We start from the raw sequence: 115343 nt of genomic DNA on the forward strand, positions 1-115343 counted from the left end.
CGAGCACGACATGGCGCTCGTCATGCGCATTTCCCAGCACATCGTCGTGCTCGACCATGGCGAGGTGATCTCCGACGGAACGCCCGAACATGTTGCGAACGACCCCGCCGTTGTCGCGGCCTATCTCGGCGTCAGTGAAGAAGAGGTTGAGGCATGAGCGTCCCACTGCTTGAATTCACTGCCGTCCATGCCCATTACGGCCCGGTCGAGGCGCTGAAGGATGTGAATATCCATATTTCCAAGGGCGAGATCGTCAGCCTGATCGGCGCAAACGGCGCAGGCAAGACGACGCTGCTTTCCTCGATTTTTGGCGCGCCGCGCGCCTCGGCCGGAAAGATTCTGCACAAAGGCGAGGACATTTCCCGCCTTCCCACCAATCGCATTTCGCGGCGCGGCATCTCGCTCGTGCCGGAAGGCCGGCAGATCTACCAGGACATGACGGTGGAAGAGAACATGATGATGGGCACGACGCCGATCGGCATGGATCACTTCGACGAGGACCGGGCGACCATGTTCGATCTCTTCCCCCGCCTCAAGGAACGCCGCGGCCAGACCGCCGGCACCATGTCCGGCGGCGAGCAGCAGATGCTGGCGATCGCTCGCGCCATGATGGCCCGCCCGGAACTCATCCTGTTCGACGAACCGTCGCTCGGCCTCGCCCCCCTTGTCGTCAAGCGTGTCTTCGAGGTGCTGAAGGAGATCGCCGCCATGGGCAAGACCATCTTCCTCGTCGAGCAGAACGCAAACCACGCGCTGAAACTCTCGCAGCGCGCCTATGTCATGGTCAACGGCCGCATCCACCTCTCCGGGGAAAGCGCTGCCCTGCTCGACAACGAAGATGTCCGCAAGGCCTATCTTGGCCTGCATTGAATGGAGGATACCGCAAAGAAGCCTGATCGCCGGCCATGGATGCCGGCATTTCCGGCTATTGACCGAGCGCGCCGGCCAGCCGTCGTCGCGCGATACCCGCGTGAAAATCCACGCCGTGGAGCAGCCCTTCGTCGTTGAAGTCGTAGCCGGGATTGTGCAGCGGCGCAGACCCCCTGCCGTTGCCGAGGAAAACGAAGCAACCCGGCACATGGGCGAGGAAATGGGCAAAGTCCTCCGAACCGGTCATCGGTTCGGCGGCAAGCCGGGCGTTCTCCGGTGGCAGGATGGTTCGGGCCACGGCAAAGGCCTCGTCGACGAGGGCCGGGTCATTCAGCAGCGGCACGAATTCCCGCGTATAGGTAACGCTTGCGGTAACATTGTGTGCCAGCGCGATACCTTCGGCGATGACGCGCATCTGCTTTTCGATCGACGCACTCACCTCCGACCGGAAGCTGCGGGCGTCGCCCAGGATCCGCGCCAGCCCCGGAAGCGCATTGCGCGTGCCGTCGGTGATGAGTTCCGTCACCGAGACCACGCCCACATCGGTCGGGCTCAACCGGCGCGCCACGATGGTCTGGAGGCTGGTCACAAGCGCGCAGGCGGCGACCAGAACTTCGTTGCCCCAATGCGGACGCGCCGCGTGACCACCGACACCCTTGAGCACGATCTCGAAATTGTCTTCCGCCGACATGATGGCACCGGGCCGCGTCTCGAAATGCCCAACCGGCAGGCCCGGCATATTGTGAATGCCATAGATCTCCTCGAAGGCGAAACGCTGCATCAGCCCGTCGTCGAGCATGGCCAGAGCGCCCTTGCCCCATTCCTCCGCCGGCTGGAAGACGAAGCGCACCGTGCCATCGAAACCACCCTCCTGCGCCAGCATTTTCGCGGCGCCGAGCAGCATGGCGGTGTGTCCGTCATGACCGCAGGCATGCATGACGCCGGGATTGCGCGAGCGATGAGCACTCTCTCCCTGTTCGGTAATCCGCAACGCGTCCATATCCGCCCGTAGCGCTATGGAACGGTTACCGCTGCCGCGCCGCAACGTCCCGACGACACCCGTCCCGCCAACGCCTTCCACGACCTCGTCGAGGCCGAATTCGCGCAGTTTTTGCGCAACGAAGGCCGCAGTCCGTGTCTCCTCGAAGCCGAATTCGGGATGGGTATGCAGGTCCCGCCGCCAGGCTGTCATCTCGGCGTGAAGAGCGTCTCTGTCGATTGTCATGCCGGCTCCCCCTTTCGGCTCCGCGCTGCGACCACGGCGGGCGAAAGCCCGACGATTTCCTCATATCTTCCGGGATCCGTCGCCCCTTCCGTGTTGATCAGCAGGATCCGTGACTGAGCATCGATCCCAAGGTCCGCCTTCACCGCCGGATCGGCGATGGCACGCATCAGGCCGGCAAGGCCGACACCGCCACTTTCTCCCGCCACCACCGCCGCATCACCGGCAACAGGACTGGCGAGTTGCTTCATCGCCGCGATGGCATCCTCTTCGTCGACGGTCATGAAGGCATCGGCCGTGCGCGACAGGATACGCCAGGCGACAAGCGACGGTTCGTAGCATTCGAGCATGGCCATGACCGTCGGCGCGCCATGTGCGATCCTGACCGGATGGCCGGCGCGTGCCGTCTCGAACAGGCAGGCCGCCCGCGCCGGATCGACGACAGTGAAGACTGGCCGTGCCGCGCCGAATTCCAGCACCAGATGGCCGGCCACCGCCGCGGCGATACCGCCGACGCCGGACTGCACGAAAACATGGGTCGGCGGCGCCGGCAATTCCCGCAGCGCCTCGCGCACCAGCGCGGTATAACCTTGCATCACCAACCCCGGAATGCGCTCATAGCCGGGCCAGGACGTGTCGGAAACGATCGTCCAGCCCTTCTCCCATGCCACTCGCGCAGCCTCCCGCACGGAATCGTCATAGGTGCCGTCGACACGGATCATGTCCGCGCCGAACCGGGCGATGGCGGCGACCCGTTCGGCCGAGACGCCGGCATGCACGAAGATCGCCGCCCGTGCGCCCACAAGCTCGGCACCCTGCGCCACTGATCGGCCATGGTTGCCATCCGTCGCACAGGCAAACGTCATGGTGCGCGCGACGGCCATCACCTCCGGCGCGCGCAACTTGGCAATGTCCACCGTGCAGCCCAGCCTCTCCCCAGCTTCCTCCAGCACGAGGCGGATCACCGCATAGGCCCCGCCCAGCGCCTTGAAACTGCCAAGGCCGAGACGGTGGCCCTCATCCTTGACGTGGATCGCCGCGACCCCGTGTTGTTTGGCAAGGCCCGGCAGCGCGACGAGCGGCGTCTGTGCATGATTGTCCCGGAAGGAAAGGTGGCGCTCCACTTCGGCGGCAGCATCAGCGCCGAGCGTTTCGGCATCGCGCGGATCGAGTGCCGAGCGGTAGTCGGCATGGGTATTCTTCAGGAACATGGTGGTCTCCTCGTTTGAGATCTGAACAATATTGCATCACAGCCGAAATGAGCGCTGATATTCACCCCTTCGTTTGCAAGTTTGTTTCGTCTGGAGCCGCCATGCACCATCCGCCGCGCCTCGATGCCTTTGACCGGAAAATCCTCGCTATCCTCCAGCAGGACAACACCACACCGCAACGCACGATCGGCGAGGCGGTCAATCTCTCCGCGCCGGCCGTCCAGCGGCGCATCAAACGCATGACGGAAGACGGCGTCATCCGGGCAAATGTCGCCATCGTCGATCCCGCCGCGGTCGGCCAATCCATCACGCTCTTTGTCGAAGTGGAGGTAATCAGCGAAACGGCCGAGCACATCGAGGCCGCCAAGCGCGCCTTCGCCGCCACGCCGGAAATCCAGCAATGCTACTACGTCACGGGCGAAGCCGATTTCATCCTCGTCGTCACCGTGCCGGTCATGGCCGACTACGAGGCCCTGACGCGCCGCCTGTTCTTCGGCAACAACAATGTCAAACGGTTCCGCACCTTCGTCGCGATGGACCGCGTGAAGGTGGGCCTTGGCGTTGTGGTGGACGGCTGAGAGCCGCGCCGCTTATGTCGCCTGCAAGGGGGAAGCCGCGTCCGACGGAATGGAAGACATCTGCTTCTTCAGGCGGCTGGCAGCCATCGCGTAGCCGCCTGCGGCACCGTCGATGAAGTGCATATGATCGCGGCTGAGCGCTGTCGGCACGATGCAGGTCATCAGCGCCGAATCCTGCCGGTGCAGGCCGAAGCGGCAGATGCCGGCGCGGGTGGCATCCTCAAGCCGGGTTTCGATCTGGCGAAGCCTTTCCGCATCGATGTCGATGGTCATTTTCAGGCCGTCGTCGAACTTGCGGAAATCGGTGTTGCGGGCAACATCCTGCCGATACACCTTCGGATCGAAACGACCGAGCGTCAGGCCGAGGCGATAGAGGCCGACGGTCAGCAGATATTGCCCGAGAATGAAGAGCCGGTGGCGGAAGCGCTTTCCTTTCGGAGCCGTCTTCGTTTCCGCCGACAGACCCGCAACCGACAAGCCCATCTGCGGCCCCTCCGGCGCGATCGGATGGCCCTCCCGCTCTTCGCCGGCGGCAAGTGCGACGATATCGAGGACCAGCGCCTGAAAGGCATCGACGGCGCCCGATCCGACGGGAACCGCAAAAATCGAGACAATGTCGCCATGCCGCGATCGGATCGGGTTCCATCGGCAGGACAGGCCGGCCAAATCCGGGCGGGCACCCGGCGGCGCCGGCGGAACGACAAAAAGCCCTTCCTTCATGCGGGCTTCGGCCCAGCTCGATCCGCCGCCGGCAAACATCGCATAGGAAAGGTCCGGGGTCACCTGGAACCGCGCGACGCGCACTTCCAAACCCGCCGCGATGACATCGGCAACAGGCACGAGAGCGGCGCGCAGCGCCAGTTGCAACTCCTCGTCCACCCAGTTTTGCACCGCCGAAAGGGCGTTTCGCGCCTTCTCTACCCCCGATGGCGGCACCGCAACCAGCGCGCCATCGCCGCCGAAAACGAAGGGAAGGTCGTTGTTGCCGAGCGCATTCAGAATGGCCGAGATGACGCTGGCGCCGGCCATGTTGACCGCCTTGTAACGACCGGCCTCGATCGCCCCGGTGGAATCGACAATGTCAGCCGTCGCCAAAGCCCAGTCGGGCGGCAGCGCCCGATAATTCCGGCTGTCGGCAACGCCCGCGAAATCGACGAAGACGGGAAGCGTGCTGAAGAATGTTTCGCTGGAAGGCTCGCTCATGCGTCGAGGCTAGCATATTCGCGCAGCACAGGCGATGTGGTTCAGCGGCCAACCAACCGGCATCCTTATGATATGGGAGGCGGAATACCACCTCTTGATTTCGTCGCCGCGGCCTCCCATCTAACGATCACCACCCGTTACGATGACTGCCTGCAGCGACAGATTTGCCGCGCGTTCGCAGCTGTCCGGGTCCGAAGGGCGCTCCCCGAAAGGGTCGAGCGCCCTTCGTCATTTGGCACGCCGCACGCATATGGAAGCACCCCGGGCAGCAAGCCGTCACGCCGACGCCTGCTTCATGCCAGAACTTCGCGGCAACAGGAGCACGGCCAGCAGCAGTGTGAAGACCAGGGCCATGCCGACATAGACGATGCGGGTCGCGAAAGATTCGGCAGCACTTCCCGGCAAAGGCGACACCCCCAGCCCGAACAGGATCAGAAAGATAGTCAAGGCGCCCGCGAAGACCGGTGCATCCTTCGACGAGCCGGCGGCGCGGCCACCAAGGAAAAGGCCGGTCACGAGGACAATGATGAAGATCGAAAAAAGGCTGGGCCGCAGGCTCAGGATCGCATAGGCGATGGAGGCGAGTACGCCGCCGAAGATGTTGACGAGCACGAGCCCGACCGCCGCCCGGCCACTGGCCGAAATGTCGAGTTGTCCCAGCAACGATGCCACGGTGATGGGAATGACCACGGCAGCGTTCAGATTGTCGCTCGTCAGGCAGATCACGACCGAAGCGAGGAGGATTGCGGTATTGGCCAGCGCGCGCCCCAGCGCGGGTGAGCGCTCCTCGGGTGGCAGAGTATCAGCACGAAGCGCCGGCGGCTCGGGAAAGATCGCATGAGCGACCCACGCCAGGACCGTTGCGGACAACACACCGCTGACGAGCATGAAGAGGATGGAACTGGCGAGCTCCCGGTTCAGGATGGCCAGCAGCGGCACGATGATCGCGACGACGAGGACGAGAAAGACCGCGGTACCGCCCTTGCCCGTCGATTGTGCGGCGAAGCACAAAAAATAGACCAGGCCCAACAACAAAAGCAGCACGATGTGATGCTCGCCCGCGAGGATCGTCAGCAGCATCATCACGGCCCCGGCGAGCAGGATCACCAGCGCCGCGCCGATCGTTTTTCCAAGCGGCATCGGCTGCGTGCTCCCCAACAGGAACTGCGCGGCAAACAGCGGCCCAAGGAACGGAACGATGGCGCCCGAAAACACCGCGAACGTGAACCCCACGGACACGGCGAAGGCGACCCGCAGCCCCTTGCGCTTCTGCTCGGCAATGGCAACGCTGTCAGTTGACATAGGTCAGCACCGAAATGATCCGGATTCGTAGCGCCCCCCACGCATTGGTGACCGGGTTGTCGCCGGTATAGATGACGACGGTCGCCTGCGAGCCGTAGCGCACGCCGCCCTTTGGTCTATCCGCCTCCTCCATGGTGAGGCGAACAGGAAAACGCTGCGCCTCGCGGACCCAGCCGCTGTCGTTCTTGATCGTCGGCAGCCCGGTACTCGGGTCCGTTCCGCCCTGCGATACACCGAACCCGACGCTTTCCACCGTCGCCGGGAAAAGCCGCCCGGGCAGGGCATCGAACAGCACCTCCGCCCGGTTGCCGATAGCAACCTTCTCGAGGCTGTTTTCCTTGAAGGCCGCGTTGATCCAGATCGTCCCGGCGTCGATGAAGGTCATGGCGGGCTGGCCGGCCGAGACGACCTTGCCGATCGTCAGCTGGAGATTGGTGACGACCCCTGCCGACGGGGCCTTGACGACCGTGTGGAGCAGATCAAGCCGGGCCTTCTCAAGCGCGGCCAGCGCTGCCCTAAGCTGCGGGTTGTCGTTGCCGGTCGGGCCAAGCTGCTCGCGCGCCTTCGCGAGGTCGGCCTGTGCCACCGAAACCGCCGCCTCTGCCTGGTCGTAGGCGGACTTGGCCGCATCGAACCGCGCCTTTGAATAGACGCCACGCTGCACCAGTTCGGTGGCGCGCGCATATTGGTCGCGCAGGTTGTCCCGGTCGACCTGGATCTGCACGAGTTTGGCCTGGGCGGCGTCGACGGTTGCCGTCGATGCGCCGATCGACTGGCCGGCGCTTGCGAGTGCGGCCTCGGCCTCCCTGACGGCAAGCTCGTAGCGTGTGGGATCGATACGGAACAGAACCTGATCGGCGTCGACCCGGGCATTGTCGGTGACGCCGACTTCCACCACCCGGCCGGTGACTTCGGACGCAATGCCCACGATATAGGCCTGCACCTGCGCTTGCGATGTCGACGGTGTGCGCCGTTCCATGAAGATCGACAGGACAAAGAAGGCCAACGCCAATGCCACGACGACCAAAGCGATCCTGCGCAACGGATTGCGCGGCGGTGGTGACGGGACGGGTTCTTCAGATATCTCGGAAACCACTTTGTCATCCTTCAAATACGATGGGTCTATAGGCGGGCGTCCAACGGCGCTTCTGGTCAGGTTTTCATCAGCAAAGCATGCCAAGCACACACCAGCAAGCAGGCGATGCCGCGGGGTTTGTGGATGAATGCGAGCATCGTGGAGCAAGTTATCTTAGCTTGCAACCGCAGGAGTGCCAGCGAACCGCTATCGCCGCGCGGCAGGACGCCTGCCGGTGGCGTGTCCGGACATGTCCGCTCCAACGATATGAGAACGCGACCCCTTGTAAAAGAGGCCGACAGACGAGAACATTAGAGGAAATGAAGCCCCCGGAAAGCACACTGCCCGTGTCGCCCTACCGGGGCCGCGCGAACATCAAGTCAATCATCCGTTGCAGTAGAGATTCGCCATCAGTCACAAAACCTCAAGAGGGGAACCCGTTCCATGGATTTCACCGTCATCAATGCCGCGCTCATCGGAAATCTGCTCCTCCTCCTTCTCATCGGCATGGGACCGAAAATCGCCCTTGTGCCGTTTCTGGAAAAAACCCATGCCTTCGACGCGGAGACCAAGGCGCGCATCGGCCGCCAGATGGTCATGGCGGCGCTGATTACGGCTCTGCTGCTTTTTGCCACCGGCGCGCTGTTGATGCGCCTTCTCCACATTACCGGAGGCGCCGTCGCCGTGGCCGGGGGTATTATCCTGGCGCTTCTGGCGATCAAGATGGCGGCCGGGCCAATCGAAAAGCCACACGGCGAAATCGAACTTCCCGTCGATCCGGCGAAGATCGCCATCTTTCCGCTGGCCGTGCCCTATCTGCTTAATCCCGTCGGCATCACGGTGATCATTCTCGTCTCGGCTGAAGTCTCGTCGATTGCCGGTGCCGCCGTGGTCGTCGCCTTGATCCTGTTGGTCGCCGCGTTCGACTATCTCGTCTTCACCAACATCGATGTGCTGGCCAAGCGCATGAAGCCTGCCAGCCTGGTCGTTTCGGAAATCGTCTTCGGCATTCTGCTCACCGCGGTCGCCGTGCAATTGTTTGTCACCGGGTTGGCCAAGCTCGGGATCATTTCCGCGGACGTGATTCACTAAGCATTGCATCAAGAGCACGCCGGGCGATCCGGCCCGGCGTGCCCAACCGATGGCAAAGAGTGGCCCGGCTTTCGCGCAGCCTTTAGTGATTGTGCCTCGGCGGCGTCTCGGCGATCTTGCGGAAATCGGCCGCGCCTTCGATGACGGCGCCATCCGCAAGCTGGGTGACGGTCTGGCGATAGATGCGCTGCCACGGCGTCGCATCGGCCGGCACCTTCGGGATGCCATCAGCCTTGCGCCTCTCGATCTCGGCTGCATCCACCAGCATGTCGCAGCATCCTTTTTCAAGGTCGATGCGGATCGTGTCGCCGGTGCGCAGCCAGGCGAGCCCGCCGCCGGCGGCACTTTCCGGCGATGCATTGAGGATGGATGGGCTGTCCGCCGTGCCGGACTGCCGCCCGTCGCCGATCGTCGGCAGGCTGGTGATGCCGCGCTTCAGCAGATGATCCGGCGGCTGCATATTCACGACTTCCGCCGAGCCTGGCCAACCGAGCGGTCCGGCACCGCGGATGACAAGGATGGTGCGCTCGTCGATGTCGAGCGCCGGATCGTTGATGCGCTTGTGATAGTCCTCCGAGCCATCGAAGACGACGGCCCTGCCCTCGAAAATGCCTTCGCGGCCCGGTTCGCTCAGATAACGCGCGCGGAATTCCGCCGAAATCACCGAGGTCTTCATGATGGCGAAGTCGAACAGATTGCCCTTCAGCACGAGGAAGCCTGCGCGCTCTTTCAGCGGTTCGCCATAGGGCCGAATGACCTCGCGGTCGGTCGCTGCACGGCCTTCCAGGTTCTCCACCATCGTCCGGCCCGTCACGGTGGGACAGCGTCCGTCGAGTTTCCCGGCATCAAGCAGCTCGCGCATGATCGCCGGCACGCCACCCGCCCTGTGAAAACGCTCGCCGAGGAAACGGCCGGCCGGCTGCACGTCGGCGAGCAGCGGAATGTCGTAGCCGTGCACCTGCCAATCTTCGGGCGTCAGCGCGACGCCTGCGTGTTTTGCCATCGCCATCAGGTGCGGCTGGGCGTTGGTCGAGCCGCCGATCGCCGAATTCACGCGAATGGCATTGAGGAAAGCCTCACGGCTCAGGATGTGTGAGGGGCGGATATCGTCCAGCACCAATTCCACGGCACGGCGGCCGGTGCGATAGGCCATCTGGCCACGTTCGCGATAGGGGGCGGGGATGGCCGCGCAGCCGGTCAGCGACATGCCGAGCGCTTCGGCGAGCGCATTCATCGTCGAGGCGGTGCCCATTGTGTTGCAATGGCCGATGGAAGGCGCCGAATCCATCGCCGCCTTCAGGAACTGTTCGTCGTCGATGGTGCCCGCCGCCAGCTTGCGGCGTGAGCGCCAGATCACCGTGCCGGAACCGACGAGATCCCCCTCGTTCCAGCCGTCGAGCATTGGCCCACCGGACAGCACGATCGCCGGAATATCGACCGTGGACGCCGCCATCAGCGCGGATGGCGTGGTCTTGTCGCAGCCCGTCGTCAGCACGACACCGTCGAGCGGATAACCGTAGAGGATCTCGACGAGGCCGAGATAGGCAAGGTTACGGTCGAGTGCCGCCGTCGGCCGCTTGCAGTTCTCGAAGATCGGGTGCGTCGGGAATTCGATTGGGATACCGCCCGCATCGCGGATGCCGTCGCGCACCCGTTTTGCAAGGTCGACATGATGGCGGTTGCAGGGTGTCAGGTCGCTGCCGCTCTGGGCAATGCCGATCACCGGTTTGCCGGAACGCAGCTCCTCCGGCGTGATGCCATAGTTCATGAAACGCTCGAGATAGATCGCAGCCATGTCGATATGGTCGCGATTGTCGAACCAATCCTGCGAGCGCAGCCGGCGTTTGCCTGTCTTTTCGTCCGTCATGAAATCAGCCTTGTGAAAATCTTCGTTTCGCACTGTTCCACCGCTTCCCTTCTCGATCAACCGGCCGGCGATGCAGTGTTCCGCTTTATGCAGCTATCAAAATTGCTGACTGGATCGGTCGGAGGGAATGTGTCACAGCCCTCTCATCCCGAGACCTGAGTTCCCACGATGACCGATATCACCGCCTCCTCGCCCGCTTCGAGTGCTGCCCGCCTTGGCGTGATGCTGATGCTGCTCGGCATGGTCATGTTCTCGCTGAACGACGTGCTCGGCAAATGGCTGGTGGCGACCTATTCCGTCGGCCAACTCATGCTGATCCGCAGCCTTGCCGCCATCGTCGTGCTCGCACCCTTTTTCTGGCGCGTCGGCTGGCGCCGCCTCATCGATGTCGACCGGCCGAAGCTGCATCTGCTGCGCTCCGCCCTCTTCGCCTTCGAGGCCTCCGGCTTCTACTTTGCCGTCGCCTACATGCCGCTTGCCGACGCCATGACCTACTGGCTGGCCGCTCCGATCTATGTCGCGGCCATGTCGCCGCTGCTGCTCGGAGAAAAAGTCGGCTGGCGGCGCTGGACGGCCATCATCATCGGCTTTGTCGGCGTGGTCATCGCGCTGGAGCCCTCCAAGGACAGCTTCACCCTGCCCGCCTTGATCGCTGTCGCCGGCAGCCTCGCCTTCAGCCTCGCCATGGTGCTTGGCCGATCGCTGCGCGCCGCGCCCGATACGACGCTGGTGTTCTGGCAGGTGGCGGGTGCGGCGATCTTCGCAGGCGTCTGGTGCCTTGTCGATCCCGCTGGCTGGGCGCCTGTCAGCAGCGTCGATTTCGGCCTCCTGAGCCTGCTCGGCATTGTGGCGATGGGCGCACATATGCTGGTCAACCGTTCGCTGAAGCTGGCGGACGCCTCGACCGTCGTACCGCTGCAATACACGCTGCTGATCTGGGCCGTGCTCTTCGGCTGGATGTTCTTCGGCGATGCGCCGCGCCCGGCCATGCTTGTCGGCGCCGCCGTCATCGTCGCCTCCGGCCTCTTCATCTTCTTCCGCGAGCAGCAGCTGAAACGCAGCGCCCGCGGATAAGAAGCCAACCCAAAGCCCTTACTTGCCGAACGTATAGGCCGCGATCGATTCCGGCTTCATCTCGATGGAAAAACCCGGCAGCGCGGGTGGCATATAAGCGGCATTCTCGATCCGGCACGGGTCGATGAAATGCTCGTGCAGATGGTCAACGAACTCGATCACCCGGCCCTCCTTGGTGCCTGACACGGCGATATAGTCGATCATCGACAGGTGCTGGACGTATTCGCACAGGCCGACACCGCCGGCATGCGGCCAGACCGGCAGGTTGAACTTCGCCGCCATCAGCAGCACCGCGAGCACCTCGTTGAGACCGCCCATGCGGCAGGAATCGATCTGCACAATGTCGATCGCGCCTTCGGCGATGAACTGCTTGAACATGATGCGGTTCTGGCACATCTCGCCGGTCGCGACCTTGACGGGATGGATCGCCTTGCGGATCGCCTTGTGACCGGCGACGTCGTCCGGGCTTGTCGGCTCCTCGATGAAGAACGGCTTGTAGGGCTGCAATTCCTTCACCCAGTCGATCGCCTGCCCGACCTCCCATATCTGATTGGCATCGATCATCATGGTGCGGTCGTCGCCGATCACCTCGCGGGCAATGCGCAGGCGCCGCTTGTCGTCTTCAAGATCGCGGCCGACCTTCATCTTGATGTGGGTAAAGCCCTCATCGACGGCCTCCTGGCAGAGACGGCGCAGCTTCTCGTCGTCATAGCCGAGCCAGCCGGCTGAGGTCGTGTAGCAGGCGTAACCTTCCTTTTCGAGCGTCGCGATGCGCTCCGCCTTGCCCGCTTCCGCCTTTTTCAGGATAGCCAGCGCCTCCTCCGGCGTCAGCGCATCGGTAAGATAGCGGAAGTCGATGATGTCGAGAATCTCTTCCGCGCTCATCTCGGCGACGAGACGCCAGACCGGCTTGCTGGCCTCCTTGGCGAGCAAGTCCCAGACCGCATTGACCACCGCGCCCGTTGCAAGATGCATCGCACCCTTGTCCGGCCCGATCCAGCGCAGCTGGCTGTCGCTCGTGACATGGCGCCAGAAGCGGCCGGGGTTTTCGCGCACCCAGTCGAGATCGAGGCCGACGACGAGATGTTTCATTGCATCGATCGCGGCACAGCAGATCTCGTTGCCGCGGCCGATGGTGAAGGTGAGACCATGCCCTTCCAAACCGGCCGTTTCGGTGCCCAGCACGACATAGGCGGCGGAATAATCCGGGTCCGGATTCATCGCATCCGAGCCGTCGAGGCTCTGGGAGGTGGGGAAACGCAGGTCGATCGAGCGAAGGCTGGTGATCTTGGTCATGGAAGCGGCCCTTGGCGTGGTCGAGTTGGCCGCCGGCTTCTGCCGACGGTCGGAGTGTCTTAGATGGTCCAGCCGCCGTCGATGGCGTAGGCCTGACCGGTCGTGTAGGTGGCGCCGGCGAGGTAGACGGCGAGATCGGCAATCTCTTCCGGCGTGCCGATGCGGCCGATCGGCTGACGGGCGATGAAGGCGGCACGTGCGGCCTCGAAGTCGCCCTGCGCGCGCAGGCGATCCTGCAGCGAGGGGCTTTCCACCGTACCGGGGCAGATCGCGTTGCAGCGGATGCCCTGGGCGACATAGTCGGCCGCGACCGACTTGGTGAGGCCGACGACGGCCGCCTTGGTGATGGTGTAGGCGGCGCGGTTCGGCACGCCCTTCATGCTGGAGGCGACGGAGGCCATGTTGATGATCGCGCCGTCCTTCTTCTCCAGCATCGCCGGCAGCACGGCGCGGATCATGCGCACCATGGCGCGGACATTGAGATCGAAGGCGAAATCGAGGTCCTTGTCCGCCATGTCGAGGATCGAGCCGGCATGCACGAAGCCGGCGCAGTTGAAAAGCACGTCGAACGGGCCGGTCGCGGCGACGACGCGGTTCACGGCGTCACCATCGAGCACGTCAAGCACATAGGTTTCGATACCCGCCTCCGTCGAGAGGCTCTTCAATGCGTCGGCGTTGATGTCGGTGGCGATGACTTTGGCACCGGCACGGGCGAAGGCCAGCGCACTTGCCCGGCCGATCCCCTGACCGGCGGCGGTGAGGAGGACACGCTTGTTTTCGAGGGAAAGGCTCATGATTTCTCCTTGCGTGGGGCGTCAGGCGCTCTGGCGGCGCTCGACGACGTAGATATGGTCGGCGGCGAGAACGACCTCGCCCTTCTGGTTGATGACGTCCATGCGCTCGATCACGCGGCCGGAACCGGCCCGTTTCGGATCGTCTTCCTTGCCTGTGATCGTCACGCGCGTGTGGATCGTGTCGCCGATGAAAACGGGCCTGATGAAGCGCATCCTGTCATAACCGTAGGAAAAGGCGACCGGATTTATGACGCTCGCCGTCAGCCCGACACCGATGGAAAAGACCATGGTGCCATGCGCGATGCGCTGGCCGAAGGGCTGCGTCTTCATGAACTCCACATCCATGTGGTGCGGGAAGAAATCACCCGTATGCCCGGCATGCACGACGAAATCCGTCTCGGTGATCGTGCGGCCGTAGGTCTTGCGGCCATCGCCGATGGCATAATCTTCGAAATATCGGATCTGTTCCATGTCGTACTCCCTTACGGCCGTGCGGCGAGTGGCGTTGCAGGCGCGGCACTGGAGGCATAGGCCGCCTCGACAAGCGCCATGGTCATCCAGGCGTCCTCGACCGAGGAGACGAGCGCGGTATCTTCGCCGGAAACAAAGCGCTGGAGGTTCGCCATCCGGCCGACGAAGGCATCGGGGAACCATGTGCCTTCTAGCGACACCGGCACCCAGCCATCCCCGCCCTTGGGGTAGATTTCCAGAATGTCCGGCTCGCCGCGCGGGTAATCGAGATTGACGCCGAGCTGGAGATAGGCGGCGCCTTCTGTGCCCGAGACGCGAAACTCGCACGCCTGATGTTTGCGGCCGAACTTGTGGTCGTGGTTGATGGAGAGGGCGCAGCGTACACGGTCGCCATAATCAAGGATCGCGGTGGTGCGCGTCTGCGCCATCCGGTGGTTCGGATGGCCGATCGACTTGGCATGCACGCCCTGCGGGTCACCGAGGATCTGGCGGATGGCATCGAGATAGTGGATCGAATGCATGGCGATCTCGATGCGCGGCAGGCCCTCGAGGAAGGACCACAATTCCCAGGGCGTATCGAGCGCCAGAGAAACGTCGAAATCGACCACCTCGCCGAGCAAACCCTTGGCGATCGCATCCTTCAGCGCCAAGAGCATCGGCGCGAAGCGGAGCTGGAAGTTGACGGCCGCCTTGAGTTTCCTGTCACGGCAGATCTGGAGGATCTCCGTCGCCGCCGCGAGGTCGGACCCCATCGGCTTCTGGATCAATGCCGCCGCGCCCTCCGGCAAAGCGGCAAGCACCTTGGCATGGGCCGCCGGTGGGGTGGCAAGGTCGAAGATCGCGCCTTCCACCGACGCCGCCTCTTCCACGGTGCGGTAGGCAGCCACGCCCCATTTATCAGCCAGCGCCTTCGCCTTGTCATGATCAAGATCATAGAGGCCAGCAATCGGGAAGCCGCCCTTGCGATAGGCCGGATAGTGCGCGTCGCCGACGATCGAACCGGCACCGAAGGTGACGATCGGGCGCGGCTTCGACGGCAAAGGCCAGGATTGGGCGAGTGTTTGGGAATCAATGGTCATGGCATGCCTCTTGACGATGAGGCTTCGCCTCACCCCCCTCTGCCCTGCCGGGCATCTCCCCCAAAAGGGGGGAGATTGGGTGGAGTATGGTTTTGCCTATCTCCGACGTTGCCGATGGAATGAGGTTCTGGCCTCTTACCGATCTCCCCCCTTGTGGGGGAGATGCCCGGCAGGGCAGAGGGGGGTGAACCAAGACCTCACGCATGAAAGAACACCTCTTCCATGCCCGCCCACCACTCGCCCTCTTTCCGGGTATCGAGCGGCGACTGGCAAGGCATGCAGACAGCCCACCATTCCTGCGTCTTCGGATCCGCCGCCATCTTCGCCATGTCGCCGGCATAGTCAGTGCCGTGATATTCGAAGAAGGAGAACAGCAGGTTCTCCGGCTCCTTCAGGAAGATCGAATAGTTCCTGATGTTGCAGGCGGAGATCATCGCAAGCACCTCCGGCCAGACGGCGGCGTGCAGGCGCTTGTACTCCTCGATCGTCTCCGGCTTGACGCCGATCACCATGCCGATGCGCTGCATGTCTCAGGCTCCCTTGCGGATCTCATGCTCGAATTCGGAAATCGAGCGGGCGCGGATCGCGTCCCAATCCCAATCGATGCCGAGACCCGGCACCGTCGGCGCCAGCGCCATGCCGTTCTCGATCTCCAGGCGCGAGGTGGTGATGTCGTCGAGCTGCGGAATGTATTCGACATATTTGCCGTTCTGCACCGCGCAGGTCAGGCTGACATGCAGTTCCATGAGGAAATGCGGGCAGACCGGCATGTCGAAGGCTTCGGCCGCATGCGCCACCTTCAGCCAGGGCGTGATGCCGCCGATACGGCCGGCATCGACCTGCACGATCGAGCAGGCGCCCTTCTGCATATATTCGCGGAAGTGACGGATCGAATAGAGCGATTCACCGATGGCGATGGGCGTCGACGTCGATTGATTGAGGCGTACATGGCCGTCGATATCATCGGCCGGCAGCGGCTCCTCGATCCAGCCGAGATCGAGGTCGCGCAGGCGCTCCGCCCGACGGATGGCCTCGTCGACTGTAAAACCCTGGTTGGCATCCGTCAGGATCTCATAGCCGTCGCCGACCGCCTTGCGGACGGCCGAGAGACGGGCCACATCCTCGGAACCATGCGGCTTGCCGATCTTCACCTTCGAGCCGTTAAAGCCCTTGGATTTGGCGTCCAATGCATCCTCGACCAGCGCTTCCACCGGAATATGCAGCCAGCCACCCTCGGTCGTGTAGAGCGGGCAGCGATCTTTCGCACCCCCGGCGAGCTTCCACAGTGGCAGGTTCTGTTTGCGGGCACGCAAGTCCCAGAGCGCGGTGTCGATGGCAGCGAGCGCAATCGCGGTGATGGCGCCGATCGTGGTGGCATGCGTCGCGAATTCCAGCTCGTGCCAGATCGCCTCGATCTGATCCGCATCGCGGCCGATGATCCGCGGTACGAGATGATCGGCCAGCAGCCGCATGACGGAGGAGCCGCCCGTGCCGATCGTGTAGCTGTAGCCGGTGCCGACCGCACCGTCGCTGTCGGTAATGGTGACGAGCGGCGTCTCCTGCGAAACGAAGCTCTGGATGGCATCGGTGCGCTCGACCTTCGGGCGAAGGTCGACCATTCTCAGTTCGACGCGTTCGATCTTCGCCATGTCAGCCTCGCAAGGTGCGGCCGCTTTCGCGGTCGAAAAGATGGGCCTGGGACAGGTCGAAGCAGAAGGGCAGCGCCTCGCCCGGCGAAAGCCGGCGCGGGTTCAGCATGCGGCCAACCCATTCGGCGCCGGCAAAGTCGGAGAAGACGAGCGTTTCATTGCCGAGCGGTTCCGTCAGGATGACGCGCAGATCCTGCCTGTGCACATCGGCGTCCTCCCCGGAATGGATGCCGTGGCCGGTCGGGTAGAGATCGTCCGGACGCAGGCCGAAGGTCACCTTCTGGCCGGCCGTCACACGGTCCTTGAAGCGCGCCGGCAGCGGCAGGCGGTCGCCATTGGCGAAAACGACCTGGCCGTCCGCAATCTCGGCATCCTTGAGGTTCATCGGCGGCGAACCGATGAAGCCGGCGACGAATTTGGAGTGCGGACGCTGGAAGACATCCTCCGGCGTGCCGACCTGCTCGATATAACCGTCGCGCATGATGACGATACGGTCTGCAAGCGTCATCGCCTCAACCTGATCGTGCGTGACGTAGATCACCGTCGACTGGACCTTGGCATGCAGCTTCTTGATCTCGACGCGCATCTGCGTGCGCAATTTCGCATCGAGGTTCGACAGCGGCTCGTCGAACAGGAAGACATCCGGCTGGCGCACGATGGCGCGACCCATGGCGACACGCTGGCGCTGGCCGCCGGAAAGCTGCGAGGGCCGGCGGTCGAGCAGGTGCGTCAGGTCAAGCGTCCTGGCCGCCTCTTCCACCTGCGGGGCGATCTCCTCCGGCTTCTGGCCGGCGATCTTCAGCGAGAAGCCCATGTTCTCACGCACCGTCATGTGCGGATAGAGCGCGTAGGACTGAAAGACCATGGCGAGGTTGCGGGCGCGCGGCGGCAGGTCGTTGACCACACGCCCACCGATCTTGAGGTTGCCGCCGGAGACCGGCTCAAGGCCGGCGATCATGCGCAACGTCGTCGACTTGCCGCAGCCGGACGGCCCGACCAGCGCGATGAATTCGCGGTCGGCGACCTCCAGATCGATGCCGTGCACCACTTCAAGCGAGCCGTAGCGCTTCACCAGCTTTTCAAGGGAAACGGTTGCCATGGATTATCCTTTGACTGCGCCGGAGGTGAGGCCGGAAACCAGATGTTTCTGCACGATGAAGGTCAGCACGAGGGCGGGGATGATCATGATCACCGCAAGCGCACACATGCCGCGCCAGTCGATGGTGAACTCCGCCGTATAGTCGAGCAGGCCGACGGGCAGCGTCTTGGAATTGACGGAACGGGTGAGCTGCGAGGCGAGCGCGAACTCGTTCCACGAGGTGAGGAAGGCGAAGATACCGGCGGATGCGATGCCAGGGCCGGCAAGCGGAAACTCCACCTGCCAGAAGGCCTGCCAGCGCGTGCAGCCGTCGATCTGCGCGGCCTCCGCCAGATCCTTCGGCACCTGCCGGAAGAAGCCGTCGATCAGCCAGATGGTGAAGGGCACGTTGAGCGCCACATAGGCAACGATCAGCCCGAAATGCGTGTCGATGATGCCGAGCTTCGAATAAACGAAGAACAGCGGCAGCGAGAGCGCGATGCCCGGTACGGTGCGCGTCAACATCAGGCCAAGGAAGATCGACGACTTGGCCTTGAAGCGAAAGCGGGCGAAGGCGTAACCGCCGGCCATGCCGAGCGCCAGCGCAATCGCCGTCGAGGTAACGGAGATGATCACCGAATTGCGAAAATACTCGATGACGGGGATGCCGCCCTGCCCTACGCCGGAAAACATCGCGATATAGGCATCGAAGGACAGGTCCCGTGGGATCCAGACCGGCGGCTTCGCCATGATCTCGACCGTCGGGCGGAAGGAAGCGAGCACAATCCACAGGCCGGGCAGGCAGATGACGGCCATGGCCAGGAACAGGCCGATCTTGTGGGCGGCGGAGAGGAGAAAGCCGTTGAAACGGGCTTTTGCGTTGTCGTTCATCTTACCACTCCTCCCTACCATTCGGCCGCGATCTGGGTCCGCGCGGCCGAGAGCTTGCGGAAGAAATAGACGGTGAAGACGATGGACAGCAGGATTGCGACATAGGCCATGGCATTGGCGAGCCCCATGCGGGCATCGGCGTAAGCCGTGCGCGAAACGAGTGTCCAGAGCAGTTCCGTGCGCTTGGCCGGGCCGCCGTCCGTCATGATCTTGACGATGTCATAGGCACGCGCGACGTCGAGCGAGCGGATCGTCATGGCGATATAGGCGAAGGGCATGATGAACGGCCAGGTGACATAGCGGAAGGTCTGCCACGGCGTGCAGCCATCGACACGCGCCGCCTCGATCGGCTCCTTCGGCATGGCGAGCAGACCGGCGAGAATGAGGATCGCGAAGACCGAGGTGGACGACCAGACCTCGGCGACGAGGATGGCGAAGAAGGCGAGCGAGCCGTCGATCAACCACGGGATCGCCTGGTTCGTCAGGCCGAGCGACTGGAGCGCGTTGTTCACCAGGCCGATATTGTCGTTGAACATGAACTTGAACTGGAAGCCGACGAGGATCGGCGAGAACATCATGGGAAACATCATGATGGTGCGCAGCAGCCGCTGGCCGCGCGTGGCCTTCTCCACCAGCATGGCGAGGCCGAGACCGAGCAGCATTTCCACATTGAGCGCGACGGTGAGCAGCAGAACGGTGCGACCGAACGCCGTCCAGAACTCCAGGTCTGTCAGGATGCGGGCATAGTTGCGGAAGCCGACGAAGGTGTAGAGCGACGCCGGCTGCGTCAGCCGGAACGGCGTGAAGCTCGAATAGAGCGACAGGATCAGCGGAATGATGACGACGGCTGCGAGCACCAGAACGGCGGGCAGCAGAAGCAGAAACGGTGCCGGTGGCCTCCAGCCTTTCATGTCGGCTTCTCCTGTCTTCACGAATGCAGGAAAGACGCCGCTTGCCGAAGCCGACAGACGGTCCTGTCTTTCAGAATGTCACTAAAGGTGGCAGGTGGCGCCGGGTGAACCGGCGCCACGCTTGGCAATCAGAGTGCGCCGGCGTCTTCGAGGATCTGGGTCGCCTTTTCGGCGGCCGCGTCCAGCGCTTCCTTGGAGGTCTTGTCGCCAAGGATGGCGGCCTGAAGTTCCGGATAGACGGCGTTGGAGATTTCGATCCACGACGGCGTCTGGGGCACCGCGAAGGCGTGCTTTGCGGCTTCCTGGAAGGCGGTCAGGACTTCCTTGCGATACGGATCGCTTTCAGCCTGCTGGATATTGAAATCCCAGACGGCCGAGCGCGTCGGCAGCGGACCGGCGGCGGATTCGAGCTTCTGGCTGTCCTCGTTGGTGAGGAACCAGACGAGCGAGGCGGCCGCTTCCTTGTTGGCGCAGCTTTCCGTGACCGAGAAGCCATGGTGGCCGGACCAGCCGGTGCGCTTGCCGGACGAACCGGCCGGCTGCACCTTCACGCCGACATTGCCGGCAACCTTGGACGACTTCGGGTCGTTGAAGAAGCTCGCCCAGCCAGGCCAGTCGAGGTTGACCGCGATCGTGCCGGAAGCAAAGCCCTGGCCGAGATCGTCCCACAGATAGTTGGTCGTGCCGGCCGGAACGGCCTTGGCCTTGTAGAGATTGACGAACCAGTCGAGCGCGCGGACGCCGGCTTCCGAATTGAAGGTCGGCTTGCCGTCGGCGTCGAGATATTCGCCGCCTTCGGCGACCAGCATTTCATAGAAGCGGCCGTTGATCGCCTCTTCCTTGCCGGCATATTGCGTGCCGTAGAAATCCGGCGGATTGGAGAAGAACGTCGCCTGATCGGTGACCTGCTGCCACGTATCCGGCGGCGCAAGGTCATAGCCGTACTTTTCCTTGAACGCTGCCTTCTTCGCATCGTCCTGGTACAGGCTCTTCTGGTAGTAGAGCGCGGAAACGTCGAACTGCGCGCGCGGCAGCATCACCAGCTTGCCGTCCAACGTCGAGGACGCGATGTTGGCCGGCACGAAGGCGTCGATTTCTTCCTTCGGCAGCAATGCTGCGAGATCGGTATAGATATCCGGATATTGCGGAGCGAAGGACGAATGGTTCGAGCCGACGCACCAGGTGATATTGCCGGTCGCGATGTCCGACTTGATCTCCTTGTCCAGCTCGAAGTGGTTCTTCTTCGAAAGAACGTTCACCTTCGCGCCGGTCGCCTTCTCCCATTCGGCGATGCGCGCATAGAGCGCTTCATACTGCTGACCGCCGATGAGCTTCGCATCGACGGTGACGCCCTCGAATTTTCCCGGCAGATCGGCAGCGAGCGCAGACCCTGCGCACATCAGCGCACCGACCGCGAAGCCGGCTAGAAATCTCGACATGTTCTCCTCCCATGTGGCTTTCGCCAGCCCTCACCAATAAGAGCTTCATTCATATACAAACCATTTATTCATCCAGCGTCAAGCAAAAACCGGCTTATCGCATTGCCATCCGTTATTTCTGCGTATATGAATTTACTCATTCACTGGAGGATTTCAGGTGTCGGAAGAGGACAACGATCGCTACCGGGCACCTGCACTCGACAAGGGCCTCGACATTCTGGAGCTTCTGGCGGCCGTCGATGGCGGGCTGACCCAGGCGGAAATCGCCAAGCGGCTCGATCGCAGCCCGAACGAATTCTACCGCATGCTCGACCGGCTGGTGAAACGCGGATACGTCACGCGCATCGATGGCGACCGCTTCTCGCTGACCCTGAAACTCTTCGGCCTGGCCCAGCTCCACGCCCCGGTGCGCCGCCTCGTTTCCTTCGCCGTGCCGCTGATGCGCGAGCTTGCAGAAGCCTCGCGCCAGGCCAACCAGCTCGTCGTTTTCGACCGCGGCAATCCAGTGGTCATCGCCCAGCAGGAAGCGCCCGGTTACTGGGGTATTTCTATCCGCGTCGGCTCACGCATCGGCCTGTTCGACACGGGCTCCGGCCATGTTCTGCTCGCCTTCCGCTCGACGGAGGAGCGCGAGCGCATGATTGCCGAACATATCGGCGACAGCGGCACGGACGGGCGCGTGACGCCGGAATTCCTGGCGCGGCTCGACCTCATCCGCACGCGCGGCTACGAGATGATGCCGAGCGCGCAGACCGCGGGCGTCATCAACCTCTCCGCCCCCGTGCTCGGCGCTGACGGCACCGCGATTGCCGCACTCACCGTGCCCTACATCACGCTGATCAACACGCCCGCGCCCGACATTTCCACGACGATCCAGCTCATCAGCGAGACGACCAGCAAGCTGTCCGAGATGACGGGTGCCGGATTCACCGCTGAAACGTAAATTCGTATTTGAACAATCAGTTCTTATATGGCAGCCTCTTCTCACACAGAAGAGGCTAACATGATGTCGACCGTTGGAATCGAGAGCACCCATCCGAAGACCATGCCGGAAGCGCATGCGGCGCTCCCCGTCTGGAACGCGGAAAACTGGTTCTACGAGGACTTCGCGATCGGCCACAAAATCCGCTCGTTACGCCGCACGATCTCGGAAGGCGAATCGATGCAGTTCAACGCGCTGGTGCTCGACATGCACCCCTATGTCGGCGACCAGATATTTGCGGAGATGGAAGGCCTGTTTGGCCGGCGACTCGTCGCAGGCGCCTTCGTGTTTTCGGCGGGGCTCGGCCTCGTGGCGACCAATTGCGTCAACGCCTTCTCCTACGGCTACGACCGCCTGCGCTTCATCAAGCCCGTCTTCATCGGCGAGACGATCTACACGATCCGCACCAATCTCGACAAACAGCCGAAATATGACGAGCTCGGCCTGATCCGCGCATCCTACGAAGTCTTCAAGGGCGAAGGCGAGCTTGTGCTCTATTGCGAGCACATCCAGACAGTGAAGTACCGGGACTGCAAACCCACGGCGTGAGGGGTGCAAGCGTGCAGGGCTAGCAGACACGCCGCCACCCCTTTGAGTCATCCTCGGCCTTGAGCCGAGGATCCATATTTCTCAAAGGTCTATGGATGGTCGGATCAGACCCGACCATGACGACGGAAAGGTTTGGGAGCGTTGCGAACGGCCCGGGCACGCTTCGGCGCCGCGGCTATCGGAAACTCTTCACGAAGAGGTCGTTGAGATCGGCAATGGCCTTCGCCGCCGGCTCCCGGCTTGCCACCGACTGGTTGATGCGCTGCGACGCCGCCTCCTGAAACGGCATGTAGCCATCATGCCGCGGTCGCAGCCAGGCACCCTCCAGTGTTGGTCGCGTCTTCCGATAGAAGCCGAGTGTCGCGGCGTTGGCGGCGTCATCCTCCCACCCCGCCGCATGCCCTGGCTGCCCGCCGGACCGCCAATAGCGATCAGCCTGAACCTCGCCGCTGGCGATCCAATAGGCAAAATCGATGGCCGCCTCACGGTTCGCCGAAAAGGCCGAAACGGCAATACCCGTACCGCCGAGCGCTGAGCCCACCTGTCCGCTTGTGCCGGCGACGGGCATGTCCGTAAAGGCGATGCGGTTTGCCCGAAAGCCTTCCAATGCGTAACTGACATAACCGTAGATCAGCGGCGCAAGACTGTAGCGCGAACCACCCTCCCCCATACGGTCCAGCACGGCGATCGGGTCCATGCCGGTACAGGCGGGATCGGTGAGCGCCGCGAGTTCCCGGATCATTTCGATGGCTTGCACGCCAACGTCCGCATCGACGAACGGGCGGCCTCGGTCCACGGAACAGGGCCGCCCGAGATTGCCGCATAGCGTGAACAGGCACATCAGAGAGTGGGGCGGGCGCAGCGGAAGCAGCACCTCACCGGATTTCGCGAGGTCGAGAACCTCTGCCCATGTCGTCGGCGCCGCGCCCAATCGATCCGGCCGGAAGGCCAGTACCTGGGTTGCCGCGTCGATCGGAAAGGCCCATTGATGGCCCTGCCAATGATAGCTCGGGAAAGACGCACCGACCGACCCTTCCGACAGCGCAGCGAACGCCGCCGCGTGGCCCGGAACGTCCAGTGGAGCGAGGCAGTTTTCCGCCGTGATCTGGCCGACATGGGGGTGGTCGATCACGATGAGATCATAGCGGCGCGCAAGCTCCTCGACCGGGAAACTCTCGAAATCCTGAAGGGAGCGCTTGTCCCACTCGACGGCGATCCCCGTCTTGCGCAACCAATCCTCCGAGCACACCACCATCGGGTCATAACCACGCGGATGGCTCCAGGTCATGCCCTTGAGGGTGATCGTGCTCATCGGGTGAATTCCGCGCGTATGCGATCGCTGTGCTCGCCGACCCGTGGCGCGGCACGGCCACCGGAGGGACGACGGCCATCGACGCGGACCGGGCAGCGGGTCGTGCCGATCGAAACGTCGTCCTCGCGCGTCACCGTCTGCAACATGTCGAGGACGCGGAACCCGTCGCTCGAAAGAAGTTCCGGCCATTCCAGCACCTTGGAGCACCAGATATCGGCGGGCTCGAGGATGGCAAGCCAATGCTCGACCGTCTGCGTCGCGATACGTTCGGCGATGATCTGCTTGATGGCATCGCGCGCCGTGAACCACGCCTTGCTGTCATCGCGGAAGGGCGCAAGCACTTCGATCTGCAACAGATCCTGCAAGCGGCCGATCGGCGTCATGGCGATCGCCAGATAGCCATCCTTGGCCGGATAGACGCCATAGGGCGCGGAGAGGTAGGCATGCGCGCTGCGGAAACCGGAACGTTTCGGCCGGCGACCACCATCGTTCAGATGGGTGGTCAACACCTCGAACTGGAAATCGACCAGGCTTTCGAGCAGGCTTGTCTGGATAAAAGCGCCCTTGCCGGAAATACCGCGGCGCACGAGTGCCGCGAGAATGCCCTGACAGGCATTGGCGCCGGCGAGCATGTCGGCAACCGCCAGACCGAAGGGTACCGGCCCCTGCTCTTCGTCGCCGTTCAGCCACATCAGGCCGGAGCGCGCCTGCGCCAGCAGGTCCTGCCCCGGTCGCATCACCCAGGGACCATCTTCGCCATAACCGCTGATCGAGGCATAGACGATGGACGGGTTGATCGCCTTCACCGCCGCGTAGTCGAGGCCAAGCCGCTCGATGACCCCCGGCCGAAAGTTCTGGATCAGCACATCGGCCTTCGCAATGAGCGTGCGCAGAAAGGCGAGATCGTCGGGGTTCTTGAGATCGACGCCGAGGCTTTCCTTGCCGCGGTTGATGGCGTGGAACAGCGTCGAATCACCGCCCACCTCCGTGTCGCTGAGATAGAGCCGGCGCGAGAGATCGCCACCATCCGGCCGCTCGATCTTGATGACCCGGGCGCCGAGATCAAGCAGCCGCAACGAACAATAGGGGCCAGAGAGAAACTGACTCATATCGAGCACGGTCAGGCCGGCCAGGAGCGGCGTATCATCCTGCATTCACATATCCTCCAGCCGCGACAATGGTCGACCGCGCTTTCATTCTTATTTGAATTATCATTTCATATGTGAGTTTTCGTTTCAAGCCCACAGCGGTATCATCACTTGACCCGTTCAAGCGCACCCGGCGCCGAATGCGCTTGAACGCGTCATCGAAATATTCGACGGGAAAGCCGAATTATGATTTCGCTCTATGCCGGATTATACGCTCGATACGCAGAGTGTATTTAGGAAGGGAACGGCACCATCCATCGACAGGGATGCCATCCGCGTCATGCGACCCATTTTTTGAACGTCAAATCAGGAGCTTCACCATGCGAGCCATCGGCTATCAGACCCCGCAACCCATCGATGCCGCCACGGCCCTCGTCGATTTCGACCTGCCGAGGCCCAAGCCGACCGGACGTGATATCCTCGTCGCCGTGCAGGCCATTTCGGTCAACCCGGTCGATACCAAGATCCGCGCCTCGGCCAAGCCTGCGGACGGGGACTGGAAGGTTCTCGGCTGGGACGCCGCCGGCACCGTCACGGCTGTGGGACCGGATGCGACTTTGTTCAAGCCGGGCGACGCGGTCTTCTATGCCGGCGCCATCAACCGGTCCGGCACCAACGCCGAATTCCATCTGGTCGATGAACGCATCGTCGGCAAAAAGCCGGAAAGCCTCGATTTCCCGGCCGCCGCCGCCTTGCCGCTGACCTCGATCACCGCGTGGGAAATGCTGTTCGACCGGCTGGACGTCACCCGGCCCGTGCCCGGCGCGGCAAACGCGATCGTCATCATTGGCGGTGCCGGCGGTGTCGGCTCGATCGCGATCCAGATCGCTCGGGCGTTGACGAACCTGACGGTCATCGCCACGGCTTCCCGGCCGGAAACGCAGGATTGGGTAAAGGCGCTCGGCGCGCACCATGTGATCGATCACCGCAAGCCGCTGGCCGCGCAGGTCGAGGCGCTCGGTATCGGCCAGCCCGCCTTCGTCTTCTCCACCACCAATACCGATGATCATCTGGGTGAGATCGTCGAATTGATCGCACCGCAAGGTCGATTCGGTCTGATCGACGACCCGAAGAAACTGAGCGCCCTGCCGTTGAAGCGTAAATCGATCTCGCTGCATTGGGAACTGATGTTCACCCGCTCGCTCTTTGCCACCGCCGATATCGAAAAGCAGCACGACCTGCTGAACCGCATCAGCGACCTGGTCGATGCCGGCAAGATCAAGTCGACGCTCAACGAAAATTTCGGCGCCATCAATGCGGCAAACCTCAAGCGCGCTCACGCCCTCATCGAGTCCGGCAGGGCCAAGGGCAAGATCGTGCTCGCCGGCTTCTGACCGCACGAGAGGAGATACCATGACGATATCGACTGAAAAGCTCGTCGCCCTTGCGGTTTTGAAGGCGAGGCCCGGCAAACGGGAGGCGTTGCAACAAGGCCTGCTCGCCCTCATCGAGCCGACGCGAGCGGAGCCCGGTAATCTCGACTATGTGTTGTTCGAGCTCCGCGACGAACCCGGCACTTTCTATATGCGCGAGGCCTTTACCAACCAGGCCGCGTTCGACGCGCATGTTGCCGCGTCGTATTTCCAGGCGTTCGCCGCGACGATCGACGATCTTCTCGAGGAACCGCTGCGCCTGATCCTCCTCGATCAGGTGTCCTCCTGACGGAGCAATCCGCCGCGGCCGGGAGACAGGGCCGCGGCGATACGATCGATCAACAGCCGCACACGCCGCGGCTGCACCACGCTCGGCGGATAGACGATCTGCAGCGCCGTGCTGCCGGCCGAAAAATCCCTGAGCAGTTCGACCAGTACGCCGGAGGCCAGGTCCGCATCGACGTCGCGGATCGATTTGAGCGCGATGCCGCGGCCTTCGCGACACCAGTGCCGCACCAGCCCCCCATCGTTTGCCACGCGGCTGCCGCGTACGGTGATCTTGCGTACCGCACCATCGATGACGAAGGGCCATTCACGATCGATGTTCTGCCCAAAGCGCATGACGATGCAATCATGCCGGGCCAACTCGTCCGGATGCTGCGGCATGCCCTTGGCGTCGAGATAGGCAGGTGACGCGCAGACGACACGGCGGTTCTCCCCCAGCGCTTTTGCCCGCAGGCTGCTATCCGCGAGCACACCGTGCCGGATCGCGAAATCCATGCCCTGCCCGACGAGGTCGACATTGCCATCCGTGAGGTTGATATCGACGGTGACGGCAGGGTGCTCTTCCAGGAACGCATCGATCACCGGAACGAGCAGGCGGCGGCCAAGGTCTTCCGGCGCGCTCAACCGGATCGGCCCGGAGATGACATTCGCCCCGTGCCGCACGCGGCTTTCCATCTCCTCCGCTTCCGCCAGCAGGCGCCGCGCGCCTTCGACGAGTGCACGCCCCTCATCGGTCAGACTGATGGCGCGTGTGGTGCGGGTCAGCAGCGTCGCGCCGTAATAGGCCTCCAGCGCGGCCAGCCGTTCGGAGACGGTGGCGGGCGAAAGCCCGATCTCACGGCCCGCCACGGCAAGCCCTCCCTTTTCCACGATGCGCAGGAAGAGCGAGAGATTTTCAAGCAGCATTGATCGCCTATCCCGAATGATGACCTTCGGACCAAAGCAATTATCGGGTGTTTCCGCAAGTCATGGCAACGTTGCCAACTCGCTTCTCAGCTTCGGTGACCGGGAATGGCGGCAGCCGAATACCGATTGCAGCATGAAACGATGCCACGCTTGGACTCTGTAATTTGGGGAAAAGGATCAGCCGACGAGGCCGAAAACCACTGCGCTGACGAAGAGGAAAGCACCGGCGACGACGATGTTGTTGACGAGGACCTGCCGCTCTGCGCGGCGAGCGCGGCGATCGCTAACCGCGCCGAAGGAACCAAACGTAGAACGGCCGCCGAGTTTCGTACTGCTCATGCCATCATCCCTTGCTGCGGAGGCCGCGTTCCCGGTCTCTCCTGAGCGGACATTCATGCCCGCCCGTTCTCTGGGATCATTTATATATTATCCCTATAAGATTGGTAGGGTATTTTTTCTCAATTTCGCCACACTCGTAAACTGCCGTTTCACACTCCTGTCATGTGACGGTCCTGGAGATACGGAATTTCCGCTTTTCCAGTTCGGGGAAGTAGCTCGCAATGTCGAAGTAGCTCTCCGGTGCATGGACACCCGGCTTTCTCGGCATCGCCAGAATGAGCTGGGCGGCGATGGAGGCATTCATCGAGGTACAGGCATCGACATAGGGTGCATATATCGGATCCGGCGATACCGTGACCTCGACACGCACGGTGCGCTCCACCCCGTCCTTCCGGCCGCGGCCGATCGCGAAATGGATCTCATGGCTGTCCTGCGCCGGGATCTTGTCCGCATTTTTGCGGATATTGCGCTCGATCACCTTGTTCAGCACGTCGAGCGGCTTGACCTTGATGCCGCCGATCTCGACCGGCTCGTCGAAATCGCCGAAGCCCGCCTTGACTAGGCCGACCCAGGCCTCATGTTCGCGATGCGGCAAATGCAGCTTCCAGGAAAATTCCTGAATGCCCTTCTCACGGATGCCATCGGCAAGCGGCACGGTCAGCTGCTCGGAATGCGGGGAATGCATGAATTCGCAGCGCCCCCACGGCTCCGGCAAGTTGAGGAACTCGCTGCCGCTCATCGGCGCGCATTCCACATGTTTACCGCCGTAAAACTGCGTGCTCGCATGCGCATATTCGGCAAGCACGGTCGAGACACTGTAGGGCGGCACGAGCACCGGATTTTCGTCGCCGACCAATTCGGCGGCCCAGTAGAGGTTGATCTTGTCGATCTCGTCCAGTTCATCGGCCACCGCCCGGCAGATGACGTTCGACATGCCGGGATCCGCGCCGCAGCCGATGACCGCCGGCACGCCGGCCGCCTTGAAGCGCTCGTGCTCGGCAAGCTGTTTGACAGTGTAGGTGCCGAGGCCGCCGAGATCCATGTAGGGCACCTTGAGCGCAAGGGCGGCCTCGAAGATCGTCATCTGGAAGCCGAGCAATGTCGGCACGCAGTTGATGCAGATATCGGCGCCGGCAATTGCGGCGTTCAATGCTGCGGAATTTGTCACGTCGAGGTCGACGAGCGTGATGCGCGCATCACCGAGTTCGTTTGCCAGCGCCTCCATCTTCTCCCGCGCGGCATCGCAGAGGCGGATGGTCGTGATGTCGATGATGGCGCGGTCGGAAAGAAGGTCGCGCACGATACCGGCGCCCATGAAGCCCGCGCCGCCGAGGAGGGTGATGATCATTGCTCTGTCCTTGATCTTAATGCGTCAAACGTGTTTTCGCCCGCCGTCTTCGTAGAACCAGTCGTCCGGATACGGATACCACCAGCTCTGCACCACCGGCTTGTGGTCGATGATGACCATCTTGGAACGGCGGAAGGCATCGAGGCCGAGCTTCGACAATTCGCGGCCGAGGCCGGATTTCTTCCAGCCGCCGAAGGGCAGCGCGTCGTTGTCGATCAGCGGGTTGTTGACCCAGACCATGCCGGCCTCCAGCCGGTCCGCCGCCTCCATCGCCTCCTCCAGCGAGGTGGTGAAGACGGAGGCGCCGAGGCCGAACTCGCTGTCGTTGGCCCGCTCGATCGCCTCGTCGAAATCCTTGACCCGCATGACGGCTGCCACAGGACCGAAACATTCCTCGCGCAGGATCGCCATGTCCGGAGTGCAATTTGTCAGGATTGTCGGCTCGTAGAACCAGCCGACCGGCTCGCTCTCCGGCACCTTGCCGCCGATCGCGACGGTCGCGCCTTTCGCCTTTGCATCCTCGACCAGCCGGATGACCTTCGCTCGTGCCGCCTCGCTAACGAGCGGCCCGATCTCGGCGCGGGTGAGCCCGTTGCCGACACGCAGCCGCTTCGTCTCGGCAACGAACTTCTCGATGAAGGCGTCATGCACTGCGTCGACCACGAAGAAACGTTCCGCCGAGGTGCAGACCTGGCCGGACATGTGGAAGGCCGCGGTGACGGTGCCGGCAGCGGCCACCTCGAGTGGCGCATGTGCGGTGATGATCATCGGATCGGATCCGCCGGCCTCGATGACAGCGGGCTTCATCTGCGCCGCGGCGGCTATGGCCACCGCCTTGCCGGCGGCAACCGAACCGGTGAAGGCCACGGCATGGGTCTTCGGCGAGGCAATCAGCGCGCTGCCGAGCTCGACCCCGCCTGGCAGGCAGGCGATCAGGCCCTCCGGCAACGCCTCGAACACCTGCATGAACTCCAGCGTGGACAGCGTCGTCGCCGGTGCGGGCTTGATGATGCAGGCATTGCCGGACGCCAACGACGCCGCGACGGTCCAGCACATCAGCAGGATCGGAAAGTTGAACGGCATGATGTGCACGCTGGTACCAAGCGCTTCGTAGCGCGCATGCTGGAAGGAACCGGCCTGCGTGGTGCCCGCCACCTTGCCTGCCTCGTCGCGGGCCATTTCCGCGAAATAGCGGAAGGCGCCGGCGCAATTCGCCACCTCGCCGATCGCCTCCGGATAGGGTTTGCCCATCTCGCGCGACATCAGCTCCGCACAGTGCCGCATGTCCGTCGCCTCGATACGGTTGGCGATGCGGTGGAGGACGGTCGCACGTGTCTTGGCGTCGAGCCGCTTCCAGTCGCGCTGCGCCTTCGCGGCCGCATCGAGCACCGTTTCCAACTCCGTCAGCGTCGTATCGGCGATGATGCCAACCGTCGCGAGCGTTGCCGGGTCGATCACCGTATGCCGGGTGCCATCGCTCGGGAGATAGGCTGGATGCCTGTAGAAGACGGGTTCGGAGGGGTTGAACATGGCATTTTCCTTGACGTTCTGGAGGGCGGCGCGACTGGCCCTCATCCGCCTGCCGGCATCTTCTCCCCGCAAGCGGGGAGAAAGGACCAGCCGCAGCCTTTCGTCTCCCTCTGCCCGCTTGCGGGGAGAGGGCGGGGTGAGGGGCAAATACGCCCTCAGCGGATCATGTAGACCTTCTTCACCGTCTCATGGACGGTGCATTCACCCTTCCAGTCCTTGGGGAAGAAGGCGGCGGTATCCGGCGTGATCTCGATCACCTCGCCGCTTTCGTGCACATAGGTGCAGCGGCCTTCCAGGAAGTGGCAGAACTCGTCGCTGGTGACATGGCAGAACCATTTTCCCGGCGTGCAGATCCACAGGCCGCTTTCGGACTCGCCGTTCGGGCCCTTGTAGATGACCTTGCCGGACGTGCGGCTTTCGCCCTCGATCATGGTGGGGATCACGCCCCAATCCTTGAGGTCCGTCTCTTCCAGCGGCTTGCGCATCAGGGGGGTCGCGGTCATTGGAAATTTCCTTTCAGCTTTTGTTGGCGTCAGGCCAGCATGTAGATGTTGCGCATGGTCTCGATGACGGTGCATTCGCCGGTCCAGCCGCCGCGGAACAACACGACGGTGCCGGCCTCGACCTCGATCACCTCGCCGTCGTCCGAGCGATAGACCGCCCGTCCCGCCACGAAATGGCAGAATTCGTCGCGCGGGATCGCCAGCCGCCAGCGGCCGGGCGTGCAGACCCAGATGCCGGATTCCGGCTGGTTGTTCGGCCCCTTGAAGACAAGTCGGCCGGAAGAATGAGACTGGCCCTCCAGACTGTCCGGCTGGCTACCCCAGTCGACGAGGTCGGACAAGGTCGTGGCCTTGTAGATATGCGGCGCCGAGGATTTTGTCGTCTCAACCATTGTAGGCGCCCGTCTTCACGAGTTCGTCGAGAATGCCGGCGGCCTTCTTCGGGCCGTTGCGAGCCTGCATATGCGCGCTGGTGGCAGCGAGGCGCGTCTTCATGGTCGGATTGTTGACGCAGGCATCGAGTTTTGCCGCGAGGTCCGCATCCGTCCAGTCGTAGCGCGGCATCTTGAAGCCGTGGCCGGTCTCGTCGACGCGCGTCGCATTGTCATGACCATCCCAGACATAGGGCATGATGATCGCCGGCTTGCCGAAATAGAGGCACTCCGTGAACGAGTTGTTGCCGCCGTGGTGAATGATGGCATCGACCTGTGGAATGACGGACGGCTGCGGAAACCAGCTATCGACGATGATGTTGCCGGGCAGGTTCTCATACTGATCCTTGTAGTCGCCGACATTGACGAGCGCGCGATAGGGCAACTTGCCGATCGTCGTAATCAGGCGCTGCAGGAGATCGGTGTCGCCTGCGCCCAGCGAGCCGAAGGAAATATAGAGCAACGGCTTGTCGTTGTTTTCCTTGAAAGCCGGCACCTCGTAGGGCATTTCCTTGCGCACGCAGCCTTCGAGATACTGAAACTGTTTCGGATCGAGCGGATGTTCGCGATCGAATTTCACCGCCTCCGGATAGAGCAGCAGATTCATGAAGGGAGAGGCTTCGAAGAACTGGCCGATGGGATAGGCGGCCTCGCCATTCTCGCTCAGGAAGCCGTTGAAATCATCATGGATCGGCTTGATGACTTCGTTGAAGTGATCGCGGTAAGCCGCATGGCCGGCGAAGTCCTTTTCCTCGCAGCCGGAAAGATGCGGCGGGATTTTCGGATCCTCGATCTCGTTTTCCGAGCAGGAAATGATGCGCACCCAGGGCTTGCCGAACTGCTTGATCGCCGGGAAGAGAATGACGTTGTCGACGCAGATGAGGTCCGGCTTGATCCTGGCCAGCACACCCGGCAGGTCCTTTTGCGCCCATTTGGCGCTATCGACGATCGCCGTCCAGCAATCCTTCACGTAGTTGTCGACCTGATCGTAGGGGGATTTGCGGAAATTCGGGATGTGGCCGTTGATGAAATCCTCCCAGAATTTCGCCATCTGCTCTGCCGGCATCGGCTCGGAGAGGTTCACGGCATGCGCCTCGAAGCCGTAGCCTTCGTAGACCGAAACAAAGCCAGGATCGGAGAGGAAGACGGCCTTGTGGCCGAGCGCCTCCACGGCCTGGGCGATGCCGACCGAGTTCAGCGCCGGGCCGAAGGCCGCCTCCGGGAAGAATGCTATCGTCTTGGACATGATGTTCCCCTGTTCTTCATTCATTGGAAGAGCCGGCATTTTGCCGGGTCGAGCCTGAGGCTTATGGGATCGCCGGTCTTCCAGTTGCTCGCACCGCTCGCCGGGATGCGGACCTGGAGCGGCGTTTCGGCAGCGGCGGTTCTGACATGCAGCACCCGGTCGAGGCCGTGATAGGCGATGTCGACGATGATACCGGAAACAGGCAGATCCCCGGGCGGGCCGATGGCGATGTTTTCCGGGCGGATGGCGAGGGTCGCCGTTCCGGGCTTGCCGCCTTGCGCCTTCACTTGCAGGCCTTCCGCCGCAAAGACCCCGTCCGCGCCCGTCTTGCCGTCGATGAAATTCATCACGCCGATGAAGTTCGCGACGAAGCGCTCGGCCGGGTGCTCATAGACCTCTTCCGGTGCGCCGACCTGCAACAGGCGCCCGTCCTTCAGGATCGCCATTCGGTCGGCCATGACCAGGGCTTCTTCCTGGTCGTGGGTGACGATGACGAAGGTGATGCCGGCCTCGTTCTGCATGCGCTTCAGCTCAAGCTGCATCCTCTCACGCAGCTTCTTGTCGAGCGCGCCGAGCGGTTCATCGAGCAGCAGCACTTTCGGCCGCTTCACCAGCGCGCGGGCGAGCGCCACACGCTGCTTCTGGCCGCCGGACAGTTGCTCCGGCTTGCGCTCGGCGAAAGGCGTCAGGTCCGTCATGCCCATGGTATCGTCCACTCGGCGGCGGATATCGGCTTTGGGGAGGCGCTCCATTTCGAGGCCGTAGGAGAGGTTCTGCCGCACCGTCATATGCGGAAACAGCGCGTAGGACTGGAACATCAGGTTGAGCGGCCGCTTTTCCGGCGGCAGCGGCGAGATGTCCTTGCCGTCGAGCAGGATGCGGCCGGTGCCGGGCGCCTCGAAGCCGGCCAGCATACGCAGCAGCGTGGTCTTGCCGCAGCCGGACGGGCCGAGCAGCGCAAAAAACTCGTTCTCGCGAATATCCAGCGATACATTGTCAACCGCTGTGACCGGCCCAAAACGCTTGCCGACGCCCTCGATGCGCAAAATTGGAGTGTTCGATCGCGTCATGGGACCTGCCGTTCTCTGTTGAGCCATTGCGAGATCAGCAATGCCGTCGCGCTGACGCCCATGACGATGGTGGCGAGCGCGTTGACCTCCGGCGTGATGCCGAAGCGGATCATCGAATAGATCTGCATGGGAAGGGTGATCGACGAGCGCCCGGCGCCCGCCGTGAAGAAGGCGATGATGAACTCGTCGACCGAAAGCGTGAAGGCGAGCAGTGCACCCGCGACGATCGACGGCAGCAGCACCGGGAAGGTGACGCGCCAGAAGGTCGTCCAGCCGGAAGCGCCGAGATCGCGCGAGGCCTCGACGATGGAGAAGTCGAAATGTTTGAGCCGCGCCCGCACGACCGAGCAGACGAAGGCAAGGTCGAAGATGACGTGGCTGATGATGATCGTGTGCAGGCCCATCGTCAGGCCAAGGCGCGAGAAGAAGGTCAGCAGTGCGACGGCCAGCACGATGTCGGGAATGACCATTGGCGCGAAGGCGAGCGCTTCCAGCCCGTTGCTCTTCCTCCGCCGCGTCTCCATGCCGAGCGCCAGCAGGGTGCCGAGTACGGTGGAAATGACGGTGGCAAAGACCGCGACGATCAGCGTGTTCCACGCGGCGCGCAGGATATAGGTATTGGCCAGCAGCGCACCGTACCAGCGCGTGGAAAACCCGGACCAGGAGGTCGGCAGGCCGCTGTCGTTGAAGGAAAGCAGGACCAGAACGGCGATGGGCAGGTAAAGGAAGCCGAAGACCAGCACGAGCACGATGCGGCCGGGCAGCTTGCTGGAAAGGGCAGCACTCATCGCTCGACCTCCCCTTTTCGCTCACCGGAAGCATGGGCTGTTGCGCGGGCCTGCAAGAGCAGCAGCACGATCATGGTCACGATCAGCGCGGCGCCGAGTGCGGCACCGAAGGGCCAGTCGTTGGCTGTCAGAAACTGGTCGTAGACAAGATTACCGACCATCTGGAATCGCCCGCCGCCGAGCAGCGCCGGCGTCACGAAATTGCCGATGGACAGCACAAAGACGAAGACGCCACCGGCGGCGACACCCGGCAAGGTGAGCGGTAGCGTGACACGCAGGAAGGTGCGGACGGGGCCGGCGCCGAGATCGCGCGAGGCCTCCATCAGCTCCGGATTCAGCCGCGACAGCGTGGAATAGATCGCAAGGATGACGAAGGGCAGGTAGTTGTAGACAAGGCCGGTGATGACGGCGCTTTCGGTATAGAGCATCGACAGCGGTTCGCCCGTATAACCCAGCGTGCGCAGAAGATTGTTGATCAGGCCTTCGCGGTTGAGCAGCACGATCCAGGCATAGGTGCGGATGAGATAGTTGCTCCAGAAGGGCAACACGGCAAAGAACAGCAGGATCGGCTGCGACATTCGCGGGGCACGGCTGATCGCGTAGGCGGCGGGATAAGCGATGAGGATCGCGACCACCGTAGCCGTCAACGCGATGCGCGCGGAGTTGAGGAAAATCTTCGCATAGAGCGGATCGGCGACGCGGGCGAAGTTTTCCAGCGTGAATGTGTATTCCACCCCGCCCCAGACGCCCCGCTGGAAGAAGGCATAGCTCAGCACCAGCAGGCACGGCACCACCATGAAGGCGACGAGCCAGGCGACGCCGGGCGCGGCGAGCAGGGTCGGTCTGGTGGCGTTGAAGGACAATAGTCTGCTCCCACGGGGCCGCAACCGGCGCCCGCGCATCGATGATTTCAGGATTGCAATGATCCGAGGCGGCGCGAACCGCCACGGCAGACGCGGGCCGTCAGTTCGCGGCTTTGATCTCGCTCACGATGCGCGAATAGTCTTTTTGCGCGGTGCCGAGATCACGCAACAGCTCGTATTTGACGAGGTCCGCCGGCGCCATGGCCATGTTCGGATATTGCTCGGCCAAAGCCTTGTCGAGGCTTTCCATCGCCGCCTTGTTCGGCACCTTGTAGAGGATGTTCTGCGCCGCCCAGGCATGGTTCTTGGCGTCGAGGATGAAGTTGATGAACTTCATCGCCGCGTCCTTGTTTTCCGAGCTCTTCATCACGACGATCGTGTCGATCCAGAGGTCGGAGCCCTCCTTCGGCACGACGAACTTGATGTCCTTGTTTTCGGTAATGCCGTAGTTGCACCATCCGTCCCAGGCCTGCACCAATGAGGCTTCCGCCGAAACGAGCTTGGAATAGAAGGTGGTATCGTCATAGGCGAGCAGGGTTTTCTTCGCCTCGATCAGCAGGTTCTTCACCTCGTCCAGCTTCGCCGGATCCTTCTCGTTGACCGAAAAGCCCTTGGCCAGTTCACCCGCCGCCATCAGCCAGCGGTCGGTGGCGAGCATGGTGGTCTTGCCCTTCAGCTTGTCTGGCGGCTGCAACAGGGTCATCCAGCTGTCGGGCGTGGCTTCCACGAGGTCGGCGCGGTAACAAAGGCCCGTCGTGCCCCAGGTATAGGGAACGGAGAAGGCGTTGCCCGGATCGTAGGCGAGCGTCGTCGCTTCCGGGTAGAGATTGGCGAGGTTCGGCACGGCGGCCTTGTCGATCGGCTCGGCAAGCCCCTGCCCGTTCAGAATCTCAGCAAAGGGCGAGGAGACGAAAACGACGTCGTAGCCCTTGCCGCCGCTCGCCATCAGCTTGCCCATCACCTCTTCGTTGGTGGCGTGGTTGACCACCTCGATCTCCAGCCCCGTCGCTGCCTTGAATTGCTCCGCGATATCAGGGGCCATGTAGCCATCCCAGTTCGAGATGACGAGATCGGCGGCGGAGGCCGCGCCCGATGCAAGGCATGCAGCAACAAGTGCCGCGCCCGCACAGGTCGCAGTCAGTCGGTTCTTCGCGTTCACGGAAGACTCCCTTGTTTCGATTGTTCCAACCTCTTTGAAGGGCGCGCCGGTTCTCCGGTCTCATTCCCTGTCGCATGGCAGTATTATTTAGAAAAAAAATACGTCAATAGGCTTTCGCCATTTTTGTGCACCAAGCGCAAAACCGCTTTTCCGGACTTGCGAAACGATGGCTCAAAGGGCAGCATATACGGCGATGGAGGGCAAAAGCAGCAGATGACCCCGGAGCCGAAACGCACCCACTTTCGCCATGTTGAACTGGCGCAAAAAATACTCGACGCCGCCGGCGAGCGCGGCATGGCGCCGGGCGAACGGCTGGCCGAACAGGCCCTCGCCTCGCTCTGCAATGTCTCCAGAACGCCGATCCGCAAGGCTTTGCAGATACTTGCAGAACGGGGCTTAGTGACCGCCGATGCCGAGGGCGGCTATCTTCTCGCGGTCGATCCGGTCGCCACGGCACGACTCGAGGACACGGCGGATGGAGACGGTGAGAACGAAATCTATGCAGCGATCTTGCGCGACCTATCCGCCGGGCGCATCGCCGAGAGCCAGACCATTGCCGCGCTTCAGCGCCGCTACGACGTCTCCCGCCAGGCGGTACAAAATGCTCTGATGAAACTGGCGGAGGAGAATCTTGCCGAGCGCGGCGCCGGCCAGCAATGGCTGCTGAAACACTTTGCAATCAGCGGCGACGCCGCGGCGAAGAGCTACGAATTCCGTCTTGCCACAGAGCCGCTCGCGCTGACCCTGCCCGACTTCAAGCGCGACGTTCCAGCCATGACGGCGCTGCGCCAATCCATGCTGATCCTGCGCGGCATGAGCGAGGCGACGTTCGACCGCAAACTCTTCGACCGTACGGACTTCGATTTCCACCTCCTGATCGCGCGCTCCTGCGGCAATCCGTTCATGGCCGAAGCGCTGACCAACCACCACCGCCGCCGCCGCGCAAGCCCGCCGGCCGGCCATGTCAACGCCTTCCGGTTGATGCAGTCGAACCTCGAACATATCCAGATCCTCGAGCAGATCGAGCGCGGCCAGATGGAGCTTGCCGCCGATCTGATGCGTGTGCATATACAGCTCTCCCAATCGCAGCGCCCCCGGCTCGCCGGCCGCGGCGTTCCTCCCACCTTCAAGCTTGTCGTGCGTTAACCCCCATGGCGCCTGCAAAGACCATCGCCCTGTTTCCGGAAGCCAGCTACGGCGCGGCGCTGAACTGCGTCGGCATCGCCCAGGAATTGCGCGGCCTTGGTCACCGCCCGGTCTTCATCTGCCATCCGGGCTTCAGCGGCGTCTTTGCCGAATACGGTTTTGCCGAATATCAGCTAACCGACACCGATGCCGCGCCGACAGACTGGAACGACTTCATCGAACGCCATCAGGATGCCTTTCGTCAGGCACCACTCGCCCAGCTCGACAGCTACGTCGGCCCGACCTGGGAGGCGATCGTCGACACAGCGATGCGCGTGGAAGAGCCGCTGCGCCAGCTTCTCGGCCGGCTGAAGCCGGACGCCATCGTGCTCGACAACGTCGTGATGTTCCCGGCCATCGCCAATGCCGGCGTGCCGTGGATCCGCGTCGTTTCCTGCGCCGAGACGGAAATCCCGGACGAAAACGTCCCGCCCTATCTCTCAGGCTGTGGTGTTGACGCGCGCGCGGCATGGTCGAACTTCGCGGTACGCTATGAAAAGACGGTGGCGCCGGCGCACAAGCGTTTCACGGGCTTCCTCGCCGAATGCGGCCTCAAGGCGCCAGCGTCTCCGAATTTCCTCGATCCATCGCCCTGGCTGAACCTTCTGCTTGCACCGGCCATCATTCGGCACGAGCGCCGCCAGAAACTCGATCCAGCGACGTTCGTCTTCCTCGATGGCTGCGTGCGCCATGAAGCGCCCTATACGCCGCCGCGTTTTGCCAGTCACAATGAGGCACCGCTGGTGCTGACCAGTTTCGGCTCGCTCGGCGCGATGGACGTCACCATGATGAAGCGCATGATTGGGGTCTTCGCGACGCTTCCCTACCGCTTCCTCGTCAATGCCGGCCACTGGCGCGAGGAGTACCGCGAGGTCCCGGACAATGTCTTCATCGACAGCTGGTTCCCGCAGCCCTCGGTGGTCGAACAGGCGAGCCTCTTCATCCACCATGGCGGCAACAACTCCTTCTGCGAAGCGCTCTACTACGGCGTTCCTTCGCTCATCATGCCCTATTGCTGGGACGGCCACGACAACGCCGCCCGCGCCGCCGAGACCGCCGTCGGACAACGGCTTGGCCGCTACGACTGGAGCGACGCCGACCTTGCCGCAGCGATAGAGGGCCTGCTCGGCGACGAGGCGATGCATGTGCGGCTGAAGTCCAATGCGGCGACGATGCACAAAGCGGCCGGCGCAACGCAGGCGGCGGAGGAAATCGCGCGGGTTGCCAGCGATGCCGTCGCGGCAGCACGGGCCTCTGTCTGACGATCCCGACGAGAAGCAGATCATACCCTTCGGTAGCGAACCTCCGGGCCAACCGATCAAGTCGGCCCGCGACATCCCGCGCCGGGTTGCGGCCCTTCTCGTTCTGGGCCATAACTCCCTCCCCACCTGTCGAGGCCAGCCGTCATTGCGAGCGTTGCGGGCCGTGCGTGATCCCCACGCCACGGCAAATCCCCCCGCGCTCCGGCAAGGCTCCGGCATCGGGCACAACAATGCGGACCGATCAAAAAGGAGAACGCATCATGGGCGCAACGGGACATCTCGGTACGGCGTGGCGCAAGCGCGACTATCACCGTCAATGGCTCTGGCGGGAAGCAAACCGCCTTTTCGATTTCTTCCAGAACCGGGCTTTCAATCCGCTCGGCGGCTTCCATGAACTGGACGCAGAGGGACGTCCCCTCAACCCCGGCAATCCGGTGCGCGGCATCCACTCCACGGCCCGCATGGTGCATTGCTTTTCCATCGGCAGCCTGCTCGGCCGCCCCGGCTCGGACGACATCGTCGACCACGGCATGAAATATCTCTGGGAAAAGCATCGTGACCAGGAGCGCGGCGGCTACCATTGGTCGCTCGACAATTCCGGCCTTCTCGATTCCAGCAAACAGGGCTATGGCCACGCCTTCGTGTTGCTCGCTGCGTCGAGCGCCAAGCTTGCCGGCCACCCCGATGCCGATCGCATGATCGCCGATGTCGCCGACGTGCTGAAAAAGCGCTTCTGGGAGGACAAACACGGCGCGATTGCGGAAGAATTCGAAGCGGATTGGACGCCGGTTGCCGGCTACCGCGGGCAAAATTCCAACATGCATCTGACGGAAGCGCTGATGGCGGCTTTCGAAGCGACCGGCGAAAAGACCTATCTCGACAAGGCGACAAGCGTTGCCGAACTCGTCATCCGCCGCCACGCGGGCGAAAACGGCTTTCGCGTGCCCGAGCATTTCGACGAGAACTGGGTTCTCGACAAGGAATATCGCGGCAACGAGATGTTCCGCCCCTCCGGCACCACACCCGGCCATTGGCTGGAATGGGCGCGCCTCATCCTTCAGCTCTATGCCCTCGGCGGCAAGAAACACGCCTGGATGCCGGAAGCGGCCAAGGCACTCTTCGCGCAGTCCATCGCGCTCGGCTGGGACAAGGAAAAGGGCGGGTTCTTCTATACGCTCGATTGGGACGACGCACCGGCAAAGCGCAACAAGCTGTGGTGGCCGATGGCCGAGGGCGTCGGCGCGGCGGCTTTCCTTGCCGAACATCTGCCGAGCGATTTCCACGAGATCTGGTATCGCAAGATCTGGGATTCCATCGCCCGCCATTTCCTGGATCAGGAGCGTGGCGGCTGGCATGAGGAACTCACAGAGGATCTCGTGCCGAGTTACACCCTTTTCGCCGGCAAGGGCGACATCTATCATGCGCTCCAGGCCTGCCTGATCCCGCTCTATCCGGCGACGGGCAGTCTGACCAAGGGCATCATCGAGGCAGGTGGCCACTAGGCCGCCTGCCCTGCCGCCAGGCAGACGGGAGTGGAATGATCGACATACCGGACCAGATCTCGACCGCGTGGATCGCCGCCGCCCTGGTGGCGTTCCTCGCCAAACACTTCCTGGCGGATTTTCTGCTCCAGACGGACTGGATGGTGGTGGGCAAGGAACAGCCGGACGGCTGGTTCCTGCCGCTTGCAGCCCATGCGGGCCTGCATGGGGCACTGACCGCCGCCCTCTTCCTCATCGTGTCGCCATCGCTGGTCTGGCTCGGCCTTGTCGACGCTCTGGTGCATGGCACAATCGACCGCTTGAAGAGCCTTGCCACGCGGCGCCAGAAACTCACGCCCCGGCAATCGGCCTTCTGGTGGCTCCTCGGCGTGGACCAGACGCTGCATCACCTGACGCATGTCGGTCTTTCGATCCTTCTCGCCGCGGCAGGCTCTGCGTCTTGACGGTCAGTCGGCCGCGCCCGCAGGGCGGGTCGTCGCCTCGTGCAGCAACAGGTCCGTCAGGGCCATATTGTCTGCAAACCAGCGGTCGGCGGCATGCCACATCGATGACGTCAGGCATATATCATGACCGCCGCGCGTCGCCGTGGTCAGCAGACCGGCGTCGCGCGCGGCCTCGATGATTCGGCGGATATGGGTGCGTGAAACGCCGGTTTGCGTGGCAAGCCGCTGATATCCGGTGGGAAACATGCTGTCGCCGCTTTCCCGCGCATCGCGCAACAGAAGCAGCAGGATCATGTAGCCGCAGTCGTGCGCGAAGAACGGGGCAAGCAGCAAATGCCGGCGGATAAGCCGGCTCAGTCCCGGGAGGTGCGCCAACGTCGCGCGCCGCATGGCACGATGCAGGTCAGCCGGAAGCGGGCCGTTATGTTTCCCGATAGGGGACCGACCAAAATCCGATACCGCCGTCACGAGGAGTCCGAGGATGCCGGCATCGCGAGCCAGAAGGGTAGCGCTCGGCACCAGCAGCCGCACACGCCGGTCCGAGGCATGGGGTTGCTGTGTCAGAAACCCGTATTTGCGTAGGCAAGAAACCTGCGCCTCGACACGGTTGCGGCTCGCGACACCCAGCTCGGTCACTTCGCGCTGCAGGCGCCCGAGTGTCAGCCATGTGGATGGCTGCGCCATGTCCTGCCCGGCATGAAGCGACAAGGCGGCGAGGTAACAGAGAAAGCGCCCCTCCTCCAGGATCAGCCGGTTGAACAGATGATTGCCTTCATAGAGGGCGAGCTTGCCGGCAATCAGCCGATCCCGGGTCTGCGCAAATCCGGGCGCGCCAAGAAATTCGAACGGCGGCACGCGAAACGCCACCGAGCTGTCTTCAAACGTATGCTGGTCCATGTCTGCACTTCCCCAATCCGGAGCGGCGCGCTTTGTTTTGTTCTTATCTCGGCACCGCGGGTCCAAATGGCCCCATTTTTTCCATGGGGTTGCAGCCTGCCGAAACTGTCAATTGTAATACTAACCCGAATGCGCAATATGAGACGGTAAGCCAAAAGAATGAGACACCGTGCCAAACGGCAAACCCGAGACCGCGACGAATTTTCAGGAACCTTCGCCCGTACCTATTCCTTGATAGGTCATGTCGCCTGTTGTTCGCCGGTCGTGAGATGCAATGAGCCCTGCCGCCAAATTGCCGACCAACTCGATATCCGCCGCACCGGGCGCGGATTGCCGTCGGGCGAGCCAACTCTTTGCCGAGACGCTTGATCCGGTCTTCCGTACGACCATCGCTACACCGGAACGCATTGACGATTTTCGCGCCGCCCTTTCCACCTATTTCATGGGGCCGGCCCTGTTTTTCGTCGCCGACATGCTGGGCACCACCTATACGTTTTCCCGCGACTCCGCCCGCATCGCCCGAAGCGGACTGGACCTCATCCTCGTGCAGCGGACCCTTGACGGCAGCGATCTGCGGACCGTCAACGGGGTGACGATGCAAGTTGAAGCGGGCGATGTTTCCATCTTCGACCTGACACGCCCCCTGCATACCGAGACGCAACATTGCCGCAACCTCACGCTGGTGTTGCCGCGCCACCTGCTGTTCGGCACGGATGTGCAGAACGATGCCCTGCATGGCCTGCTCTTCAAGCGATCGACCAGCACCGCCCGGCTGATCGGCAGCCATCTGTGCGCGCTTTTCGAGGACCTGCCCGATATCACGCAGGCCGAGGCGCCGACGATCGTCACCGCCACCGCGAATCTCGTCACGAACCTCGTCGCGCCGGCGATCGCCGAGCGCCAGCAGCCGAGTCCCGCGGTGCGTGGCGCCGTCATCATGGAAATCCGCCGCTACATCGAGCAGCATATTGCCACGACGGACCTTGGCCCGGACCATCTCTGCAAGATGTTCGGCTTGTCGCGCGCCTCACTGTACCGCCTGTTCGAACCGATTGGCGGCGTGACGGACTATATCCGCACCCGCCGGCTTCGCGCCGCCTTCGACATGCTGGCCAACGACCGAAAGCGCGGCGTCGGAGAGGTCGCCTATGCCTGCGGCTTCGCCGATATTTCCGCCTTCTCCCGCGCATTCCGCCACCAGTTCGGCATGAGCCCGAGCGAGGTACGCGACATGGGCGATCGCGGCCCTCTCTCCCTTGGCCCTGCCGAAAAACAATCGGCCACCTCCGTGCACGATTGGTTGCGCTTCGTCGGCTCGCTGTAACCATCTTGTCGTTTGACACTTGAAATCACATCAACCAATATGTGATCACATTTACTGAATGGCCTGCTGGAGAACGGGATGAAGAGGGCGGAACTGGAGGCGCGTGCCCACGCGCTTATCGACGCGGAAGCGGAGATTTTTCGTGCAAAACGGCCGCGTTGCGCGGCAGCGCATGACGAGGCCGCATCAGGTTTCTTCGACGGCGTGCCGCAACATTGGATGCTCGACTGGCCGACCCCCTTTCCCGTCGTGATCGACCAGGCGAGCGGTGTCGAACTCGTCGATATCGACGGCAACCGCATCGTCGATGTCTGCCTCGGGGATACCGGCGCGATGTTCGGCCATGGCCCGGCCCCCGTTCTCGAAGCCCTCAAGAATGCAGGAACACGCGGCCTCACCACCATGCTGCCCTCCTCCGACGCGCAGATCGTCGGCCGCCTTCTCGTCGAACGCTTCGGCCTGCCGCGATGGCAGCTTGGCGCGACCGCCAGCGACGCAAACCGCTTCGCCATTCGCGTGGCGCGCGCCGTCACGGGACGGGCAAAGCTGCTTGTCTTTGATGGCTGCTATCATGGCGCCGTGGATGACACGCTCGTCGACCTCGTCGATGGCAAGACGATTTCGCGTCGCAACCTGCTTGGCCAGGTGCGCGATCTCGGCGAACTGACTGTTTCCATTCCCTTCAATGATGAAGCCGCGTTGGAAAACGCGCTTGCCGCGCACGACATTGCCTGCGTTCTCGCCGAGCCCGTCATGACGAATTGCGGCATGATCCCACCCGAGCCGGGCTTCCACGATGCGCTGCGCCGCCTGACGCGCCGGGCCGGCACGCTGCTACTCATCGACGAGACGCACACCATCTCGACCGGTCTTGGAGGCTACAGCAGGGTGCACGCCCTGGAACCGGACCTGATCGTCATGGGCAAGCCGATCGGCGGTGGCGTTCCGGTCAGTGTCTGGGGCATGACGCAGGCGATTTCGGACAAGCTGCATGTCATCCGCCGCGAGCAGAGCGGCCATGGCCATTCGGGCATCGGCACGACGCTTTCGGGCAGCGCGCTGCAACTCGCCTGCCTGCGTGCGTGCCTGGAACACGTCATGACCGAGGACGCCTACCGCAAGATGCAGGCCAATGCCGACCGGATCGAAGCCGGTTTCAAGGCCGCGATCGCCGCCGCCGGCCTCGACTGGACGGTCTCGCGCGTCGGCGCCCGGCTGGAAGTCGTCTTCTCGCCGGTGCCGGTGCGCAACGCGGCGGAAGCCCGCGCTGCCGCCTCCGACACGATCGAGGCCGCGCTGCATCTTTCCATGCTGAATCTCGGCTACCTGCTGACGCCGTTCCACAACATGGTCCTCGTCAGCCCAGCGCTTTCGGAAAAGCAGGCGGATGGTCTTGTCGATGCCTTTGCGGCCGTGCTTGGTCGCCTTGTGGAACGGAGGGCCGCCGCGTGAGCCGAGACCTCGCCGCCCGCCCGCCGGAGGCCGCCGATCCGTCCGAGGCGGACGCCTTTCTTGCCGCCCATCCGGAGATCACGGCCTTCGATCTCGTGCTGATCGATCTCAACGGCATCACGCGCGGAAAGATCATCCGGCGGCATGAACTGCTGCCGATCTTCCGCTCCGGCCGCCACCTGCCCGGCTCGATCCTCGGCCTCGACGTTACCGGCGAGGATGTCGAGGAAACCGGTCTCGTCTGGTCGGACGGCGATGCCGACCGACGCGCCTGGCCAATTGCTGGCTCGCTGGTGCCCCTGCCCTGGACCTCGCCGCCACGCGGCGAACTGCGCCTCGCCCTCTTCGAACTGGACGGCACGCCCATGGCTGCCGACCCCCGTCACGCGCTTGCCCGCCAGGTCCAGCTGCTCGAAGCCGATGGCCACCATCCGGTGCTCGCCTATGAGCTGGAATTCTACCTGCTCGACCGCGAGCGCACCGCGGACGGCAATTTCCAGCCGCTGCGCCTGCCACTGTCCGGCGAACGGCCGGATGGCATTCAGGTCTATGGCGTGACCGAACTCGACCGGTTGGAGCCCTTCATCGATGCCGTCTATCGCGGCGCGGAAGCGCAGGGCCTTCCCGTCGAAACCATGATCTCGGAATATGCCCAGGGCCAGTTCGAGCTCACATTGCGCCATGGCAGTGCGTTGCGAGCCGCCGACGATATCACCATGCTGAAGCGCCTCATCCGCAGCCTTGCCGTGCGTCACGGCATGATGGCCTGTTTCATGGCCAAGCCGTTTGCCGGCCGCGCCGGATCCGGCATGCATGTGCATGCCAGCCTCGCCGATGCGGCGGGCAACAACCTCTTCGCCGATCGCGACGAGACGCTGTCGCCCCTCTTGAAACAGGCTGTTGCCGGGCTGCTGGAGACGATGCAAGAATCCATGCTCGTCTTCGCCCCGCACTTCAATTCCTGGCGCCGCTTTTCGGCCCAAAGCTATGCCCCGACCACGCCGACCTGGGGCACCAACAATCGCAGCGTCGCCGTGCGTATTCCCGCCGGCGCCCCGGCTGGCCGCCATCTCGAACAGCGCGCGGCCGGCATCGATTCCAACCCCTATCTCGTCGGCGCGACAGTGCTTGCCGGCATGCGCAAGGGCATTCAGGAGAAAGCCGATCCCGGCCCGGAAACCACGACCTATGCCGAGAATGCGGGCGACGAGCTGCCGCCGGACTGGCGCAGCGCCATCGAAACGGCAACCCGCTCCGCCTTCCTCAAGGAGGCACTCGGCGAGCGGCTGCACCACGTCTTCCTCGCGCTCAAGCGCGCCGAATACCGGCGGTTTGCCAACGAAGTGACGGCACTCGAACGCACGCTTTACGGCGAAGTCGTCTGACCGGGCGGATACAATGAAGACCTTCTACACCGCCGATCATCACCTGCATCACAGCGGCATGGAGCTTTCCTTCGGCCGTATTGTCGAAACCTTCGAGAAGCCGGAGCGCGCCGAAATCGTGCTTGCGCGGGTCAACCAGGCCGGGCTCGGCCCGGTGGTCGAACCGCCGTCCTACCCGCGCGCTGCGATCGAACGCATCCACACGCCGGATTATCTGGACTTTCTGGAAACGGTCTTTGCCGAATGGCGCGCCGCCGGCCGCGATGGCGAGGTCTGGCCCTATAGCTGGCGGCATCGCTCGATGCCGATGATCGATGCCCCGCCGTCCGGGCTGGACGCGCGCCTCTCCTACTATTCCTTCGACATGGCCGGCTCGATCACCGAGACGACATGGCAGGCTGCCAAACGCGCCGCCGATACGGCGCTTGCCGGCGCCGACGCGGTGCTGGCGGGTGAAAAGGCTGCCTTCTCGCTCTGCCGTCCGCCCGGCCACCATGCCGGCCGCGACTTCTTCGGCGGCTATTGCTACCTCAACAACGCGGCTATCGCCGCCCAGCGCTTCCTGGACAATGGGCACGACCGTGTCGCGATTTTCGACGTGGACTATCACCACGGCAATGGCACGCAGGAAATCTTCTACGATCGCGACGACGTTCTGCTTGCCAGCCTGCACGGCGATCCGGATTTCGAATTCCCCTTCCACCTCGGCTATGCCCGCGAACGCGGCGCCGGCGAGGGCGAAGGCTACAATCTCAACTATCCGCTGCCTGCCGGCACCGCCTGGCCGGAATGGCTGGCGGCCTTCGAAGATGCACATGCACAGATCGGCGCTTATGCTCCCAGCGCCCTCGTCGTCTCGCTCGGTGTCGATACCTTCAAGGACGACCCGATCTCCCAGTTCAAACTGGAGAGCGAGCATTTCCTGACGATCGGCCGCCGCATCGCTGATTTCGGCCTGCCGACGCTGTTCGTCATGGAGGGCGGCTACGCGGTAGACGCGCTCGGCGTCAACGCGGTGAATGTCCTGCAGGGTTTTGAAGGCGCCTGAAGCGCCTTCAGATATCCTTGTGGAGATTGTTACGCGACAGGTTCTTCACGTCGCGCTCGCCGCAGAGCGCCATGGTGACATCGAGCTCCTTGCGGATGATCTCCAGCGTCCGGCGCACACCAGCCTTGCCGCCGGCGCCGAGGCCGTACAGGAAGGGGCGGCCAATATAGGTGCCCTTCGCGCCATAGCAGAGCGCCTTCAGCACATCCTGGCCGGAGCGAATGCCGCCATCGAGGTGGACCTCCATCCTGTCACCGACGGCATCGACGATGCGCGGCAGCATACTGATCGAGGAAGCCGCGCCATCGAGCTGGCGGCCGCCATGATTGGAGACAATGATCGCATCTGCGCCGCTGTCGAGCGACATGCGCGCATCTTCCTCGTCGAGAATGCCCTTGAGGATCAGCTTGCCGCCCCAGCGGTCACGGATCCACTCGATATCTTTCCAGGAAAGCTGCGGATCGAATTGTTCCGAGGTCCAGGAGGAGAGCGAGGACAGATCCCCGACACCCTTGGCGTGGCCGACGATATTGCCGAAGGTGCGGCGTTTGGTGCCGAGCATGTCGAGGCACCAGAAGGGCCGCGTCGCCATCTGCCAGAGATGTTTCGGCGTGAAGCGCGGCGGAGCGGACAGGCCGTTGCGCAGGTCCTTGTGACGCTGGCCGAGAATCTGCAGGTCGAGCGTCAGCACCAGCGCCGAGCAGCCCGCCGCCTTGGCGCGGTCGATGAGATTGAGGACAAAATCCCTGTCCTGCATCACGTAGAGCTGGAACCAGAAGGGTTTTGAGGTGACCGAACGCACATCCTCGATCGAGCAGATGCTCATCGTCGAGAGCGTGAAGGGCACGCCGAATTCTTCGGCCGCCTGGGCGGCCAGCATTTCGCCATCGGCATGCTGCATGCCGGTGAAGCCGGTCGGCGCGATGGCGACCGGCATCGACACCTTCTCGCCGATCATCTCGCTTTCCAGCGAGCGGTTGGTCATGTCGACGAGCACGCGCTGGCGCAGCTTGATCTTGTGGAAGTCCTCTTCGTTGGCCCGATAGGTACCCTCGGTCCAGGCGCCCGAATCCGCATATTCGAAGAACATTTTCGGCACGCGGCGGCGCGCCCGTTCCTTGAGGTCGGCGATCGTCAGGTCCTGGTTCACACTCATGCTGTCTGTCCTCTTCACTCATTCCGGGCAGCAATCTTTTACGAGGCGCTTTCGTCGCTCGCAACGGATTCCTCGGTGCAGCACTCGGAAATTCGGCTGCACTCCAGGCGCCTTCCCTGCCGATGAATTCCTGTCTTCGCCCTTGAAAAAACACTCGACTTCGTCGCGGTGACGGTCGGTTTCACGTTAATTTTTGTCTGGACAGACCACTCTCATTGACCGAGAGCGCAGAGCATCCCTTTTGATTAAATCAAATTGATTGACTACGCTCAGCCGGCCGATGTCCAACAGGTCACCGCACCACGCTATCCGTGCGATCGACGCACAAACCAGGGAATTTCAGTTTGGACTATCTCGTCAACCTTTCGCTCCTTGCCCCGAACACGGAGATCGACGCCAGAATGGCCAAGGCTGGCGTGACGATCCGTCGGCCGCTGGCACCGGAAGCGCAGTTGGTCACGGAATGGGTCTCGGAACGGTTCGGCAAAGGCTGGGCGAGCGAGACAGCCGTTGCGCTGACGCGCCAGCCGCCCACCTGCTTCATCGCAACCCGTGCGAAACGGCTCGTCGGATTTGCCTGTCATGAATCGATTGCCCGTGGTTTCTTCGGCCCGACGGGCGTCGACGAAGAGGCGCGCGGTCTCGGCATCGGCCATGCACTGCTGCTTGCTTCGCTCCTGGATCTCAGGACCATGGGCTACGGCTATGCCATCGTCGGCGATGTCGGCCCCTCGGCCTTCTATGAAAAGACGGTCGGCGCCATGCCGATCCCCAATTCCGCGCCCGGCGTCTATGCCGGGATGCTCGACGTTCAGTGAACCAAGCAAGAGATTCCCATGTCGATACAGAACCGCTCCGCCCTTGAGCTCGAGACATCGTGGACGCCGGCCACAGAAGGCCGGGCAATGGCCTATGCGCTGCGCCTGAAGAACAATTCAGGAGAGACGCTGCGCGAATTCCGCCTGTGTGTCAGCGGTCCCGGTCGGGTCGACCCCACAACGGCGGTCGAGGGGGGAGAGGTCGGCGCCCGGCTTTCCAACTTCACGGAATTGCTGCCGCCCGATGGTTTCGCGCTGGAACCGGGCGAGAGCTGGACCATTACCGTGCATGGGCTGAGCTGGTCGTTCAAACACTGGACCGACGGTGCACGAAGCGCCTACCTTGCCTTCCCGGACGGCCGCACGCTCGCCGTCTCGGCCGCCCCCACCAAGCTCACAGGCGGCAATGCGCCGCTCAAACGGGGCGTGGAGGCCTATCCGGTCCCAGCCGCCGCCCCCGCGCCGATGTCCATCATCCCGTGGCCGAACGACGTTTCGGTCTCCGGTCGCCGCCCGGTTCCAGCGGGTTTTGCGCTCGTGGCAGAGGGCGCGGAGCCGGAGCAAGCGGCACGGGCCTTCACCGCGTTGACCGAGGCCCTCTTTGCCGTCGAAGGCATCATTCGGCCCGTTTCGGAAGGCGGCGTTCCGGTTCAACTGCTGCTGAAGGACGTCCTCGGGCCGGAAGCCTACGAGATCGCCTTTTCTACGGCCTCGGTGTCTATCTCCGCCGCCACGCGAACAGGCCTGCTCTATGGTCTCGTCACGTTAGGGCAGATCTGGCGCGGCGCGCGACATTTCCCTGATACCTATAGTTTTCCGAGCGATGGGCACATCTTCGACGCGCCATCCATGGGCTGGCGCGGCCTCCATCTCGACGTTGCGCGCCAGTTCTACGGCGAGGCGGAGATCCGCAAGCTGCTCGCCATTCTTGCCTGGAACAAACTCAACCGTTTCCACTGGCACCTCTCTGACGACGAGGCCTGGCGGGTGGAGATCGACGCCTATCCCGCCCTCACCGAAATCGGCGCCTGGCGCGGCGAGGGCCTGGCGATCCCGCCTCTTCTCGGCACGGGGCCGGAGAAAAGCGGCGGCTACTACACCAAGGCCGCCATTCGCGGAATTGTCGCCGATGCCAGAACCTTCGGTATCGAGATCGTGCCGGAGATCGACGTGCCTGGCCATTGTTTCGCCATGCAGCAGGCCATTCCCAGCCTGCGCGACCCGCAGGAGAAGGGCAGCTATTATTCCGTCCAGGGATTCCCGGACAATTGCATCAACCCCGCCCGCGAAGAGACCTATGCCGTGCTCGAGGCGATTTTTGCGGAGCTGATCGACCTCTTTCCGTTCAAGACGATCCATGTCGGTGCCGACGAGGTGCCGATCGGCGCCTGGTCCGGCTCACCCGAGGCGCTTGCGAAACTGCGGGACATGAACGGCGATGCCATGTCTGAGGCCCATGCCCGCCGGCTGAACGTGATCACCAATACGCACGGCGCCGATGCCATCGATGGCTCCGGTGCCGCCGTGCTGCAGGCGATCTTTCTTGCCCGCGTGCAAAATTTCCTGGCGACGCAGGGCTGCGTGACAGGCGGCTGGGAGGAGGCAGCACACGGCAATGTCATCGACAAGGAAAAAGTCTATCTGTGCGGCTGGCGCGATGTGCAGGTTTCCGCAGCCCTCGCCGGCGAGGGGTATTCCATGGTCGTCTGCCCCGGCCAGGCCTACTATCTCGACATGGCCAATAGCCCCGATTGGGACGAGCCGGGCGCAAGCTGGGCAGGCTGGTCTGCGCCCGAAATGACCTATGCCTTCGATCCGGTCGCGGGATGGAGCGACGCACAGAAGATGAATCTCCGGGGCGTCCAGGCCTGCATCTGGTCGGAAGCGATGACCGACCGCGCCGTGTTCGACCGCCTCGTCTTCCCGCGGCTTTCGGCGATCGCCGAGACGGGCTGGACGAAGAAGGAGCGGAAATCCTGGGACCGCTTCAAGGCATCGGCCGGGCTCATGCCCGTGCTCTATGGCTACCCTTTAAGCTGAAGCACGGATCGCGTGCCCCGAACTGGCCCGGTGGTCGCTGCGCCGATCATCGGCGCAACGGCTTGGAGCCGACGCCGGGCAAGCCGGCATCGGCCGGAGGCCATTAAGACGCGGCTGCCCCGTTCGCGAGATAGGGCATGACTTCGAGCGTCCCGCGATAGATCATGTCGAGCGAGACGTAGAGAATGATCGCGAGGCCTACATAGGCGATCCAGCGGTGCCGCGTGAGCAGGCGCGCGATGAGGTTTGCGGCGATCCCCATCAAGGCGATCGACAATCCAAGACCGACAACAAGCACGCTCGGATGTTCGCGCGCTGCACCGGCTACCGCGAGAACGTTGTCGAGCGACATGGAAACGTCCGCAACGACGATCTGCGTCGCCGCCTGGAAGAACGTCTTGCGGGAGGCGCCTTCGGCAAGAGCGGCGTCTTCGTCACCATGGCCGGCACGCAGTTCGCGCCACATCTTCCAGCACACCCAGAGCAGCAGCAGGCCGCCCGCCAGCAAAAGACCGATGATCGCCAGCAGGTGAACCGCAACCGTCGCAAAGGCTATGCGAAGGACGGTCGCCGCCAGAATGCCGACCAGGATGGCCTTCTTGCGCTGCTCAGGCGGAAGGCCTGCGGCTGCTAGGCCAATGACCACGGCATTGTCGCCGGCAAGAACGAGGTCGATAGCGATGACCTGCAGAAGCGCCGTCAAACCGGCCGCCGTTAGAATGTCCATTTGTCTCCCCATCTGGTCTTAGCAAGCCGCCCGATCGGAGCACCGCGGGCGGCCAACAGGCACGATTGTCTCGGATGGAACTCGCGCATCGACCGGGCCGGCAACGCGAGACTGCAGATCTCGGCGATAGCCGCCGTCAATAGCGATCCAGCCACCGGGAAGCCTTCACGGATTCACACGCGCTTTTCAACAAAATTTGACCAGACGTGACCGTTTATGCAGTGCTCTCTGCCATCGCCGGGTTCAACGCTTCAATCTGGATCCTCTCGGAGCGGGACGTTCGGCCGCCACCGCCAGGCATGAAGGCACCCCGTCGGGACAGGCGACTATTCGGCGATCAATCCGCCGCAAGACGGTTGACGCTGCCTCGCCTCTCAAAAATTGCTCTGAAGCCGATAGCGCGAGCCCGGGTAAAGCAGACGCACCGCCGTCACCACGCGATCTTGCGACCACGTTCGGCGGCGAATGAGGATGCAGGGTTCCGACCGGGCGATCGCCAGTAGTTTACACTCCCACGGCTGCGGCAGCACCGCTTCGATGAACTGTTCCGTCTTGGCGATGGGCGCGATGCTGGTCAGGAACGCGTTTGGCGTCGTGCGGGAAAAATCCTGTTTCAGATAATCCGGCGCGACGGCGGGGTTGACGAAGCGATCCTCCAGCTGGATCGGCACATCGTCCTCATTGTGCACGATGACGGAGTGAAAGGATTGCGCGCCGATATCGAGCTCCAGCGCGGCGGCAAGCTCATGTCCGCAGGTCTCAGCCTGGGCAAGGATGAGGTCCATCCGGTGGACCGCGCCACGCTCCAGAATCTCGTCGGCGATGTTCCGTACGCCGAGCGCCAGCGCGCTGCGTTTTTTCGGCGCGACAAAGGAACCCTTGCCCTGCACGCGAGTGATCACACCCTCGTTTGCAAGCTCGCGGAGCGCCCGGTTCGCCGTCATGCGGCTGACGCCGAGCGTGTCCACCAGTTCATTTTCGGATGGGATGCGATGGTTGACCGGCCATTCGCCGGTTTCGATGCGCGCCCGGATTTCCGTTTTCATGCGCTCGTAGATCGGCGCCGCGCGGTCCTTCGCGTCCCTTGCCAAAAGGCCGGTTTCTTCGTTCAGTATCGCCACGGCTCTCCCCGCATTCCAATCAGCATCCGCCTACAGGTTCTATACGACCCAGGTAAGCATGCTTTTTGATTCACGTCACTTTCTTGTCTAGCAGAAGTTGACATGTCCCATATACAACTCACACACATTCCACCGGCTTTCCTATACAGCTTCCGACAAATAATCGACTTGCGCAAGCATGGCGTAAAGATCGGTCAAATTGCGGGCACAGACAACCTACCGAGACAAGCTACGCCAGAAAATTACCCATAACTCTCGAATCTCGCAACATCAGGCATCTCCAGCGCCACCAGACGCAACAACGCTATCGACACCCCGGAAAATCACACGAAAAGCGACATTAAATGTCGCTCAAAGACACGCACCATCGTCAACGGAACAGGATAGTTGTCTACCAAGTTGTATAGTGAACTTCACGAAAGGCAAAAATCGCTGGTTTTCAACGTTACCATCATCAAAAAAGGGGAACTGACATGCTGAATTCCAACCTGAAATACGCGCTTCTCGCCGCCGCCGCCGCCTTCATCGGCGTCTCCACCGGCACGGCGCAGGCCTCCTATTGCGGCGACGGCAAGACCGTCACCTTTGCCGGCATCGACTGGGAAAGCGGCGCCTTCATCACCGAAGTCATGAAGGAAATCCTCTCCAAGGGTTACGACTGCAAGGTCGATTCCATCCCCGGCAACTCGGTAACGCTGGAACAGGCGACCGCCAACAACGACGTGCAGATCTTCGCGGAAGAATGGATCGGCCGCTCCGACGTCTGGAACAAGGCAGCAGAAGCCGGCCAGGTGAAATCGGTCGGCAAGACCTTCGTCGGCGCTGCGGAAGGCTGGTTCGTGCCGGAATATCTCGTCAAGGGCGACGGCGCGAAGGCACCGGACCTCAAGAGCGTCGAGCAGCTTTCCGATCCGAAGTTCGTCGAACTCTTCACGGATCCGGAGGAGCCGACCAAGGGCCGCTTCCTGAACTGCCCGTCGGGCTGGACCTGCGAGGGCGTCAACACGGCCAAGCTTGAAGCCTACAAGCTCGGCGAGACATATGTGAACTTCCGTCCCGGCACCGGCACGGCGCTCGATGCGGCCATTGCCGCCGCCTACCTCCAGCAGGAGCCGATGCTCTTCTACTACTGGAGCCCGACGGCGATCATGGGCAAGTACAAGCTCGTCCAGCTCGAGGAGCCGGCCTATAGCGAAGCCTGCTGGAAGGAACTGACCAGCGCCGACGGCAAGCGTGATGCCGGTTGCGCCTTCCCCTCCGTCGAAGTGGCGTACGGCGTCAACAGCACCTTTGCCGGCGAGGCCCCGGAAATCATGGAAATCCTGGAAAAGGCGACCTTCCCGCTGGAAGAGGTCAATGCCAGCCTCGCCTACATGACCGACCAGAAGGTCGACGCGACCGCGGCTGCCAAGAACTTCCTGCAGACCAAGGCTGACGTCTGGGGCGGTTGGGTCTCGGCGGATGCCAAGGCGCGCATCGAAGCGGCCGTCAAGTAATCGCAGGGCTGTGCGCCGGGCTTCCGGCGCACAGCCTTTTCCCGTCAGGACAGGGGCCGGTCGCCGGATGGCGGGCTGGCGCGCGCGAGGATCCCACCGATGTTTCCTGAAGCTTTTCACATTTCCATTCGAGGCCCCATCAACGACTTTGTGCAGTCGCTGGTGGTGAACTACGGTTTCGTCTTCAAGGCGATCTCGCAAACCCTCCTTCAGGCGATCCTCTTCGTCGAATGGATCTTGCGCGGACTGCCCTGGTGGGCGGTCTTCATCATCTTCCTGGCGCTCGCCTGGTTCGCCTCGAAGAAGATCGCACTGGTCGTCACGGTCGCCGTCATGCTGTTTGCCGTCGGCGCGCTCGGGCTCTGGGACCTGACGATGCAGACGCTGGCGCTGATGCTGATCGCCAGCCTCATCTCCGTCGCCATCGGCGTGCCGATGGGCATCTGGCTTGCGAAAAGCGAGCTGATGCGGCGCATCACGCTGCCCGTGCTCGACGTCATGCAGACCATGCCGAGCTTCGTCTACCTCATTCCGGCGATCATGCTCTTCGGCCTCGGCAAGGTTCCCGCCGTGCTCGCCACGATCATCTATGCCGTACCACCGCTCATCCGCCTCACCGATCTCGGCATCCGCCAGGTGGACAGCGAAGTCGTCGAAGCCGCGACGGCCTTCGGCGGCAGCCCGCCGCAGATTCTCTTCGGTGTCGAACTGCCACTCGCCACCCCCACCATCATGGCCGGCCTCAACCAGACGATCATGATGGCGCTCTCCATGGTCGTCGTCGCCTCGATGATCGGCGCGCGCGGCCTCGGCGAGCAGGTGCTGAACGGCATCCAGACGCTCGACGTCGGCAAGGGGCTGGAAGCCGGCCTCGGCATCGTCATCCTTGCGATCGTGCTCGATCGCATCACGCAGGGTTTTGGCCAGATGAGCCGGAAGGAGCGCGGCAATGACTGAGATCAAGATCCGCAACGTATCCAAGATCTTCGGCGGCAACTGGAAGTCGGCGCTCGCCATGACCCAGCAGGGCGCCGACAAGGGCGAGATCCTCGCCAAGACCGGCTGCAGCGTCGGCCTCGACAATGTCAGCCTCGATATCGCCGGCGGCCGCATCTTCGTCATCATGGGCCTGTCCGGCTCGGGGAAATCGACGCTGGTGCGCCATATCAACCGCCTGATCGAGCCGACGAGCGGGGAAATCCTGGTCGACGGCAGCAATGTGCTCGACCTGAAACCGAAGGACCTGCGTGACTTCCGCAACCGCCGGGTCAGCATGGTGTTCCAGAATTTCGGGCTGATGCCGCACCGTACCGTGTTGCAGAATGTCGTCTACGGCCAGCGCGTGCGCGGGCTTACGAAGGACGACGCCAAGCCGATCGGCATGAAGTGGATCGAGACGGTTGGCCTTGCGGGCTACGAGAACAAGCTTCCGCACCAGCTTTCCGGCGGCATGAAGCAGCGCGTCGGCCTCGCGCGGGCGCTGGCGGCGGATACCGACGTCATCCTGATGGACGAGGCCTTTTCCGCGCTCGATCCGCTGATCCGCGCCGACATGCAGGACCAGCTTCTCCAGCTCGAGAAGAATCTGCACAAGACCATCGTCTTCATCACGCACGATCTCGACGAGGCCTTGCGCATCGGCGCGCAGATCGCGATCCTGAAGGACGGCAAGCTGGTGCAGGTCGGAACCCCGAGCGAAATCCTCAACAGCCCCGCCAACGACTATGTCGCCCGCTTCGTGCAGCGCCGCGCCGGCGCAGGAGAAAGCCAGCATGCCTGAGACGATCGTTCTCGATCGCCCCCTCACCTGGCAGGAGATCGCCGCCATTGCCAAAGGCGCGGCGCTCTCCCTGTCGGACAAGACATGGCAGCGCATCGCCGATGCGCGCGCCATCGTCGATGCGCTCGTGGCAAAACGCGTGCGCGGCTACGGCATCAACACGGGCGTCGGCGCACTCTGCGATGTGATCGTCGACATTCCGCAGCAGCAGGCGCTGTCGCGCAACATCCTGCTCAGCCATGCCTGCGGTGTCGGCGAGCCGCTCGGCCGGGAAGAGACCCGCGCGGTGATGGCCGCCCAGATTGCCAATTTTTCCCATGGCTATTCCGGCGTGCGTGTGGAGACGGTCGAAACGCTGCTGGCGTTGCTCAACGCCGATATCCCGCCCATCATTCCGTCCAAGGGATCGGTCGGTTACCTGACGCACGCCGCCGCCATCGGCCTCGTGCTGATCGGCGAAGGCGAGGCGCGCCACAAGGGTGAGACGATCTCCGGCAAGCAGGCCATGGAGATGCTCGGTCGCGCGCCGCTCGTGCTTGGGGCCAAGGAAGGCCTCAGCCTCGTCAACGGCACGCCCTGCGCCACCGGCCTTGCGAGCCTAGCTATTGCCCGCACGACGCATCTGCTCGATTGGGCCGACGCGGCCGCCGCGATGAGCTACGAAAATCTCGGCGCGCAGGCCGACCCGTTTGCCGCCGCGCCGCTGGCGCTGCGCACTTCGCCCGGCCTCCAGACGGTTGGCGGCAACCTCCGCCGCCTGCTCGACGGCAGCCCGTTGCTGGCGCAGTCTGCAGGCTCACGCACGCAGGATCCGCTCAGCCTGCGCGGTGTGCCGCAAGTGCATGGCGCGGTGCGCGACAGCGTCGCGCAGGTTGCCGAGGTCGTGAACCGGGAACTTGCGAGCGTCACGGACAATCCGGTCGTGGCGGGAACACCGGAAGCGCCCGAAGTGCATTCACAGGCGCATGCCATCGGCGCCGCGCTCGGGCTTGCCATGGACGCGCTTGGCACCGCCGCCGCGGAGCTGGCCGCCATTTGCGAGCGCCGCATCGACCGGCTCGTCAATCCACTCGTCAGCAACCTGCCTGCCTTTCTGGCGGAAGGCAGCGGCGTGGCCTCGGGGTTCATGATCATCCAGTACACGGCCGCAGGCCTTGTTGCCGAGAACCGCCGCCTCGCGGCACCCGCCAGCCTCGACGGCGGCATCACCTCGGCGCTTCAGGAAGACATTCTCACCCACGCGACACCCGCCGCCGACAAGGCGCTGGCCATCATCGCCAATCTTGAAACCGTTCTGGCCATCGAGGTGATGAGCGCCGCCCAGGCCTATGACATGCAGCCGGGACAAAATGGCAACGCGGCCGGCACCGGCGCCCTTTACGAGCGTGTCCGTGCGATCGTTCCGGTCTATCGTGACGACCGGCCGCTCAATGGTCTGCTCGCAAAAGTTCGTGACCTGCTGAGCAAGATGGCAGCTTTCTAAAAACAAAATGTGGCGGGGTTTGTCTGCAAACCCCGCCCCATATTCTGCCGTCATCCTCGGCCTTGAGCCGAGGATCCATATCCCAACCGCCGCGATGGATGCTCGGGTCAGGCCCGAGCATGACGGAGGCGAGGTTTTCGAGCTATGGGCAAGCTTGCCCTTCCTCTTACGGAAGGGCGATTGGCTTACTTCGTTGCGTAGAACTTCGCCATGTCGGGCAGACGCTTAACGCGAATGCTGGAGGCCTTGCCGGCGGTGCGGAAGGCTTCGAAGCGCTCCTTGCAGACTTCCGTCATCAGAGCGGTCGCCGGCTTCAGGTAGGTGCGCGGGTCGAAATTGTCCGGCTTTTCCTTGAAATTCTTGCGGATCGTGCCCGTCATGGCAAGGCGCAGGTCCGTGTCGATATTGACCTTGCGCACGCCGAGCGGGATCGCCTTCTGGATTTCCGCGACCGGAACGCCCCAGGTCTGCTTCATCTCCCCGCCATAGGTGGTGAAGAGATCCTGCAATTCCTGCGGAACCGACGACGAGCCGTGCATGACGAGATGCGTGTTCGGCAGTTTCTTGTTGATCTTCGCAATCGTCTCGATCGACAGGATGTCACCATCCGGCGCGCGGGTGAATTTGTAGGCGCCGTGGCTGGTGCCGATAGCGACGGCGAGTGCATCGACGCCGGTCTTCGAGACGAAGTCGAGGGCCTGGTCCGGGTCGGTCAGCAGCTCTTCGCGGGTCAGCTTGCCCTCGAAGCCGTGGCCGTCTTCCTTTTCGCCGGCACCCGTTTCCAGGTTGCCGAGACAGCCAAGTTCACCTTCGACTGAAACGCCGGCCGCATGCGCGATCTTCACGACTTCCGCCGTGACGTCGACATTGTATTCGTAGCTGGCGATCGACTTGCCGTCGGCGAGCAAGGAACCGTCCATCATGACCGACGTGAAGCCGTTGGTGATCGCCGAAATACAGGTGGACGGCTGGTCGCCGTGGTCGAGATGCAGGCAGACGGGGATATGCGGATATTCTTCCGCCGCACCGAGAATGAGGTGGCGCAGGAAGGCGTCGCCGGCATAGGCACGCGCACCGCGGCTTGCCTGCAGGATCACCGGAGAATCCGTCGCATCCGCCGCGCGCATGACCGCCTGGATATATTCCAGGTTGTTAACGTTGAATGCCGGCAGTGCGTAGTCGTTTTCCGCTGCGTGATCGAGCAATTGCCGCATGGTGATCAATGCCATTCCTGTCCTCCTTGGACGCAGTTTCACGGGTCGGCGGCACTATTCACAGATCGTCCGCCATATGCAACAGGCCTCAAAGACCGCGATACAAGCCAAATCGATTAAATGCAGGGCTTGGAATAAATTTCTCGTGGACATCGCAAAAATCCGGCCCGCAAGCGCGAGCCGGATCCGGAAAATCCATCCAATTCAAATAAGTAGGACAAATGCCCGGCGGCAGGGCAATCGCCGCCGTAGCAAATCTTAGTCGTCGTCGCTCGGTTCCGGCGCCTGGAAGCTGTTGCGTTCGCCGCTGATGATCTCCCGCTTTCCGACATGGTTGGCAGGACCAACGAGGCCCTCCTTCTCCATGCGCTCGACGAGGGAGGCGGCGCGGTTGTAGCCGACCGCGAGGCGCCGCTGGATATAGGAGGTCGAGCACTTGCGATCGCGCATGACCACCTTGACGGCCTTCTCGTAGAGGTCGTCGCCGTCTTCGGCGGCGATGTCGCCCTTGTCGAACACCGCACCGCCGCTCGCCGGCTTCTCGTCCTCTTCTTCCTCTTCTTCGGCCGTGACCGTTTCGAGATATTCGGGACGCCCCTGCGCCTTCAGGTGCAGCACGACCTTTTCGACTTCCTCGTCGGACACGAACGGACCATGCACGCGGGAAATACGCCCGCCGCCGGCCATGTGCAGCATGTCACCCTGGCCGAGGAGCTGTTCGGCACCCTGCTCGCCAAGGATGGTGCGGCTGTCGATCTTCGACGTCACCTGGAAGGAGATGCGGGTCGGGAAGTTTGCCTTGATCGTGCCGGTGATGACGTCGACCGAGGGGCGCTGCGTCGCCATGATGAGGTGGATGCCGGCAGCACGCGCCATCTGGGCAAGCCGCTGGATCGCGCCCTCGATCTCCTTGCCGGCGACCATCATCAGGTCAGCCATCTCGTCGACGATGACGACGATATAGGGCATCGGCTCGAGGGAGAGTTCCTGCTCCTCGTTGATCGCCTCTCCGGTTCCCTTGTCGAAGCCGGTCTGGACGCTGATGGTGATCGTCTCGCCCTTGTTGCGCGCTGTGGCCACACGGTTGTTGTAGCCGTCGATATTGCGCACGCCGAGGCGCGACATCTTGCGGTAACGGTCCTCCATCTCGCGCACCGCCCATTTCAGCGCCATGACGGCCTTCTTGGGATCGGTGACGACAGGGGTCAAGAGGTGCGGGATGCCGTCGTAGATCGACAGTTCCAGCATCTTCGGATCGACCATGATCAGGCGGCACTCTTCCGGGCGGAACCGGTAGAGCAGCGACAGGATCATCGTGTTGATGGCGACGGACTTGCCCGAACCGGTGGTGCCGGCGACGAGCAGGTGCGGCATCTTGGCAAGCTCAGCAATGACGGGCTCGCCACCGATGGTCTTGCCGAGGCAGATCGGCAGCTTGTAGCCGCTCTTGGCAAAATCCGCCGAGTCGATCATTTCGCGGAAATAGACGGTTTCGCGCGTCACGTTCGGCAGTTCGATGCCGATGACGTTGCGGCCGGGCACCACGGCAACGCGGGCCGACAGCGCCGACATGGAGCGGGCGATATCGTCGGCGAGGCCGATGACACGCGAGGATTTGACGCCCGGCGCCGGCTCGAATTCGTAGAGCGTGACGACCGGACCCGGGCGGACATGGATGATCTCGCCGCGCACGCCAAAGTCTTCCAGCACGCTTTCGAGAAGGCCGGCATTCTGTTCCAGCTGTTCCTGCGTGAGCACGAAGCCGACGGTGCGGGGCGGCTCCTGCAGCAATTCGCGCGGCGGGTATTCGTAGGTGTCGCCGGCGGAAGTTGCCAGGGTGACCTGGAACGGCTTGGCACGGGACAGCACCGACGACGGCACTTCACGCAGGGGCTCGATGACGGCCGCCGGGGTGATGGTTACCGGCGCGGGCTTGGTCTCGACCGTGGTCGGCACGACGACAGGCAACGCTTCGATGACTGGCGTTGCGACGACGACGACCGGCTCGGCCTTTACCTCTGGAATGGTAGCAACAATTTCAGCAACCGCCGGACGCGCGACAGCCGGGCGGCACTCGACCACGCGGAACAGCGAAGCGATGGTCTCAGGCTCTTCTCGCTTTTTCTCGATCGGTGCCGGCATCGTGGCGGCAACGGGCGCCGGTGCAGGCGCCGGCATGCGCACGACAGTGGCGACTTTCCTCACAGGCTGCTCGGACGGCTCTTCGTCCGGAACGAACGTCTCCCAGAAAGCATGGTCTGAGAGATGCGCGAAACGGCTGATCGCGGCGCGCACATCCGGCTTGGCGACGGGCTTGGCGATCGGGGCAGCTTGCACGGTAGGCGTGGGCGCCGGTAGTGGGGTCGATGGCTTGAACACGACGGCAGCATCGGCGGGCGTACCCGTCATGCCGGCGGCGACAACGGCCTGGACCAGCGGCGGCGTGGGTTCGGCCGGAACGGCTGCGGCCGCAGCCTGCTGTTCCTCGGAACGGCGGCGGCGGTCTTCCAGCGCCTCGCGCAGTCGCTGCAGCAACTCCGATTGCGAGAGCTGGGCGGCCTCAGAAAGCTTTGCCGTCGGAACGGCCTGCTCCACGATGGTCTCTGCCTGCAGCGCCTCTTCGGCAGCCGCTTCCTCTATCTTCGCCGCCACCTTGTCGGGCGTGCGCGTGAAGCGGACGTTCGGGGCCATGTAGAAATGGCTCTCCCAGCTTCCGTCGGTATATTGGCCGGGGTCATAGCCCCTCAGCGCGGGCGAGCGGAACCGTGGACGGTAGTCCTCGTCATTGGCAATCGGCTCGCCGGCCGCATGCCAATCCTCGACCTGCGGAACCTCTTCCGGCAAGACATTGTTTTCGTGAGAATAATGTGCCGCTTGCGCGTCACTTTCCACGTCGGCTTCAAGGATGGGATAGAAGTTTGTTCTGGAAATACGCATGAACCTGCAAACTCGACGATCATTGCCGATAGGGATGCGTAGATGGTTAGGAAATGAAGGTTAACAATGTCTTTGGATGACAGCGAATTCCTCTCCCTAATCCTGTTTCAGTCCACCCTGTTTCCATCCGATCCGAACAGGTGAAGCCGCTCCAGCGGCAGGTCGACGCGGACTTTGGGGCCGGGATTGAGCATACTGCGATCGAGTGTAAAAATTTTCAGTGGACCGTCGTGAAGCGTGACATGCATGATGATTCCGAAACCGGTCGGCTCGATGAGATCGACGTCCGCCTCCAGCGCCCCCTGATCGTTCAGCGTGACATGCTCCGGACGAATGCCGAGTGTTGCCACCGAGCCTGATTCGATGCCAGCCCGTTTGCCGACGGGCAGTACCGTGCCGTTCGCGAGGCGCAGTTCGGCCTTCTCGCCCGAGACGACGTAAAGCCCCTCGAAAAAATTCATGCCCGGCGAGCCGATGAAACCGGCGACGAACAGGTTTGCCGGCCGATCGTAGAGATCGAGCGGGGTTCCGACCTGCTGGACGACGCCGGCATGCATGGCGACGATCCGGTCGGCCAGCGTCATCGCCTCGATCTGGTCGTGCGTGACGTAGATGGAGGTCGCGCGAAGATCGGCGTGCAGCTTCTTGATCTCGGCGCGCATCTGTTCACGCAAGCGGGCATCGAGGTTGGACAGCGGCTCGTCGAACAGAAAAGCCTTCGGCTGTCGCACGATGGCGCGACCCATGGCGACGCGCTGGCGCTGGCCACCGGAAAGCGCGCGTGGGCGACGCTCCAGCAGGGGATCAAGGCCGAGTTTCGACGCGGCATTGCCGACGGCGCTCGCGATCTTCTCCTTGGCGGTGCGGCGCAGCCGCAGGCTGTAGCTCATGTTGTCGGCGACGCTCATATGCGGATAGAGCGCGTAGGACTGGAACACCATGGCGATGTCGCGGTCCTTCGGCGCGAGGTCGTTGACCCGCTTGCCATCGATGCGGATGTCGCCCGATGTCACGCCCTCGAGGCCGGCGATCATGCGCAGCAGCGTCGATTTCCCGCAACCGGAGGGGCCGACCAGCACGATGAATTCACCGTCGCGAATGGTGAGATCGACGCCGTGCAGGACGGGAAAGGTGCCAAAACTCTTGCGGATGCTCTGAATATCGATGGAAGCCATGAGAGACCCTTTCAGCCTTTGACCGCGCCGGCCGTCAGGCCCTGCACGAGGTAGCGCTGGATGAGGAGGAAGAAGAGGCAGGCCGGGATGAGTGCGAGGATACCCGCCGCCATCATCTGCCCGAAATCGACCGAGAATTTCGAGACGAAGGTGAGCAGACCCACCGGGAAGGTCGCCGCGTCGTTGCCCGAGATCAGCATGAGGGCAAAGAGCAGTTCGCTCCAGGCCGCGGTGAAGACGAAGCCCAGCGTCGCGGCAATGCCGGGCAGAGTCAGCGGCAGGATGATCTGGCGGAAGGCGATGAACTGCGTCGCTCCGTCGATCATCGCCGCCTCCTCGAGATCCTTCGGTATGCCGTCGAAGAAGGACTGCATGAGAAAGGTCGCGAAGGGCACGTTGAAGGCGGTGTAGACAATGACGAGGCCGGTGAGGCTGTTGGTCAACCCGAGCGGCGAGAGCATCTTGAAGATCGGCGCGACCAGCATGACCAGCGGGAACATCTGCGTGATCAGCATCAGCGCGACGATCCAGTATTTCGCCCGGAAATTGAAGCGCGAGAGCGCGTAGCCGGCGAGCGAGGCGAGGATGGTCACGGCAATCGCCGTCGACCCTGCCACGATCAGGCTGTTCTTGAAGAAGGTCGGGAAGGCGCTGTGGGCGATGACGAAGGTGTAATGCTCGAAGGTCGCGCGCGACGGCCACATGCGCACGCCCTCGCTATAGAGCAGGTCGTTCGGCGTCACGGAGACCTTCAAGAGCCAGAACAGCGGGAAGAGCGCCACGACGATATAGGCGAGGATGGCGAGGCGGTGTGCGACGGTGAGGAGGAGCTTGCTGGTGCGCATGGTTTCAACCCTTGTTCAGCAGCGTTTGGCGCAGCACTACGATCAGCATCGAATAGGCGAGCAGCAACACCAGCAGGACCAGGGCGATCGCCGAGGCGTAGCCGAAATCGAGCCGCTTGAAGGCCTGGGTGAAGATGTAGCTCGCGACGATCTGCGTGCGGTCCGCCGGCCCGCCATTGGTCATGACGACGATGAGGTCGGCAAAGTTGGAGATCCAGACCGTGCGCAAGAGGATGGTGATGGCGATGGTCGGCGCAAGGAACGGCAGCGTGATCGACAGGAAGCGCTGGACCGGCCCTGCCCCATCGATGCTGGCCGCCTCATAGAGATCGCGCGGGATCGCCTGAAGTGCGGCGAGTAGCGTGATCGCGAAGAACGGAATGCCCCACCAGACATTGGCAACGATCGGCCCCCACATGGCGAGATGCGGATCGGAGAGGATGTTGTTCGGCGCATCCATGATGCCCAGCGCATACATCCAGTGCGGCAGGGGGCCGATGACCGGATTGAACAGCCAGGCCCAATTCAGGCCGGCGAGAAAACTCGGCACCGCCCAGGGCAAAAAGACCAGCGCCTGCGCGAGGCCTCGGCCGGCAAAGGGTTTGTCCAACAGCAGCGCAAGGATGAGACCGAAGAAGAATTGCAGGAAGACCGAAGCACCCGTCCACCACAGCGTGTTGCGCAACGCCCGAAAGAAGGCCTGATCCTCGGAGAGCGTCCGGAAATGATCGAGCCCGATGAAGCCGCCGGAAAACGGGTTCAGCAACTGGATATCTCGGAAGGCATAGGAAATGCCGAGCACCAGCGGCACCAGCATCACGGTGATGATGAGGATCAGCGCGGGCGCACTGTAGAGATAGGGCTCCGACGCGTCGGCGATCCGCTTCCTGAGCGGTTTGGCGGCATGCGGATGGGCGGCAATGGTCATCGTCTCGCTTCCGTTCCCGGGTTGCGCGGCGTTTCGAAAGATGGTTCCGGGCGGAGCCTCGTGTTCTCCGCCCGGAGGTTCCCGGCCTACTTCTTGGCGAGGAACTTTTGCTGTGCCTTGGTGAGATAATCGGCCCACTGGTTGGCGAGATCTTGCGGCGTGATGTCGCCGAGAAGCGCTTCCTGCGAGGTCTTGATGACCAGCGAATCCTTGAAGAAGGCGAACTCTTCGAGATGCGTCGGCATCACGGTCGGCACGGCGTCCTTGTCCTCAAGCTCGGCGAACCAGCCCTTGAACTGTTCGCTGGCATAGAAGGGGTCCTTTTCCGCCGAGGTGTGGACCGGTAGCGCGCCCGTGCGCTTATTCCACTCGATATTGCCTTCCGGCCCTTCGAGCGTCTCGATCAACTTCCAGGACAGATCCTTGTTGGCGCTGGAGGAGAACATCGACCAGCCCGCGAAACCGATCGTCGGGAAGGTCTTGCCGTCCGGGCCCTTCGGCATGGTCATGATGCCGTAGTCTTCCGCCTTCATGCGCTCGGCAATGGCGATGAGCGCGTCCGGGTCCTGGTCGAGGAAGGCGCAGGTGCCGGAATAGAAGCCGGCGACGATCTCGTTAAAGCCCCAGTTGACGCTGTCCTTCGGCGCATAGCCGTTCTTGTAGAGATCGATGACCCAAGTGAGACCCTTGACCCAGCCTTCGCTGTTGAAGGTGGAGGTGCCGTCCTCGTTGAAGAACTTGTTGTCGCCGGCCATGGACGCGCCGAACATCACCCAGCCATTGAGGCCGCCCGGGCCACCGCGCAAGCAGTAGCCGTATTTGCCGGGCAGCGCCGAAACCTTCTTCGAGGCTTCCGCAAACTCGTCCATGGTCTTCGGCGGCTCGGAAACGCCGGCTTCGGCAAGCAGCTTCTTGTTGTAGAACATGGCGCGCAGATAGAAGCCGTAGGGCAGCATATAGGCCGTGTCCTTGATGTCGCGACCGAGTTCCAGCGCGCGCGGCGTCAGGCCGGCGGTGTACTCCCACTTGGCAAGATACGGCTCCAGGCTTTCGAGCATGCCGTTGTTGGCGTAGAGCGACAACCAGGTATCGGGCATCTCCATGACATCAGGCACTTCGCCGGCGGAGACCATGGTCGCGAATTTCTGGAAAGCCTCACCCCAGGGCAGCGAGATGATCTCGACCTTCGTGCCGGGGTTCGCCGCCTCGAATTTTCCGACGATGGATTTCAGCGTCTCCGTGCGCTCGGGGCTGGTGATCACCTCGACCAGCTTCAGCGTTGTATCGGCCAGCGCGCTGGTCGCCATCAGCGTGGTGAGCAGGGCTGCGGTCAAAAGTCTCTTCATGGTCGTTCCCTCTTTTCTGGTTGAATCTGATTTCTGACGTCAGGCTTCGGATGCGGCTGTTATCGCCGCTTCCAGATCACTCCACAGGACCTCGGTTCCCTCCAGGCCCACATGAAGACGCACGGACCGCGCATCGATCCCGAAGGAATGCGCGGAATTCGGTTGGGCCTTCTGCTGCAACACCACCTCGCCCGGCACGATCAGGCTCTCATGGCCGCCCCAGGAGACGCCGAGCTTGAAGAGCTTGAGGTGATCGGCGAAGGCGCGGATGTCGATGCCTTCGCGGAAGGTGAAGGAGAACAGGCCGGATGTGCCGGTCAGCCCCGGCGGCAGGCGATTGGCGAGCGCCGGGTGGAACACCGTGTCGACGATCTCCAGTGCCTGAAGTCGCTTGGCGATCTCAAGCGCGGACGCCTCATGCGCCTTCATGCGGATCGGCAGGGTGCGCAGCCCCCGCACCAGAAGCCAGGCATCGAAGGGCGAAAGCTTGCCGCCGAGATAGGGATAGGCCTCCGAGCGAATGCGGCCGATCAGCTCTTTCGAGCCAGCGACCACACCGGCGACGACATCGCTGTGACCACCGAGATATTTCGACGCCGAATGCAGCACGAGATCGACACCCAGCGTCAGCGGCCGCTGGAAGATCGGGCTTGCCCAGCTGTTATCGATGACGCTGACGACGCCGTGCTTTTTGGCAAGGGCGGCGAGCGCGCCGACGTCGTGCGCTTCCATGACCCAGCTTGTCGGGCTTTCGAGATAGAGCAGCTTGGCGCCCGGCAGCGCTTTGGCAACCGCCTCCTCATCGCGCCCGTCGACATAGGTGACCTCAACCTTCATGCGCTTCAGATGCGTGCCGAACAGGCGGAAGGCGTCCGGGTAGCAATGGCGCACCGCGACAATGCGGTCGCCCGGCTCGACGAAGGAGAGCACAGTCGAGGAAATCGCGGCCATGCCGCTGGCAAAACCAAGCGCATCCTCGCCGCCTTCGAGCTTCGCCAGCATCTCCTCGAAAGCACGCACCGTCGGGTTGAGGCCGCGCGTATAGATCGGCCGCACGATCTCGCCGCGATAGGCGGCCACCATCTCGTCGTAGCTGCCGAAGGTGAAGAGCGAGGTTTGCACGATCGGCGGAACCACGGCCTCGAAGGCATTCGCCTCGTCATGGGCGACGATGAGAGAGGCAAAATCGACCGGATCGGCTCCGTTGATCATTGGGACATGTCCTTGATGTCTTCCTCGACAACAGCGAGGATTTTTAGGGTTTCGGCACGGGCGGATTCAGGGTCCTGCGCGGCGATCGCGTTGAAGAGCGTGCGGTGAAACGGGAAGGAACGGCGGGCGAAATCGGGGCGGTTGAACGGCTTTTCCCAGAAGCGCTCGAAGGCGCCACGCATCTGCTCGAGAAGCTGCTTGAACAGCGGATTGTGCGTGGCGTCGTAGATCGCGAGATGGAAGGCCAGATCTTCCGGACCGGAGGTGCCCTTGGCGAGATGCACCCGCTCCATCTCGTTGAGCTTTTCCTCGATGGTGGCGACATCCTCCTGCGTGCGCCGCTTCGCGGCGACCATGCCGGCCTCGCATTCGATGCCGCGGCGAACCTCCAGCGTCTGGAGCAGCACGTCGCGCAAGTGGATCGCGTCGAAGGAGAGCGGCATGTGCACGGTGGCGCTCGTCACCGGCTTCAGGAGATAGGTGCCGCTGCCCTTACGGCTTTCCATGACGCCGAGCGCCTGGAAATGGCGGATCGCCTCGCGGATCGTCGACCGACCGACCGCAAGTGCTGCCATCAGCTCGCGCTCGGCCGGCAGCCGGTCGCCGGCCTGCAAATTGGCACGGTCGATATAGGAGGCCACAGCCTCCGTTACCTGTCGCGCCCTGTCGATGGGCGGCAACGGCTCGATTCGCGGCCTGTCACTCGGATCAGCTGGCATGACGCCAAGTTCCCTGTTTGATGTCAGCTTCTCAAATTGGTCTGACATCTTAGCATTATGCGGCGAAGCCTGCCTGTCAAGCAGCAATCATTGGCGAGCAGATCGATCACAAATAAAAACAGGCCGATCCAAGGATCGGCCTGTTACCGGGAGAAAGTCGCGCGGGTTAGCGGCGTGGGGCGCAGAAGGTCGATCCGGCCACCTATTTCACGCGTCTAGAGGCGCGGGCGAGACGCCGCGTCGCCATACCAGCCGCCAACCGCCTCCTCGAAGGCCAGGCCGGCGCGGAAGACATCCGCGTCGCGATAGGTGCGACCGACGATCTGGAGGCCGGTCGGCACACCATTGCCGGCGTGGCCGGTCGGCACCGACAGCACGGGGCAACGGCTCATCATGTTGAACGGCGTCGTCATGACCCAACCGAGCGAGGGGTTGACCACCTTGCCGTTGATCTCGACTGTGCCCGTCGTCTGATCGAAATCGGCCGGCACGGCGGGCAGTGCATTGGTCGGGCAGACAAGCACGTCGTAACGGTCGAGGATCGGCCCGAGCGTCTTGTACATCTCGCCGACCACCTCCAGGCTCGCGACGAAATCCGTGGATTTCGAGCCGCGGCCATGTTCGGCGAACTCACGGGCATAGGTGGTCATCTTGTCGCCGTGCGTGTCAAGAAGGGTCGAGAGATAGCCGCCGAAGAGATGTTCGAGATAGCCCATGCCGGCAGCGAGCACGTTTGACGGCCAGCCGAGATCGACGGCCTCCACCGTCGCACCCAGCGAGCGGAAGACATCGAGCGCCGCGAGCGTGTTCTTCTGCACGTCCGGATCGACTTCGAAAAGGCCGAGGTCCATCGAGAAGGCGATCTTCCACCCTTTGATCGGCTTGTATTCCAGCGGCAGGCGCAGCTTTGGGCGAAGCGAGACGATGTCGTCCGGGCTCGGGCCGCACATGATGTTCTGCAGCAGGATCGCATCCCTCACTGTCCGGGCCATCGGGCCGGTGTGGCAGAAGAAATCGAGGTTGAACGGAGTGTCGTCCGGATTGCGGCCATAGGGCGGCTTGTAACCGACGACCCCGCAGGCGGAGGCGGGAATGCGGATCGAACCGCCGATATCCGAGCCCGTCGCCAGCGATGAGGTGCCCGAAGCAAGCGAGGCACCGGCGCCGCCAGACGACCCGCCGCAGGTGAAATCCGGGTTCCACGGATTGCGGGTGACGCCCCACAGGCGCGACCAGGTGGTGCCGGCGCAGCAGAATTCCGGCGTCGCGGTGCGGGCATGCACGATGCCGCCCGCCGCCATGACGCGGGCATTCATCGTCGAGGTCCGATCCGCGATATGATCTTTGTGGATCAGCGAGCCGATCGACGTCGGCTTGCCCTTGATCTCGCTTTCGTCCTTGATGCCGACCGGCAGGCCCTCAAGCGCGCCGGTGCGTGCGCCCCTGGCGTATTTGGCTTCGGCCTTGCGGGCGAGGTCCATCGCCTCGTCGAAATGCGTATAGGTCAGTGCATTGACCGAGGCCTTCAGCGTCTCGGCCCGTCGGATCGTCGCCTCCATCAGTTCCACGGGCGAGAGTTCCCGGCTCTTGAAGCGGCGAAGCGCTTCGTGGGCGGGCAGGTAACACAGGTCGAGATCGCTCATGTTTGGCTCCGGTAGGATTGTCTTGTCGGCTGGGCGCATCATTTCAGCACCTCTGTCCAGATTTTCGTATAGAGGTCGGTGACCGACTGAGGACAAGCGGGCGAGAAATGGCCCTTGTCGATGAATTCGGCCGGAACGACGATTTCCGGCGCGTTGCGCATCTCTTCCGGCATGTATTGTTCCGAACCGACGATGCCGTTGGCGTAACGGGCATAGGCGGAGATCAGCGCGGCGTTTTCCGGGTCCATGACGAAATTCTGGAAGCGTTTTGCGTTCCCGACATTCGGCGCCGTCTTCAAAACCGCGACATTGTCCATCCAGATCGGATACCCTTCCTTCGGATAGCCATAGACATAGCGGGAACTGGCCAGACGCACCCGCATCGCGGCACCGCCCCAGTTGACACCGGCCGCATAGTCACCGTCGACGAATTTTTCGGTGCTCGGATAGTCGAGCGCCACCCATTTGTCGCGCGCGGCCGCGAGCCGGTCGCGAACCTTGCGCAGGATGGCAAGGTCATCGGTGCAGGCCGCACCGCCTTCGTAATAGATGGCAAGCGCCATCACGTCGCCCATTTCCGGCAGCACGTTGATCTTGCCGACGAGTTCCGGCGGTGGATCGAGGAAGATCGCCGAGGTGTTCGGGTCGCCCGCATAGACGGCTTTATCGACCAGCACGCCGGTCGTTCCCCATTGCCAGGGCACGGTATAGTGGCGGCCGGGGTCGAACGCGACGTCCACCCAGCGCGGGTCCATGTTCCTGAAATTCTCCATTTGGTCGGGACGGGATTCGAGCAGCAGTCCTTCATCGATCCAGATCTTCACGAAAGTCGAGGACGGCACGACGATGTCGAACTGGTTACCGCCCTGCCGGGTCTTCGCAAGGGCCGTGTCGTTGGAATCGAAGTCGGTGATCGTCACCTTGATGTCATAGGTCTCCTCGAACTTCTGGATCAGCTTCGGATTGGTATATTCGCCCCAATTGTAGATGTTCAGCACCCCCTCCGCATGGGCCTGCCCGCAGGCGAGAAACGCGGCGATCGATGTGGCGGCAGTCACAGGCATGCGCATGAAAACCCCCTCGGCTTGAACGGAACGAAGCACGCGCCAACAAACGGACGCCGGGTTGCGCTGCCCGGGATGTTCAAGGATGACGGATCCTCCGTTGCCATCCCCCTCCAGGGCAAACCTTCCGCGCCCGCCCTCCCGCGGTTGCTTCATTGCGCAGTAAGAAACAAACTGAATAGTTAGTCAAATAGTTTTATGATGCGCTGCGCCGCGGCGCGTTCAGGCTCAAACGATCAGAACGCCTCACCCGGCGGAAGCAGCGTGAGAAGACGCCCGGCGTCTGGGCCCGGCGCGAAGGCGGTGCGCATCGTCCGCGCGTCACGCTGCTCGATGCGGAGCAGACCGCCGGGCTCGGCAACGGCATTCAACTCTCGCAGCACGAGAGCATGGGCGAGGCCAAGCTTGCGGGCAAAGGTACGGCTGTCGCGCGCAATGCCGAGATGGAAAGCCGCGAGAAGACCGGCTTGTATGGCTGTCAGGTGCGGGACCTCCGCTTGCAGGCGGGCGACGCAGGCCAGGAAATGGTCGATATCCGGCGCGCTGACGCTCACGCCGCCTCGCGTTTGCGGAAGGTCACCATGATGGACTTCGAGGTCGGCGTGTCGCTTTCCTCCCCGGCGCTGCCGAGCGGCACCAGGACGTTCAGTTCCGGATAATAGCCGGCAATACTGCCGCGCGGGATATCATAGGGCACGAAGCGGAAATCCGCGGCGAGCCGCTCGATACCGTCGTCATGATCTCCGACCACATCCACACGCTCTCCCGCTTTCGCCCCCATGGCTTTCAGGTCTTCCGGATGAATGAAGATGACCTGCCGCTCGCCGTAGACGCCGCGATAGCGGTCGTCGAGGCCGTAGACGGTCGTGTTGTACTGGTCGTGCGAGCGGAACGTCTGCAGGGCGAAACGTCCACCGCCACGCTTTGCCCGCTGATGCACGGTCTCCTTCGGCAGCGTCCCGGAGAAGAACGTTGCCTTGCCGGCCGGCGTGTCCCATTCCCGATGCGCCGCCGTGTTGCGCAAATGAAAGCCGCGCGGCTTGCGCAGACGCTTGTTGAACGCCTCGAAGCCCGGAATGGTCGCCTCGATATGGTCGCGGATGTGGTCATAGTCGTTTGCAAGCGCCGGCCAGTCGACGATGTCGGTGCCGACTGTCACCCTGGCGATACCGGCAATGATCGCGACTTCCGAGAGGAGATGCGGCGAGGCCGGACGGTTGATGCCGGCAGAACCGTGCACCATGCTCATCGAATCCTCGACGCTGATGAGCTGCGACTGGCCCGCCGGATTGAGATCCATCTCCGTCCGGCCCAGGCACGGCAGGATGTAGGAAACCTCGCCCGGCATCAGATGCGAGTGGTTAGGCTTGGTGGCGATGTTCACCGTGAGTTTGAGGTTGCGAAGCGCCTTTTCGACCAGCGCGCTATCGGGCGTGGCGCGGGCAAAATTGCCACCGAGGCCGATGAAGGCCTGTGCGGAGCCATCCAGCATGGCGCCGATCGCCGACAACACATTGTGTCCGTGTTTGCGGGGCACGGCAAAGCCGAAATGCTGCTCCAGCGCATCGAGAAACGCCTCCGGCGGCTTCTCGTTGATACCGACGGTGCGGTCGCCCTGCACGTTGGAATGGCCGCGCACCGGGCAAAGGCCGGCGCCCGGCCTGCCGATATTGCCGCGCAGCAGCATGAAATTGGTAATCTCGCGGATCGTCGCGACCGAGTGTAGGTGCTGCGTGACACCCATCGCCCAGGTGCAGATGACGCGCTCGGCATTGATGTAGACATCCGCCGCCCGTTCGATTTCGTCGCGGGTCAGGCCGGACTGGTCCTCAATCTCGGCCCAGCCCGTCGCCGCGACGGCGGCACGATAGTCGTCAAAGCCAGCGCAATGCTCGGCAAGGAAGGCATGATCGAGGACCGGGGGAAGGCCGGCGGCGGCCGCCGCATCCTCGGCGGCGAACACGGCCTTCGCCATGCCGCGCACGGCGGCCATGTCGCCGCCAAGCTGCGGCTGGAAATAATGGCTGGCAATGTCGGTCGAACCGCCGCGCAGCATCTCGATCTTGTCCTGCGGATCGGAGAAGCGCTCAAGGCCGCGTTCCCGGATGGGATTGAAGACGACGATGCGGGCGCCGCGCATGGCCGCCCGGCGCAGATCCCCCAGCATGCGGGGATGGTTCGTGCCGGGGTTCTGGCCGATCACGAAGACCGCATCGGCCTTCTCGAAATCCTCCAGAAGCACGGTGCCCTTGCCGACGCCGATCGCCTGGCGCAGGCCCACGCCGCTCGCCTCATGGCACATGTTCGAGCAGTCGGGAAAATTGTTCGTGCCATAGACACGCACGAAGAGCTGGTAGAGATAGGCTGCCTCGTTGCTGGCGCGGCCGGAGGTGTAGAACTCCGCACGGTCCGGATTTTCCAGGCCCTTGAGGATGGCGCCGATCTCGGCAAAGGCCTCGTCCCACGCCACCGGCAGATAGGTGTCGCTTGCCGCGTCATAGCGCATCGGATGCGTCAGCCGGCCGTGAAGCTCCAGTTCGTAGTCCGTCAAGTTGCGGAGTTCCGAAACGGTGTGTGCCGCGAAAAAGGCCGGCGTCGCCCGCTTTTCCGTCGCCTCCCACGCCACGGCCTTCACGCCGTTCTCGCAGAATTCGAAGGAGGAGCCGTGCTCCGGGTCGCCCCAGGCGCAGCCGGGGCAATCGAAGCCGTCCGGCTGGTTGGCCTTCAAGAGGGTGCGGGCGCCGGAGATCGGCATGCCGCTCTCCAGCAGGCGCTTGCCACAGCTCTTCAACGCTCCCCAGCCGCCGGCTGCGGAGGATTTCTTACCGATAAAAGGAGTATCCATAAATCACGTATTTGCCATTCGTCAGGAATGATCAAGGGGACGGTTTGAATGGCTTGATAGGGAATTCCTATCGCCCTCTCCCGAGCAACGTCGCGCATCAGGCGGACACGAGAAGAGGGACGGCCGGGAGCCGCCCCTCTCCTTTCAACCGCGACAGAGGAGATGTGTCGCGGGTTCGGACGCCGACGGGTCGGCCGTTGACCGTCAGGTCGAAGTCGCTTGTCCCGTCACATCCCACAGATCGCGCACCATCTGCCGCAGCAGGAGCGCCTCGGCCCAGCGGTCCGTCGTGTCGTTTCCGTCCCTGCCGGTAATCGCATAGGGCTTGGGGCCGAGTTCACAGGTGAAGACGAGTTCCGCATTATCCGCTGAGCGAGATCGCCAATGGCGGAAACCGTAGTCCCACCATTCAAGGAAGAGGTCCACCCACGGGCGGTGGTGCGGAAAGGAGATTTCGATCTGCACCTGCTCGCGCGAGGCGACGCGGCCGTGGAAAGCCCGCGAATTGCGAAGGATGCGCTGGATCAACGCATGGTTTTCCGCCTCGACCGGAAAAGCGAACTCCCGGCCGACGAGGAAATGCGACAGGTCGGCAAGGAGCGGCAGATCGGGCCGCTGATCCAGCAGGTCCAAGGTGAAGAACAGGTCCGTGGTCATCCGATCGCGGTGTGTCTCGATGAACACGGGAATGCCCGCATCGTCCGCAAGCCGCATCCAGCCGTCGAGCAGCGGCAGGCAATCGTCGATCCGGCGCAGCCGGATATCGGGCTGCAGATTGATGTGTTTGACAGGGTATTCGGCCGCGAGCTCCAGTGGAAGGCGCAGATCATCCACGGTGCGCGGGAAGCAGACACCCTCGACCTTAAGCCCTGTGCCGCGCATGGTTTCGTTGAGGCGAACGACGTCCGCACGGTTGGTATAGTGCGCACTGACACCGTCGAAATCCGCGTCCGCAATCATCGCGATGTTTTCCGCGAGACTGCGTTCGTATCCATCCGTGTGTCGACGCTCCATGGCCCACAGCGACTGGAAGAAAAGCAAGGTCTGCATCAAGCCGCCCGCGCTGTCTTGAGGAGCGCCTTGAGATTGACACCGGGATCCGCAAGGGCTGCGGGATCGGGGCTGATGCCAGCAGCGATCAACATTTCGGCAAGCTTGATATCCTTGGCAAGGCTGTTTCCCGGGCCAAGGCCGGCGGCGGCCACGAGGCGTCCTTCGTCGAGAAAGAATTCCAGCTCTCCCCCGCCGGACGGTCGCACGACACTGCGATGGTCAGGCAGCGGCACGCCGGCGACCTGGAGACCGAGATCATACTGGTCGGACCAGAACCAGGGGGTGGCGACAAAGGCCTCGTCCGCTCCGGCCATGTTGCGGGCGGCAGTCTCGGCCTGGCTGCGGGCATTGCGCCAGCTCTCGAACCGGACATGCCCACCGCCCGGTTGCGAGACAGCAGCACAATCGCCCGCGGCAAAGATATGCGGATCGCTCGTGCGAAGAAACGCGTCGGTCAGGACACCGTTGCCGATGGCAAGCCCGGCCGCTTGGGCGAGATGCGTATCCGGCAGGACGCCGATGGCGGCCACGACGATATCTGCAGGCACCTGGCTGCCATCGGCGAGAACGATGGCATCGGGCGTGATCTCTGCAATGCCCTGCCCCAAATGAAACCTGACACCCTCGTCCATATGCCGGTCGTGAAGCTTGGCGGCAAGACGTGCAGGAACGGCCCGACCGAGCGTCTTCTGGGCCGCCTCAATGACGCTGACGGCGAGCCCCTTGCCGCGCAGAACCGCCGCAAGCTCCATGCCGATCAGTCCGCCGCCGATGATGACAAAATGCCTGCCGGCTTCGGCGCGCGAGAAGATCGCCGCCGCCTCGGCATAGGTGCGGAAATCCAACGCGTGCTGCGCCCCGGGGCAGGTCAGCCGCCTGGGCTGCGCACCCGTCGCGAGAAGCAGCTTTTCGTAGCGCAGGGTGGAACCGTCGCTCAGGCTCACGGAGCGGCGGGCGGCATCGAGGCCGGACGCCGATACCCCTTGGCGATAGTCGATACCGGCGGCGGCCAAAGTCTCGGCGGCGCAGATCGCTTTCATCTGGACCGCGCCGTCCACGGGTTTTGACAGTGGCGGGCGTTCGTAGGGCAGGTGCGGTTCCGAGCCGACCAGCGTGACGGTGCCGGCAAACCCCGCTTCGCGTGCTGCAAAGGCCGCCCTTGTGCCGGCTTCGCCCGCACCGATGATGACGATACCGTCCATGTTGTCTCCGTGGCGAAAAGCGACCGGCGCATCCACGTGCGCCGGCCGGGGAGGATCAGTTCTTGCTGGCGTAGTCGGCCATGTTCTTCGGTGTCACGAGTTCGAACGGCACCCAGACCTGCTTTTCGACCGGCTCGCCACGCACCAGCGCGACCGCGGCATTCACCGCACTGGCCGACTGGCCCTTGGCGTTCTGGAAGACCGTTGCGTCGAGATCGCCGGCCGCCATCGCGGCAAGACCGTCCTGCGTGGCGTCGATGCCGATGACGATGACGTCCTCCATCGAGACGCCGGCTGCCTTGAGTGCCTGGATGGCACCGATCGCCATTTCGTCATTGTTGGCGAAAACTACGTCGATCGGCTGGCCGGCGGTGATCCAGTTGGTCGTCAGGTCCATCGCGTTGGTCCGTGTCCAGGCGCCAGATTGTTCGTCGGCGATCGTCACACTCTTGCACTCGCTGGAGCCAAGCGTTTCCTTGAACGAGTTGGTGCGATCGCGAGAGGCCTGGTGGGCAAGATCACCCATCAAGATATAGACCTGCGCGTCGCTCGCCTTGCCCTTTTCCTTCAAGAGCGAACAGGCCGCTTCCGCACCCAGCTTGCCGGAGTCCGTTTCCCTGGAACCGACATAGGCCTGCTTGTCCGGCAGCTTTCCGGAATTGTCCGGCTCAAGATTGAGGTAGACCAGCGGTATGCCGGCTTTTTCGGCCGCTTCACTGATGCCGGGCGCAGCAGACGTATCCGTCAGCGTCATGACGATCGCGTCCACACCGGCCGCGATGAAATTGTTCACCTGGTTGAGCTGCTTGGAAATATCGGTCTGTGCGTCCTCGATCTGCACGTCCACGCCATTCACTTCCGAAGCCCGCGTGCTGATACCTTCACGCAGAAGGGTCTGGAAGTTGTTGTCGAAACTCTGCATGGAGACGCCGATCGTCTCCGCCGAGGCAGCACTTCCCATCATGGCGGCCAGGGCGGCCGCCAGGTACATGGATTTCATCTCATCCTCCCAATGGGTGCCGGCTCACCCGATCGCACACCGGAGGCCCGACGGGCCCGGTCTTTGCTACGTGGCCCTAGGACAGGGCCACGCGAACCTCTCCGTCGATCACCTCGGCCGGATAGGTTTTCAGGTTCTCGCAGGCGGGAAGCCGCAGGGCTTCGCCGGTGCGATAGTCGAACACGCCGGAATGCTTGGGACATTCCACCTCGAAGTCCATGACCAGCCCATCGGCGAGATGAATCGCCTCATGGGTGCACAGACCGGCCGTGCAGTAGACCTGATCGTCGGGCGCGCGGTAGATCGCGTAGGTGCGGCCCCCGTGATCGAAGCGGATGGCGCCTTCCTGTTCGATGTCATCGAGTTTGCAGGCGGGAACCCAGGTCATTCGGCTGCTCCTTGAACTTCAGTGCGTGCCTTGCGGGCAGCGAGTTTTTCCTTGCGGCGGCGGTACCGCTCCTGCATCTGCGCTTCACCTTCCGGCGAGCCGTCGTGCCAAGTGCCGAACCACTTATCGAGCGGGATCAGCGCGTCGCCGTAGTTCACCTCGAAATATTTGTGGTGCAGGTAGTGCGCATAGGCGTGGCTATCGACCAGCTTGTCCTCGCCGACCTCGACCTTGTCGAAGCCGACATGGCCGGGGATGGCGCCGAAACCCGCATAGTGCAGCTGGTAAAGCATGAGGATCGGGTTGGACGGCAGGATCAGGTGATAGAAGGCGGTGCCAAGATAGAGCAGGTGCTCGACCGGATGCATCGACAGCGATGACCACGGCGACGGGTTCACGGAATTATGGTGGACCGAATGCACCCACTTGTAGAGAAGCGGCGTGTGAATGAGCCGGTGGATGCAAAAGAAGTGGAATTCGTGAATGATCGGCACCACGAGGGCCACGAGCGCCAGTGTCCACGGGTTCTCCGAAAAGCTCAGCCAGGGTGCATAGCCATTGGCATAGGCCCAGAGCATGGCCACTTCGATCGCCGTCCAGATGGTGACGCCCGAAAGGAACGTGCGCAGGATGTTGTCGAGGTTCTGGCTTTCAAACCAGAAGGCCTTGTTCTTCTGGTCTGAGGGGAATTTTCCATTGTACTTGAAGCGGTTTTCCTGCCGCTTCAGCACATAGAGGTGGACCTCGAAGGCGCCGTAGAAGAGGAGAACGCAGACCGCATTCACGATGTAAAGCCAGGCGGCCCAACCGATGCTCAATGTCTGCATGGTTTCGACGGACGGAATGACCCAGGCCCAATAGGCGACCGCCGACAGGGCAAAGATCGCATTCCACGGGAAGAAGTAATGCGGCAGCCATTTCAGGACCGCCATCAGTTTCGGCGGAAAGACGAAGAGCGGCGCGGTTTCAACCGGCTCGTTCGGCGCCCAGTCGCCGCGCTTGTTGCGCTTGCCATATTTCAGATCGTCCATTGCGCTCTCCTTCGGGTTTTGGCCCGCACAATTCGTGAAAGGAGAGCGCGTGATGCGCCTTACCCGTACGTTCTGGTTGGAACGCCGGCTCTCCTCCTGACTTGAAAATTATCAGGAGTGCTGTGAAACGGCGAAGGCTTCCTTGATCAAATCAGATCAAAGCCCTTCGGCGGTTATGGTGATGAAACGAATGGGATTCCGGTCCGGTTCGATCTCGGTCAGGCCGATGCGGCGCAGGACGAGATCAAGCGCGCGCTGCGCCTGCGCCTCGGGTGCCTGGTCGAGCACGACATCCATGATGCCCTCGCCCAGCGCTGTGCGTGTATAGTCAGTCAGTTCGTGCCCGACGAACAGGATATCGCGGCCGCGGGGATGGCGCCGCAGCACGCTGATGAGCGCGGAATTCGCTCCGCCCGCGTTATAGAGGCCGACGAGGTTTGGGTATTTTTCAAGCGCAATGGAGAGTGTTTCCGCGCTGAAACTCTCCTCATCCCGGCTGTAACCAAGCCATTCGAAGGCGATCGGCCCTGGATGATCCAGAAAATAGTCGGAGAAGCCCCGAATACGGTCGCGGTGCACCTGGTAGATCGGGTGGCAGAGCGCCACGACTGGCCCCTCCACCTTGGCCATTCGCGCGATGAAATAGGCCGCCGTACGGCCGGCGGCATAATTATCGATGCCGACGAATTCCGCGCTGTTGCCGGACGCGCGAGTCACCACATGAACGACGGGCACGCCGCGGACGATGACTGCCTCCACGGCAGCGCTGATCAGCGGACTGTTGGGAACGGCGAGGATCAGGCCGGCCCTCGGCGTCTCGGTGGAAAGAATGCGTTTAGCGATCTCCTCCGGCTTCATCTCCTCCGTGAAGCTGCGGTGGACGACGGCGAGCGGATCGAGCGTCGCGGCAATGCGTTCAAACGCCTTGGAAAGCCGCCGATAAAAGGTGGTTTCCGGGCGCACCATCAGCACCTCGATGCGCAGCAAGCCGCGATGGGTATCGGGCAGCGTGCGCGGGTATTTCAGGCTACGCGCCGCAATGACCACCTTCGCGACCAGATCGGGCCGCACCCCGCCGCGGCCGTTCAGCACGCGCTCGACCGTGGCGGTCCCGACACCGGCATGCCGGGCGATGTCCCCGTAGTTCGGCTTGCTCACGTCGCGAAGGCCTTGGATTGAGTAACGCTGCGATGAGGTGCCAAACTAGCGCAAGACGTTTGCCTATGCGCGCGCCAAAATGGCCTCCGCCGCCTTTTCCGCAATCATGATGACCGGCGAATTCGTGTTGCCCGAGACGATCGTCGGCATGATCGAGGCATCGACGACGCGCAGATTGCCGACCCCGTGCACACGGAGCTTCGAATCCACCACCGCCATCGGGTCGTCGCCCATCTTGCAGGTGCCGACAGGGTGGAAGATCGTGGTGGCGATGTCGCCCGCGCGCTGGATCAACTCCTCATCGCTCTGGTACTCCTGCCCCGGCAGCATCTCTTGCGGCCGGAAGCGATTTATCGCCTTCGTCTGCATGAGGCTGCGGGCGTGCCGGATGGACTTGGCCGCAAGCAGCCGGTCCCCGACGGTCGAAAGATAATTCGGGCGGATTTCCGGTGGCAAAGCCGCATCGCGCGTCGTGACATGCACGGTGCCACGGCTTTCCGGTCGCAGATTGCAGACGGAAACGGTCACCGCTGGATAGCGGTGCAGCGGCTCGCCGAGCCGGTCGGTGCTGAGCGGCTGGACATGATATTCGAGATCGGCCGTGGCGACGGCCGGATCGCTCTTCGCAAAAATGCCGAGCTGGCTCGGGGCCATGGAAAGCGGGCCGGAGCGGTTGATGGCATATTGCAGGCCCATGCCTGCGCGGCTGAACAGGTTGTGATAGAGCTGGTTCAGCGTGCGCGCACCTTCGATCTTGAAGACCGTGCGGATCTGCAGGTGATCCTGAAGATTTTCGCCGACGCCCTCAAGCGCATGGTGTATCGGCAGATCAAGGGCAGAAAGAACATCCGGCCGCCCGATGCCCGACAGCTCCAAAATCTTCGGCGAGTTGATGGCACCGGCCGACAGCACGACCTCGCGGGAAGCCCGCGCGATGCACAGCCGCCCGGCAAGGCGGAAGCGGACGCCGGAGATCGCCTTGCCATCGAATTCCAGCCGCTCGGTCTCGGCACCTGTGAGGACGCGCAGGTTGCTGCGCTTCATCGCGGGCCGCAGGAAGGCCTTCGTCGTGTTCCAGCGCAGGCCGCCGCGCTGGTTGACCTCGAAATAACCGGAGCCTTCGTTGTCGCCGTCGTTGAAATCGTCGGTCTTCGGAATACCGAGTTCCTCCGCCGCATCGCGGAAGGCATCGAGGATCGGCCAGGAGAGGCGTTGGCGCTCGACGCGCCATTCGCCGCCAGCACCGTGCATGGCGGATTTACCGCGATAATTGTCTTCCGACTTCAGGAAGTAGGGCAGCACCTCGTCCCAGCTCCAGCCGGCATTGCCCGCCTGTCGCCAGCCGTCATAGTCGGCCGCCTGCCCGCGCATATAGATCATGCCGTTGATCGACGAGCAGCCGCCGAGCACTTTTCCGCGCGGGTAGTTCAAGGCGCGGCCATTAAGCCCGGCTTCCGCCGCCGTCTTCATCATCCAATCGGTGCGCGGGTTGCCCATGCAGAACAGATAGCCGATCGGCACATGCACCCAGTGATAGCGGTCCGTGCCGCCGGCCTCGAGCAGCAGCACCCGGTTCTTCGGGTCGGCCGACAGCCGGTTTGCCAGGACACAGCCAGCCGAGCCGGCGCCGACGATAATGAAATCGTAGGTGCCCTTGTCGACCGGCGTTTCATTCACATGCTGGTTCACGCCGCAACTCCCGTTGCCATGGGTTCGCTTGCCGAAAGCCGCCGCCAAAGCGGCGTCATGGCGTCCGTCATGTCCTTGTAGAGCGCGTAGCGCCGGCCGTAATGCGCGGCAAGGGCGCTGTTGGGTTTATATTGCCGGTCGGTCCGCACCATGGCATTGGCGCCTTCCGTGAAATCCTGAAAGAGGCCGACGCCGGTGCCCGCCGCGATTGCCGCGCCGAGCGCGCCCGTCTCCCGCGAGACCGCGACGGTCACCGGCACGCCGAGCACGTCGGCAAAAATCTGCGGCCAGAGAAGGCTGCGCGAGCCCCCGCCGGACAGCACCGCCTCTTCGAAGGTCGCCCCGGCCTTGCGGATCGTTTCGACATGATGGCGATGGCCGAAGGCGACACCCTCCAGAAGGGCGCGGATCAGGTGCCCCTTCGTGTGCCAGCCGGCGATGCCGTAGAATCCGGCCCGTGCATGGCCATCCTGTTGCGCGCCGTAGAGGAAGGGGTGATAAAGCGGATCGTCGGCCGCCGGCGCAATCTCTACCGCCAGTGCGCAGGCGGCGTCAAAGGGCGAAACGCCTTCCGCATGCTCACCCTCGAAAAATTCCCGCACCAGCCATTCGAGATTTGCCGCCGATGTGGCGCTGTTTTCCATCGCCATGTAGCGCGTGCGGTCGAAGGTCGAGGACATGAAGACCGGGCCATCGAGGTCAGGACCGTCGATGACGACCTGGTTGATACTCCACGTCCCGGCGATGATCGAGGCACTGCCGGTGCGCGAGACGCCCGAGCCGAGCGCGGAGGCCACGACGTCGAATAGCCCGCCAATGACCGGCGTGCCTGCCGCAAGGCCGGTTTCCGCGGCCACGGCATCCGTCACCCGCCCGGCAATGTCGGCGCTTTCGATCAGTCGCGGCAGCAGGTCCATGCAGTCGGCAAGGCCATAGGCTTCCATCAGCGCCTTATCGTAGCGACGGGCAGCGAGATCGAGCAGCCCGGCGCCGGACATGTCCGACATCTCGCTGACGCGCTCGCCGGTCAAGCGATTGACGACGAAATCCTTGGAGTAGAACACCGTGCCGATGCGCTTGAAGACGTCCGGCCGATAGCGCTTCAGCCAGGCAAGCAGCGTCGGTGTCTGGGACGGCCAGGGGCGCTGGCGGGCGATCGGATAGGTGCGATCGCCGACACCTTCCGCCAGCCATTCCTCGACGAGGCCGGTGGCGCGCGTGTCGATCGACTGGATGCCGATGAGCGGTTCACCGTCCCGATCGAGCGCATAAAGCCCGTTGCCGTGACCGGCGCAGCCGATGGCGGCAATATCGTTCGCCGCGATACCCGCCTTGTCGAGGCAGGTGCGGATGACGCGTTTCGCATTGGCCCACAACTCGCCGAGGTCGCGCTCGACATGGCCGGGGCATGGCATGCGGCTATGCCCCTCCTCGCCCGCATGCGCCAATTCCCGGCCCGCGAGGTCGAAGATCACCGCCTTGATGACGGTGTTGCCCGCGTCGAGCCCCAACAGATATTTCTGCATTCCGAACCCCTCCCAAGGCTCCAGTTTTCGCAATTCCAGAAAGACCGCCTATGGTTTTCCTGGAATTGCTTCAGCGCCTCAACCCTGCTGATACAGCGCGAAGGCTTCCTCGCCGCCCGCATCGTCGTGAATGATCGCCATCAGTCCGCGCACCACGGCGTTCGGATTGGCGTGCTGGTAGATGTTGCGCCCATAGACCATGCCCATTGCGCCCTGCCGCATCAAGGCGGCAGATTTGGCAAACACGGCACCAAGATCCTCCTTGCCGCCGCCACGCACAAGAACCGGGCAACGCGCCGCCTCGACCACCCGGTGAAAATCCTCCGCATTGGTCGTCGGATCCGCCTTGACGATATCGGCGCCCATCTCGCGCGCAAGACGCGTCAGCGTGACGATCTTTTCCGCATCGCCGTCGACCATGTAGCCGCCACGCTCGGTGACGGGCTGCATGACGAGCGGCTCGATCATCAGCGGCATGCCGTACTTCTCGCAGTCGGCGCGCACGCGGGAAATGTTCTGCACGCATTGGCGGAACAGGTCGGGCTCGTCCGGCAGCATGAAAAGGTTGACCACCACGCAGGCCGCATCCATCTGCAATGCACCAATCAGCGGCTCGGCCTCGTTCTGCAGCACGGCCCACATATCGCGATGGCGGATGCGGTTATAGGGGTTGCCCATGTCGATACGCATGACCAGCGCCGGTTTGTCCTTGCCGGGGATATCCTGCAACAGGTCGGCCTGGCCGTAGTTCATCTGGATCGCATCGGGCTTGGCATCGACCAGTGCCTTCACGACGGCCGGCACGTTTTCCAATCCGTCGAGAAAGGATGGCTCGTTGCAAACGCCGTGATCGATCGCCACATCCAGGCAACGGCCGTTGCCGAACAGCCGGTTCATCCGGACCTTGCGGTAGTCTCGCATAATTCACTCCTTTGTTCATTCCTTGCGGAAAGGCTTTGTTCGGTGACGCCGTGGCGCTCACCCATGAGGGTTAGAAAACGGCCGCGCTCTTCGGGGACGCGCTGGGCAGGCCAGCCCTTTTCAGCGGCGAGCACGTCGAGGACGGCCTCGGCCATGGCCAGCGAAAGCTCGCCGGTGATGGCAAGCGTGGTGCGGCGCGTCAGCAGGTCGTCCAGATGTTCGACCGCTTCGGAGCGGATGAGATGGATGAGCTCGCGCACGCTGTAGCCGGCATGCGGCAGCGGGTGATCCGGGGCGGCCGCGATGAAGCGGGCGACATCCTCGGCATCCGTGCCGTAACGCGCGAACAGTAAGGCGGTGCGATCCGCCGAAATGCCGGTCGACGCCGCGAGCGCGCGGACCCAGCCCTTGCCATCCTTCGGAAACACCCGGCCACCGCCAATGGCGCGCTCCGCCGTATCGACGCGACGCGTTACGCCGAGCCGTTCGAGCGCCATGTCGGCCGCCATTTCGCCGAAGGAGCGGAACGTCGTCCACTTGCCGCCGATCATGCACAGCACCGGCGGCGCACCATTCGAGCCTTCGAGCACGGTGCAGAAATGGTCGCGCGGGATGCGCCCGGTGAAACTGTCCTTGCTAGCCGGCAAGGGCCGCACGCCGGCGAACTGGAAGACGATTTCCTCCGGCCGGATTTTTATGCCCGGCAGTACGAAGGCGAGCGATTGCAGGATGTAGTCCCGTTCGTCCGCCTCGCAGCGCACCGTGCCGGGATCGTCAACGCGGATATCCGTCGAGCCGACTAGCACCTTGCCGAGATAGGGAAACAGGATACAGATGCGCCCGTCCTCGTTCTCGTAATAGATCATGTGCCCGTCGAGCATATCGCGCAGGCCGGCACTGTCGATGATCAGGTGCGAGCCCTTGGTGCCCCCCATCAGGGGCGCGGGGCGCGCTTCCTGCGGAAACAGGGCGCCATTGGCGATGTCGATCCAGCCGCCCGTCGCGTTGATGACCAGCCTTGGCTGGATGGCAAGCGTCTCGCCGGACACACGATCGCGCAGCAAGAACTCCCCTGCCCCCATCTGCTCGACCGTCGCATAGTTCAAGGCCTTGGCATTCGCCCCCGCGGAAAGACCATCACCCAACAACTCGATGCCGATGCGCTCCGGGTGGCTGACCCAGGCATCGTAATAGGTGGCGGAATTGCGGATCGCCGGATTGAGCGCCGGCCACTTATCCAGCGTCGCCTTGCGGCCGCGGAACTGGTGTTTTGGCATCAGCGCGCGTTTGCGCGTCAGGAAATCATAGATGCCGAGGCCCGTCTTGATGGCGATGGCGCCCCGGCGGCTGGGGCGGCGGGTGAGGCCAAGGAAACGCACGATGCCGTTGGCAAGCCCGGAAAAGACGTCGAAGATCGGAACGGTCGTCGGCAGCGGCGCGACATAATGGGGGGCGTTGCGCAGCAGTCGGTCGCGCTCGACGAGCGATTCCTGCACCAGGCTGAACTCGCCGTTTTCCAGATACCGCAGACCACCGTGAACCATGCGCGAGAGGGCAGCACTGGCGCCGGAGCAATAGTCGTCCTTCTCGACGAGGAGTACGTTGACGCCCTGCAACGCCAGCTCGCGAAAGACGCTGAGCCCGTTGATGCCGCCGCCGAGGACGCACACGTCCACCTTCGGGCTTCGGCGAAGCCCGTCCATTGTCTCTCTCCGGTTCATGATGGCAGCCTGTTATCCGTCCATGGTGACAAGTTGCGCCGATATGGCAGCATTGATCGCCGCAAGATCGTCTGTCGAAAGCCTGAGCGTGCCCGCCCGCGCATTGTCGAGCGCCTGCGCCGGGTTGCGCGCGCCGCAGAGCGCGAAGGTCACGCCCTCCTGCGCTAGCGTCCAGGCGATCACCACCTGCGCGATGCTGGCGCCGTAGCGCTCCGCGACCGGCCGGATCGCCTCGGAGAAATCCTTGGCCTTCTGCCGGTTGGCGACCGAGAAGCGCGGGTTGCCCTTGCGCTGGTCGTCGCCGGAAAACACACGGTCCGGGCCGATCGTGCCTGACAGCAGGCCGAGTGCCAGCGAGGAATAGCTGAGCGTCGACACACCGTTCTTGATAGTAAGCGGCAGCAGGTCCGCCTCGATCTCACGATCGATCATGCTGAACCGCTCCTGGATCGCATCGAGCGACCCGGTGGCAATATACTGTTCGAGTTCCGACCGGTTGACATTGCTTGCGCCGATCGCGCGGATCTTGCCGGCCTGCTTCAGCTCCTCCAGCGCTGCGACGGTCTCCTCGATCGGCGTCGTCGGGTCCTGCCAGTGGGTGATGTAGAGATCGATATAATCCGTGCCGAGCCGGCGAAGGCTTTCCTCCACCTCGTGGATGATCGAGTCCCGCCCGAGATAGCGATGCACCGGCTTGCCATCCTGGTCGAAGAAATGCTTGCCTTTCTCAGTGTGCCAGACGAGACCGCATTTCGTGGCGATCACCGCCTTATCACGTCGGCCGGCCAGCGCCTTGCCGACGATTTCTTCCGACCTGCCGAGGCCATAGGCCGGCGCCGTATCGATCAGCGTCACGCCGGCATCGAGAGAGGCCTGGATGGCGGCAATCGATTCCGCCTCGTCCGTACCGCCCCACATCCAGCCACCAATCGCCCAGGTGCCGAGGCCGACGGCAGAGGCCTTGACGCCGGAGCGCCCGATGTCACGGGTCAATTGTTCGCCGCTCATGCGGAAAATCCTTCCTGGGATGCAATGTCGAGAATGCGCGCGCCGGTCGCCTCATCGGTGACAAGCGTGTCGAGGTGGTTGCCACGCAGCACGCTGAGAATGGAGCCGGCCTTGTTAAGGCCGCTCGCGACGCCAATCTTCGTCGGGATCGAGGCGAATTCCTCGAGTGTCAGCGAGACCAGCGAGCGATTGAGGCTGTAGTCGCAAACCCGGCCCTCACCATCGAGCAGATGGGCGAGCAGTTCGGCGCTCGCGCCGGAATGCTCGATCGCGTTGCGGTCCTCGCTGGAGGAGGGGTGCAGGTCGTAATAGGTCGAGTCCGTGCTCAGGATCGAGCCGATGCCGACCACCGCCACCTTCGCCTCGCGGCCGCGCTGAAACACATCGGCGACGGACCGCATGTTCATCAGCATCGCGCGCTGCGCGGCATCGTCGGCGAAAAGCGGTGCGTGGATCTGGTAGGAGCGCCCGCCAAGCCGGTCGGCCATCAGCGTCGAGACGTGGTTGACGTCGGTATAGTGTTTGCCCTGCACGCAGCCCGTTGCCGGTATAACCTCGACATCGAAGCGGCGTGCTGCCTGCAGACCGGCCACGACGGCGCTGACGCCCTTGCCGCCGGTGATGCAGATCGTGTCGCCATCGGCGATTTCTTCGAGCAGCAGCCGGGCTGCCGCTTCACCGACCGCTTGCAACGCGGTCTGCGGATTGTCGGAGACCGTCGGCACCACGACGGCGCGGCTGATGCCGCCGAGCGCCAGAAGCCGCTCTTCCATGTCGACCAGCGGCTCCACCGGCGACTTGATCTTGATCTCGACGAGGCCGAGCTGGCGGCCGCGCTTGATGAGGCGGTTGACGGTGGCATGCGAGAGGCCGAGCTGGTCGGCGATCTGCGCCTGCGTCAGGCCTTCCAGGAAGTGCAGCACGAGCGCCTGGTGCATCTGGCGGGCGATCACGATCTCTTCGCGCGGCGCGGTCGTCTTGGGTTTCAGCTTGGCGATCGGCATGTCAGGCAGCCTTCCGCTTGTGCATGAAGTGATCGATGGAGACGGCGGCGAGCAGGATGCAGCCCTTGATCATGTCCTGCCAGTAGACGGAGACATTGAGCAGGATCAGCGAGGATGTGACGACTGAGAGCAATGCAATGCCGAGGATGGCGCCGAGAATGGTGCCCGAGCCGCCGTTGAGCGAGGCCCCGCCGATAACGGCCGCAGCGATGATGTTCAGCTCCATGCCGGCACCGAAGGTGGGCGTGGCGGCCCCGAAGCGGGACATATAGATGACGCCTGCCACACCGGCTAGCGTCGAACACAGCACCGTCACCCAGAATTTCACCTGGTTGGTCTTGATGCCGGAATAGAGCGCGGCCTTCTCGTTGCTGCCGGTGTAGAAGACCTTGCGGAAGGCAGTCGCCCGGCGCAGCAGGAAATCGAACAGCACGACGACGGCGACGAAGATCAGGATGACATAGGGCACGCCGTAAAAGGTGCCCTGCCCCACCGCCTTGAAGCCGGCCGGCAGCGTGAAGAGCGAGAGCGGTGTGCCCTTGGTGATGATGAGGCAGAGGCCGCGCACGATCACCATGGCCGCCAGCGACGTGATGAAGTGGTTGAGCCCGACGACCGTCACGAAGAAGCCCATGGCGCCGCCGATGGCGCTGCTGGCCAGGATGCCGATCAGCGAGGCCGTCCACGGGTCGAGCCCTGCGAGGAACAACGAGCCGGAGAGCACCATCGCGAAGCAGACGACGGAGCCGACCGCGAGATCGATGCCGCCGACGATGAGCAGGATCGTCATGCCGACGACGACGATGCCTTCGACGGAAAAGCTCATCAGCATGGCGCGGAAATTACCGAGCGTCAGGAAGTGCGGCGAGGCGAAGCTCATGACCACGCAGAGCGCAAGGATGATCGCGATCAGCCCGGCCTCGCGCATCGTGCCGAGGCGTTTGAAGGGCGATGTCTTCGGCGCGCCGGCCGTCATCGTGTCGATTGCCATTCCCGTCTCTCCCAGTTTCTTCTCACGCGGCATGGTTCGCCGCCTTTGCCGTGCCCATGCCTGAGGCCAGGCGGATCACGGCCTCCTCCGTCATTTCCTCAGCGCCGAGTTCGCCCGCGATGTGTCCCTCCCGTACGACAAGCACGCGGTCGCAGAGCCCGAGCAGCTCCGGCATTTCCGACGAGATGACGATGATGCCGATGCCCGAGCGCGCAAGATCGCGCAGCAGGCGGTGAATTTCCGTTTTCGCGCCGACATCGATGCCGCGCGTCGGCTCGTCCATCAGGATGACCTTCGGCTTCACCGCCAGCTGCTTGGCGATCGCCACCTTCTGCTGGTTACCGCCGGAGAGCGATTTGACCGGCGCATCGACGCCGCTCATGCGCACCCCCAGCCGCTTTGCGAAATCTTCCGCCAGTGCGGTCTCCGCACGACGTTTCAGCAGACCGGCCGGGTTGGTCAGTGCCTTCAGGTCCAGCACGGAAATGTTCTGCGCGATGGACAGCTCGAGAAAAACGCCGGAGCCCTTGCGGTCCTCGGAAAGGTAGACGATGCCCGCCTTCACGGCGTCGGAATAGGCCTTGATCTTCTGCGTATCGCCATGCAGGCGCACGGTGCCCGCGGTGCACGGCCGGAGCCCGCAGATGCCCTCGGCGATCTCCGTGCGGCCGGAGCCGATAAGGCCGCCGATACCGAGGATTTCGCCCTTGCGCAGTTTGAAGCTGACATTCTGGAAGCGCACATCGTCACCGATGCGGTCCACCTCGAGGATCGTCGCGCCGGGCGCCTCGTCCGCACCGAGTTTGTCCGGATAAAGCTGCGTGATCTCTCGACCCACCATGCGGCGCACCACGTCGTCGGGCGTCACGTCCGCAATGCGATCGGTGCAGACATAGCGCCCGTCGCGAAACACGGTGACCCGGTCGCAGAGGCTGAAAATCTCGGCCATGCGATGGCTGATATAGATGATCGAAATACCGTTCGCCTTGAGGTCACGGATGATCGAGAAGAGCTGCTGCGCCTCGGTTTCGGTCAGCGCTGCGGTCGGCTCGTCCAGGATCAGCACGCGGCAGTCGAGCGTCAGCGCCTTGGCGATCTCGACGAGCTGCTGGCTGGAAATCGGCAGATCGGCGACCTTGCGGCGCACGTCGATGGCGGCAAGCCGGTTCATCACCGCCTGTGCGTCGCGTTCCAGCGCGCGGTAATTCATGAAGGGAGAGCGACGCCGGTTCGTGGCTGCCATGAACATGTTTTCGGCAACCGTCGCATCCGGGCAGAGCGCGATTTCCTGATGCACCAGCCCGATACCGAGCGACTGGGCGGCGGCAGGCGATGCAATGCGCACGGCCTTGCCGTCGACGCGGATTTCGCCCTCGGTCGGCTGCAGCACGCCGGCAATGATGTTCATCAGCGTCGACTTGCCGGCACCGTTTTCGCCGCAGAGTGCATGGACCTCGCCGCGTTCGAGCGTGAAGTCAACGTCGGTCAACGCCTTCACTGCCCCGAAATGCTTGGTCACGCCATGAATGGTGAGCACCGGCTCCGCCATCGTCTTTCCTCTCTTCCCTCGGCTTTCGTCCATGGACACCCCCCTCATTCCCCTGCCGGGACCTTCTCCCCGCTGGGGAGAAGGGGAAGATCGCCGGCATCTCCTTTTCCCTTCTCCCCAACGGGGAGCAGGTGGCCCAAAAGGGCCGGATGAGGGGGCTTGCCGCAGACACTTGCCCATTCTCCCATCCGCGCCTCGCGGCGCGGATGGCGTTCGCTTGGGAGCTTACTCCTCGATGCCCTTGGTGCCGCGACGCTTCAGGTACTTGTCCCAATAAAAGTCGTCGGCATTTTCGGCGGTCACGATCGACAGGCCATTGTCGACGACCGGGATGCTCATCGGGTTGAAGCCCGAGCGCTTGGCGTCGTTCATCGGGTCGATGAGTTCCGGGTGCTTGGCGAGCCACAGCAGCATGAAGCCCATATAACCCTGCATGCCCTGGTTCGGGTTGATCGAGCCGAACACTTCGCCGGCCTTGATCATGTCGAGGATGTTGGCGTTGACGTCCGCGCACATGACGAGGACCTTGCCGCCCGATTCCTTGTTGGCCTGCGCCGCGCCGATGGCGGAGTTGGCTTCCGGCATGAAGACCGCGCCGAGGTTCGGGTTGGCCTGGATCAAGCTCGACAGACCCTGATAGGCCTTGGTCGGATCCTGGTTGGAGGCCGCACGGCCGACCAGCTTCATGTCCGGCCACTTCTCTTCCATGCGGGCGATGAAGGCAGCAATGCGCTTGTCGTGGTTGTCCTGGCCCGGATTTTCGAGCACCGCATATTCGCCCTTGCCACCCATCTTCTCGGCAATCGCGTCGGCCGCATAGGTGCCTTCGCGGGTGTTGTCCGAGGTGATGAAGGACACGCGCTTGGAGAGCGGCGAGTCGGCCGCAAATGTCACGACCGCCGTGCCCTGGTCGATGGCACGGTTGATCGGCTCGATGAACGGGTCGGAGTTCATCGGATGTACGAGGATGCCGGCCGGGTTCTGGGCGAGCGCCTGGTCGAAGGTGGCGATCTGCTTGTTGACGTCATATTCCGGCGTGCCGGTATATTCCGTTTCGCAGCCGAGCTGCTGGCCGGCCTGCTTGAACATTTCATAGACCGGGAACCAGTATTCGACGCCCGAGACCATGACGTTCATGACATATTTTTCGCCCGGCTTGCAGCGGAACGGGTTTTCCGTCTCGGCGGCGGCGGAACCGGCAAAAAGCGTGGCTGCAAGGACCGCCATCGCGGTCGTGCTGAGAAAAGTGCGCAAAAATCCTCCTCGAGGCCGAAGCCCCTCCCAAAAAGCCCGAGGGCGTCGAGATGACGCCGCTGATCGCGTTGAAACCCGAACTTCCTCCTCGAAGTCCGGTATGGGCAGGTAATCGCAAAGCAGACCGCCTGTCAATATAATTCATACGATGAAATATATTTCAGGTTGCAGACATGAAATCAAGGTCACCGGCTGAAATATCTTGCAAGCGAGCACGGATAGCAAGCGACACCCACGGCGTCGCCCCTGCGCCCCTAAGCCGGCTGAACTTCGACGGTCACATGCGAGAGGGCGCCGAGATGGGCCAGGCGCGCCTTGTAAATGGCCGGCGCCTTCGGTTCGGGAGAGACAATGGACACGATCGCCGCATGATGGCCCGGACCAACCTGCCAGACATGGAGATCCGTGATGCGCTCCTGGCCATGCTCCAGCGCCGTGCGGATGCCGTCCACCAGTCCCTCTCCTTGCGGGACCGCATCGACGAGAACCCCGCCGGTCTCGCGGATAAGGCTCCATGACCAGCGCACAATGACGAGCGCGCCGACAACACCCATGGCCGGATCCGCCCAGAGCCAGCCATAGCTGCGGCCAAGCAGAAGGGCGACGATGGCAAGAACCGAGGTCAGCGCATCCGCCAGCACATGCAGATAGGCAGCACGCAGATTGTTGTCACGGCGATGGTGACCATGATCGTGATGATCGTGACCATGGCCGTGGTCATGCGAATGTGCATGGCCGTGTGAATGGTGATGATGCCCGGGGTCGTCGCGTAGCAGCCACGCGCTCAGCAAATTGACGGCGAGGCCGGCGACGGCAACGGCAATCGCCTGCTCGAAGCCGATGGCGACGGGATTTGCAAGCCGCACAAAACTTTCCCAGCCAATGAGGAGCGCGATCAGCGCCAGCACGATGGCACTGGCAAAACCGGCGAGATCGCCAAGCTTGCCCGTACCGAAGGTGAAGCGTGGGTCGCGGGCGTGGCGACGGGCGTAGGAATAGGCAAGGGCTGCGATGAGCATGGCGCCGGCATGGGTCGACATGTGCCAGCCATCCGCCACCAGCGCCATCGAGCCGTACACCGTGCCAGCGACGATTTCCGCCGCCATCATGCCCGACGTCAGCACGATGACGAGCCAGACCTTGCGCTCATTTCTGTGATGATCCGCACCGAGGAAGACGTGGTCATGCGTGCGGTTTGCCGTGGGGTTGGTCGTCATGGTTTGGTCCTTCCGTCTCACCGGCTATTTCAGATAGGTCCTGATGACCTCGATCAGCTCCTCGCCGCCATGGCGACGACCGGCCTCGGTTTCAGCCTCCACCACGTGATGGCGCAGATGATCCTCCATCACCTCTGCGGTCAGACCCGCCAGAGCGCCGCGCACCGACGCGAGCTGACGCAAGATCTCTCCGCATCCCGCCTCGCCTTCCAGCGCGCGTTCGATGCCCTCCATCTGCCCTTTGAGGCGCCGGACACGGGCAATCAGCTTATCTTTCTGGTGGACAGTATGGCTCATGGCAGGCACCGCAATTTATAATATACCCCCCTATACTATATTTCCGATGACCACGACAGGGCATTGAACGTTCATTTCGACGCACGAAAACGAAACCTCGGCCCGGAAGCCGAGGTCGACAAAGATGGATGTGGCAGCCTTCCAAACCTGGAGAGACTTTCCGGCTTTCGGCTGCTCAGGCCTTCACCCGCGCAGCCGTCGGATCATAAAGCGGCTCCAGATGGATTTTCGCCGGTGTGCGTTCCATCGCGACGACCAGTTCGTAGGTGCCTTCTGCAAGAAAGGCATCGTCCACGCCCTCGGCGCGACGCACATAGCCGTAGCCGACATTCTTGCCGAGCGTGTAGCCATAGCCACCGCTTGTGAGATAACCGACCGGCTCGCCGTTCCTCAGGATCGTTTCACGGCCGACCAGCACGATATTCGGGTCATCGACCGTGAAGCCGGCGAACGCCTTCTTGCGCGTCTCGGCCTGTGCGCTTTCCAGCGACCGACGGCCGAGGAAGTCGGTCTCCTTGCGCAGCTTCACCGCCCAGCCGAGGCCGGCATCGAAGGGCGTGTCGTTCGGCGTGATGTCCGAACCCCAGGCGCGATAGCCCTTTTCAAGGCGTAGCGATTCCAGCGCCCGATAGCCGACGGGGCGGATATTGTGGGGGGCGCCCGCCGCCATGAGCGCGTCGAAGACGGCGCCGATGACGCCGATCGGCACGTGCAGTTCCCAGCCGAGTTCGCCGACATAGGTGACGCGCAGCGCCCGGACCGGATGTCCGGCAATGGCGATTTCGCGCACATGGCCGAACGGGAAGTCGGCGTTGGAGACGTCCGCATTGGTCGCCGCAGCGAGCACGTTGCGCGCCTTCGGCCCCATCAGCGAGAGCGTGCCGAATTCTTCCGTCACGTCACGCAACGAGACGTCGAAGCCGGCCGGAACGTGGTCGGCAATCCAGCCGAGGTCATGCGTGCGGAAGCCTGTGCCCGTGACGATGTAGAATTTGTCGTCCGAAAGTCGCGCCACCGTCAGATCCGCCTCGATGCCGCCGCGGCTGTTGAGGAGCTGGGTATAGGTGAGCCGGCCCGCCGGCTTGCCGACATCGTTGGCGCAGATCCAGTCAAGTGCCTTCAGCGCGTCCTGGCCCGTCATCTCGTATTTGGCGAAGGAGGACTGATCGAAGATGCCGACGGCCTCGCGCACATGGCGGTGTTCTTCGCCAACGGCGGCAAACCAGTTCTGCCGGCCCATCGAATAGACGTCTTTCGGCTCGATACCTTTCGGTGCAAACCAGTTCGGGCGCTCCCAGCCGAGTTTCGAGCCGAAGACGGCACCATGCGCCTTCAGGCGCTCATAAAGCGGCGAGACGACGCGCGGGCGGCCGCTTTCGTATTCCTCGTGCGGGAAGCCGATCGTGTAATGTTTGCCATAGGCCTCCAGGGTGCGGTCGAGCACCCATTGGCGGTCCCGGTGCATGCCGGCGAAGCGGCGGATATCGACGACCCAAAGGTCGAGCGGCGCCTCGCCATCGACCACCCATTGCGCCAGCACCCACCCGGCACCACCGCCGGACGCAATACCGAAGGCGTTGAAGCCGGCGCCGACGAACATGTTCCTGCATTCCGGCGCGACACCCAGAATGAAGTTGCCGTCCGGCGTGAAACTCTCCGGCCCGTTGATCATCTGCTTGACGCCGACCGTTTCCAGCGCCGGCACGCGGGCAATCGCCTGCTCCATATGCTGCTCGAAGTGGTCGAAATCGTCGTCGAACAGGCGGAAAGCCCACTCATCGGGCACGTCGCCCGTGGTCCAGGGCTGCGGGTTCGGCTCATAGCCGCCCATCACCAGCCCGCCGACTTCCTCCTTGAAATAGGTGCGCCGGTCGGGATCGCGGATGGTCGGGGCGTCGGTCGACAGGCCGGATATCTTTTCGGTGATGATATATTGGTGCTTGACCGGCTGGAGCGGCACGTTGATGCCCGCCATGGCGCCCACCTGCCGCGCCCACTGGCCGGCGCAGTTGACCACCTTGTCGCAGGCGATGTCGCCGAGCGTGGTGCGCACATGCGTGATGCAGCCATCCTTCATCTCGAAACCGGTGACGCGCACGTTCTCGACGATCTTCGCGCCGTGCATGCGTGCACCCCTCGCAAGCGACTGGGTGATGTCGGAGGGGCTCGCCTGCCCGTCCGTCGGCAGGAAGCTGGCGCCGACGAGATCGCCGACTTCCATCAGGGGCCACATGGTCTTCACCTCCTGCGGCGTCAACAGGTGCATGTCCATGCCAAAACTCTTGGCCGTCGTGGCGAGGCGGCGGTACTCGGTCCAGCGGTCCTGATTGGTGGCAAGGCGCAGGCATCCCGACATCTTCCAGCCCGTGGCAAGGCCCGTTTCGGCCTCGAGGTCCTTATAGAGGTCGACGGAGTATTTCAGGACGCGGGTGATCGACGCCGAAGAGCGCAACTGACCGACGAGACCTGCCGCATGCCAGGTCGAGCCGGAAGTCAGCGTGCCCTGTTCGAGCAGGACGACATCCGCCTTGTGATCACGCGCAAGGTGATAGGCCGTCGAGCAGCCGATGATGCCGCCGCCGATGACAACGATCTCGGCATGGGATGGCAGGGTCATTTGGTTCGTTTCCCGTATGTGGATCTGTAATGGTCGACGGCCTGGTCGAGGCGGCCGAGATTTTCGGTCGTGTAGCCGACATAGTCGGCACCCGGTGCGGTGAGGTGCAGTTCGGAGACCATGCTCCACATCGCCTCGCGCAACAGGGAGGCGCATTGCATGGCAACATGGGAGCGGCGGAGCGCCGCATCCGGCACGCCGCCGAAATAGGCCGCCAGAAAATCATCCGCCTGTTCGGGCGAAAGGCCGGCATTCGACGTCGCACCGGCCAGATCGAACATCGCCGTCGAAAAACCGGCATATTCGAAATCGATCAGCCAGAGCCGTTCACCGTCGTCAAGAATATTGGCCGGCAGGAGATCGTTGTGACCGAAGACGATCGGCAAAGGTGCCTGCGCGGCTTCCAGTTCGTCGGCAAGCACGAGATATCCCGGCAAATGCCGTGTCATGCGGCTGTTGCCGGCCTTGAGCGTGCGGGCATAGTCGCGCACCACATGGAAGGGCCAGAACAGAAACGCCGCGCCGCTGATTTCCGCGGGCATTTCCGTGTGGAAACGCCGCAGCACCTGCGCCACCCGCAGCCGTTCGGCGACGACATCCGCCGCGCCAAAGGTTTTGGCGCCAAGATAGGCCGAGACCATGACGCCCGGCTCGGCAAAATGAACCGCCGGCCCGAATCCCGCCGCATGCGCTGCTCGTGCCGTCATCAGTTCGCGGTCGCGGAAGACATGGTGGAACGGATAATCCCTGCCGAAACGCACGACATGGCGCCCCGCGCCGTCATGGACAAGATAGCTTTCATTGCTGATGCCCCCCTTCAAAGGCGCGATCTCGATGCGTCCGCTCCAACACGGCATGGCCCGGATGCGATCTTCGACCCCGCGGCTGAGCTCGGCATGCCCGTCCATTCATGTCCTCCCGCGCTCCACAGGGCGTGGAGCCGCCTTCGCACGCGGTTCCCGGTTTTTTTCTCTCGACTGCGCGCGCCGTCAATGTCATGCCGGAGGAAAGCGGCTGTCAATCCTCAAATGTGGCTTTTTCTGCTTTTATGACCGTTTTTGAAGTTTTCTTGCCAGCGAGCCCGCAAGGGATTATGAAACAACGGAACGCTTTGCGGGCTCGACGATTATGAACCATTCCAAACGCCACAACGACATTATCCGCCTCCTCCAGCAGGACGGCACGGTGACGATTGCAGACCTTGCAAAAAGGCTCGACGTCTCGCTGGAAACCGTGCGCCGCGATATCAAGCCGCTGACGACAAACGGCACCGTCGTGAAGATGCACGGCGCCGTGGCCCTGCCCTCCATCGTCGGCGAAGCACCTTTCGAAAAGCGCATGCGCGAAAACAGCGAAGCCAAGAAAGCGATAGCGGTGTCGCTGGCCGCGACCATTCGCGACGGCGATTCGATCATGCTCGATACAGGCACGACGACGAGCTACCTTGCCCGCGAGCTTCTCGGTCACCGGCGCCTGACGGTCGTCACCAACTCCTCCGACATCGCGCGCACGCTGTCGACGGTCAACGACAACCGCGTCTACATGGCGGGCGGCGAATTGCGCAGCGATAACGGTGCCGCCTTCGGCATATCGGCGATCGAGTTCATCAGCCACTTCACGGTGGGCCACGCCGTCATCTCGACCGGAGCGATCGATGCGACGATCGGGGTGATGGATTACGATCTCGAGGAGGCGGAATTTGCCCGCGCCGTGGTGGCGCAGGGCCGTCGCGCGATTATCGTCACCGACCATACGAAATTCGGCCGGCAGGGCCTCGTGCGGGTTTGCGAGTTCAGCGCCGTCACGGACCTCTTCACCGACAAGGCGCCTCCGCGCGACGTTGCGGCGGCCCTCAAGACAGCGGGCGTCACCATTACGCTTGCCTGATGCCAGGTGAAAAACGGCCCGGCTATGTCCACCGAGCCGTCTTTATGCTGAAGGATGTCAGTTCATCGTCGACCACTGGCGACGGACTTCTTCCGCATCCTTGTTGAGATGAACATGCGCATCGACGTGATCGACCCAGTCGAGCGGGATGAGATGATGCTGCCCATCCTCGGAATCTCGCCGGGTGAGCTTGATGCGGCTGTCGCCCTCCATATGATCGACGGTGCCAACATGGCCACCATCGGCGGCACGGACTTCCATATGTTCGCGGATTTCGTTTGCAGCGACCATGGATGTTCTCCTTTTCGGTAATGGTTTGCGCGAAGGAAACGCAGGCGATCGACCCGCGGTTCCTTTGCGCGCCATTCCAACCGGTCCAAAGGAGAGGTTACTTCCGGTGATGGACCGCCTGCAGGCCGTAGACCGGAGTCGGCAGACCTTCCATGCGCGCCTTCAATTGCAGTGACAGATACTGCGAATAGTGGCGGGACTGGTGCAGGTTGCCGCCGTGGAACCACAGCGCTTCCTGTTGCGTCGGCTTCCACATGTTGCGCTGCTCGCCCTCCCACGGCCCCGGATCCTTTGGTGTGTCGGACCCCAGGCCCCAGACCTTGCCGACCGTGTCGGCGGTTTCCTGATCGATGAGGTCGGCGACCCAGCCGTTCATCGACCCGTAGCCCGTCGCATAGACGATGACGTCGGCCGGGATTTCCGCGCCGTTCGACAGCTTTATGGCGTTTTCCGTGATCTCCTCGACCTGTCCCGCCGCAAGCTTGACCTTGCCGTCGATGATGAGCTGCGAGGCGCCGATATCGATGTAGTAGCCGGATCCGCGGCGCAGGTACTTCATGAAGAGGCCCGATCCATCGGCACCCCAGTCAAGCTGGAAGCCGGCCTTTTCCAGCGCCGCATAGAACTCCGCATCCCGCTCGCGCATCTTTTCGTAGAGCGGAATCTGGAACGTGTGCATGATGCGGTAGGGAAGCGAGGCGAAAATGAGGTCGGCCTTGGCCGTCGTCATGCCGTTCGCCAGCGCCTGCTCGGAATAGAGAGAGCCGAGGCCGATATCCATCAGCGTATCCGACCGCACGATGTGGGTCGTCGAACGCTGGATCATGGTGACATCGACGCCCGCCTCGTGAAGAGCCGCGCAGATGTCGTGGGCCGAGTTGTTCGAGCCGACCACCACCACCTTTTTGCCCTTGTAGCCATCCGGCCCCGGATGCTGGGACGAGTGATGCTGCTCACCCTCGAAGCGATCCCGGCCCTTGAAGTCCGGAATATTCGCTTTTCCCGACATGCCGGTGGCGAAGACAAGCTGTTTCGGCCGCAACACCACGTCCTCACCGTCGCGATCGACGACGATGGTCCATTCCTTGGCAGCCTCGTCCCAAGTCGCCGACTTGGCGGTGGAACGGGTCCAGTAGTTCAGCTCCATGACCTTGGTGTAGAATTCAAGCCAGTCGCCGATCTTGTCCTTCGGTGCGAAGACCGGCCAGTTCTTCGGAAAATCGATATAGGGCAGGTGATCGTACCAGACAGGATCGTGCAGGCAGAGCGACTTGTAGCGCTTGCGCCAGCTATCGCCCGGCCGATCGTTCTTTTCGAGGATGATCGTCGGCACGCCGAGCTGGCGCAGCCGCGCGCCGAGCGCAATACCGCCCTGCCCGCCGCCGATGATGACGGTATAGGGCTGTTTCTCGTAACCGAGCGTGCGTTCCTCGTCCTCGCGCTCTTCCTTCCAGGTCTTCGCCCCGAGGTTCTGGCCATGTTTTGCGCCGAGCGGCCGGGTGAAGCCGGTTTTCTCCTCGTGGCCCTTGAGCTCTCCCAGCGCCGTCAACAACGTCCAGATGAGGCCGTTCTTGAAGCGCACCAGCCCATAACCGCGCCCGGTCGCCGTTTCGAACGAGATCCAGCTTTCCAGCACGCCGTCGGCCTCGGTCGCCTCCTCGCCGGTCGCCACGCGCCAGTTCGACGGCCTTGCCGCGGCGAGCTGGGCCTGCAGCATATCGCGGACCTGATCGCGGCCCTCGACAGTCTTGAGGTTCCAGGTGAAGGCGACGAGGTCGCGCCAGTAGCATTCCTCCGCGAACAGATTGACGGCGTCGTCGATACGGCCGGCTTCAAGGGCCGCGCCAAACGTATCGAGAAGCGCCTGGGCGCGGGTGGTGGGGGTCTTGTCGAGCATGGTTTCTCCTCCTACTCAGTTCAGAATATCGGGCGGCTCTTCAACCGCCCGGCAAGATGGATGGGTCTATCGGGAAAGGTCGATCAGGATTTTCAGGTGCTTGCCGGCCGGGTCGAGCAACTGATCGAAACCCGCCGTGACGGCCTCGCTAAGCGAGACATATTTGGTGACGATCCGGCTCGCCGGGATCTGGCCGCTGGCGATCAGCCGTGCGACGCGCGGCCAGTAATGGGTTGGATAGGCCCAGGAACCGCGGATATCGATATCCTTGAAGGTAACGTCGAACCAGTTCAGCGGGTTTTCGCCGGGGTGGAGCCCGGTCTGCACGACGACGCCCTGCTTGCGCACGGCATCGGCGCAGTTCTTCAATGCATGTTCGTTGCCGACGCACTCGATGGCGACGTCGCAACCGACATTGCCCTCCGTCTCGGCGCGGATGACGTCGCCAACCTTTTCCGTGTTCGGATTGATCGTGCGCACCTCGCCGAGCGCCTCCCTGGCCAGCGCCAACCGTGTGTCGTTGAGGTCAGAGAGGAAGAGCTGCGAGGCGCCAGCAGCGCGTGCGGCCATGGCGACGAGAATGCCGATCGGCCCGGCGCCGGTGACGAGCACACTGTTGCCGGCCGTCACCCCGCCGCGATCGCAAGCATAGACGGCAACCGCCGTCGGTTCGATGAGTGCCGCCTCCTGATCGGAAAGCGCATCGGGAATGGGCTGGACGTTGTAATCGTTGAGAAGGGCGACCTCAGCCATGCCGCCGGAATGCCAGGACAGGCCGGCGAGTGCGAGATTGGCGCTCAGGTGAAACAGGCCACGATCGGCATAATAGTCCCCTTGGCGCGGCATGATCAGCGGCTGGATCGACACGCGATCACCGGGCTTCACATGGCTGACATCCGCGCCGACCACCTTGACGACGCCACCAAACTCATGGCCGAGGATTTGCGGCCCATACGCCCCGGTAAAGGGATGCGGCACCTTTGGCACGAAGATCGGGCCATAGGCATATTCGTGCAGATCCGTGCCGCAGATACCGCAGAACCTGTTTTCGACGAGCACCTGATCCGGCGCTGGCGCCGACGGCGCCTCGACCTCCTCGATGCGCAGATCCTTGGCGGCGTGAAAGCGCAGTGCCTTCATTGCATTTCCTCCTCCTGTTTCGCAAAGGAAGATCAGCAAGCGGCGTGCCAGACTGGTGGCGGGTCTATTTCACTCGTTATCTCAATGCGTTGCGAGAGTGACGTTTTGGTGAGGGGAGCAAATGCAACAGGCCGCGCGCAACAGGTGTTGCAACCGTTGCATCAGTTCAGACGCTTCAGACGACGGTGGATGGTGGAGCGGTCGACACCCAGCCTTCGTGCAAGTGCCGAAACGTTGTTGCCACAGTTACGGAGCGCCTGGCGCAGGTCGTCGTCATCTTGCGATGTGTCCGTGGTGGATTCGGCAAAGAGGTGTTCCGGCAGGCAGTCAAGATCGATGAGGCCGCCCTCGGACAATGCTGCCGCCACGCGCAACGCATTGGAAAGCTCGCGCAGATTACCCGGCCAGTCATACCCCGACAGTGCGGCCCGCGCTGCCTTGTCGATCCGGTAGATCTCACCGTTTTCCTTTTCAATGCGGCTGAGAAGCTGGTCGATCAGCCAGCCGAGATCTTCCCGCTCGCGCAGGGCCGGCAGAGCGAGCGTCGCGGCATTCAGGCGATAATAGAGGTCCTGCCGGAAGCGCCCTTCCTTCACCAGTTCCGCCAGATCTCGGTGGGATGCCGAGAGCACGCGCAGGCGGACCGGCCGCGCCTTCAGCGCGCCGACCGGCTGTACTTCATTTTCCGAGAGCACACGCAGCAGCCGGCTTTGCAGGGCAAGCGGCATGTCGCCGATCTCGTCAAGGAACAGTGTGCCGCCATTCGCCTCCTCGATCAGGCCGCGCTTGCCCTTCTGGCTGGCGCCGGTAAAGGCGCCCGGCGTGTAGCCGAAGAGTTCGGATTCGATGAGGTGTTCCGGGACCGCCGCGCAATTGACAGCGACGAAATTGCCCTCGCCGCCACAACCATCATGGATCGCCCGCGCCAGATATTCCTTGCCGCTGCCCGTTTCGCCCTGGATGAGGATCGGGATATTTTTCGCGGCCAGCTTCGCTGCGCGGGCCAACATTCTTTCCATCGCGGCATCGCCGCGGCTGAGGTCGCGCAGTGCCCGCGGCACGCGTGGTTCAGGCGTGGCGGGTGAGCGCAGATTGACGGCGGGCGCAATGGCACTGGCAAACAGCACGAGGCCGTTGCGCGCCCGCAGCAGCCTTTCGCCGTTCGGCCGTCCGCGCATGAAGCGTGGCAGGTCGTCGACATCGATATCGAAAACCTGCGAAATCGACTGTCCCAGGACATCACGCGTCGAAAGCCCGCCGAGATCCATCGCCCGGGCGAGCGCGCCAAACCCGCCATGGGTCATGCCGGTGATACGGCCGCTGCCATCGAGCGCAATGGCAGCATCCGGATCGACGTCAAGGAATTCCGGCGAGCGGGCAAGGCGCAGCACCCAGTCGTTGCGGGTGCGGGTCATCAGGTTGGCAAGCTCGATACGCCGCGTCGTGGAGGCAACCAGATGCAGCGCGAGCTGCTGGCTGGCCTTGGCGGTCGGTGAACGGAGCTGGGAAATGTCGAGCACGGCGGTGAGACTGCCCAGCGTGTCGAAGATGGGCGCTGCGGTGCAGGTCAGCCCGATATGGCTGGTGTCGAAATGATCGTCCTGATGGATGATGACCGGTTCGCCGGAAACGAGGCAGGCACCGACCGCGCAGGTACCCGCCCGGTTTTCCGACCATTCCGAACCGAGATAGAGCCCGGCACGGCGCAATTGATTGTCGAAGGTGGGATCGCCCATGAAATCGACGGTCACGCCACGGGCGTCCGACAGGAGCAGGACGTAGTTCTGCTCGGCAATCTGATTGAACAGCGTCTCAAGACCGGAGCGGCCGATGCGGATGAGTTCTTCCGCCTGCTCGCGATGTTCGCGCAGCTTCAGTTCCGGAACGATATAGGCTTCCTGCGCGATCGTCGGATCGAGCTTGTAATCGTTGAGACAGCGCAGCCAGGACTGGACGACGGGCGCATCGCGCGGGCTGACCGCGCCCATGCCGACGCGCTCGATCTCCCGTATGTGCGACAATGTCGACACCATCCAGATATCCTCCCGCGCCTATGGTGGCACAGGAGACGGTCTCCGACAATCCACTCAATCGGCCACTCAATCCGCGCCAAGCGCCACGGCCGGTTGAAGACGCGAGGCGTTGCGGGCCGGCAGGTAACCGAAGACAAGGCCGGTCAGGAACGAGCAGGCGAAGGCGAGTGCGACGGGGCCGACAGTGAAGCTCACCGGCAGACCGAATGCCTGCGCAAGCCCGCCGACGGACAGGCCCAGCACCACGCCGATGGCGCCGCCGATCGCCGAGACGACGAGCGCCTCGATGAGGAACTGCAACAGGATGTCCCGCTGGCGTGCACCCGTCGCCATGCGCACGCCTATCTCGCGCGTTCGTTCGCGCACGCTTACCAGCATGATGTTCATCACGCCGATGCCGCCGACGAGCAGCGAGATGGCGGCGACCGAACCGAGGAAGAGCTTCATCGTGTTCGAGGTTTCGGTAAACGCCTCGCGCACCGAGGACATGTTGGTGATCTGCGTGTCCTGGGCCTTGTGGCGCTCGTTGAGCAGCGCCTGGATGGCGTCCTGCGTCAGGTCGATCGCCGAGGCATCCGCAACCTGCACGGTGATGGTGCGCACGTTGCGCTGGCCGAATATCCGCATGCCGCCAGTGGAAAGCGGCACGAGGATGACATCGTCCTGGTCGTTGCCGCCGGCACTCGCCCCCTTCTCGCTCATCACGCCGATCACCTGGAAGGGAATCTTGTTGACCAGCACATACTGGCCGAGCGGATTGCCGCCGTCGGGAAACAGCGTCTTTGCCACCGTCTGGCCGAGCACGGTGACCGGCGCATAGGTGTCCATGTCGTCCGCATTGATGAACTCGCCCGAAGCGACCGCCCAGTTCTTGGCGCGCGGAAACTGCGGCACCGTGCCGTTTGCCGTGGTCTGGTAGTCGATATTGCCGTGGCGCAGCGTCACCGTGCTCGTCATTTCCGGCACCGCGAACGTGACATTCGGCACCTCGAGGATCGCATCGGCATCCGCGGGAATAAGCGTCACCGGGATGCCGCCGCTGGCGCCGCGGAAATTCGCCATGCTGGGCCGCACCAGAAGCAGGTCCGACCCCATCGAGGAGATGCGGTCAAGCACGGAGTTCTGCGCGCCTGTGCCGATGGCCAGCATGGCAACCACCGAGCCGACACCGATGACGATGCCAAGCAGGGTCAGAATGGTGCGGAACAGGTTGGCATGCAGGGCCCGGATCGCCATTTTGATCGCTTCGGAAACATCGGCAATCGCGGCCGAGCCTTCCTTCACGGCCCTTTGCAGGCCTGCCGCCGCCGTCGAGGATGGGCGCGGCTTGCGGGCGCGGTCAGAGGTGATGCGGCCGTCGCGGATCTCGATCAGCCGGTCGGCGGCTTCCGCCACCTCGCGCGAATGGGTGATGAGGATGATCGTATGGCCGTCCTGGTGCATCCTGCGTAGCAGGGCCATCACCTCCTCGCCACTCTGGCTGTCGAGCGCGCCGGTAGGCTCGTCGGCGAGGATGACGCGGCCGCCATTCATCAGCGCGCGGGCGATCGACACGCGCTGCTGCTGGCCGCCGGAAAGCTGGTTCGGCCGATGGTCGAGCCGGTCGCCAAGCTTCAGCGACGAAAGCAGCATGTCCGCCCGCTCCTGCCGGTCGCGCGCCGAAATGCCGGCATAGATTGCCGGCACCTCGACATTTTCGCGCGCACTCGCCGTCGGAATAAGGTTGTAGCTCTGGAACACGAAGCCGAAGGTGCGGCGGCGCAGCGCCGCCAGGTCGTCCGTTTCGAAATCGGAAACCGGCTCGCCGTCGATGAGATAGGTGCCGGTGGTCGGCTGGTCGAGACAGCCGAGAATGTTCATCAACGTCGATTTGCCGGAACCGGACTGGCCGATGATCGCGACGAACTCGCCGGCTTCGATGTCCAGCGAGACGCCGTGCAGCACCTCCACGGCGAAACCGTCGTTGAAATAGGTTTTCGTGACGTCCTTGAGCGATATGAGCGCCGTCATGGCAGCCTCCTCAGAACATCGGCGGCATGCGCATGTTGCGCCGCGAACCGCGGTTGCTCGCAGCACTGCCGTCGGCATCGCCAGACCCGACGACGACCCGGTCGCCTTCGGCAAGGCCGCTTTTCACCTCGACGCTGACGCGGTTGCGAATGCCGGTCTCGACGTCGCGCACCTCGTTGCCACCGGACGCCGTGACGACCGTCACCTGCGCCTTGCCGTCGCCGCGCTTCATCGTCACGGCCCCGCTCGGCACAACCAGCACGTCACGCGCGGCCGCCTGCACGAAGAATACCTGTGCACTCATCGAGATCATCAGCTCACCGTCCGCGTTCGGCACATCGAACAGCGCATTATAGAGCACGACATTGTTTTCGACCGTCGGCGACGGCTCGACCTGCCGCAGCTTGCCCGTGAAGCGCTTTCCCGGCTGGCCGAGCAACGTGAAATAGGCCTCCATGCCGACCTTGAGGCGCCCAACATCCGCTTCCGAGACTTCGGCGCGTACCGTCATGGTCGAGAGATCGCCGATCGTGACGATGGTCGGCGCCGTCTGGCTGGCGTTCAGCGTCTGGCCTTCCTTCACCGGATTGGCGACGATGGTGCCGGCCATGGGCGCATAGATCTTCGTATAGCCGAGATCGACCTCGTCGCCGGCGAGCGTCGCCTGCTGCTTGCGGATCTGCGCCTCGGTCGCGTTGACGTCCGCCTCTGCTGCTGCCAGATCGGCGACAGCCTGATCAAGCGCCTGCTGGGCGGCGGCATTGCCGGCAACGAGGTTGCGCTGACGGGCGATATTCGCCTGCTTGAAGACGAGCTGCGCCTTCTTGGACTGGAGCTGCGCCTGGAGGTTGGCGAGCTCCGCCCGGTTGATCTCGATACGGTTCTCGATGGTCGCCGGGTCGATCTCGGCGATCAGTTGGTCCTTTTTTACCGCATCACCGATCTCGACATGCATCGCCTTGAGCTGGCCGGAAACCTGCGCGCCGGCATCGACCGACTTCACGGCCTCCAGCGTGCCGACCGCCGTCACCGCATTTTCGATGTCGCCGCGCGTAACCGCCTGCGTGATGATCGCCGTCGTCGTTTCAGCCGGCGCATAGGCGCGCCAGCCATAATAACCGACGCCGGCGACAAGGGCGATGACGGGAAGCCAGATCCAGGCACGCGACCGTCGCTTGCGCCGCGCGGGCGGGGTCGCGCCCGGCATGAAGGTCACATTGGCGTGACCACCCTCTTCGCCGGGCGTCGCGTCTGCTTTCGGTCGTGCGGTCTTGGTCATCGGTGTTTCTCGGATCGAGGTCATGCCTCTGCCGTCCCTTTGATAAACATGTGACACCGCCCACCCCGAAGTTGAAGCCCTTGGGATCATTATATTTTCGTAATGTTCCCTTCGATGGCTGCACCGCCCCTCCACCGGGCGGCGCAAGGCCACCGCTTTCAAGCCGCTTTTTCCAGCCGATTTCGCAGGCTCATACCGACCATAACCATGCGGGCGGCGTCTTCGGCCGCGTGGGCCAGCAGTTTTGGTGCGGATGAAATCGCATCCTCCAGCGAGCAGGGCCGGCTGAGGATGGAGGCGAAGGCGTCGATGCCATGTTCGAAATTGAGCCGCACGCCCTCGCCGATCGTCCCGGCCAGCGCGATGACGGGAACGCCCGCGCGTTTCGCACGATGCGCCACCTCTGCCGGGACCTTGCCAAAGGGTGTCTGGCCGTCGAGGCTGCCTTCCGCGGTGATGACGAGATCCGCCTCCTCTATGAAGCGGTCGAGTTCCAGATATTGCATGACGATGTCGTAGCGGGAATGCAGCTTGCCGCCGAGCAGGCCGAGAATGGCGGCGCCAAGCCCGCCCGACGCCCCCGAACCGGGCGCCATGCCAACCTCTGCGCCTGTCGCGCGCAAGATGCCTGCTGCGTAGGTTTCCATCGCCGCGGCAAGAACCTCCACCTGCTCCGGCGTCGCACCCTTCTGGGGGCCGAAGACCCGGGCGACGCCGCGCTCGCCGAGCAGCACATTGTGCCAGTTGACGGCGGCATCAATACGAACACTGTCGAGGCGTGGATCGCGGCCGGACAGGTCGATGGCGGCGAGATCGGTGAGCGCTGCGCCGCCACGCGGCAGAAGGTCGCCTTCGTTGTCGAGAAGCCGGATGCCCAGTGCCTCGGCCATGCCGGCGCCGCCGTCGTTGATGCCGCTGTCGCCGCAGCCGAGCAGGATGCGGCGCGCACCGTGATCGAGTGCCGCACGGACGAGTTCGCCGACGCCGTGGCTCGTCGTCAGGCATGGGTTGCGCTTGCTGCGGGGAACAAGGCTGAGCCCAGCGGCGGCAGCCATCTCAATGACGGCGGTCGGCTCGCTGCACCCGCCGAGAAAACCGAAATGCGCCTCGACCGGATCGTTGACGGGGCCGGTTACCGTCAGATGATGAAGCGTGCCGCCGGTCGCCTTGACGAGGGCCCTGGTGAACCCCTCTCCGCCATCGGCCATCGGCGCCTTCAGCACTATGGCGTCGGGAAACGCCCGGCGCACGCCCTTTTCGATGCAATCGGCGGCTTCGTCCGCCGAGAGGCTTTCCTTGAAACCGGAGGGGGCGACTAGAACCGTGAAAGACATGGATCGTTCCTTTTCCACTGTGACAATGCTGTGACAGAGGAGGAACGGGGCGCTGCGACTTCTATTCCGCCAAAGGCGAAGAAAACTTAGCCGGATAAATAAAAAAGGCCGCCAGCGGCGACCTCTTTGCCTCGTTTTCCGGCGGCTCAGCGCAGCGGCAGACCTTGCAAAGGCCAGACCAGCGTGGCGAAGACCAGAAGCAGGGCGATAAACGGCACGATCAGAAAGCCGGCAAGCCGGAACAGATCGGCCTGGGCGAAGGGTGGAGGATCCATGGCGCCGAACAGGGCGACCGGCTTGGCGGATACAATCAGCGTTTGGCAGAAGCCGCTCGCCAGCGTCACCACCATCACCAGATTGAGCGGATCGACACCGAGGCCGGCCAGCGGCAAGGCAAGGGCGGGGATGAGCACCGTTGCCCGCGCCGTGCGGGATGTGATGACGAGGTGGGAGAGCGTCGCCACGATGGCGGCAAAGCCCACGACGACGGCAGGCCAGACGGCCTTGCCCTGGCCCAAAAGCCCGACCAGACGGTCGGCCATCACCTTCGCCGTGCCGGTTTCAAGCAGCGCGTCGCCGATGACGAGCGTGCCGGCGAGAAACAGCAACAGGTTCCATTCCACGCCCTTCAGCGCCGTCTTGAGCGAAAGGCCGGAAACCCGCTCGGTCGCCAGCACGAGGGCGGCGGCAATGCCGGTCAGCGCCATGCCGATGCCATGAAGCGGCTGGGTCGCGAAAAGCAGAACCATCACGCCGGCAATGGCGAGCACCGTCCATTGTTGCCGTGTGACCGGTGCCGGGGCGTCGTCCTGCCGACGCTGCGCAAGCACGATCGCCCGCTCTTCACGCGTCAGGAAGACATGCAGCAGGACGGCGCAGGCGAGCAGGCAGCAAAGGAGCGAAAACGGGCCGGCGAGCGCAATCCAGGCCAGGAACCCAGGCCCCTCGCCGCGTGTACGCTCCATCATGTCGGCAGCCACGAGATGAGCGCCGGCGCCGATCAGCGAGGCACCGGCGGATAGCAGAATGATCGACGGGAAAAGAAGCGCCAGTGCCCGGTTGATCCGTGCGTTGGCGATCGCTGCCGAAAGGCCGAGATAGACCGGCGCCAATATGGCCGCGCGCGCGGAGGTCGAGGGGATGATGAAGGCGGTGGTGAAGATCAGGAGCGTGAGCGCCCAGAACAGGCTCTGCACGGTGTTGATGCGGCTGAGCAGACGGCCGATGACCTGTTCGACCACGCCGACCTGCCGCAGCACGGCCGCCACGACGAACGCCGCCAGCATCAGCCAGACAATCTCGTTGCCGAGGGAGCGATAGAGCACATCCTCGTCGATCGCACCCATGACCGGCAGGATGGCCGCGCCGGCGAGCGCCACGGGTGTGTCCGGCAGGTCGAGGATGGTCCAGGCGGTGATCGCGGCGACAAAGACCGCAAGCGTGAGCCGCATCGGCAGGGTGAGGCCATCGATCGCCAGAAAGATCAGCATGGCGCTGAAGGCGAGGACGATCCCCGCGATGATCTGCCTCACACGAACAAGCGGCATGCTTGGTTCGAGCGTTGCGGAGGATACCCCACGCCGGTTGGCGTGGAGCGCGGGAGGGGCGATTGCGTAAAGGGTCACGATGCCCTCCTTTCAGTTTTCTGCCGGGGTCTCAGTCGTCGTCCGAGGACGAGTTCGAGCTCGAATTGCTCGAGGAGTTGGACGAACTGTTCGAACTTGAATTGCTCGACGAATTCGAATTGCGGTTCGAGTTCGAATTCGAGCTGGAATTCCGTGAGGAATTCGAAGACGAGTTGGAGTTGCGGTTCGAACTCCAGCCGCCGCGGCGGTCGTCATCCCGGTCGCGTTTGTAGCGCGCCTGGCTCTTGCTGCTGTGCGTCATCTTCTTGAGGAACCGAAAGACCGGATCGTCGGCGACGGCCGGCGCTGGGGCCGTCGCACCGACCACCAGGAATGCGCTCAGTATGGCAATGAACTTCTTCATGGCGTTTCTCCTTTAAAGACAGCCTCGTTGGCTGCGAGGGAGGAACGGCCGCGAGAAGCGACTATTCCACAAAAATAAAAATATTTTCAACGAGATGGCCCCACATGAACAACGTATGCAGCAGCGCCGCCGCTCCGGGTTGCAGCGACGGTGAACGCAAGTGGTGCTGGCTCTGGACTACCGCTGCGCGCGGGCGAATTTCCGGTACCAGCCATCCGAGGCGAGGGTCTTGCGCAGGATCGTCTGGCGCATATTGCCCTCGACCTCGCTTTCGGCGCGGATATCTGCATCGAGATCGGATGTCTCGCGGCGGAATGGAATGACCTGGACGATCGGCGTTCCACGCTCCAGCACATGCAGGCCGTCCTCGCCGGTGGCGAAGAAAGGAAAGTGGATTTCCGAGTGGTAGGTATCGGTATCCACGACGCCCGCGACAATCTCGAAAATGCCGTTCGGCCGGTTGAGCGGCGGCACGAAGAGGCAGCTCCAACCGGGCGGCGTGCGGATGGTCCAGTAGTTGTGGAACTTGCAGGGCGGCATCGGTTCGCGCGGATTGCCGGCCACCTGATGGCTGGCATGATTGCTGACAAGCGTGCGGTCGAAATCCCAGCCGCAATCGACCTTCTTGCCGCCATCGGAAATTTCCATGCGCACGGTGGCGGCAAGCCCGATCACCCAGCCCGCAGCCATGGCATCCAGGAAGGGCATGCAACGCTTGACCGTGATGCCGCTGTTGTTCGGCGAGACATGGGCCTCGTCGACCGGCGGCAGCTTGCGGAACCATTCCGGCAAGGCGGTCTTGGCGCGAACGGGGGCCGGGATCACGCCCTCGTCTTCCTTGCGGCAGAGGAAGGTGAGCCGGGGCTGCGGTTTCTTCAGAAGGGCAAGTGTCATTGCTGTTCTCCTCGTCATCGATGGGAGAAGAACGGCGGTGGCGAGGTCCTATTCCCGGCCGACAAAAAAATCGTCCGGGAACAGGCGGGGTGTCAGGTGAGGCGGTAGAGTTGCACGGGCCGCTGCGGCGCGCGCTTGATGATGCCCTTCGCTTCGAGGTCGAGTTGCACGGCCTTCATCCACCAGCCGGCCTTTTGCCGCTCGGGAAAGTTCGTCTCCGACAGGAACGGCAGCAACGCCTCCTGTGCCTGCGCGACCGTTAAACCCGGAGCCTTGTCCGGCAGGGCGGCGAGGAGGGCTTCACGCATCGCCAGATATTTCGTCCGGTCGACCCGTTCGGTGCGGCCCGGAACATTGATATTCTGGATTTCGATCTTCTCGGATTTCTCAGGCATCGATCGTCCCCGCGATAGCGATTTTCGGATTGCGGAAACCCATGGCGATCCACGCTGCCAAGAGTTTTGCATAGAAGGCGACGGTGTGGGTCTTGAGGTTCGGCATGTCGGCCGGCAGGCCGGACGTATCGGCAAGATCGCCGACCATCGTGCGTAGCTCGGCCTTCGGTCGCGCCTCTTCCGGCCAAAGATGAAGGTAGAGACTGAGCCAGTGGGCGCCTTTCATCTCCAGGAAGACCGGCGTGTTGCAGCAGGTGGCGACGACGCGCCGCGATCCGGCTGTCGGCGACAAACGAAACTCCTTGAGGTTCTCTTCGCCGGACAGGATGCGGATCCGGTCCTTGCGGTATTCCGCAGCCGACGTCGCGTGGTAGGCGGTCAGGGTGTTGCGGGCGCCGGGAAGGGCCGCCAGCCGGCCGGCCGCCGCCCGGCAACTGTTGCAAAGGCACTCGGAAACCAGGATCGGGTTTCCGCTGACTTCAAGGCGCGTCTGCCCGCAGGCGCATCCGATATGGGTCAATCTGCTCATAGGCGTCATCCTCCGTGACGTTAAACAAATGTCGAATGTATCGCTCCAGATGATCGAGGCTTTCCCGCGCCAGCGCGGGATCATTGCCTGCCTTGGCCAGGACGAAGCCGCCCTGGAGAACGGCCTGCGTGTGGCGCGCCAGGCTTTCGGCCGTCCAGTCTGCGGAAATGCCGCGCTGCTGACGCGCCATTTCGATGTCGTCTTCCAGCGTCGCCGTATGGCCGAATATGCTGCGGCCGCAGGCATCGCGTATGTCGGGCGCACTTTCGTAGACTTCCTGCGCCATCGTGCCGACGAGGCAGGTGAACTCCTTCAATGCGCCGGCGATGATCGCCTTGCGGAAGGCGACATAGGCGAGAACCCGCGCCAGCGGATCGGCCGGTTCGTGATACGGCGCCGCGGCAAAGAAAGCCGACGTCGTCTCCGCCCAGAATTCCGCCGCCGCCACGCCGAGAGCTTCCTTGCTCCCGAAGTGATGGAAGAACGCGCCTTTCGTGACGTCGGCGGCCCTGCACAGGTCGTCGACGCTGGTGGCTGAGAAGCCTTTTTCGCGGATGATGTCGCGGGCCGCCTCCAGGAGACGGATCCGTGCGCTGCCACGTTCGGGTGCGTGTTTCGTAGGTCTCGACATGGCAAAAACATACCATACGGTTGGTATGTGTCAAGTATGAGTTTATATCAACCTATCTTGCGGTCATTGTCGGCCCGAACCTGCAGCCGATTGCCGACAATCCCCCTTTGCGGGAGCCGGACAACCTGGTCGTGTCGGGAAAAGGCTCCCTGCTTATGGAGCGAGCGCGATGCGCTCTTCCTCCGCAGAGAGCGGCGCACCAGCCTGAATGGACGCCAGATAGGCGTCGATCGTTTCCTGCGAGGAGGCCGGGACGTAGCCATCGGCCGCCGGGGCGGTCAGCGCTAGCCGCGTCGTCCAGCCGTCCTGCTGACGGCAGGCAATGGTGAGTGTGCGGCCGGCCGGCTCTTTCAGCTCGTATTCGCGGCAGACATCGCCGCGCTCATCGCGAAACGTCGCAATGACATGCAGCACCTTGCCCGAGGCATCGAGCGCGACATCCTTGCCGGAAGCCTCCCGGTCGAGCGCCGAGGCTATTTCAGCACCTGAATCCGCAGCCGGCGGGCCCATGCGTCCGACCGAAAAGCCGATAATACCGGTAATAACCGCAACTACGCTCGCGGCAAGCGGCATCAGCCAACGCCGCGCCGCCGGCGCCGCCACCGACTGCTGTCGCGGCTGGAAGGCAACGACATTGTCCTGCGGCTTGTCGGCCGCACGTTGGGCGTCCTCGGCCATCTGGCGCACCGAAACAAGCAGAGCCTCCGGCACGGGTTCGTCGATCAGCGGCTTCAGGGCATCGCCCACCAGCCGGCGGCTATCGAGGAACACGGCAAGCCGCTCGGCAAGCACATCGTCGGTGGCGAGCGCCTCTTCGAGCGCCTGGCTTTGCGCCTCGTCCAACTCGCCGTCAGCGAAGGCCATCAATGTTTCGTCGTCGAATTCCTGTTTGATCATAGAACGCCGCCTTTCATATCGGGCGAACGTCTTTCGCCAAAACTTATTCCCGTCAGCTCCATCAGATTTTTCCGCGCCCGGGCGAGGCGGCTCATCACCGTGCCGATCGGAATGGACAGAACATCGGCCGCATCGCGATAGCTGAACTCCTCGACACAGACCAATACGAGCACTTCGCGCTGCTCTTCCGGCAGCTTTTGGAGCGCTGCCATCACCTCGGCCAGATCCATGCGGGCGTGAGCGGCGGCCTCGCCGGACGGGACGGAAACGTCACGCGCCTCGTCGATATCGTCGTGCGGACCGGCGGTCTTCTGGCGGCGAAGATGATCGATCCACAGGTTGCGCAGGATGCGGAACATCCAGGCATCGAACCGGCTGTCGGGCGCAAAACTACCGGCGGCGAGGATGGCGCGTTCGCAGGCGGCCTGCACCAGGTCGTCGGCCAGCTCCCGCGAACGGCAGAGCGAAATCGCAAAGCGTCTGAGGTTCGGCAGGAAGGCCACAAGCCGTTCCGGCACCGTCTGCATGTCGTTGGTCATGCGATTTCTTTGGCACGCGATGGAATAAGCTGTCGAGTCAAACGTATGTCGAAAGTGCCGCGGCCGCAAAACGGATCGTGGAAAGAAAAGTCCCAGCCGGAGACGGAAAATGCTGCGCCACCTTGCAAAAGAATCCAGACGCCTTGCCGTCCTTCTCGTCGTTGCAACATCCGGCCTCGTCGTTTCCCCCGCTCTGCCCTTCCAGAGTGTCTCGATCGCCCTGGCAGACGACGACGATGATGATGGCGGCGGTGGCGGCAGCAGCGGCAGGGGCGATCGCGGATCCGGCGACTATCACAGCGGGCGCAAACCGCTGCGTGATCTGCGAACGCTCTTCCGCTGGCCGTCTCGCGAGGTGCGGCGGACGCCAGCGCGACGCGTCGTCGCTCTGCCGAACCGGGCGCAAAACGAGATCGTCGCCATCGGCCTCGACGCGGCCTCGCTTGCCGGACTGACCCAGGATGGATTTGTCATCGCGCAGCGCACACAGGTCGCGTTGACCGGCGGCGAGATGGTGCGGCTGCGCGCGCCGCAGGGCATGACGATCGATGCGGCCCGTACCGCGGTGGCCACACGCAATGCCGCGGCAACGGTGGACTTCAATCATTTTTACCAGCCACAGGCGAAAGACGAAGCCGCCTGCGCGGGCACGTCTTGCGCGCTCGTGCGCTACATGGTCGGGTGGCCGGCGGAGACGGGCAGTGATGGACCGCGTTGCCTGAAGCCGCAGCGTATCGGGCTCATCGACACCGCCATCAATGCCGATCACAGCTCCCTGGCGGAAGCCCGACTGGAAATCCTGCGCCTGGACGAGATGAGCGGCACGCCATCGGGGGCGCAGCATGGCACGGCCGTCGCGGCCCTTCTGGTCGGCGCACCGGGCAGTCGCGTGCCCGGCCTTCTGCCCGCGTCGGAACTCGTGGCGGTCGATGCGTTTCAGCGCCTGCGCAAGTCCTCGGATGTCGCGAATGTCTATGATCTCGTCCGCGCGCTCGACCTTCTGATGCAGCGCGATATCCGGGTGATCAATCTCAGCCTGACGGGCCCGTCGAACCTGTTGCTGGAGCGGGCGGTGAAGGCCGCGATCGAAAAGGGCACGATCCTGGTCGCCGCAGCCGGCAATGACGGGCCGAATGCCAAGCCGGTCTACCCCGCCGCCTATGAGGATGTGATCGCGGTGACTGCAGTGGACGCCGCGCGAAAACCCTATCGCCGCGCCGTTCGCGGCGGGCATATCGATATCGCCGCCCCCGGCGTCAACGTGTGGACAGCCGCCTCCGTTTCCGGCGCCCGCCAGAAAAGCGGCACCTCCTTCGCAGCGCCCTTCGTGACGGCTGCGGTCTCCGTCCTGGTCGCCACCAGGCCCGACCTTTCTCCGAGCGAGATTGAAGCGGAGCTTATGAAATCCACGGAAGACATCGGCCAGCCGGGCAAGGATCCCGTCTACGGATGGGGGCTTCTCAACGCAAAAGCGCTCTGCCAGGGCTAGCGCCCACAAGAAATATCGCGCCGATGCAGCGTTTTATTTTCCGGGCCGGAGTCCCAAAGGGGCTTCCCCGGTCGTCTCCCCTTCAGCAAGGCAGGCAGGGTTGGCCGGATCGGCACGCCCGTCCGGCGCAACGCGGTTGGGAGAAGACGCAATGTATTTCACTCGCCAGACTGAGATCGCCATTTCCATCCTGACGCTCTGCGCGCGGCAATCCGGCGGCTACATCACCGCTCAGGCGATCGCCGGGCAGATCTCCGCCAGCACGGAATCTGTCGAACGCATCATCTCCTTGCTGCTCAGAAACGGCCTGTTGCGCAGCCCGTGCCAACAATGCGGCGTACAGCTTGCCGTGGATCCCGAAGGCGTCAGCCTGGGCGCGCTGCTGCACATCACGCAGCCCAGCCTGCTGCGGCCGGCAAGGGAGAAGAAGCGGGCCAAGCCGCCCCTGACCGTCTTCAATCTCGTGGTCGAGGCTGCATCGTCCAATTTCCTGCGGCTTGCA

Annotated in this window: 105 protein-coding genes (2 of these 105 running past the window's edge); 26 read left to right on the forward strand and 79 right to left on the reverse strand. The window is 63.1% G+C overall.

The features are described 5' to 3' along the window. On the forward strand, window positions 1–157 hold the end of the coding sequence (locus tag GR138_RS09155; protein ID WP_160858593.1) for an ABC transporter ATP-binding protein. The gene continues 662 nt to the left of window position 1, outside the view; 157 of the gene's 819 nt are visible here — the last part of the coding sequence; its start codon lies off the left edge, out of view; the stop codon is at window positions 155–157. Beyond that, entirely contained in the window at window positions 154–870 is a 717-nt protein-coding gene (locus GR138_RS09160; RefSeq protein WP_160858595.1) for an ABC transporter ATP-binding protein, read from the forward strand. Before GR138_RS09155 ends, GR138_RS09160 begins: the two co-directional genes overlap by 4 nt. Window positions 871–925: 55 nt before the next feature. Here the strand turns inward: GR138_RS09160 and GR138_RS09165 are convergent, their stop codons facing one another. Continuing rightward, window positions 926–2095 carry a M20 aminoacylase family protein gene (locus GR138_RS09165; protein WP_160858597.1) on the reverse strand — a complete coding sequence of 390 codons (1170 nt, stop codon included), beginning with the start codon at window positions 2093–2095 and terminating at the stop codon, window positions 926–928. Then, complete coding sequence (locus GR138_RS09170; protein WP_160858599.1) at window positions 2092–3303, reverse strand: diaminopropionate ammonia-lyase; 1212 nt, start codon at window positions 3301–3303, stop codon at window positions 2092–2094. The genes GR138_RS09165 and GR138_RS09170 overlap by 4 nt, the downstream gene beginning before the upstream one ends. Window positions 3304–3404: 101 nt before the next feature. On the opposite strand from GR138_RS09170, the gene GR138_RS09175 reads away from it, so the two are divergent. Further along, on the forward strand, window positions 3405–3881 hold the full coding sequence (locus GR138_RS09175; protein ID WP_160858601.1) for an Lrp/AsnC family transcriptional regulator: 477 nt from the start codon (window positions 3405–3407) through the stop codon (window positions 3879–3881). A gap of 12 nt (window positions 3882–3893) precedes the next feature. On the opposite strand, the gene GR138_RS09180 is transcribed toward GR138_RS09175, so the two are convergent. From GR138_RS09180 to GR138_RS09190, 3 genes are all read right to left on the reverse strand, one after another. Then, window positions 3894–5084 (reverse strand): DUF3095 domain-containing protein, encoded by a 1191-nt coding sequence (locus tag GR138_RS09180; protein ID WP_160858603.1) that lies wholly within the window; start codon window positions 5082–5084, stop codon window positions 3894–3896. A 276-nt stretch (window positions 5085–5360) separates the two neighbouring features. Beyond that, the gene (locus GR138_RS09185; protein ID WP_160858605.1) at window positions 5361–6386 is read right to left on the reverse strand and encodes a DUF2955 domain-containing protein; all 1026 of its coding nucleotides are present in this window, start codon (window positions 6384–6386) and stop codon (window positions 5361–5363) included. After that, a complete protein-coding gene (locus GR138_RS09190; RefSeq protein ID WP_160858607.1) occupies window positions 6376–7482 on the reverse strand; it encodes an HlyD family secretion protein in 1107 nt (368 codons plus the stop codon). The genes GR138_RS09185 and GR138_RS09190 overlap by 11 nt, the downstream gene beginning before the upstream one ends. A gap of 423 nt (window positions 7483–7905) precedes the next feature. On the opposite strand from GR138_RS09190, the gene GR138_RS09195 reads away from it, so the two are divergent. Continuing rightward, window positions 7906–8553, forward strand: a complete 648-nt coding sequence (locus tag GR138_RS09195; protein WP_160858609.1) for a MarC family protein — start codon at window positions 7906–7908, stop codon at window positions 8551–8553. Between the two features lie 82 nt (window positions 8554–8635). Here the strand turns inward: GR138_RS09195 and GR138_RS09200 are convergent, their stop codons facing one another. After that, window positions 8636–10420, reverse strand: coding sequence for an IlvD/Edd family dehydratase (locus GR138_RS09200; RefSeq protein WP_160858611.1), 1785 nt, complete (start codon window positions 10418–10420; stop codon window positions 8636–8638). A gap of 168 nt (window positions 10421–10588) precedes the next feature. Between GR138_RS09200 and GR138_RS09205 the strand changes: the two genes are divergently transcribed. After that, window positions 10589–11494, forward strand: a complete 906-nt coding sequence (locus GR138_RS09205; protein WP_160858613.1) for a DMT family transporter — start codon at window positions 10589–10591, stop codon at window positions 11492–11494. 18 nt (window positions 11495–11512) lie between these two features. Here the strand turns inward: GR138_RS09205 and GR138_RS09210 are convergent, their stop codons facing one another. From GR138_RS09210 to GR138_RS09255, 10 genes are all read right to left on the reverse strand, one after another. Then, a complete protein-coding gene (locus GR138_RS09210) occupies window positions 11513–12790 on the reverse strand; it encodes an L-fuconate dehydratase (protein WP_160858615.1) in 1278 nt (425 codons plus the stop codon). A gap of 59 nt (window positions 12791–12849) precedes the next feature. Next, complete coding sequence (locus tag GR138_RS09215; protein ID WP_160858617.1) at window positions 12850–13584, reverse strand: SDR family oxidoreductase; 735 nt, start codon at window positions 13582–13584, stop codon at window positions 12850–12852. Window positions 13585–13605: 21 nt separating this feature from the next. Then, a complete protein-coding gene (locus tag GR138_RS09220) occupies window positions 13606–14055 on the reverse strand; it encodes a MaoC/PaaZ C-terminal domain-containing protein (RefSeq protein WP_160858619.1) in 450 nt (149 codons plus the stop codon). 11 nt (window positions 14056–14066) lie between these two features. Continuing rightward, complete coding sequence (locus GR138_RS09225; protein ID WP_160858621.1) at window positions 14067–15134, reverse strand: Gfo/Idh/MocA family protein; 1068 nt, start codon at window positions 15132–15134, stop codon at window positions 14067–14069. Between the two features lie 197 nt (window positions 15135–15331). Beyond that, the gene (locus tag GR138_RS09230; protein ID WP_160858623.1) at window positions 15332–15661 is read right to left on the reverse strand and encodes an L-rhamnose mutarotase; all 330 of its coding nucleotides are present in this window, start codon (window positions 15659–15661) and stop codon (window positions 15332–15334) included. Between the two features lie 3 nt (window positions 15662–15664). Beyond that, complete coding sequence (locus GR138_RS09235; RefSeq protein ID WP_160858625.1) at window positions 15665–16783, reverse strand: mandelate racemase/muconate lactonizing enzyme family protein; 1119 nt, start codon at window positions 16781–16783, stop codon at window positions 15665–15667. Between the two features lies 1 nt (window position 16784). Next, on the reverse strand, window positions 16785–17882 hold the full coding sequence (locus tag GR138_RS09240) for an ABC transporter ATP-binding protein (RefSeq protein ID WP_160858627.1): 1098 nt from the start codon (window positions 17880–17882) through the stop codon (window positions 16785–16787). Between the two features lie 3 nt (window positions 17883–17885). Then, window positions 17886–18752, reverse strand: coding sequence for a carbohydrate ABC transporter permease (locus tag GR138_RS09245; RefSeq protein ID WP_160858629.1), 867 nt, complete (start codon window positions 18750–18752; stop codon window positions 17886–17888). A gap of 14 nt (window positions 18753–18766) precedes the next feature. Continuing rightward, window positions 18767–19663 (reverse strand): carbohydrate ABC transporter permease, encoded by an 897-nt coding sequence (locus GR138_RS09250; RefSeq protein WP_160858631.1) that lies wholly within the window; start codon window positions 19661–19663, stop codon window positions 18767–18769. Window positions 19664–19791: 128 nt separating this feature from the next. Next, entirely contained in the window at window positions 19792–21102 is a 1311-nt protein-coding gene (locus GR138_RS09255; RefSeq protein ID WP_160858633.1) for an ABC transporter substrate-binding protein, read from the reverse strand. 157 nt (window positions 21103–21259) lie between these two features. Here GR138_RS09255 and GR138_RS09260 point away from each other — a divergent pair, with 157 nt between their 5' ends. Next, window positions 21260–22045 (forward strand): IclR family transcriptional regulator domain-containing protein, encoded by a 786-nt coding sequence (locus GR138_RS09260; RefSeq protein WP_160858635.1) that lies wholly within the window; start codon window positions 21260–21262, stop codon window positions 22043–22045. 60 nt (window positions 22046–22105) lie between these two features. Further along, window positions 22106–22633 carry a MaoC family dehydratase gene (locus tag GR138_RS09265; RefSeq protein ID WP_160858637.1) on the forward strand — a complete coding sequence of 176 codons (528 nt, stop codon included), beginning with the start codon at window positions 22106–22108 and terminating at the stop codon, window positions 22631–22633. 175 nt (window positions 22634–22808) lie between these two features. On the opposite strand, the gene GR138_RS09270 is transcribed toward GR138_RS09265, so the two are convergent. Both GR138_RS09270 and GR138_RS09275 read right to left on the reverse strand, forming a co-directional pair. Next, window positions 22809–23945 (reverse strand): extracellular solute-binding protein, encoded by a 1137-nt coding sequence (locus GR138_RS09270; protein WP_160858639.1) that lies wholly within the window; start codon window positions 23943–23945, stop codon window positions 22809–22811. After that, on the reverse strand, window positions 23942–25099 hold the full coding sequence (locus GR138_RS09275; RefSeq protein WP_160858641.1) for a CaiB/BaiF CoA transferase family protein: 1158 nt from the start codon (window positions 25097–25099) through the stop codon (window positions 23942–23944). Before GR138_RS09275 ends, GR138_RS09270 begins: the two co-directional genes overlap by 4 nt. Window positions 25100–25413: 314 nt before the next feature. Between GR138_RS09275 and GR138_RS09280 the strand changes: the two genes are divergently transcribed. Next, window positions 25414–26427, forward strand: a complete 1014-nt coding sequence (locus GR138_RS09280) for a zinc-binding alcohol dehydrogenase family protein (protein WP_160858643.1) — start codon at window positions 25414–25416, stop codon at window positions 26425–26427. A 19-nt stretch (window positions 26428–26446) separates the two neighbouring features. Next, window positions 26447–26755, forward strand: coding sequence for a putative quinol monooxygenase (locus tag GR138_RS09285; protein ID WP_160858645.1), 309 nt, complete (start codon window positions 26447–26449; stop codon window positions 26753–26755). Here GR138_RS09285 and GR138_RS09290 read toward each other — a convergent pair. From GR138_RS09290 to GR138_RS09340, 11 genes are all read right to left on the reverse strand, one after another. After that, a complete protein-coding gene (locus tag GR138_RS09290; protein ID WP_160858647.1) occupies window positions 26740–27657 on the reverse strand; it encodes a LysR family transcriptional regulator in 918 nt (305 codons plus the stop codon). The genes GR138_RS09285 and GR138_RS09290 overlap by 16 nt on opposite strands. Before the next feature lie 177 nt (window positions 27658–27834). Then, window positions 27835–27996 (reverse strand): hypothetical protein, encoded by a 162-nt coding sequence (locus tag GR138_RS09295; protein ID WP_160858649.1) that lies wholly within the window; start codon window positions 27994–27996, stop codon window positions 27835–27837. A 160-nt stretch (window positions 27997–28156) separates the two neighbouring features. Then, on the reverse strand, window positions 28157–29344 hold the full coding sequence (locus tag GR138_RS09300; RefSeq protein ID WP_160858651.1) for a saccharopine dehydrogenase family protein: 1188 nt from the start codon (window positions 29342–29344) through the stop codon (window positions 28157–28159). A 24-nt stretch (window positions 29345–29368) separates the two neighbouring features. Next, a complete protein-coding gene (locus tag GR138_RS09305) occupies window positions 29369–30874 on the reverse strand; it encodes an aldehyde dehydrogenase family protein (protein ID WP_160858653.1) in 1506 nt (501 codons plus the stop codon). A gap of 155 nt (window positions 30875–31029) precedes the next feature. After that, window positions 31030–31377 (reverse strand): cupin domain-containing protein, encoded by a 348-nt coding sequence (locus GR138_RS09310; RefSeq protein ID WP_064333342.1) that lies wholly within the window; start codon window positions 31375–31377, stop codon window positions 31030–31032. A gap of 29 nt (window positions 31378–31406) precedes the next feature. Then, the gene (locus tag GR138_RS09315; protein WP_160858655.1) at window positions 31407–31769 is read right to left on the reverse strand and encodes a cupin domain-containing protein; all 363 of its coding nucleotides are present in this window, start codon (window positions 31767–31769) and stop codon (window positions 31407–31409) included. Beyond that, window positions 31762–33057, reverse strand: a complete 1296-nt coding sequence (locus GR138_RS09320; RefSeq protein ID WP_160859220.1) for a nucleotide disphospho-sugar-binding domain-containing protein — start codon at window positions 33055–33057, stop codon at window positions 31762–31764. Before GR138_RS09320 ends, GR138_RS09315 begins: the two co-directional genes overlap by 8 nt. 17 nt (window positions 33058–33074) lie before the next feature. Next, entirely contained in the window at window positions 33075–34124 is a 1050-nt protein-coding gene (locus tag GR138_RS09325; protein WP_160858657.1) for an ABC transporter ATP-binding protein, read from the reverse strand. Beyond that, window positions 34121–34912, reverse strand: coding sequence for an ABC transporter permease (locus GR138_RS09330; RefSeq protein WP_160858659.1), 792 nt, complete (start codon window positions 34910–34912; stop codon window positions 34121–34123). The genes GR138_RS09325 and GR138_RS09330 overlap by 4 nt, the downstream gene beginning before the upstream one ends. Beyond that, the gene (locus GR138_RS09335) at window positions 34909–35709 is read right to left on the reverse strand and encodes an ABC transporter permease (RefSeq protein WP_246200362.1); all 801 of its coding nucleotides are present in this window, start codon (window positions 35707–35709) and stop codon (window positions 34909–34911) included. Before GR138_RS09335 ends, GR138_RS09330 begins: the two co-directional genes overlap by 4 nt. Before the next feature lie 166 nt (window positions 35710–35875). After that, window positions 35876–36934: a polyamine ABC transporter substrate-binding protein gene (locus tag GR138_RS09340; RefSeq protein ID WP_338091057.1), complete on the reverse strand. Its 1059-nt coding sequence runs from the start codon at window positions 36932–36934 to the stop codon at window positions 35876–35878. Window positions 36935–37147: 213 nt separating this feature from the next. Between GR138_RS09340 and GR138_RS09345 the strand changes: the two genes are divergently transcribed. The 4 genes from GR138_RS09345 (at window position 37148) to GR138_RS09360 (ending at window position 41326) form a co-directional block, all read left to right on the forward strand. Beyond that, on the forward strand, window positions 37148–38080 hold the full coding sequence (locus GR138_RS09345; RefSeq protein WP_160858663.1) for a GntR family transcriptional regulator: 933 nt from the start codon (window positions 37148–37150) through the stop codon (window positions 38078–38080). 5 nt (window positions 38081–38085) lie between these two features. Then, window positions 38086–39381 carry a glycosyltransferase gene (locus GR138_RS09350; RefSeq protein ID WP_160858665.1) on the forward strand — a complete coding sequence of 432 codons (1296 nt, stop codon included), beginning with the start codon at window positions 38086–38088 and terminating at the stop codon, window positions 39379–39381. A gap of 257 nt (window positions 39382–39638) precedes the next feature. Next, entirely contained in the window at window positions 39639–40883 is a 1245-nt protein-coding gene (locus GR138_RS09355) for an AGE family epimerase/isomerase (protein ID WP_338091066.1), read from the forward strand. A 35-nt stretch (window positions 40884–40918) separates the two neighbouring features. After that, window positions 40919–41326, forward strand: coding sequence for a DUF3307 domain-containing protein (locus tag GR138_RS09360; protein ID WP_160858669.1), 408 nt, complete (start codon window positions 40919–40921; stop codon window positions 41324–41326). Between the two features lie 3 nt (window positions 41327–41329). Here the strand turns inward: GR138_RS09360 and GR138_RS09365 are convergent, their stop codons facing one another. Further along, window positions 41330–42223 carry a helix-turn-helix domain-containing protein gene (locus GR138_RS09365; protein WP_160858671.1) on the reverse strand — a complete coding sequence of 298 codons (894 nt, stop codon included), beginning with the start codon at window positions 42221–42223 and terminating at the stop codon, window positions 41330–41332. Between the two features lie 274 nt (window positions 42224–42497). Between GR138_RS09365 and GR138_RS09370 the strand changes: the two genes are divergently transcribed. From GR138_RS09370 to GR138_RS09385, 4 genes are all read left to right on the forward strand, one after another. Then, the gene (locus GR138_RS09370) at window positions 42498–43547 is read left to right on the forward strand and encodes a helix-turn-helix domain-containing protein (RefSeq protein ID WP_160858673.1); all 1050 of its coding nucleotides are present in this window, start codon (window positions 42498–42500) and stop codon (window positions 43545–43547) included. 78 nt (window positions 43548–43625) lie between these two features. Beyond that, the gene (locus tag GR138_RS09375; protein ID WP_160858675.1) at window positions 43626–44999 is read left to right on the forward strand and encodes a transaminase; all 1374 of its coding nucleotides are present in this window, start codon (window positions 43626–43628) and stop codon (window positions 44997–44999) included. Beyond that, window positions 44996–46384 (forward strand): type I glutamate--ammonia ligase, encoded by a 1389-nt coding sequence (locus GR138_RS09380; protein WP_160858677.1) that lies wholly within the window; start codon window positions 44996–44998, stop codon window positions 46382–46384. Before GR138_RS09375 ends, GR138_RS09380 begins: the two co-directional genes overlap by 4 nt. Window positions 46385–46397: 13 nt before the next feature. Then, window positions 46398–47432 carry a histone deacetylase family protein gene (locus GR138_RS09385; protein ID WP_160858679.1) on the forward strand — a complete coding sequence of 345 codons (1035 nt, stop codon included), beginning with the start codon at window positions 46398–46400 and terminating at the stop codon, window positions 47430–47432. Between the two features lie 7 nt (window positions 47433–47439). Here the strand turns inward: GR138_RS09385 and GR138_RS09390 are convergent, their stop codons facing one another. Further along, window positions 47440–48582, reverse strand: a complete 1143-nt coding sequence (locus GR138_RS09390; protein WP_338091067.1) for an alpha-hydroxy acid oxidase — start codon at window positions 48580–48582, stop codon at window positions 47440–47442. Between the two features lie 350 nt (window positions 48583–48932). Between GR138_RS09390 and GR138_RS09395 the strand changes: the two genes are divergently transcribed. Together GR138_RS09395 and GR138_RS09400 are read left to right on the forward strand one after the other, a co-directional pair. After that, the gene (locus tag GR138_RS09395) at window positions 48933–49406 is read left to right on the forward strand and encodes a GNAT family N-acetyltransferase (RefSeq protein ID WP_160858683.1); all 474 of its coding nucleotides are present in this window, start codon (window positions 48933–48935) and stop codon (window positions 49404–49406) included. 18 nt (window positions 49407–49424) lie between these two features. Next, window positions 49425–51446 (forward strand): beta-N-acetylhexosaminidase, encoded by a 2022-nt coding sequence (locus GR138_RS09400; RefSeq protein WP_160858685.1) that lies wholly within the window; start codon window positions 49425–49427, stop codon window positions 51444–51446. A gap of 103 nt (window positions 51447–51549) precedes the next feature. Here GR138_RS09400 and GR138_RS09405 read toward each other — a convergent pair whose 3' ends face one another. Both GR138_RS09405 and hutC read right to left on the reverse strand, forming a co-directional pair. Beyond that, a complete protein-coding gene (locus GR138_RS09405) occupies window positions 51550–52173 on the reverse strand; it encodes a TerC family protein (protein ID WP_160858687.1) in 624 nt (207 codons plus the stop codon). Window positions 52174–52547: 374 nt separating this feature from the next. Next, a complete protein-coding gene (gene hutC / locus GR138_RS09410) occupies window positions 52548–53294 on the reverse strand; it encodes a histidine utilization repressor (protein ID WP_420853627.1) in 747 nt (248 codons plus the stop codon). A gap of 473 nt (window positions 53295–53767) precedes the next feature. On the opposite strand from hutC, the gene GR138_RS09415 reads away from it, so the two are divergent. The 4 genes from GR138_RS09415 to GR138_RS09430 all read left to right on the forward strand — a co-directional run bounded on the left by GR138_RS09415 (window position 53768) and on the right by GR138_RS09430 (window position 58053). Continuing rightward, entirely contained in the window at window positions 53768–54790 is a 1023-nt protein-coding gene (locus GR138_RS09415) for an ABC transporter substrate-binding protein (RefSeq protein ID WP_160858689.1), read from the forward strand. Window positions 54791–54889: 99 nt separating this feature from the next. Further along, window positions 54890–55747: an ABC transporter permease gene (locus tag GR138_RS09420; RefSeq protein WP_160858691.1), complete on the forward strand. Its 858-nt coding sequence runs from the start codon at window positions 54890–54892 to the stop codon at window positions 55745–55747. Next, window positions 55740–56570, forward strand: coding sequence for a quaternary amine ABC transporter ATP-binding protein (locus GR138_RS09425; RefSeq protein WP_160858693.1), 831 nt, complete (start codon window positions 55740–55742; stop codon window positions 56568–56570). Before GR138_RS09420 ends, GR138_RS09425 begins: the two co-directional genes overlap by 8 nt. Further along, the gene (locus tag GR138_RS09430) at window positions 56563–58053 is read left to right on the forward strand and encodes an HAL/PAL/TAL family ammonia-lyase (RefSeq protein WP_160858694.1); all 1491 of its coding nucleotides are present in this window, start codon (window positions 56563–56565) and stop codon (window positions 58051–58053) included. Before GR138_RS09425 ends, GR138_RS09430 begins: the two co-directional genes overlap by 8 nt. Before the next feature lie 185 nt (window positions 58054–58238). Here the strand turns inward: GR138_RS09430 and fba are convergent, their stop codons facing one another. From fba to GR138_RS09585, 31 genes are all read right to left on the reverse strand, one after another. After that, a complete protein-coding gene (fba, locus tag GR138_RS09435; RefSeq protein WP_160858696.1) occupies window positions 58239–59282 on the reverse strand; it encodes a class II fructose-bisphosphate aldolase in 1044 nt (347 codons plus the stop codon). Window positions 59283–59525: 243 nt separating this feature from the next. Next, on the reverse strand, window positions 59526–62015 hold the full coding sequence (locus tag GR138_RS09440; protein ID WP_420853631.1) for a DNA translocase FtsK: 2490 nt from the start codon (window positions 62013–62015) through the stop codon (window positions 59526–59528). 296 nt (window positions 62016–62311) lie between these two features. Further along, a complete protein-coding gene (locus GR138_RS09445; protein WP_160858700.1) occupies window positions 62312–63379 on the reverse strand; it encodes an ABC transporter ATP-binding protein in 1068 nt (355 codons plus the stop codon). A gap of 11 nt (window positions 63380–63390) precedes the next feature. After that, window positions 63391–64224 carry a carbohydrate ABC transporter permease gene (locus GR138_RS09450; RefSeq protein ID WP_160858702.1) on the reverse strand — a complete coding sequence of 278 codons (834 nt, stop codon included), beginning with the start codon at window positions 64222–64224 and terminating at the stop codon, window positions 63391–63393. A gap of 4 nt (window positions 64225–64228) precedes the next feature. Further along, the gene (locus GR138_RS09455; protein ID WP_160858704.1) at window positions 64229–65152 is read right to left on the reverse strand and encodes a carbohydrate ABC transporter permease; all 924 of its coding nucleotides are present in this window, start codon (window positions 65150–65152) and stop codon (window positions 64229–64231) included. An 86-nt stretch (window positions 65153–65238) separates the two neighbouring features. Then, complete coding sequence (locus GR138_RS09460) at window positions 65239–66498, reverse strand: ABC transporter substrate-binding protein (protein WP_160858706.1); 1260 nt, start codon at window positions 66496–66498, stop codon at window positions 65239–65241. Between the two features lie 39 nt (window positions 66499–66537). After that, complete coding sequence (locus GR138_RS09465; protein WP_160858708.1) at window positions 66538–67710, reverse strand: PLP-dependent transferase; 1173 nt, start codon at window positions 67708–67710, stop codon at window positions 66538–66540. After that, on the reverse strand, window positions 67707–68429 hold the full coding sequence (locus tag GR138_RS09470) for a FadR/GntR family transcriptional regulator (protein ID WP_160858710.1): 723 nt from the start codon (window positions 68427–68429) through the stop codon (window positions 67707–67709). Before GR138_RS09470 ends, GR138_RS09465 begins: the two co-directional genes overlap by 4 nt. A gap of 215 nt (window positions 68430–68644) precedes the next feature. Further along, complete coding sequence (locus tag GR138_RS09475; protein ID WP_160858712.1) at window positions 68645–70072, reverse strand: amidase; 1428 nt, start codon at window positions 70070–70072, stop codon at window positions 68645–68647. Between the two features lie 38 nt (window positions 70073–70110). After that, a complete protein-coding gene (locus tag GR138_RS09480; protein WP_420853632.1) occupies window positions 70111–71136 on the reverse strand; it encodes an extracellular solute-binding protein in 1026 nt (341 codons plus the stop codon). 236 nt (window positions 71137–71372) lie between these two features. Next, window positions 71373–71690 (reverse strand): hypothetical protein, encoded by a 318-nt coding sequence (locus GR138_RS09485; RefSeq protein WP_338091059.1) that lies wholly within the window; start codon window positions 71688–71690, stop codon window positions 71373–71375. Continuing rightward, window positions 71687–73981: an FdhF/YdeP family oxidoreductase gene (locus GR138_RS09490; protein WP_160858716.1), complete on the reverse strand. Its 2295-nt coding sequence runs from the start codon at window positions 73979–73981 to the stop codon at window positions 71687–71689. The genes GR138_RS09485 and GR138_RS09490 overlap by 4 nt, the downstream gene beginning before the upstream one ends. A 204-nt stretch (window positions 73982–74185) precedes the next feature. Next, window positions 74186–75034: a sugar phosphate isomerase/epimerase family protein gene (locus tag GR138_RS09495; protein ID WP_160858718.1), complete on the reverse strand. Its 849-nt coding sequence runs from the start codon at window positions 75032–75034 to the stop codon at window positions 74186–74188. Then, a complete protein-coding gene (locus tag GR138_RS09500) occupies window positions 75031–76236 on the reverse strand; it encodes an NAD(P)/FAD-dependent oxidoreductase (protein WP_160858720.1) in 1206 nt (401 codons plus the stop codon). The genes GR138_RS09495 and GR138_RS09500 overlap by 4 nt, the downstream gene beginning before the upstream one ends. Window positions 76237–76291: 55 nt before the next feature. Continuing rightward, a complete protein-coding gene (locus GR138_RS09505) occupies window positions 76292–77236 on the reverse strand; it encodes a substrate-binding domain-containing protein (RefSeq protein WP_160858722.1) in 945 nt (314 codons plus the stop codon). Between the two features lie 76 nt (window positions 77237–77312). Next, on the reverse strand, window positions 77313–77624 hold the full coding sequence (locus tag GR138_RS09510; RefSeq protein ID WP_160858724.1) for a Rieske (2Fe-2S) protein: 312 nt from the start codon (window positions 77622–77624) through the stop codon (window positions 77313–77315). Further along, window positions 77621–78655 carry a sterol desaturase family protein gene (locus GR138_RS09515; protein WP_160858726.1) on the reverse strand — a complete coding sequence of 345 codons (1035 nt, stop codon included), beginning with the start codon at window positions 78653–78655 and terminating at the stop codon, window positions 77621–77623. Before GR138_RS09515 ends, GR138_RS09510 begins: the two co-directional genes overlap by 4 nt. A gap of 156 nt (window positions 78656–78811) precedes the next feature. Beyond that, the gene (locus GR138_RS09520) at window positions 78812–79813 is read right to left on the reverse strand and encodes a substrate-binding domain-containing protein (protein ID WP_160858728.1); all 1002 of its coding nucleotides are present in this window, start codon (window positions 79811–79813) and stop codon (window positions 78812–78814) included. Window positions 79814–79876: 63 nt separating this feature from the next. Then, on the reverse strand, window positions 79877–81502 hold the full coding sequence (locus tag GR138_RS09525) for a GMC family oxidoreductase N-terminal domain-containing protein (protein ID WP_160858730.1): 1626 nt from the start codon (window positions 81500–81502) through the stop codon (window positions 79877–79879). After that, window positions 81499–83028, reverse strand: coding sequence for an FGGY-family carbohydrate kinase (locus GR138_RS09530; RefSeq protein WP_160858732.1), 1530 nt, complete (start codon window positions 83026–83028; stop codon window positions 81499–81501). Before GR138_RS09530 ends, GR138_RS09525 begins: the two co-directional genes overlap by 4 nt. Before the next feature lie 78 nt (window positions 83029–83106). Continuing rightward, window positions 83107–83949 (reverse strand): class I fructose-bisphosphate aldolase, encoded by an 843-nt coding sequence (locus GR138_RS09535; RefSeq protein WP_160858734.1) that lies wholly within the window; start codon window positions 83947–83949, stop codon window positions 83107–83109. Next, a complete protein-coding gene (locus GR138_RS09540; RefSeq protein WP_160858736.1) occupies window positions 83922–85670 on the reverse strand; it encodes a glycerol-3-phosphate dehydrogenase/oxidase in 1749 nt (582 codons plus the stop codon). Before GR138_RS09540 ends, GR138_RS09535 begins: the two co-directional genes overlap by 28 nt. Before the next feature lie 12 nt (window positions 85671–85682). Continuing rightward, window positions 85683–86678, reverse strand: coding sequence for an aldo/keto reductase (locus tag GR138_RS09545; RefSeq protein ID WP_160858738.1), 996 nt, complete (start codon window positions 86676–86678; stop codon window positions 85683–85685). Then, window positions 86675–87682 carry a sugar-binding transcriptional regulator gene (locus GR138_RS09550; protein ID WP_160858740.1) on the reverse strand — a complete coding sequence of 336 codons (1008 nt, stop codon included), beginning with the start codon at window positions 87680–87682 and terminating at the stop codon, window positions 86675–86677. The genes GR138_RS09545 and GR138_RS09550 overlap by 4 nt, the downstream gene beginning before the upstream one ends. A gap of 1 nt (window position 87683) precedes the next feature. Next, complete coding sequence (locus tag GR138_RS09555) at window positions 87684–88673, reverse strand: ABC transporter permease (protein WP_160858742.1); 990 nt, start codon at window positions 88671–88673, stop codon at window positions 87684–87686. A 22-nt stretch (window positions 88674–88695) separates the two neighbouring features. After that, entirely contained in the window at window positions 88696–90222 is a 1527-nt protein-coding gene (locus tag GR138_RS09560) for a sugar ABC transporter ATP-binding protein (RefSeq protein ID WP_160858744.1), read from the reverse strand. A gap of 225 nt (window positions 90223–90447) precedes the next feature. Continuing rightward, the gene (locus GR138_RS09565) at window positions 90448–91476 is read right to left on the reverse strand and encodes a substrate-binding domain-containing protein (protein ID WP_160858746.1); all 1029 of its coding nucleotides are present in this window, start codon (window positions 91474–91476) and stop codon (window positions 90448–90450) included. A 254-nt stretch (window positions 91477–91730) separates the two neighbouring features. Then, on the reverse strand, window positions 91731–92693 hold the full coding sequence (dmeF, locus tag GR138_RS09570; RefSeq protein WP_160858748.1) for a CDF family Co(II)/Ni(II) efflux transporter DmeF: 963 nt from the start codon (window positions 92691–92693) through the stop codon (window positions 91731–91733). Window positions 92694–92717: 24 nt separating this feature from the next. Beyond that, window positions 92718–92990, reverse strand: coding sequence for a metal/formaldehyde-sensitive transcriptional repressor (locus GR138_RS09575; RefSeq protein WP_160858750.1), 273 nt, complete (start codon window positions 92988–92990; stop codon window positions 92718–92720). A 175-nt stretch (window positions 92991–93165) separates the two neighbouring features. After that, window positions 93166–95607, reverse strand: a complete 2442-nt coding sequence (locus tag GR138_RS09580; RefSeq protein ID WP_160858752.1) for a GcvT family protein — start codon at window positions 95605–95607, stop codon at window positions 93166–93168. Then, window positions 95604–96515, reverse strand: coding sequence for a choline/ethanolamine kinase family protein (locus GR138_RS09585; RefSeq protein WP_160858754.1), 912 nt, complete (start codon window positions 96513–96515; stop codon window positions 95604–95606). Before GR138_RS09585 ends, GR138_RS09580 begins: the two co-directional genes overlap by 4 nt. Before the next feature lie 220 nt (window positions 96516–96735). Between GR138_RS09585 and GR138_RS09590 the strand changes: the two genes are divergently transcribed. Next, window positions 96736–97494 (forward strand): DeoR/GlpR family DNA-binding transcription regulator, encoded by a 759-nt coding sequence (locus GR138_RS09590; protein WP_160858756.1) that lies wholly within the window; start codon window positions 96736–96738, stop codon window positions 97492–97494. 57 nt (window positions 97495–97551) lie between these two features. Here the strand turns inward: GR138_RS09590 and GR138_RS09595 are convergent, their stop codons facing one another. From GR138_RS09595 to GR138_RS09665, 15 genes are all read right to left on the reverse strand, one after another. Then, on the reverse strand, window positions 97552–97785 hold the full coding sequence (locus GR138_RS09595; protein WP_160858757.1) for a DUF2171 domain-containing protein: 234 nt from the start codon (window positions 97783–97785) through the stop codon (window positions 97552–97554). A 97-nt stretch (window positions 97786–97882) separates the two neighbouring features. Further along, window positions 97883–99682: an NAD(P)/FAD-dependent oxidoreductase gene (locus GR138_RS09600; RefSeq protein ID WP_160858759.1), complete on the reverse strand. Its 1800-nt coding sequence runs from the start codon at window positions 99680–99682 to the stop codon at window positions 97883–97885. Window positions 99683–99748: 66 nt separating this feature from the next. Further along, the gene (locus GR138_RS09605; protein WP_160858761.1) at window positions 99749–100822 is read right to left on the reverse strand and encodes a 2,3-butanediol dehydrogenase; all 1074 of its coding nucleotides are present in this window, start codon (window positions 100820–100822) and stop codon (window positions 99749–99751) included. Between the two features lie 161 nt (window positions 100823–100983). Next, window positions 100984–102855 (reverse strand): sigma-54-dependent Fis family transcriptional regulator, encoded by a 1872-nt coding sequence (locus GR138_RS09610; protein WP_160858763.1) that lies wholly within the window; start codon window positions 102853–102855, stop codon window positions 100984–100986. 66 nt (window positions 102856–102921) lie between these two features. Next, entirely contained in the window at window positions 102922–104865 is a 1944-nt protein-coding gene (locus GR138_RS09615; protein WP_160858765.1) for a MacB family efflux pump subunit, read from the reverse strand. Window positions 104866–104875: 10 nt separating this feature from the next. Then, the gene (locus GR138_RS09620) at window positions 104876–106159 is read right to left on the reverse strand and encodes an efflux RND transporter periplasmic adaptor subunit (RefSeq protein WP_420853633.1); all 1284 of its coding nucleotides are present in this window, start codon (window positions 106157–106159) and stop codon (window positions 104876–104878) included. A 143-nt stretch (window positions 106160–106302) separates the two neighbouring features. Continuing rightward, window positions 106303–107478, reverse strand: coding sequence for a glycerate kinase family protein (locus GR138_RS09625; protein WP_160858767.1), 1176 nt, complete (start codon window positions 107476–107478; stop codon window positions 106303–106305). A gap of 146 nt (window positions 107479–107624) precedes the next feature. After that, window positions 107625–109103 (reverse strand): SLC13 family permease, encoded by a 1479-nt coding sequence (locus GR138_RS09630; RefSeq protein ID WP_338091060.1) that lies wholly within the window; start codon window positions 109101–109103, stop codon window positions 107625–107627. Window positions 109104–109134: 31 nt separating this feature from the next. Further along, window positions 109135–109467 carry a hypothetical protein gene (locus tag GR138_RS09635; RefSeq protein WP_160858769.1) on the reverse strand — a complete coding sequence of 111 codons (333 nt, stop codon included), beginning with the start codon at window positions 109465–109467 and terminating at the stop codon, window positions 109135–109137. A 177-nt stretch (window positions 109468–109644) separates the two neighbouring features. Further along, entirely contained in the window at window positions 109645–110361 is a 717-nt protein-coding gene (locus GR138_RS09640) for a DUF6065 family protein (protein WP_160858771.1), read from the reverse strand. Window positions 110362–110453: 92 nt separating this feature from the next. Beyond that, a complete protein-coding gene (locus GR138_RS09645; RefSeq protein WP_160858773.1) occupies window positions 110454–110756 on the reverse strand; it encodes a DUF6958 family protein in 303 nt (100 codons plus the stop codon). Further along, entirely contained in the window at window positions 110749–111285 is a 537-nt protein-coding gene (locus GR138_RS09650) for a GFA family protein (protein ID WP_160858775.1), read from the reverse strand. Before GR138_RS09650 ends, GR138_RS09645 begins: the two co-directional genes overlap by 8 nt. After that, the gene (locus tag GR138_RS09655) at window positions 111236–111916 is read right to left on the reverse strand and encodes a TetR/AcrR family transcriptional regulator (RefSeq protein WP_160858777.1); all 681 of its coding nucleotides are present in this window, start codon (window positions 111914–111916) and stop codon (window positions 111236–111238) included. Before GR138_RS09655 ends, GR138_RS09650 begins: the two co-directional genes overlap by 50 nt. A gap of 153 nt (window positions 111917–112069) precedes the next feature. Then, the gene (locus tag GR138_RS09660; RefSeq protein ID WP_160858779.1) at window positions 112070–112813 is read right to left on the reverse strand and encodes an anti-sigma factor family protein; all 744 of its coding nucleotides are present in this window, start codon (window positions 112811–112813) and stop codon (window positions 112070–112072) included. Next, window positions 112810–113352, reverse strand: a complete 543-nt coding sequence (locus GR138_RS09665; RefSeq protein ID WP_160858781.1) for an RNA polymerase sigma factor — start codon at window positions 113350–113352, stop codon at window positions 112810–112812. The genes GR138_RS09660 and GR138_RS09665 overlap by 4 nt, the downstream gene beginning before the upstream one ends. 109 nt (window positions 113353–113461) lie before the next feature. Here GR138_RS09665 and GR138_RS09670 point away from each other — a divergent pair, with 109 nt between their 5' ends. Next, window positions 113462–114841 (forward strand): S8 family serine peptidase, encoded by a 1380-nt coding sequence (locus GR138_RS09670; protein ID WP_160858783.1) that lies wholly within the window; start codon window positions 113462–113464, stop codon window positions 114839–114841. Window positions 114842–114992: 151 nt separating this feature from the next. Beyond that, a protein-coding gene (locus tag GR138_RS09675) for an Rrf2 family transcriptional regulator (RefSeq protein ID WP_210253450.1) crosses the window boundary here: on the forward strand, window positions 114993–115343 show its 5' portion. 126 nt of this gene lie beyond the right edge of the window; the window shows 351 of its 477 coding nt (coding positions 1–351); it begins with the start codon at window positions 114993–114995; its stop codon lies off the right edge, out of view.

The sequence above is a fragment of the Shinella kummerowiae genome (genome assembly GCF_009827055.1).
Classification (GTDB): domain Bacteria; phylum Pseudomonadota; class Alphaproteobacteria; order Rhizobiales; family Rhizobiaceae; genus Shinella; species Shinella kummerowiae.

Bases quoted from the DNA above. Each gene is read 5' to 3' on its own strand.
- GR138_RS09335 (WP_246200362.1), bottom strand. From the start codon at position 35,709: ATGGTGGTGCCGTGCCTGCTGGTGCTGAGCTATGCCTTCTTCCAGCGG.
- GR138_RS09475 (WP_160858712.1), bottom strand. From the start codon at position 70,072: ATGAGCGATCTCGACCTGTGTTACCTGCCCGCCCACGAAGCGCTTCGC.
- GR138_RS09540 (WP_160858736.1), bottom strand. From the start codon at position 85,670: ATGAACCGGAGAGAGACAATGGACGGGCTTCGCCGAAGCCCGAAGGTG.
- GR138_RS09505 (WP_160858722.1), bottom strand. From the start codon at position 77,236: ATGAAATCCATGTACCTGGCGGCCGCCCTGGCCGCCATGATGGGAAGT.
- GR138_RS09550 (WP_160858740.1), bottom strand. From the start codon at position 87,682: ATGCCGATCGCCAAGCTGAAACCCAAGACGACCGCGCCGCGCGAAGAG.
- GR138_RS09470 (WP_160858710.1), bottom strand. From the start codon at position 68,429: ATGCCAGCTGATCCGAGTGACAGGCCGCGAATCGAGCCGTTGCCGCCC.
- GR138_RS09300 (WP_160858651.1), bottom strand. From the start codon at position 29,344: ATGATCATCACCCTCCTCGGCGGCGCGGGCTTCATGGGCGCCGGTATC.
- GR138_RS09455 (WP_160858704.1), bottom strand. From the start codon at position 65,152: ATGACCATTGCCGCCCATCCGCATGCCGCCAAACCGCTCAGGAAGCGG.
- GR138_RS09500 (WP_160858720.1), bottom strand. From the start codon at position 76,236: ATGGACGGTATCGTCATCATCGGTGCGGGCGAAGCCGGCACAAGGGCG.
- GR138_RS09640 (WP_160858771.1), bottom strand. From the start codon at position 110,361: ATGACACTTGCCCTTCTGAAGAAACCGCAGCCCCGGCTCACCTTCCTC.
- GR138_RS09200 (WP_160858611.1), bottom strand. From the start codon at position 10,420: ATGACGGACGAAAAGACAGGCAAACGCCGGCTGCGCTCGCAGGATTGG.
- dmeF (WP_160858748.1), bottom strand. From the start codon at position 92,693: ATGACGACCAACCCCACGGCAAACCGCACGCATGACCACGTCTTCCTC.
- GR138_RS09270 (WP_160858639.1), bottom strand. From the start codon at position 23,945: ATGAGCACGATCACCCTCAAGGGCATGACCTGGAGCCATCCGCGTGGT.
- GR138_RS09175 (WP_160858601.1), top strand. From the start codon at position 3,405: ATGCACCATCCGCCGCGCCTCGATGCCTTTGACCGGAAAATCCTCGCT.
- GR138_RS09605 (WP_160858761.1), bottom strand. From the start codon at position 100,822: ATGAAGGCACTGCGCTTTCACGCCGCCAAGGATCTGCGCATCGAGGAG.
- fba (WP_160858696.1), bottom strand. From the start codon at position 59,282: ATGGCATTGATCACCATGCGGCAATTGCTCGATCACGCAGCGGAAAAC.
- GR138_RS09375 (WP_160858675.1), top strand. From the start codon at position 43,626: ATGAAGAGGGCGGAACTGGAGGCGCGTGCCCACGCGCTTATCGACGCG.
- GR138_RS09445 (WP_160858700.1), bottom strand. From the start codon at position 63,379: ATGGCTTCCATCGATATTCAGAGCATCCGCAAGAGTTTTGGCACCTTT.
- GR138_RS09670 (WP_160858783.1), top strand. From the start codon at position 113,462: ATGCTGCGCCACCTTGCAAAAGAATCCAGACGCCTTGCCGTCCTTCTC.
- GR138_RS09265 (WP_160858637.1), top strand. From the start codon at position 22,106: ATGATGTCGACCGTTGGAATCGAGAGCACCCATCCGAAGACCATGCCG.
- GR138_RS09185 (WP_160858605.1), bottom strand. From the start codon at position 6,386: ATGTCAACTGACAGCGTTGCCATTGCCGAGCAGAAGCGCAAGGGGCTG.
- GR138_RS09290 (WP_160858647.1), bottom strand. From the start codon at position 27,657: ATGCTGCTTGAAAATCTCTCGCTCTTCCTGCGCATCGTGGAAAAGGGA.
- GR138_RS09650 (WP_160858775.1), bottom strand. From the start codon at position 111,285: ATGAGCAGATTGACCCATATCGGATGCGCCTGCGGGCAGACGCGCCTT.
- GR138_RS09625 (WP_160858767.1), bottom strand. From the start codon at position 107,478: ATGTCTTTCACGGTTCTAGTCGCCCCCTCCGGTTTCAAGGAAAGCCTC.
- GR138_RS09240 (WP_160858627.1), bottom strand. From the start codon at position 17,882: ATGGCAACCGTTTCCCTTGAAAAGCTGGTGAAGCGCTACGGCTCGCTT.
- GR138_RS09600 (WP_160858759.1), bottom strand. From the start codon at position 99,682: ATGCTCGACAAGACCCCCACCACCCGCGCCCAGGCGCTTCTCGATACG.
- GR138_RS09170 (WP_160858599.1), bottom strand. From the start codon at position 3,303: ATGTTCCTGAAGAATACCCATGCCGACTACCGCTCGGCACTCGATCCG.
- GR138_RS09595 (WP_160858757.1), bottom strand. From the start codon at position 97,785: ATGGTCGCTGCAAACGAAATCCGCGAACATATGGAAGTCCGTGCCGCC.
- GR138_RS09515 (WP_160858726.1), bottom strand. From the start codon at position 78,655: ATGGACGATCTGAAATATGGCAAGCGCAACAAGCGCGGCGACTGGGCG.
- GR138_RS09490 (WP_160858716.1), bottom strand. From the start codon at position 73,981: ATGGATACTCCTTTTATCGGTAAGAAATCCTCCGCAGCCGGCGGCTGG.
- GR138_RS09215 (WP_160858617.1), bottom strand. From the start codon at position 13,584: ATGAGCCTTTCCCTCGAAAACAAGCGTGTCCTCCTCACCGCCGCCGGT.
- GR138_RS09575 (WP_160858750.1), bottom strand. From the start codon at position 92,990: ATGAGCCATACTGTCCACCAGAAAGATAAGCTGATTGCCCGTGTCCGG.
- GR138_RS09580 (WP_160858752.1), bottom strand. From the start codon at position 95,607: ATGACCCTGCCATCCCATGCCGAGATCGTTGTCATCGGCGGCGGCATC.
- GR138_RS09420 (WP_160858691.1), top strand. From the start codon at position 54,890: ATGTTTCCTGAAGCTTTTCACATTTCCATTCGAGGCCCCATCAACGAC.
- GR138_RS09295 (WP_160858649.1), bottom strand. From the start codon at position 27,996: ATGAGCAGTACGAAACTCGGCGGCCGTTCTACGTTTGGTTCCTTCGGC.
- GR138_RS09250 (WP_160858631.1), bottom strand. From the start codon at position 19,663: ATGAAAGGCTGGAGGCCACCGGCACCGTTTCTGCTTCTGCTGCCCGCC.
- GR138_RS09225 (WP_160858621.1), bottom strand. From the start codon at position 15,134: ATGACCATTGATTCCCAAACACTCGCCCAATCCTGGCCTTTGCCGTCG.
- GR138_RS09430 (WP_160858694.1), top strand. From the start codon at position 56,563: ATGCCTGAGACGATCGTTCTCGATCGCCCCCTCACCTGGCAGGAGATC.
- GR138_RS09330 (WP_160858659.1), bottom strand. From the start codon at position 34,912: ATGAGTGCTGCCCTTTCCAGCAAGCTGCCCGGCCGCATCGTGCTCGTG.
- GR138_RS09610 (WP_160858763.1), bottom strand. From the start codon at position 102,855: ATGGTGTCGACATTGTCGCACATACGGGAGATCGAGCGCGTCGGCATG.
- GR138_RS09635 (WP_160858769.1), bottom strand. From the start codon at position 109,467: ATGAAGAAGTTCATTGCCATACTGAGCGCATTCCTGGTGGTCGGTGCG.
- GR138_RS09315 (WP_160858655.1), bottom strand. From the start codon at position 31,769: ATGGTTGAGACGACAAAATCCTCGGCGCCGCATATCTACAAGGCCACG.
- GR138_RS09585 (WP_160858754.1), bottom strand. From the start codon at position 96,515: ATGGACGGGCATGCCGAGCTCAGCCGCGGGGTCGAAGATCGCATCCGG.
- GR138_RS09245 (WP_160858629.1), bottom strand. From the start codon at position 18,752: ATGAACGACAACGCAAAAGCCCGTTTCAACGGCTTTCTCCTCTCCGCC.
- GR138_RS09460 (WP_160858706.1), bottom strand. From the start codon at position 66,498: ATGAAGAGACTTTTGACCGCAGCCCTGCTCACCACGCTGATGGCGACC.
- GR138_RS09545 (WP_160858738.1), bottom strand. From the start codon at position 86,678: ATGAGCGGCGAACAATTGACCCGTGACATCGGGCGCTCCGGCGTCAAG.
- GR138_RS09285 (WP_160858645.1), top strand. From the start codon at position 26,447: ATGACGATATCGACTGAAAAGCTCGTCGCCCTTGCGGTTTTGAAGGCG.
- GR138_RS09535 (WP_160858734.1), bottom strand. From the start codon at position 83,949: ATGCGAGACTACCGCAAGGTCCGGATGAACCGGCTGTTCGGCAACGGC.
- GR138_RS09205 (WP_160858613.1), top strand. From the start codon at position 10,589: ATGACCGATATCACCGCCTCCTCGCCCGCTTCGAGTGCTGCCCGCCTT.
- GR138_RS09160 (WP_160858595.1), top strand. From the start codon at position 154: ATGAGCGTCCCACTGCTTGAATTCACTGCCGTCCATGCCCATTACGGC.
- GR138_RS09560 (WP_160858744.1), bottom strand. From the start codon at position 90,222: ATGGCGGAGCCGGTGCTCACCATTCATGGCGTGACCAAGCATTTCGGG.
- GR138_RS09385 (WP_160858679.1), top strand. From the start codon at position 46,398: ATGAAGACCTTCTACACCGCCGATCATCACCTGCATCACAGCGGCATG.
- GR138_RS09325 (WP_160858657.1), bottom strand. From the start codon at position 34,124: ATGACGCGATCGAACACTCCAATTTTGCGCATCGAGGGCGTCGGCAAG.
- GR138_RS09275 (WP_160858641.1), bottom strand. From the start codon at position 25,099: ATGCAGGATGATACGCCGCTCCTGGCCGGCCTGACCGTGCTCGATATG.
- GR138_RS09405 (WP_160858687.1), bottom strand. From the start codon at position 52,173: ATGGACATTCTAACGGCGGCCGGTTTGACGGCGCTTCTGCAGGTCATC.
- GR138_RS09305 (WP_160858653.1), bottom strand. From the start codon at position 30,874: ATGTTCAACCCCTCCGAACCCGTCTTCTACAGGCATCCAGCCTATCTC.
- GR138_RS09370 (WP_160858673.1), top strand. From the start codon at position 42,498: ATGAGCCCTGCCGCCAAATTGCCGACCAACTCGATATCCGCCGCACCG.
- GR138_RS09255 (WP_160858633.1), bottom strand. From the start codon at position 21,102: ATGTCGAGATTTCTAGCCGGCTTCGCGGTCGGTGCGCTGATGTGCGCA.
- GR138_RS09230 (WP_160858623.1), bottom strand. From the start codon at position 15,661: ATGCAGCGCATCGGCATGGTGATCGGCGTCAAGCCGGAGACGATCGAG.
- GR138_RS09280 (WP_160858643.1), top strand. From the start codon at position 25,414: ATGCGAGCCATCGGCTATCAGACCCCGCAACCCATCGATGCCGCCACG.
- GR138_RS09450 (WP_160858702.1), bottom strand. From the start codon at position 64,224: ATGCGCACCAGCAAGCTCCTCCTCACCGTCGCACACCGCCTCGCCATC.
- GR138_RS09220 (WP_160858619.1), bottom strand. From the start codon at position 14,055: ATGGAACAGATCCGATATTTCGAAGATTATGCCATCGGCGATGGCCGC.
- GR138_RS09510 (WP_160858724.1), bottom strand. From the start codon at position 77,624: ATGACCTGGGTTCCCGCCTGCAAACTCGATGACATCGAACAGGAAGGC.
- GR138_RS09590 (WP_160858756.1), top strand. From the start codon at position 96,736: ATGAACCATTCCAAACGCCACAACGACATTATCCGCCTCCTCCAGCAG.
- GR138_RS09360 (WP_160858669.1), top strand. From the start codon at position 40,919: ATGATCGACATACCGGACCAGATCTCGACCGCGTGGATCGCCGCCGCC.
- GR138_RS09660 (WP_160858779.1), bottom strand. From the start codon at position 112,813: ATGATCAAACAGGAATTCGACGACGAAACATTGATGGCCTTCGCTGAC.
- GR138_RS09480 (WP_420853632.1), bottom strand. From the start codon at position 71,136: ATGCCTGTGACTGCCGCCACATCGATCGCCGCGTTTCTCGCCTGCGGG.
- GR138_RS09345 (WP_160858663.1), top strand. From the start codon at position 37,148: ATGACCCCGGAGCCGAAACGCACCCACTTTCGCCATGTTGAACTGGCG.
- GR138_RS09645 (WP_160858773.1), bottom strand. From the start codon at position 110,756: ATGCCTGAGAAATCCGAGAAGATCGAAATCCAGAATATCAATGTTCCG.
- GR138_RS09235 (WP_160858625.1), bottom strand. From the start codon at position 16,783: ATGGCGAAGATCGAACGCGTCGAACTGAGAATGGTCGACCTTCGCCCG.
- GR138_RS09365 (WP_160858671.1), bottom strand. From the start codon at position 42,223: ATGGACCAGCATACGTTTGAAGACAGCTCGGTGGCGTTTCGCGTGCCG.
- GR138_RS09415 (WP_160858689.1), top strand. From the start codon at position 53,768: ATGCTGAATTCCAACCTGAAATACGCGCTTCTCGCCGCCGCCGCCGCC.
- GR138_RS09180 (WP_160858603.1), bottom strand. From the start codon at position 5,084: ATGAGCGAGCCTTCCAGCGAAACATTCTTCAGCACGCTTCCCGTCTTC.
- GR138_RS09195 (WP_160858609.1), top strand. From the start codon at position 7,906: ATGGATTTCACCGTCATCAATGCCGCGCTCATCGGAAATCTGCTCCTC.
- GR138_RS09400 (WP_160858685.1), top strand. From the start codon at position 49,425: ATGTCGATACAGAACCGCTCCGCCCTTGAGCTCGAGACATCGTGGACG.
- GR138_RS09425 (WP_160858693.1), top strand. From the start codon at position 55,740: ATGACTGAGATCAAGATCCGCAACGTATCCAAGATCTTCGGCGGCAAC.
- GR138_RS09310 (WP_064333342.1), bottom strand. From the start codon at position 31,377: ATGACCGCGACCCCCCTGATGCGCAAGCCGCTGGAAGAGACGGACCTC.
- GR138_RS09465 (WP_160858708.1), bottom strand. From the start codon at position 67,710: ATGATCAACGGAGCCGATCCGGTCGATTTTGCCTCTCTCATCGTCGCC.
- GR138_RS09615 (WP_160858765.1), bottom strand. From the start codon at position 104,865: ATGACGGCGCTCATATCGCTCAAGGACGTCACGAAAACCTATTTCAAC.
- GR138_RS09165 (WP_160858597.1), bottom strand. From the start codon at position 2,095: ATGACAATCGACAGAGACGCTCTTCACGCCGAGATGACAGCCTGGCGG.
- GR138_RS09350 (WP_160858665.1), top strand. From the start codon at position 38,086: ATGGCGCCTGCAAAGACCATCGCCCTGTTTCCGGAAGCCAGCTACGGC.
- GR138_RS09655 (WP_160858777.1), bottom strand. From the start codon at position 111,916: ATGTCGAGACCTACGAAACACGCACCCGAACGTGGCAGCGCACGGATC.
- GR138_RS09530 (WP_160858732.1), bottom strand. From the start codon at position 83,028: ATGCAGAAATATCTGTTGGGGCTCGACGCGGGCAACACCGTCATCAAG.
- GR138_RS09665 (WP_160858781.1), bottom strand. From the start codon at position 113,352: ATGACCAACGACATGCAGACGGTGCCGGAACGGCTTGTGGCCTTCCTG.
- GR138_RS09555 (WP_160858742.1), bottom strand. From the start codon at position 88,673: ATGGCAATCGACACGATGACGGCCGGCGCGCCGAAGACATCGCCCTTC.
- GR138_RS09210 (WP_160858615.1), bottom strand. From the start codon at position 12,790: ATGACCAAGATCACCAGCCTTCGCTCGATCGACCTGCGTTTCCCCACC.